General features: G+C 56.7%; 101 protein-coding genes (1 of these 101 running past the window's edge). 73 read left to right on the top strand and 28 right to left on the bottom strand.

Going from position 1 to position 115343, the window contains the following annotated elements; translation table 11 throughout:
* From AD948_RS15725 to purM, 6 genes are all read right to left on the bottom strand, one after another.
* On the bottom strand, positions 1-20 hold the start of the coding sequence (locus AD948_RS15725) for a glycosyltransferase family 4 protein (RefSeq protein ID WP_061472621.1). It extends 1096 nt beyond the left edge of the window; the window shows 20 of its 1116 coding nt (coding positions 1-20); the start codon lies at positions 18-20; the stop codon falls past the left edge of the window.
* An 11-nt stretch (positions 21-31) separates the two neighbouring features.
* Complete coding sequence (locus AD948_RS15720) at positions 32-2161, bottom strand: heparinase II/III family protein (RefSeq protein ID WP_061472620.1); 2130 nt, start codon at positions 2159-2161, stop codon at positions 32-34.
* Positions 2162-2242: 81 nt separating this feature from the next.
* Positions 2243-2917: a ribulose-phosphate 3-epimerase gene (rpe, locus tag AD948_RS15715; protein WP_061472619.1), complete on the bottom strand. Its 675-nt coding sequence runs from the start codon at positions 2915-2917 to the stop codon at positions 2243-2245.
* 81 nt (positions 2918-2998) lie between these two features.
* Positions 2999-4330, bottom strand: coding sequence for an RsmB/NOP family class I SAM-dependent RNA methyltransferase (locus tag AD948_RS15710; RefSeq protein WP_061472618.1), 1332 nt, complete (start codon positions 4328-4330; stop codon positions 2999-3001).
* A gap of 62 nt (positions 4331-4392) precedes the next feature.
* Positions 4393-5016: a phosphoribosylglycinamide formyltransferase gene (purN, locus tag AD948_RS15705; RefSeq protein WP_061472617.1), complete on the bottom strand. Its 624-nt coding sequence runs from the start codon at positions 5014-5016 to the stop codon at positions 4393-4395.
* Complete coding sequence (gene purM, locus AD948_RS15700) at positions 5013-6098, bottom strand: phosphoribosylformylglycinamidine cyclo-ligase (RefSeq protein WP_061472616.1); 1086 nt, start codon at positions 6096-6098, stop codon at positions 5013-5015. The genes purN and purM overlap by 4 nt, the downstream gene beginning before the upstream one ends.
* A 201-nt stretch (positions 6099-6299) precedes the next feature.
* Between purM and AD948_RS15695 the strand changes: the two genes are divergently transcribed.
* The 9 genes from AD948_RS15695 (at position 6300) to AD948_RS15655 (ending at position 19581) form a co-directional block, all read left to right on the top strand.
* Entirely contained in the window at positions 6300-7064 is a 765-nt protein-coding gene (locus AD948_RS15695; protein WP_058989033.1) for a P-loop NTPase family protein, read from the top strand.
* Positions 7065-7216: 152 nt separating this feature from the next.
* Complete coding sequence (locus AD948_RS15690) at positions 7217-9307, top strand: S46 family peptidase (protein WP_061472615.1); 2091 nt, start codon at positions 7217-7219, stop codon at positions 9305-9307.
* 175 nt (positions 9308-9482) lie between these two features.
* Positions 9483-11819 (top strand): RNA degradosome polyphosphate kinase, encoded by a 2337-nt coding sequence (locus AD948_RS15685; RefSeq protein WP_156479062.1) that lies wholly within the window; start codon positions 9483-9485, stop codon positions 11817-11819.
* 65 nt (positions 11820-11884) lie between these two features.
* Entirely contained in the window at positions 11885-13378 is a 1494-nt protein-coding gene (locus AD948_RS15680; protein WP_006557249.1) for a Ppx/GppA family phosphatase, read from the top strand.
* Positions 13379-13777: 399 nt separating this feature from the next.
* The gene (locus AD948_RS15675; RefSeq protein WP_061472614.1) at positions 13778-16114 is read left to right on the top strand and encodes an adenylate/guanylate cyclase domain-containing protein; all 2337 of its coding nucleotides are present in this window, start codon (positions 13778-13780) and stop codon (positions 16112-16114) included.
* Positions 16111-17004, top strand: a complete 894-nt coding sequence (locus AD948_RS15670; protein WP_006557253.1) for an MlaE family ABC transporter permease — start codon at positions 16111-16113, stop codon at positions 17002-17004. Before AD948_RS15675 ends, AD948_RS15670 begins: the two co-directional genes overlap by 4 nt.
* A gap of 2 nt (positions 17005-17006) precedes the next feature.
* Positions 17007-17708 carry a P-loop NTPase family protein gene (locus AD948_RS15665; protein ID WP_006557254.1) on the top strand — a complete coding sequence of 234 codons (702 nt, stop codon included), beginning with the start codon at positions 17007-17009 and terminating at the stop codon, positions 17706-17708.
* On the top strand, positions 17708-18658 hold the full coding sequence (locus AD948_RS15660) for an MlaD family protein (RefSeq protein ID WP_061472613.1): 951 nt from the start codon (positions 17708-17710) through the stop codon (positions 18656-18658). The genes AD948_RS15665 and AD948_RS15660 overlap by 1 nt, the downstream gene beginning before the upstream one ends.
* Positions 18655-19581 (top strand): hypothetical protein, encoded by a 927-nt coding sequence (locus tag AD948_RS15655; RefSeq protein ID WP_061472612.1) that lies wholly within the window; start codon positions 18655-18657, stop codon positions 19579-19581. The genes AD948_RS15660 and AD948_RS15655 overlap by 4 nt, the downstream gene beginning before the upstream one ends.
* 446 nt (positions 19582-20027) lie before the next feature.
* On the opposite strand, the gene guaD is transcribed toward AD948_RS15655, so the two are convergent.
* Complete coding sequence (guaD, locus tag AD948_RS15650) at positions 20028-21362, bottom strand: guanine deaminase (RefSeq protein ID WP_061472611.1); 1335 nt, start codon at positions 21360-21362, stop codon at positions 20028-20030.
* Positions 21363-21535: 173 nt separating this feature from the next.
* Between guaD and AD948_RS15645 the strand changes: the two genes are divergently transcribed.
* Together AD948_RS15645 and AD948_RS15640 are read left to right on the top strand one after the other, a co-directional pair.
* On the top strand, positions 21536-22549 hold the full coding sequence (locus AD948_RS15645; protein WP_061472610.1) for an ion channel: 1014 nt from the start codon (positions 21536-21538) through the stop codon (positions 22547-22549).
* Between the two features lie 428 nt (positions 22550-22977).
* Positions 22978-23286 (top strand): hypothetical protein, encoded by a 309-nt coding sequence (locus AD948_RS15640; RefSeq protein ID WP_058986947.1) that lies wholly within the window; start codon positions 22978-22980, stop codon positions 23284-23286.
* Positions 23287-23335: 49 nt separating this feature from the next.
* On the opposite strand, the gene AD948_RS15635 is transcribed toward AD948_RS15640, so the two are convergent.
* Both AD948_RS15635 and AD948_RS15630 read right to left on the bottom strand, forming a co-directional pair.
* Positions 23336-25513, bottom strand: a complete 2178-nt coding sequence (locus AD948_RS15635) for an FUSC family protein (RefSeq protein WP_338076685.1) — start codon at positions 25511-25513, stop codon at positions 23336-23338.
* Positions 25514-26119: 606 nt separating this feature from the next.
* Positions 26120-28300 (bottom strand): FUSC family protein, encoded by a 2181-nt coding sequence (locus AD948_RS15630; protein ID WP_061472607.1) that lies wholly within the window; start codon positions 28298-28300, stop codon positions 26120-26122.
* A 256-nt stretch (positions 28301-28556) separates the two neighbouring features.
* Between AD948_RS15630 and AD948_RS15625 the strand changes: the two genes are divergently transcribed.
* Positions 28557-28931 carry a YidB family protein gene (locus AD948_RS15625; protein WP_006557266.1) on the top strand — a complete coding sequence of 125 codons (375 nt, stop codon included), beginning with the start codon at positions 28557-28559 and terminating at the stop codon, positions 28929-28931.
* Between the two features lie 287 nt (positions 28932-29218).
* The gene (locus AD948_RS15620) at positions 29219-29746 is read left to right on the top strand and encodes a hypothetical protein (protein WP_061472606.1); all 528 of its coding nucleotides are present in this window, start codon (positions 29219-29221) and stop codon (positions 29744-29746) included.
* 538 nt (positions 29747-30284) lie between these two features.
* Here the strand turns inward: AD948_RS15620 and ccmI are convergent.
* Genes ccmI through AD948_RS15590 form a run of 7 tightly spaced genes read right to left on the bottom strand, consistent with a single transcriptional unit; the run spans position 30285 to position 35593 of the window.
* Entirely contained in the window at positions 30285-31016 is a 732-nt protein-coding gene (gene ccmI, locus AD948_RS15615; protein ID WP_006557268.1) for a c-type cytochrome biogenesis protein CcmI, read from the bottom strand.
* 4 nt (positions 31017-31020) lie between these two features.
* A complete protein-coding gene (locus tag AD948_RS15610) occupies positions 31021-31515 on the bottom strand; it encodes a cytochrome c-type biogenesis protein (protein WP_035377618.1) in 495 nt (164 codons plus the stop codon).
* Positions 31512-32093, bottom strand: a complete 582-nt coding sequence (locus AD948_RS15605) for a DsbE family thiol:disulfide interchange protein (RefSeq protein ID WP_061472605.1) — start codon at positions 32091-32093, stop codon at positions 31512-31514. The genes AD948_RS15610 and AD948_RS15605 overlap by 4 nt, the downstream gene beginning before the upstream one ends.
* Positions 32090-34075, bottom strand: coding sequence for a heme lyase CcmF/NrfE family subunit (locus AD948_RS15600; RefSeq protein WP_061472604.1), 1986 nt, complete (start codon positions 34073-34075; stop codon positions 32090-32092). The genes AD948_RS15605 and AD948_RS15600 overlap by 4 nt, the downstream gene beginning before the upstream one ends.
* A gap of 50 nt (positions 34076-34125) precedes the next feature.
* Positions 34126-34665: a cytochrome c maturation protein CcmE gene (gene ccmE, locus AD948_RS15595; protein WP_006557272.1), complete on the bottom strand. Its 540-nt coding sequence runs from the start codon at positions 34663-34665 to the stop codon at positions 34126-34128.
* Positions 34662-34823, bottom strand: a complete 162-nt coding sequence (locus AD948_RS17920; RefSeq protein WP_006557273.1) for a heme exporter protein CcmD — start codon at positions 34821-34823, stop codon at positions 34662-34664. The genes ccmE and AD948_RS17920 overlap by 4 nt, the downstream gene beginning before the upstream one ends.
* Entirely contained in the window at positions 34820-35593 is a 774-nt protein-coding gene (locus AD948_RS15590) for a heme ABC transporter permease (protein WP_006557274.1), read from the bottom strand. The genes AD948_RS17920 and AD948_RS15590 overlap by 4 nt, the downstream gene beginning before the upstream one ends.
* A gap of 166 nt (positions 35594-35759) precedes the next feature.
* On the opposite strand from AD948_RS15590, the gene AD948_RS15585 reads away from it, so the two are divergent.
* Together AD948_RS15585 and AD948_RS15580 are read left to right on the top strand one after the other, a co-directional pair.
* The gene (locus tag AD948_RS15585; RefSeq protein WP_006557275.1) at positions 35760-36053 is read left to right on the top strand and encodes a YciI family protein; all 294 of its coding nucleotides are present in this window, start codon (positions 35760-35762) and stop codon (positions 36051-36053) included.
* A gap of 2 nt (positions 36054-36055) precedes the next feature.
* Positions 36056-36475 (top strand): EVE domain-containing protein, encoded by a 420-nt coding sequence (locus AD948_RS15580; protein WP_061472603.1) that lies wholly within the window; start codon positions 36056-36058, stop codon positions 36473-36475.
* A gap of 93 nt (positions 36476-36568) precedes the next feature.
* Here AD948_RS15580 and AD948_RS15575 read toward each other — a convergent pair whose 3' ends face one another.
* Together AD948_RS15575 and AD948_RS15570 are read right to left on the bottom strand one after the other, a co-directional pair.
* Positions 36569-36907: a TIGR01244 family sulfur transferase gene (locus AD948_RS15575; RefSeq protein ID WP_006557277.1), complete on the bottom strand. Its 339-nt coding sequence runs from the start codon at positions 36905-36907 to the stop codon at positions 36569-36571.
* A gap of 68 nt (positions 36908-36975) precedes the next feature.
* Complete coding sequence (locus tag AD948_RS15570; protein ID WP_061472602.1) at positions 36976-37680, bottom strand: hypothetical protein; 705 nt, start codon at positions 37678-37680, stop codon at positions 36976-36978.
* A gap of 296 nt (positions 37681-37976) precedes the next feature.
* On the opposite strand from AD948_RS15570, the gene AD948_RS15565 reads away from it, so the two are divergent.
* Positions 37977-38810 carry an EcsC family protein gene (locus tag AD948_RS15565; protein ID WP_039903230.1) on the top strand — a complete coding sequence of 278 codons (834 nt, stop codon included), beginning with the start codon at positions 37977-37979 and terminating at the stop codon, positions 38808-38810.
* A gap of 408 nt (positions 38811-39218) precedes the next feature.
* On the opposite strand, the gene AD948_RS15560 is transcribed toward AD948_RS15565, so the two are convergent.
* Together AD948_RS15560 and AD948_RS15555 are read right to left on the bottom strand one after the other, a co-directional pair.
* Positions 39219-39404, bottom strand: a complete 186-nt coding sequence (locus tag AD948_RS15560; protein ID WP_061472601.1) for a hypothetical protein — start codon at positions 39402-39404, stop codon at positions 39219-39221.
* 11 nt (positions 39405-39415) lie between these two features.
* A complete protein-coding gene (locus tag AD948_RS15555) occupies positions 39416-40390 on the bottom strand; it encodes a 2-hydroxyacid dehydrogenase (protein WP_061472600.1) in 975 nt (324 codons plus the stop codon).
* A gap of 223 nt (positions 40391-40613) precedes the next feature.
* On the opposite strand from AD948_RS15555, the gene aat reads away from it, so the two are divergent.
* The 4 genes from aat to AD948_RS15535 all read left to right on the top strand — a co-directional run bounded on the left by aat (position 40614) and on the right by AD948_RS15535 (position 43907).
* Positions 40614-41270: a leucyl/phenylalanyl-tRNA--protein transferase gene (gene aat, locus AD948_RS15550; RefSeq protein WP_006557283.1), complete on the top strand. Its 657-nt coding sequence runs from the start codon at positions 40614-40616 to the stop codon at positions 41268-41270.
* Positions 41271-41652: 382 nt separating this feature from the next.
* Positions 41653-42498 (top strand): DUF4412 domain-containing protein, encoded by an 846-nt coding sequence (locus AD948_RS15545; RefSeq protein ID WP_248846066.1) that lies wholly within the window; start codon positions 41653-41655, stop codon positions 42496-42498.
* 56 nt (positions 42499-42554) lie between these two features.
* Positions 42555-43232 (top strand): hypothetical protein, encoded by a 678-nt coding sequence (locus tag AD948_RS15540; RefSeq protein ID WP_248846065.1) that lies wholly within the window; start codon positions 42555-42557, stop codon positions 43230-43232.
* A 36-nt stretch (positions 43233-43268) separates the two neighbouring features.
* Positions 43269-43907, top strand: a complete 639-nt coding sequence (locus AD948_RS15535) for a hypothetical protein (RefSeq protein ID WP_156479061.1) — start codon at positions 43269-43271, stop codon at positions 43905-43907.
* Between the two features lie 21 nt (positions 43908-43928).
* On the opposite strand, the gene AD948_RS15530 is transcribed toward AD948_RS15535, so the two are convergent.
* Positions 43929-47177: an AsmA-like C-terminal region-containing protein gene (locus AD948_RS15530; RefSeq protein WP_061472599.1), complete on the bottom strand. Its 3249-nt coding sequence runs from the start codon at positions 47175-47177 to the stop codon at positions 43929-43931.
* Between the two features lie 38 nt (positions 47178-47215).
* On the opposite strand from AD948_RS15530, the gene AD948_RS15525 reads away from it, so the two are divergent.
* Together AD948_RS15525 and bcp are read left to right on the top strand one after the other, a co-directional pair.
* Complete coding sequence (locus AD948_RS15525; RefSeq protein WP_156479060.1) at positions 47216-50368, top strand: bifunctional [glutamine synthetase] adenylyltransferase/[glutamine synthetase]-adenylyl-L-tyrosine phosphorylase; 3153 nt, start codon at positions 47216-47218, stop codon at positions 50366-50368.
* 334 nt (positions 50369-50702) lie between these two features.
* Positions 50703-51179, top strand: a complete 477-nt coding sequence (gene bcp / locus AD948_RS15520) for a thioredoxin-dependent thiol peroxidase (protein ID WP_061472598.1) — start codon at positions 50703-50705, stop codon at positions 51177-51179.
* 196 nt (positions 51180-51375) lie between these two features.
* Here the strand turns inward: bcp and AD948_RS15515 are convergent, their stop codons facing one another.
* From AD948_RS15515 to AD948_RS15505, 3 genes are all read right to left on the bottom strand, one after another.
* Positions 51376-51765 carry a hypothetical protein gene (locus AD948_RS15515; RefSeq protein WP_006559122.1) on the bottom strand — a complete coding sequence of 130 codons (390 nt, stop codon included), beginning with the start codon at positions 51763-51765 and terminating at the stop codon, positions 51376-51378.
* 117 nt (positions 51766-51882) lie between these two features.
* The gene (locus AD948_RS15510) at positions 51883-53181 is read right to left on the bottom strand and encodes an MFS transporter (RefSeq protein WP_006559123.1); all 1299 of its coding nucleotides are present in this window, start codon (positions 53179-53181) and stop codon (positions 51883-51885) included.
* Between the two features lie 138 nt (positions 53182-53319).
* On the bottom strand, positions 53320-54603 hold the full coding sequence (locus AD948_RS15505) for a dicarboxylate/amino acid:cation symporter (RefSeq protein WP_061472597.1): 1284 nt from the start codon (positions 54601-54603) through the stop codon (positions 53320-53322).
* 169 nt (positions 54604-54772) lie between these two features.
* Between AD948_RS15505 and AD948_RS15500 the strand changes: the two genes are divergently transcribed.
* The 51 genes from AD948_RS15500 (at position 54773) to AD948_RS15255 (ending at position 105432) form a co-directional block, all read left to right on the top strand.
* The gene (locus AD948_RS15500) at positions 54773-56113 is read left to right on the top strand and encodes a DNA recombination protein RmuC (protein WP_061472596.1); all 1341 of its coding nucleotides are present in this window, start codon (positions 54773-54775) and stop codon (positions 56111-56113) included.
* Positions 56110-56853 carry a response regulator transcription factor gene (locus AD948_RS15495; protein WP_061472595.1) on the top strand — a complete coding sequence of 248 codons (744 nt, stop codon included), beginning with the start codon at positions 56110-56112 and terminating at the stop codon, positions 56851-56853. The genes AD948_RS15500 and AD948_RS15495 overlap by 4 nt, the downstream gene beginning before the upstream one ends.
* On the top strand, positions 56840-58198 hold the full coding sequence (locus AD948_RS15490) for a sensor histidine kinase (protein ID WP_082666527.1): 1359 nt from the start codon (positions 56840-56842) through the stop codon (positions 58196-58198). Before AD948_RS15495 ends, AD948_RS15490 begins: the two co-directional genes overlap by 14 nt.
* Before the next feature lie 129 nt (positions 58199-58327).
* Positions 58328-61498: an efflux RND transporter permease subunit gene (locus tag AD948_RS15485; RefSeq protein WP_061472594.1), complete on the top strand. Its 3171-nt coding sequence runs from the start codon at positions 58328-58330 to the stop codon at positions 61496-61498.
* Positions 61495-62829, top strand: coding sequence for an efflux RND transporter periplasmic adaptor subunit (locus AD948_RS15480; protein ID WP_061472593.1), 1335 nt, complete (start codon positions 61495-61497; stop codon positions 62827-62829). Before AD948_RS15485 ends, AD948_RS15480 begins: the two co-directional genes overlap by 4 nt.
* Positions 62826-64442, top strand: a complete 1617-nt coding sequence (locus AD948_RS15475) for an efflux transporter outer membrane subunit (protein ID WP_006557742.1) — start codon at positions 62826-62828, stop codon at positions 64440-64442. Before AD948_RS15480 ends, AD948_RS15475 begins: the two co-directional genes overlap by 4 nt.
* A gap of 105 nt (positions 64443-64547) precedes the next feature.
* Positions 64548-64979, top strand: coding sequence for a 50S ribosomal protein L11 (gene rplK, locus AD948_RS15470; RefSeq protein WP_061472592.1), 432 nt, complete (start codon positions 64548-64550; stop codon positions 64977-64979).
* Positions 64980-64983: 4 nt separating this feature from the next.
* Positions 64984-65676 carry a 50S ribosomal protein L1 gene (rplA, locus tag AD948_RS15465; protein ID WP_006557744.1) on the top strand — a complete coding sequence of 231 codons (693 nt, stop codon included), beginning with the start codon at positions 64984-64986 and terminating at the stop codon, positions 65674-65676.
* A gap of 288 nt (positions 65677-65964) precedes the next feature.
* Positions 65965-66489, top strand: coding sequence for a 50S ribosomal protein L10 (gene rplJ, locus AD948_RS15460; protein ID WP_006557746.1), 525 nt, complete (start codon positions 65965-65967; stop codon positions 66487-66489).
* 100 nt (positions 66490-66589) lie between these two features.
* The gene (rplL, locus tag AD948_RS15455; protein ID WP_006557747.1) at positions 66590-66967 is read left to right on the top strand and encodes a 50S ribosomal protein L7/L12; all 378 of its coding nucleotides are present in this window, start codon (positions 66590-66592) and stop codon (positions 66965-66967) included.
* 226 nt (positions 66968-67193) lie between these two features.
* Positions 67194-71366 (top strand): DNA-directed RNA polymerase subunit beta, encoded by a 4173-nt coding sequence (gene rpoB / locus AD948_RS15450; RefSeq protein WP_035377662.1) that lies wholly within the window; start codon positions 67194-67196, stop codon positions 71364-71366.
* A gap of 93 nt (positions 71367-71459) precedes the next feature.
* A complete protein-coding gene (gene rpoC, locus AD948_RS15445; protein WP_061472591.1) occupies positions 71460-75638 on the top strand; it encodes a DNA-directed RNA polymerase subunit beta' in 4179 nt (1392 codons plus the stop codon).
* Positions 75639-75975: 337 nt separating this feature from the next.
* Positions 75976-76347 (top strand): 30S ribosomal protein S12, encoded by a 372-nt coding sequence (rpsL, locus tag AD948_RS15440; RefSeq protein WP_003622698.1) that lies wholly within the window; start codon positions 75976-75978, stop codon positions 76345-76347.
* Positions 76348-76361: 14 nt separating this feature from the next.
* On the top strand, positions 76362-76838 hold the full coding sequence (gene rpsG / locus AD948_RS15435) for a 30S ribosomal protein S7 (protein WP_006557752.1): 477 nt from the start codon (positions 76362-76364) through the stop codon (positions 76836-76838).
* A gap of 92 nt (positions 76839-76930) precedes the next feature.
* Positions 76931-78121, top strand: coding sequence for an elongation factor Tu (gene tuf, locus AD948_RS15430; protein ID WP_039903569.1), 1191 nt, complete (start codon positions 76931-76933; stop codon positions 78119-78121).
* 106 nt (positions 78122-78227) lie between these two features.
* The gene (gene rpsJ, locus AD948_RS15425) at positions 78228-78536 is read left to right on the top strand and encodes a 30S ribosomal protein S10 (protein ID WP_007282720.1); all 309 of its coding nucleotides are present in this window, start codon (positions 78228-78230) and stop codon (positions 78534-78536) included.
* A 10-nt stretch (positions 78537-78546) separates the two neighbouring features.
* A complete protein-coding gene (gene rplC, locus AD948_RS15420; protein ID WP_006557756.1) occupies positions 78547-79230 on the top strand; it encodes a 50S ribosomal protein L3 in 684 nt (227 codons plus the stop codon).
* A gap of 4 nt (positions 79231-79234) precedes the next feature.
* Positions 79235-79849, top strand: a complete 615-nt coding sequence (gene rplD / locus AD948_RS15415; protein WP_006557757.1) for a 50S ribosomal protein L4 — start codon at positions 79235-79237, stop codon at positions 79847-79849.
* The gene (locus AD948_RS15410) at positions 79846-80181 is read left to right on the top strand and encodes a 50S ribosomal protein L23 (protein WP_006557758.1); all 336 of its coding nucleotides are present in this window, start codon (positions 79846-79848) and stop codon (positions 80179-80181) included. Before rplD ends, AD948_RS15410 begins: the two co-directional genes overlap by 4 nt.
* A 16-nt stretch (positions 80182-80197) precedes the next feature.
* Complete coding sequence (gene rplB, locus AD948_RS15405; protein WP_006557759.1) at positions 80198-81028, top strand: 50S ribosomal protein L2; 831 nt, start codon at positions 80198-80200, stop codon at positions 81026-81028.
* Between the two features lie 13 nt (positions 81029-81041).
* The gene (gene rpsS, locus AD948_RS15400; RefSeq protein WP_006557760.1) at positions 81042-81320 is read left to right on the top strand and encodes a 30S ribosomal protein S19; all 279 of its coding nucleotides are present in this window, start codon (positions 81042-81044) and stop codon (positions 81318-81320) included.
* Between the two features lies 1 nt (position 81321).
* A complete protein-coding gene (gene rplV, locus AD948_RS15395; protein ID WP_006557761.1) occupies positions 81322-81732 on the top strand; it encodes a 50S ribosomal protein L22 in 411 nt (136 codons plus the stop codon).
* Between the two features lie 3 nt (positions 81733-81735).
* Positions 81736-82413 carry a 30S ribosomal protein S3 gene (gene rpsC, locus AD948_RS15390; RefSeq protein WP_006557762.1) on the top strand — a complete coding sequence of 226 codons (678 nt, stop codon included), beginning with the start codon at positions 81736-81738 and terminating at the stop codon, positions 82411-82413.
* Positions 82414-82431: 18 nt separating this feature from the next.
* A complete protein-coding gene (gene rplP / locus AD948_RS15385) occupies positions 82432-82848 on the top strand; it encodes a 50S ribosomal protein L16 (protein ID WP_006557764.1) in 417 nt (138 codons plus the stop codon).
* Between the two features lies 1 nt (position 82849).
* Positions 82850-83086, top strand: coding sequence for a 50S ribosomal protein L29 (gene rpmC / locus AD948_RS15380; protein ID WP_006557765.1), 237 nt, complete (start codon positions 82850-82852; stop codon positions 83084-83086).
* 13 nt (positions 83087-83099) lie between these two features.
* Entirely contained in the window at positions 83100-83372 is a 273-nt protein-coding gene (gene rpsQ / locus AD948_RS15375) for a 30S ribosomal protein S17 (protein WP_035377670.1), read from the top strand.
* Positions 83373-83390: 18 nt separating this feature from the next.
* Positions 83391-83759, top strand: coding sequence for a 50S ribosomal protein L14 (rplN, locus tag AD948_RS15370; protein WP_006557767.1), 369 nt, complete (start codon positions 83391-83393; stop codon positions 83757-83759).
* A 2-nt stretch (positions 83760-83761) separates the two neighbouring features.
* Positions 83762-84082 carry a 50S ribosomal protein L24 gene (gene rplX, locus AD948_RS15365; protein WP_006557768.1) on the top strand — a complete coding sequence of 107 codons (321 nt, stop codon included), beginning with the start codon at positions 83762-83764 and terminating at the stop codon, positions 84080-84082.
* Positions 84083-84092: 10 nt separating this feature from the next.
* Positions 84093-84662, top strand: a complete 570-nt coding sequence (gene rplE, locus AD948_RS15360; RefSeq protein ID WP_006557769.1) for a 50S ribosomal protein L5 — start codon at positions 84093-84095, stop codon at positions 84660-84662.
* An 83-nt stretch (positions 84663-84745) separates the two neighbouring features.
* Positions 84746-85051 carry a 30S ribosomal protein S14 gene (rpsN, locus tag AD948_RS15355; RefSeq protein ID WP_035377675.1) on the top strand — a complete coding sequence of 102 codons (306 nt, stop codon included), beginning with the start codon at positions 84746-84748 and terminating at the stop codon, positions 85049-85051.
* Between the two features lie 9 nt (positions 85052-85060).
* Positions 85061-85459 carry a 30S ribosomal protein S8 gene (rpsH, locus tag AD948_RS15350; protein WP_035377678.1) on the top strand — a complete coding sequence of 133 codons (399 nt, stop codon included), beginning with the start codon at positions 85061-85063 and terminating at the stop codon, positions 85457-85459.
* 10 nt (positions 85460-85469) lie between these two features.
* Positions 85470-86003, top strand: coding sequence for a 50S ribosomal protein L6 (gene rplF, locus AD948_RS15345; RefSeq protein ID WP_006557772.1), 534 nt, complete (start codon positions 85470-85472; stop codon positions 86001-86003).
* The gene (gene rplR, locus AD948_RS15340; RefSeq protein ID WP_006557773.1) at positions 86003-86365 is read left to right on the top strand and encodes a 50S ribosomal protein L18; all 363 of its coding nucleotides are present in this window, start codon (positions 86003-86005) and stop codon (positions 86363-86365) included. The genes rplF and rplR overlap by 1 nt, the downstream gene beginning before the upstream one ends.
* 15 nt (positions 86366-86380) lie before the next feature.
* On the top strand, positions 86381-86959 hold the full coding sequence (gene rpsE / locus AD948_RS15335; protein ID WP_006557774.1) for a 30S ribosomal protein S5: 579 nt from the start codon (positions 86381-86383) through the stop codon (positions 86957-86959).
* Positions 86952-87137, top strand: coding sequence for a 50S ribosomal protein L30 (gene rpmD, locus AD948_RS15330; RefSeq protein ID WP_006557775.1), 186 nt, complete (start codon positions 86952-86954; stop codon positions 87135-87137). The genes rpsE and rpmD overlap by 8 nt, the downstream gene beginning before the upstream one ends.
* A gap of 1 nt (position 87138) precedes the next feature.
* Positions 87139-87627 (top strand): 50S ribosomal protein L15, encoded by a 489-nt coding sequence (gene rplO / locus AD948_RS15325; protein ID WP_035377683.1) that lies wholly within the window; start codon positions 87139-87141, stop codon positions 87625-87627.
* Between the two features lie 136 nt (positions 87628-87763).
* On the top strand, positions 87764-89122 hold the full coding sequence (secY, locus tag AD948_RS15320) for a preprotein translocase subunit SecY (protein WP_006557777.1): 1359 nt from the start codon (positions 87764-87766) through the stop codon (positions 89120-89122).
* Positions 89119-89769: an adenylate kinase gene (locus tag AD948_RS15315; RefSeq protein WP_006557778.1), complete on the top strand. Its 651-nt coding sequence runs from the start codon at positions 89119-89121 to the stop codon at positions 89767-89769. The genes secY and AD948_RS15315 overlap by 4 nt, the downstream gene beginning before the upstream one ends.
* A gap of 141 nt (positions 89770-89910) precedes the next feature.
* Positions 89911-90288: a 30S ribosomal protein S13 gene (rpsM, locus tag AD948_RS15310; protein ID WP_006557779.1), complete on the top strand. Its 378-nt coding sequence runs from the start codon at positions 89911-89913 to the stop codon at positions 90286-90288.
* A gap of 67 nt (positions 90289-90355) precedes the next feature.
* The gene (rpsK, locus tag AD948_RS15305) at positions 90356-90748 is read left to right on the top strand and encodes a 30S ribosomal protein S11 (protein WP_006557780.1); all 393 of its coding nucleotides are present in this window, start codon (positions 90356-90358) and stop codon (positions 90746-90748) included.
* 112 nt (positions 90749-90860) lie between these two features.
* Positions 90861-91880 (top strand): DNA-directed RNA polymerase subunit alpha, encoded by a 1020-nt coding sequence (locus AD948_RS15300; protein WP_006557781.1) that lies wholly within the window; start codon positions 90861-90863, stop codon positions 91878-91880.
* A 29-nt stretch (positions 91881-91909) separates the two neighbouring features.
* The gene (gene rplQ / locus AD948_RS15295) at positions 91910-92335 is read left to right on the top strand and encodes a 50S ribosomal protein L17 (RefSeq protein ID WP_058986928.1); all 426 of its coding nucleotides are present in this window, start codon (positions 91910-91912) and stop codon (positions 92333-92335) included.
* A gap of 300 nt (positions 92336-92635) precedes the next feature.
* Positions 92636-93964: an MFS transporter gene (locus AD948_RS15290; RefSeq protein ID WP_039903570.1), complete on the top strand. Its 1329-nt coding sequence runs from the start codon at positions 92636-92638 to the stop codon at positions 93962-93964.
* 301 nt (positions 93965-94265) lie between these two features.
* Positions 94266-95306: an ABC transporter substrate-binding protein gene (locus AD948_RS15285; RefSeq protein WP_061472590.1), complete on the top strand. Its 1041-nt coding sequence runs from the start codon at positions 94266-94268 to the stop codon at positions 95304-95306.
* Positions 95306-96067, top strand: coding sequence for an ABC transporter permease (locus AD948_RS15280; protein ID WP_061472589.1), 762 nt, complete (start codon positions 95306-95308; stop codon positions 96065-96067). Before AD948_RS15285 ends, AD948_RS15280 begins: the two co-directional genes overlap by 1 nt.
* Positions 96064-96882, top strand: a complete 819-nt coding sequence (locus tag AD948_RS15275) for an ABC transporter ATP-binding protein (RefSeq protein ID WP_061472588.1) — start codon at positions 96064-96066, stop codon at positions 96880-96882. The genes AD948_RS15280 and AD948_RS15275 overlap by 4 nt, the downstream gene beginning before the upstream one ends.
* Before the next feature lie 84 nt (positions 96883-96966).
* Positions 96967-97203, top strand: coding sequence for a hypothetical protein (locus AD948_RS15270; protein ID WP_061472587.1), 237 nt, complete (start codon positions 96967-96969; stop codon positions 97201-97203).
* A gap of 49 nt (positions 97204-97252) precedes the next feature.
* Complete coding sequence (locus tag AD948_RS17915) at positions 97253-97429, top strand: DUF1328 domain-containing protein (protein WP_006557788.1); 177 nt, start codon at positions 97253-97255, stop codon at positions 97427-97429.
* 502 nt (positions 97430-97931) lie between these two features.
* A complete protein-coding gene (locus AD948_RS15265; RefSeq protein ID WP_058989029.1) occupies positions 97932-98921 on the top strand; it encodes a CgeB family protein in 990 nt (329 codons plus the stop codon).
* A gap of 99 nt (positions 98922-99020) precedes the next feature.
* Positions 99021-102008: a glycosyltransferase gene (locus AD948_RS15260; protein WP_061472586.1), complete on the top strand. Its 2988-nt coding sequence runs from the start codon at positions 99021-99023 to the stop codon at positions 102006-102008.
* Between the two features lie 97 nt (positions 102009-102105).
* Positions 102106-105432 carry a glycosyltransferase gene (locus tag AD948_RS15255; RefSeq protein WP_061472585.1) on the top strand — a complete coding sequence of 1109 codons (3327 nt, stop codon included), beginning with the start codon at positions 102106-102108 and terminating at the stop codon, positions 105430-105432.
* 1138 nt (positions 105433-106570) lie between these two features.
* Here the strand turns inward: AD948_RS15255 and AD948_RS15250 are convergent.
* From AD948_RS15250 to AD948_RS15235, 4 genes are all read right to left on the bottom strand, one after another.
* Positions 106571-108148 carry an efflux transporter outer membrane subunit gene (locus tag AD948_RS15250; RefSeq protein WP_006557792.1) on the bottom strand — a complete coding sequence of 526 codons (1578 nt, stop codon included), beginning with the start codon at positions 108146-108148 and terminating at the stop codon, positions 106571-106573.
* Between the two features lie 9 nt (positions 108149-108157).
* Positions 108158-111457, bottom strand: coding sequence for an efflux RND transporter permease subunit (locus AD948_RS15245; RefSeq protein ID WP_061472584.1), 3300 nt, complete (start codon positions 111455-111457; stop codon positions 108158-108160).
* On the bottom strand, positions 111454-114633 hold the full coding sequence (locus AD948_RS15240; protein ID WP_058986921.1) for an efflux RND transporter permease subunit: 3180 nt from the start codon (positions 114631-114633) through the stop codon (positions 111454-111456). Before AD948_RS15240 ends, AD948_RS15245 begins: the two co-directional genes overlap by 4 nt.
* Positions 114630-115343, bottom strand: a 714-nt coding sequence (locus AD948_RS15235; protein WP_156479059.1) for an efflux RND transporter periplasmic adaptor subunit, incomplete at its 5' end; no start/stop codon positions are given. The genes AD948_RS15240 and AD948_RS15235, both read right to left, overlap by 4 nt.

Genomic DNA, 115343 nt, shown 5'->3' with positions numbered 1-115343 from the left:
GTGATTTCCAGAATTTTCACGACACCGCGACTTATTCACTCACCAGAGACAATGCCCAGCGGATAGGCGGGCAGAGCGGTGGTTGCAACGCGGCCTGCGGCGTCAAGCTGGAAGGAGCAGAAACCGGCTCCGCACTAGAGGCGCGAGCGGCTTCTGCCTTTCTGGCCTGCCGTGCCGCAGCGGCTTCTGCCGCCGGGGTGCGGTTCTGTTCGGCAAACAGGGATTCCGCCATGCTCGCGGTGTTCTGCCGTGGTGTGTAATGCAGATGCGCAACCCCGGCGAGCAGAGAGGGCACGCTATCGGCTGGAGGAGGATCGCGCATGATCGGTGCGTATTCATCCTCTTCTTCCTGCAGGGGAGACTGCTCGGCCGCAGGCTCTTCCTGCAAGGGCGGAAGGGGTTCTTCTTCTTCCGGCAAAGGGGAGAGAGAGGCGTCATCCTGTGGGGGGGCGCTCGGCTCTTCTGGTATGAAAGGGGGAGCGTCGTTGGCCGTGTCCTGTGGCTCCAGAACGCCCGTGTCTTCGGCCACTGGCAAGGAGTCAACCGCGTGTTCTGCTGGCGCTCCCTCACCATTTTCCACGGAAGCGGCGCTTTCTTCTTCCACGGGCGGCGGTTCCGGCTCAGGGGGCAGCGTGGGGAACAGAACAATCTGGAGCGTTGCCACCCGTTCCGGGCCACCCAGATACACGCTCTCTTCTACGCTTGCGTGAGCATCTGACTGGAAGAGCCAGCTTTCTTCCTGCGTATAAAGCAGAAAACCATTTTCTACCTGCTCAACCATAACTTCGGGGTGCAGATGGAACCTGACACAGAAATCCGCCCGCGTGCCGCCATGCAGTGTTTCCTCACCCCGGAGGGTCTGGCCATCCTTGCCCAGATAAAGCTGGCGGGAATAGAGGCCACCGCCTTGTGGCTGATAGCCATCATGCGTCATTTGCAGCCAGTGTGCGCCATCCTGCGTAACATGGGTGCGGGTGATTTTTGGCCGTTTGATAACGGCCCCCGTGGCGTCAACCACCATGGGGGAGATATCTGCAAATTCCAGCACGGAATGCGCTGCCGCCTGCCGCAACGCCTGAGCCCATCCGCGTTGGGTGCTGGCACCACAATTAACAATCAGGCGTTGCCTGCCAGACGAGAATTCAAAGGATAACATGCCCGCGTGGGCGGTTTTGTCATGCCCCGGCGCGGCAGGGGCACCTGCATCCACAAGCAGCAGAGCACGCCCACTGGCCAACCGCAGGAAGCCAGTCTCCGGCAGGCTTGCGGCCAGAACGCGGCTGCGAGAGGCCCGGTTGAGCACATGTTCTACCAGCAGGGGGTTTTGTTCCGCACTGCCGTTAAACAGCATCAGCCCGCCGTCTCCATGGCGCATGGCGCGCAGGGCGGGAGCAGCGCGGTTTGCCGCTTCCATTAGAGTGGTGGGGAGCGGCAGGCGCGCCAGTTGAAGGATGCTGAGCATTTCAGCCAGTTCACGCACAGCCTGAAACTGGTCTTCCGGGCAGCGGGTTACAGGGCCACCATCCGGCAGAAACTGCTCGCTGATAGCGTTATCAATCAACCGGAGATAGCGGGAGAGAAATTCCGGCTGATCTGGAATGGCGACAGCAACCGCAAGCAGGCCTTTCAGGGCGGTCAGAGCATGCCAGCCTTGTACCTCTTCGGGCATGAGAGCCATGATGGAGCGGGCTTCCATCATGAGAGCTGCCATCAGGGATTTCCGAAATCCGTCATCAGCGGCGGCGGCAAAAAATTCGTAATAGGACAGCCATGCGGCCAGACGTGCGCCGGTGATGGACGGGTCGGAAATGGGGCGGTCGGCCGCAGGCATGGCAATCCATGTTGCCACCAGACTGCGTGCTTTGATGCGGGCGGATTCTGCCCCCAGTTCCCGCAGATCCCGCAGCCAGACAAAGCTTTGCAGCCATCTGCGGTAGGCATCCGGCCATGCAGGATTATCCCACTGCCGATGTTGCAGGTTGCGGAGCTCGCCTTGAAAAAGCGTCTGGTTGCGCACCAGTTTTTCGCCCACAATTGCATCACCGGGCCATGGGTCCCGCAAGGTCTGGGCCGGGCCTTCCGGCACACGGCCAAAGCCGCCCAAGGGATTACGCATGGCGTAGGCAAGGCGGGCGGTTCGGGTCCAGCGGCGCAGGGGCATCAGATGGTGGGTGCTCCGGGGCTAGAGGTGATCTGACTGCGGGGGTTCAGAATAAACGCCCCACAAGACGAAAAAGAAGGTTCAGGATACGGTAATTTCTTGCCGTAATGCGGCAATAGCGGCGCTGTAATCCGGTTGGGCGTAAATGGCGCTGCCTGCAATCAGCACGTCTGCCCCTGCCGCAATGGCCTGAGGCGCTGTGTGAGAATCGATCCCGCCATCCACTGCCAGCCGGATATCCCGTCCACTTTCCGCAATCATCTGGCGGAGGCGGCGGATTTTGGGCAACTGGCTGGACAGGAATTTCTGGCCGCCAAAGCCGGGGTTCACGGTCATGACCAGAATAACGTCCACCATATCCAGAATTTCGCTTATCGCTTCCGGCGGCGTGGCAGGGCAGAGCACAATGCCCGGCTTGGCACCCAACGCACGGATCTGCTGGAGGGAGCGGTGTGCGTGCGGCCCGGCTTCAATATGGATGAGAATATGATCGGCCCCGGCCTTGGCAAAGGCTTCCAGATACGGGTCTGCCGGTTCAATCATCAGGTGCACGTCAAAGGGCAAAGTGGTGCGGGGGCGCAGCGCTTTGACAATTTGCGGGCCGAAGGAAATGTTGGGCACAAAATGCCCGTCCATCACATCCAGATGGATCCAGTCCGCTCCGGCTTTGATAACGGCGTCAACTTCTTCACCCAGACGGGCGAAGTCAGCGGCAAGGATACTGGGGGCAATGAGCGGGCGCGTTAAGGAAGTCATAAGACTGGTTATCCGCAATCCCGCCGTGCCGCGCAACTCCGTTGAGTGGGGTTTTAACGTCTTTTCTGCGTTGTGATGGTATCACGCTTTGGGCAACGTAAACCGGGCCGCAAAAAAGCCGTCCATTCCGCCTTTGTCAGCCCACAGGCCGGGATGCGTGCGCAGCCAGCCTTCCGGTGTCAGCGCTTCGGTCAGAAAAGGCAGTTCTTCTGGCGTGAAGGGTGAAGGTTCCAGCCCCATGGCCGCTGCCGTACGGGCGCGGGCGGGCCCTTCTTCCTCTTGCAGCGAGCATACGGCGTAGATCAGCCGCCCACCCGGTTTGAGCATGGCTTTTGCTGCTGCCAGAAGACGGTCCTGCCCGGCGGTCAGGGCTGTAAGGTCGCGCGGGCGTTTGACCCACAGCACATCCGGGTGGCGGCGCGCCGTGCCTGTGGCGGAGCAGGGGGCATCCAGCAGAATGGCGTCAAACAGGGCGTCCGGTTTCCATGTGGCGGCATCGGCCTGCACAATCTCTACGGGGTAGGACAGGCGCGTCAGATTTTCACGCAGGCGGGTCATGCGGTTGGCGTTCTGTTCAACCGCAGTCACGCTGGCGCCTGTTGCAGCAAGCTGGGCGGTTTTGCCGCCCGGTGCGGCGCATAGATCGGCCACGCTTTCACCCGGCTGGGCGTTCAGTAGGCGGGCAGGGAGCGTTGCAGCGGCATCCTGCACCCAGAATGCCCCTTCCTCATACCCCGGCAGTTCCGTCACGCGCGTCCCGGCGGGGAACCGCACAGATCCGTTGGGCAGAACTTCTCCGCCTTCAGGCACAGGCGCGCCGGGGCGTAGCGTGATATCCAGCGGCGCTTCCTGACTGATGCCACGGGCAATGGCGCGCGGCACACCTTTGCCGAGGGTGCTCCATGAACTCCACAGCCATGCGGGAATATCCAGCCGTGCCTGATCAAGCCCTTCAAGCAGGGCCGGCCCCTGATCAGCCACCTTACGCAATACGGCGTTAGCCAAGCCTGCAAAGGGAGCCAGCTTGCGGCGGCGCAACAGAGAGACGGTGGTGCCTACTGCGGCATGGGGTGGTGTTTCAAGAAACAGCAGTTGGGCGCAGCCCATCATCAGCGCCACGCGTACAGGTTCCGGCGGTTCCTTACGCAGAAATGGCTCCAGCACCATACGCAATGTGCCCATATGGCGCAGCGTGGCGGCAGCCAGACGATGTGCCGCGGCCCGGTCACGTGGTGGGGCGTCATGCTCCGAAGCCGAGCGTGAGAGGCTGTTTTCCAGCATGCGGCGGTGTTCCACCACGCCGCACAGGATATCAAAGGCCACATCCCGCGTCGGATCAGCAGGCTGAGGGGCGTTTCCCGGGCGGGAAGCGCCGCGCTGTCTGGGTTTGCGGGGGCGGGATTCTGCTGTCATCAACTCACTATCAGGTCTGGCTATCGGGTCTGGCTAAAACGTAAAAGGAAGCGCGCTGAGGCTCAGGCCACCAGCAGCACGCTCTGGGCTTGGCAGGAAGGCGCGCCTTTGTCCAGAAAGCGGCGCAGGGCAAGCGGATAAAGCCGGTGTTCTTCGTGCAGAACACGTGCCGCCAGATCATCCGGCGTATCGCCGGGGAGCACAGGAACGGCGGCCTGCCCCAGAATGGGCCCTTCATCCATGCCTTCCGTTACCAGATGCACGGTGCACCCATGAATGCGCACTCCGGCTTCCAAAGCCCGTTCATGCGTGTGCAGGCCGGGGAAGGAGGGGAGCAGGCTGGGGTGAATGTTCAGCATCCTTCCCGCCCATGCGGTGGTCAGAAACGATGTTAGCAGGCGCATGTAACCGGCAAGGCACACGGCTTGCGCGCCAGATTCTTCAAGGCAGGCATGAATGGCCTGCTCATGGGCTGCGCGGTCTTTCCCGAAGGGACGGTGATCTATGGCTTTGGCAGGAAGGCCAGCCTTGCGCGCCATGTCCAGACCCGGAGCCTGCGGGTTGTTGCTGAGAACAAGACAGATACGGGCTGGAAAATCCGGCGCTTCACAGGCGTGGATCAGGGCGGTGGCATTGCTGCCCCGGCCGCTTAAAAGCAGGGCGACCGGTGTTTTTTCAACACTCATGCTGCGTGAAAATCCGGACAGGCCTTCATGCGCAGGCCAGCTTTGGCTGTGCTCTCTGCTGCTTTGGCAATATGGCCGATCAGCGTTGCGGTTTCACCCATGTCTTTCAGGCTGGCCAGAACCTCATCAGGCTTGGGGGTTGCCAGCACCATGCCAACGCCGCAGTTGAAGACGCGCAGCATTTCATCATTGGCGACATTGCCGGTGCGGGCCAGCCAGTTGAACACGGGGGGAACCGGCCATGTGGCATCAATCACGGCATCAAGCCCGTCTGGCAGGATGCGGGGCAGGTTGCCGGGCAGCCCGCCACCAGTAATGTGGGCGGCTGCATGCAGCAGGCCCGCACGATGCAGGGCCAGAACCGGCTGTACATAAAGGCGTGTGGGCACCAGCAGGGCTTCACCCAAATTATGGCCCGGTGCAAAGGCGGCGGGGTCTGTCCATGCCAGATGGGCATCGGCCACAATGCGGCGCACCAGAGAAAAACCGTTGGAATGCACGCCGGAGGATGGCAGGGCGATCAGCGCATCCCCTTCGGCAATGGCGCCCGGCAGCAGGGCGTTCCGTTCAGCCGCCCCAACCGAGAACCCGGCCAGATCATAATGCCCGTCTGCATACATGCCGGGCATTTCGGCGGTTTCACCACCCACCAGCGCGCAGCCTGACTGCTCACATCCCTGCGCAATGCCACGTACAACCTTGGCTGCGTTTTCTACAGACAGACGCCCCGTGGCGAAGTAGTCCAGAAAGAAAAGTGGCTCCGCGCCCTGCACAATCAGGTCATTCACGCACATGGCCACCAGATCAATGCCCACGGTTTCGTGCAGGCCGGTATCAATGGCCAAGGTCAGTTTGGTGCCTACGCCATCAGTGCAGGAAACAAGAACGGGGTCCTTGAACCCGGCGGCTTTCAGATCAAACAGCGCGCCAAAACCGCCTAGTCCTCCCATGGTGCCGGGGCGGTCTGTTGCCTTGGCAGCCGGGCGGATGGCGTCAATCAAAGCTTCGCCTGCTTCAATATCCACGCCAGAGTCACGGTATGTCAGGGGAGAAGGCGGGGTGTTGGCAGAATTGGACGTCATGCGGGCGCTCTTGGTCTGAATAAGGGGTCGATGCAACAGGCAGGGTAGGGTAGCTTCCCTGCGGACAGTCTTTACGGCAGGTGAAGCGACACGCAAAGCGGCATGAAACGGATTGTAGGAACAAAAGCGGCGTCAGACGCCCCTAATGGCCCGGAAAGGGAGGCGGATGCCCCCGTGCAGCCCGGTGTGGGGGCCGAAGATATGGCAGGCGTGCCACCAGCGCAGTCTTCCGCACCGGGTGCGGAAAGCAGGCGGGAGCGTGCGCGCGCCGAGCAGATTGCCCTGCCGTTTGCTTATCGCCCCCGATTCGGTAGGTCCGATTTTGTCGCGGCCCGTTCCAATGCGGCTGCGCGGGCGTGGGTGCTGGATGCTGAAGCCCTGTGGCGCTGGCCGGAGGGACGGATGGCGCTGTGGGGAGCAAGCGGCACCGGCAAGACACACCTGTTATCCGTTTGGGCGGCACGGCATGGTGCGCCTGTTATTGAAGGCAGCCGCCTGAACGAGCGGGATGTAGCTGATCTGTTCAGCGAGGGCGGATTTCGGGCGCTGGCGCTGGATAATGCGGACCACGTGCGGGATGAGCATGATCTGCTGCATCTGATCAATCTTGTGCGGGAGCAACGCATGGCGTTGCTGTTGGCCGCACGTTTGCCCCCCGCCCGCTGGGCAATCAGGTTGCCTGACCTTGCCAGCCGTGTGCGGGCAACGGCTTCCGTCCCGATCGGGCAGGCGGAAGAAGAATTGCTGCACCGCCTGTTTCTGCGCCTGTTGGCGGAGCGGCAGATTGTTGTGGCGCAGCCCGTTACGGAGTGGCTGCTGCGGCGCTTGCCCCGTAACGCCCGGGCTATCAGGGATATGGCCGCGCTTCTGGATCAGGCAGCGTTGGCCTCGGGTGGTAAAGTGACCCGTGCACTGGCTGGTTCCGTGCTGGAAACCCTGCTGCAACAGGAAACAGACCGGGACTGAACGTCTGGTCTGGCAGCATGGGCTGCATTTGATGCGCCACAAAACATGCGCCTGCAAACTGCATGACAGGCTTGCTCTGAGGGAGCGACTGAGCCAAAGTCGGCTCACCGAATGTTATGGTGTAACATTATTGCAGAAAGAGTAATTGAAACATGGCAAAAATTTTGAGGCACGCACTTGTGCCCATGGCACTGCTGGCCTGTGCGCCCGCCATAGTGCCCTACGCCCATGCTGATGAAGGCATGTGGACCATGGATAACCTGCCCGTAAAGCAGATGCAGGACCGGTATCACTTCACGCCATCCAAAGAGTGGATTGATCGTGTCACCAAGGCGTCTGCCCGGCTGGCGCTTGGGTGTTCCGCTTCTTTTGTCTCAGCAGATGGGCTGGTGATGACCAACCATCACTGCGCGAATGAATGTTTGCAGCAACTATCTGACAAGACTCACAACTATTTTCAGGACGGCTACAGCGCCAAAAATCCGGCGGCTGAACAGCGCTGCCCGGCGATGGAGCTCAACCAGCTTGATTCCATCACGGATGTGACGGACCGCATGCAGGCAGCCCTCAAGGGCAAGGAAGGCGAAGCCTATACCAAGGCGCGTCAGGCAGAAGAAAGCGCCATTGAGAAAGAGTGCGCCGGTGCGGACGCCAAGACGTGGCGATGCGATGTGATCAGCCTGTATCATGGTGGGCGCACAGCGCTGTATCGCTATCGGCGGTATCAGGATGTGCGTATGGTCATGGCGCCAGATCAGAACACGGCCTTCTTTGGTGGGGACCCGGATAACTTCAACTTCCCGCGCTATGACCTCGATATGGCGTTCCTGCGGGTTTATGAAAACGGCAAGCCCGGCAAGGTTGCGGCCTATCTGCCGTTTGATGCGGAAGGCCCCAAGGATGGAGAACTTGTGTTCACATCCGGCAACCCCGGTTCCACCGAGCGCGAAGTGCCACTGGCTGATCTGGAATTTTCCAGAAACGTGACAGTGCCTTTTGTTATTGACAATTACTCTGCACTGGATGGCGCTTTGTGGCAGTACAGCCGCGAAAGTATTGCGCACCATCAGGAAGCGCAGGAACGTATTTTTGGGATTGAAAACAGCCTGAAAGTGTATCGTGGGCGCGTGCCGGTGCTGGCCGACCCCAAACTGCTGGACGCCAAAGCCAAAAGCGAAGCCAGTTTGCGTGACTGGATCAACGCGGATGAGGGGCGCAAGAAAACCTATGGGGACCCATGGGCTAAAAACGCACAAGCTCTGGCCGTCAAACAGCAGATTTTCAAGCCGTACATCATGCTGGAAGGCTCTTTCGGCCTTCAGGGAGATCTGTTCTCCTACGCCAAGCTGCTGGTGCGTGGCGCATATGAACGCCAGAAGCCCGATGCCGAGCGCCTGACCGCGTTCCATGATGGCCGTCTGCCTGCGCTGGAAGCGGAACTGGGGTCCATTGCTCCGGTCTATCCTGACCTTGAAAAAACGGAGCTGGCATTCTCGCTCACCAAGCTGCGGCAGGTGCTGGGCGCGGATGATGAAAGCGTCAAACAGGTGCTGGGCAAGGCGGCTCCGGATGATCTGGCGGTCTCTCTGGTCAATGGCAGCAAGCTGGCAGACCCCAAAGTGCGTCTGGCGCTTTGGAAAGGGGGCGCAAAAGCCATTGAGGCCTCTCAAGACCCCATGATCGTGCTGGCCCGCAAGATCGAGCCGCAGGCGCGTGCGCTGCGTAAGCGCATGGATGATGAGGTGGCAGCGCCATCCCGTCAGGCAACGGAAGCCATGGCCAAAGCCCGTTTTGCACGTGATGGTGTTTCTTCTTATCCGGATGCCACTTTTACGCAGCGTCTGTCCTTCGGGCAGGTCAAGGGCTGGGATGAAAACGGCAAACAGGTTGCGCCGTTCACGACCTTCGCGGGGTTGTATGACCGCGCCACTGGGTCTGATCCGTTCAAGCTGAGCAAGCCGTGGCTGGACGCCAAGGGACGGGTGAACCTCAAAACACCGTTCGATTTTGTCTCCACGAACGATATTATTGGTGGCAACTCAGGCTCTCCGGTGATTGATGCGCAGGGTCATGCCGTTGGCCTGATCTTTGATGGCAATATTCACTCGCTGGGCGGGGATTTCTATTATGATGAAAGCACCAACCGCGCCGTGGCCGTGGACAGTGCTGCCATTCTGGAATCGCTGAAGTCTGTTTATAAAAATCAGGCGCTGGCGGATGAACTGGTTAAAGGACACCTGTAAGCTGTTCTTTCTTCCAGCTTTTATCTGCCCCTCAACAGCAGGCCCGCCGGGGAAATCCGGCGGGCCTGTTCCGTTTTGTGATGGGTGCTGCTGACACAAAACCGTAACATATCGGGCGCTTTTCCTGTGCAAATGCTTTGCAGTATGCTTTGCTTGGGCAAAAGAAACGGGCTGAATGAGCGTCATTCGGCCACCGGAATGTGACAGTGGCGAGGGAGAAATATTTGTGACGGCACAGGGGAAGCAGCGACCAAAATCCACCGGTGCCACGCGGCCTGCCCGCAGGCGGCGCGCCACACAAACCACACCCCGCGCCCCGCGCGCACCCCGCAAAAAAAATGTTCCCCCACCAATTACTCTGGAAACCCCGCAACGGTTCATCAACCGTGAGCTTTCCTGGCTGGATTTCAATCAGCGCGTGGTGGAAGAAGCTGATAATGCCCGCAATCCCCTGCTGGAGCGCCTGCGGTTTCTGTCCATCAGCGCCAGCAATCTGGATGAATTCTATTCCGTGCGCGTGGCCGGTCTGGTCGGTCAGGTGCGTGAAGGGCTTGTTGCACTTTCCCCGGACGGCCTGACACCCGTTGAGCAGCTTGAAGCTGTGCGGGAACGCTGCGCCGCCCTGCTGCGGGAACAACAGCGTATCTGGACAGAACTGCGTGGCCTGCTGAATGAGGCTGGCGTTGTGCTGTGTGAGCCGGATGATTTGTCCGCCGCAGACCGTTCATGGCTTGAAACCTGCTTCATGGACCGTGTTTTCCCGGTTCTGACCCCTCTGGCAGTGGACCCGGCGCATCCATTGCCCTTTATTCCCAACATGGGGCTGGCGCTTGGTCTGCGCCTGCTTTCGGCCGAGAACGGCGCGTTCGCCATGAACGCTCTTATTCTGTTGCCCGCACAGGTTGAACGCTTTATCCGCCTCCCCACTGAGCCAGGTGAGGCTACCGGCACCCGTGTTGTGCGGTTTATCCGTCTGGAAGATCTGATCACCTTGTGCATGGACAAACTTTTCCCCGGTCTGACGGTGGGGGAAAGCGGCATGCTGCGCGTGGTGCGCGACACGGACGTTGAGTTTGAAGATGAGGCCGAAGACCTTGTCCGCTCATATGAAAGTGCGCTTAAGCGGCGCCGTCGCGGCGTGGTCATTCATCTGGACATGGAAAAACGGGTGCCAGCAGAACTGGCGGACGCCATAGCCTCCGGCCTTGATCTGCCATCCGAGGAAATAGCCGTCCATTCCGGCATGATCGGCGTGGTGGATCTGAAGCAGATGATTGTGGATGACCGCCCCGATCTGCTGTTTACCCCCTACACACCGCGCTTTCCTGAACGGATACTCGACTTTAATGGCGATTGCTTTGCCGCCATCCGCGCCAAGGATCTGCTGGTGCATCATCCGTTCGAGAGCTTTGACGTGGTGGTGCAGTTCCTGCGTCAGGCAGCGCTTGATCCGAACGTGATTGCCATCAAGCAGACCTTGTATCGGACATCGCGCGACTCTCCCATTGTCAAAGCGCTGATCGAGGCCGCCGAGGCCGGGAAATCTGTTACGGCCATGGTGGAACTGCGGGCGCGCTTTGATGAGGAAGCCAATATCCGGCTGGCCCGTGCGCTGGAAGCTGCCGGAGTGCAGGTTGTGTTCGGGTTTGCTGACCTGAAAACCCACGCCAAGCTCAGCCTTGTTGTGCGCAGGGAAGGCGGACAGGTTCGGTCTTACGCGCATTTTGGCACCGGCAACTATCACCCCATTACCGCCAAAATTTATACTGATCTGTCGTTCTTTACCTGCAAGCCGGAACTGGCGCGGGATTCCGCCCGCCTGTTCAACTATGTCACCGGCTATGCCCTGCCTGCGGAAATGGAAGCAATTTCCTTTTCCCCCATCACCATCCGCCGTACGTTGGTGGAACTGATTGAGGAAGAGATTGCCCATGTCAAAGCGGGCAGACCCGGCACCATCTGGCTGAAAATGAACTCGCTGGTGGACCCGGCGTTGATTGATCATCTGTATCGGGCGTCCTGCGCCGGGGTGAAAATCATAGGGGTCATTCGCGGGATCTGTTGTCTGCGGCCGGGCGTGCCGGGTCTTTCAGAAAACATCCGGATCAAATCCATTGTCGGGCGTTTTCTGGAACATTCCCGTATTTTTGCTTTTGGTAATGGCCATCGTCTGCCATCTCGTTACGCCAAGGTTTACCTGTCCTCAGCCGACTGGATGACACGCAACATGGACTGGCGTGTGGAAAGCATGGTGCCGGTCACCAATCCAACCGTGCATGCACAGATGGTGGGGCAGATCATGGTGTCCAACCTCAAGGACAATCTTCAGTCCTGGATTCTGGAACAGAATGGCGCGTGGCGCAGGCTGACACCTGGTGCGCGCCCGTTCTCCGCGCATGAGTGGTTCATGACGCATCCGTCCCTTTCCGGCAGGGGGTCTGCTGCGCATGAAGCACCCATCCGTACACCGGCGTCTCTTCCGTCTTCAAAGGATCTGATGTTTGATGAGTGAACAGGCCGCCTCAGCCAGCGTGACCGGGGTTTTCCCGGCGCGCGTTCCAGAGTAATAACGCCAGCATGCAAACTGATACGCCGCGCCGTTCGGCCGTTGTCGATCTTGGGTCCAATTCGGTGCGCCTCGTTGTGTTCGAGGGCGTTTCCCGTAACCCTGTTCCTATTTTCAATGAAAAAGCGGTGCTGCGCCTTGGGCGCGGCCTGACAGCCACTGGCCGCCTGAATGAGGAAGGGGTGAGCATGGCCATGGAGGTGCTGGACCGCTTCCATGCCATTGCCCGCGCCATGAATGCGGAACCGTTTGAAATTCTGGCGACAGCCGCCGTGCGGGACGCCGCAAATGGTCCGGATTTTGTGGCTGCACTCCGCGCCAACATGCCCGACGTGCCTATTCGTATTCTGTCCGGCGAGGAAGAGGCCGATCATTCCGCCATTGGCGTGATGTGCGGTATTCCCGGTGCAAGTGGTCTGGTGGCTGATGTTGGGGGCGGTTCTCTTGAACTTATCCGCATCACCAGTGATGGCCGTCATGATGCCAATACCCTGCCGCTTGGCGTGATCCGTCTGAGCGATCGGGCCAAGGGTGATCTCAATACCGCCAAGGCGTTGGCGGATGCGGATATCGGGGCGGTAAGCTGGCTCCCTACCGTCAAGGGCGGAACGCTGTATCTGGTGGGGGGCGCTTTCCGTGCGCTCGCACGGCTGCACATCGCCCGCATGAACTACCCCCTCAACATTGTTCATTACTATACGCTGGGCTTGGAAGAAGCGCGGGAAATGACCGGCTGGCTGCTGCATGCGCCACGCCGCAGTCTGGAACGCCTGCCGGGGGCACCCAAAAAGCGGCTGGATGATATTCCCTTTGCCGCAACCGTTCTGCGTCGGCTTTTGCGCAAGGTTCAGCCTGACCGGGTTGTGTTCTGCGTGGATGGCCTGCGTGAAGGGTGGTACATGCTGAATGTAGCCCCTGATTGCCTGACGCAGGACCCCATGACCGTAGTGGCACAGGATATGTGTGCCCGGCTGGGCCGCAGCATCAAACTGCCTGATGTGTTGATGCGGTGGACCAACGCCCTTTTTGCTGACGAGACACAACGCCAGACCCATTTACGCCGGATTGCCTGCTGGCTTTCTGATGTAGGAAGTCATGACCACCCGGAATATCGGGCCGAGCAGACGTATTGGCGTATTCTTCGCCTGCAAGGGGTGGGGTTTGACCATGAAGCCCGCGCCTGGCTCTCCCTGGCGCTGGCTGTTCGGTATGCGGCTGATCTGGATGCGGAGTTTCTCTCTACCTCCCGCACATTGCTGGATGAAAAACAGTGGAAGAAAGCCGTGGTTCTGGGGCTGGCGCTACGGTTGGCCTACTCTGTTTCCGGCGGGACGGCAGCGCTGCTTGAAGGAACTGCTCTGACATGGGACCGCAAGGATCTGATGCTGAGCCTTGGCGCTGCATGTGTTGCTGTGCGGGGGGAAAGCGTGGGCCGGGGGCTGAATCGCCTCGGGCAGGCGCTGGATGTCTCTGTCCGGCTGGATGCAGAACCCGACAAAAAGTGATCTCTGGCGTTATCGGCCAGAGATAGATGTAACGGACCTGACGATTTCTCCCTCAGTGCCTGCCGGAAAAACGGGCACGTACTGAGTGGGCAGGCGGGCGGACAAACGCCGTTTTGTTCCGTCTTCCTGTTTTTTCCATGAAAAACTGAGGATGGGGTGAAGCCCCTTAAGCAGCAGGCCTCTCAATGGAAAGGCCGCCTGCGCAATAACAGCGCACGCAGGTAAGCAATGCGTGGAACGGGAGGGCCACCCGCTTTAGGGTGGACAAGCCAGTGACTTCTGGGCACCCTGTAATTCTTACGCCTGCTCCGGCATCTGTCTGATTTTCAGGCAGGAATTGGGTCAACACCCTGCGGGAAAAGGGGATCAGTGGCCAGTTAAGTCAGTGGAAAATATCACGTGTCTTCTGATGAGATAGTCGATCCAACTCTCCAGCACGATGTGTCCGTGCGGCGTGTGCTGCTGCATCTGGTCCTGCCTTTGCTGGCGCTTGTTCTGGGTATTGTGGCCGTTATCGTAATCGGCCTGCATTCCTATCGTACCACGCGGGCGGGCGTGGAATCTCTCACGCATGACCTGCTGGGAGCAGTGCAGCATTATATTGCGCAGGAAGTATCCGATTACATCATGCCGGCCTCGGCTGGGAATGTGATTGCCAGCGGCATGATCGAACACGTGCCGCCCGCAGTGCAGGACAAGGTGTTCTATTCCTATGGTGGGGCCATGTTGCGCAGCGTGCCGCAGCTTCAGTCCTTTTACCTGGCAGATGATAGCGGGCGCTTCACCCTGATTACCCGCCACGGCAAGGATGGGAAGGAGCAGGAACGCACCACCTTGCAGGTGAAGGATGGGCATCAGGTTTTCCATCATGACTATTACACCATTGATGGCACCAAGACGGGTGAAGCTGATGATGATGCCAAGGATTATGATCCGCGCAAACGGGCCTGGTACCAGAACACAAATGGCACCAACCAGATAAAATGGACGCAGCCTTATCTGTTCCCCACAGATAAGCAGTTTGTCATGACCAGTTCCCTGCGGTTCAAGGGGCAGGATGGGCACACACTGGTTTTTGCGACCAATATCTCGTTGAACGAACTCAGCGCGTTTCTTGACAACATCAAGGTGGGGAAAAGCGGCAACGCCATTGTGCTTGATAGCAAGGGCCGTGTCATGGCCGGCCGAAACCTGATGCAGCTTGCCGAAGCGGCCGGGTGGGACCCCAACAAGATGGTGCTGGACCCCAAAACGCACCCCGTGTTTGCCCGTGGGTATGATCATTACCGGGTGCGTGGATTTGGCCCCCGGACCTTTACCCTGAACAAGAAACGCTATGTGACCATTGCCTCGCCGCTGCCGGGGTCTTCTGAAGGCTGGATTCTATTGCTGTCCGCGCCGGAAAGTGATTTTGCCAGCTTTGCCAAACAGAGCAGCCAGCAAAGTCTCCAGTTTGCGGGCGTGATTATTACGTTTTCCCTGATCTTGGCCGGGTTGCTGATCCGTCAGGTCAGGCGGTCTGAACGGAACGCACGTCTTCTTGCTCGCCAGAAAGCTCAGGTGACGCATGAGACAGGTGCCGTGCAGCAGGTGGCGTCCACGCCGCGCCTGTTTGACCCGACCAATGATTCCCTCGTGCTGACAGAGCAGTTGGCCTACGTTACCCACGCCCGTCGCGCGAGTATCTGGCGCTTCCTGCATGATGGGTCCGCCATGGTCTGCAATGATTCGTATGATGAAAAGCAGGATGCCCATTCTGGCGGGTTTGAAATGTCGCGGACTGAACTGGATGCGTTTTTCAAGGCGGTGGAAGAAGGCGAGCCCTTTACGGTTGCAGATGCAGCGGTTGACGAACGCACCACGCAATTTGAACGGCTGGTCATGCGTGAGGCCGGAACCCGCATGCTCTCCGTCTACCCCATTCATGAAGCCGGGGGCGTAGCGGGGGCCGTGGTGCTGGAAGATGCGAACATGGCCCCGCATCTGGTGTATTTTGTCGATCTCATTGCGGCTATTGCCGGCATGCGGTTGGCTGCGGCAGCGCAGAATACGCCGGAAATTGATCATCCGAACGAGGCCGGAGCGGACCACAGCACTCAGGCCGTGCAACAGGCATCCTCTCTGCCGACCACGCAGTTTGACAACATGCTGATGCGTGCGCCGGAAGTGGCTGCGGTTACAACATCCGGCATCTATCCTGCCGTGGCTGTTCTGGTCATCACGTTCTCTGATCCCGTGGTGGACGGAGAATCAGAAACGCAGGCTCTGCTGGCGCTCATCAATCAGCTTGCTTCCGATGTGCAGCGCATTGCGCAGGACAGAAAACTGTTCGCGGTGGAAGTGGCCGGGCACCGCCTGATTTGCATGGCGGGCTGCTCAACCGAGGAAGACGCTACGGCTATTATCCGGATGGCTGATGCCGCGCTGACCATGCGTGAAACGCTGATGGCAGCCCTTGCTGCAGCAGATCTGGAGCCCGTGTTCACCATGGGGCTGGACTACGGGGCCGCCTTTGGTGGGCCGGTTGGTGCAGACCCGCAAGTGTTCAACCTGTGGGGGCAGACGGTTTCTCTGGCCGAACTCATGGCGCAGGGTGCGTCGGATGCGGGCACTATTCAGGTAACCGAGCGTGTTTATGCGGCTTTGCGTGACCGTTACCTGTTCCGAAGCCGCGGAACATTCTTCGCCCCTCATCTTGGTCTGGGGCAGGCCTATGTTCTGGCAGCCCGCCGATGAGCGAGGATAACATTGCCCCACGCGAAGGCGGAGGAGACCGGGACCCCATTCTGGAAGGGGATGCCACCCCGCACCGTCAGCGCAGACCTTTTGTGCTGCACGAATGGATCAGGGAAAAACTGGCGTGGCTTGGGCACATCACCCGGCATCAGGCACGCTTTTTCCTCATCATGCTCGGGGCATCATGGGGCGTTATTTATGAAAGCTTCCGCTCTCACTCATGGCGCAGAACCGTCTGCTACGAGTTTGGTGTAACGCTGAACAGCGTAATCGGCGGCGGTCTGATTGCCACCCTGTTTGCGGGCACACTTACGGGTGTGGCGGCTGTTTCCCAGACCATATACTGGCTGGGGCTTGCGGGCCTTGCCAAAATGACAGGCTCCATTCTTGTCAACGTGGTCATTCGCGAAATTGCCCCCATTCTGGTGGGTATTCTTCTGTTGGGCCGTAACGGCATGTTGTCCGTGACGGAGTTGGGGCTGCTGACAACCGGCGGCCAGATCCGGTCCATGCAGGCGCAGGGGCTGGACCCGTTCCTGCTGCTGGTCATGCCGCGCACACTGGCATTTACGGTTGGTGGCTTTACGCTGGGCATTCTGTTCTCGTTCGCAGCGCTGCTGACCGGTTACATCATCAGCCGTATTTCCGGGGTGATCACCAATCCGGTCTGGACGTTCTTTTATGATGTGGTGGTGGCTATGTCCTCCACGGATTATCTGGTCATTCCGCTCAAATTCATCACGGTCGGGTTTGTGGTGGGGCTGGGGGGCTGTCTGACAGGCCTGACCGCTACCAATGAGGACAATCTGCGCACGCTTCTGCCGCGTGGTTTCTCCCGCGGGATGCTGATTGTGATGGCTGTCAGCGTTCTGTTCAGTCTGGATCTGTAAAGATGGAGACACGCACCGTTGGCCCCCTGCTGGAACTGAACAAGGCAGTTCCTTCCTTTGATGAAAGCGGCCTTCCGCCCGTGCCGTTCAGCATGCGGCTGATGCCGGGGGAATGCGTGGTGGTTGAAGCACGAGACCCGGAAAATGCAATCCAGTTTGCAGATATGTGTTCCGGGCTTGTGCCGCTTGATGATGGCAGCGTGAAATTCATGGGGCTGGATTGGGCAGAACTGCATGACAGGGAGGTCAATGCCCTGCGTGGGCGTATTGGCCGCATTACGCGCAGGCCAAGCTGGCCCACGTTTCTGGGCACGCATCTGGCCATCACGTTGCAGCAGTTGCATCATACCAACCGCCCGATGGATGATGTAGTGGCCGAGGCAACCCGCCTGAGCGAACAGTTTGGCCTGCCGGGCCTGCCGGTGCTCCGGCCAGCCCTGCTGTCTCCGGCGGATCTGGTGCGGGCGGAATGTGTTAGGGCTTTTATGGGACGCCCCCGTTTACTGCTTCTGGAAGACCCGCTGGAAGCAAGTCCCGTGGAACTGGAAAATGCGTTTCTCAGCGCGTTGACAGATGCGCGGGATAAGGGGGCAGGTGTGATCTGGCTGGTACGCAATAATGCCATATGGCAGGGCTACCGGCAGGGTGTAACCAGTATGTGGCGTCTTGCCGATGACGGGCTTGTAGCAGTACGGACGGGGTAATGTTCCAGATCCGCTTACGACAGAAAGTAAAACCGCTGATCTCTCTCCGCTATGCGGATGAGTGGGTGGGCTTCCTTGTGCTTCTCAGCGTGGTGCTGTTTGCCGGTGCCGTGGTGGAGGCAGGCGTGTTGCGAGACTGGCTGACGCCGCCCGCCACCTTGCGGGTGACATTGCCAGCAGGCGGGGTGGGGGGCCTGACAGTGGGGGGCGATGTGCAGCTTCTGGGCGCACATGCGGGCACGATCCGTTCCGTCAAGCTGAACCCTTCGGGCGACATGTATGCCATTGTTGATCTGGACCCTCAGGCCAAACCGTTCATTCGGCGCGATAGCACGGCGGTGATCCGCAAGCAGTTTATTGTGACAGGGGCCGCCTATCTGGAACTGAACAAAGGGCATGGGGACCCCATGGACTGGAGTTACGCTGTGATCAGCGCCACTCCAGCCCCCAACCCGGCAGATATGATTACCGCCACCCTGAACGATATTCAGGCCCAGATCATGCCTGCCATTGCCAGCGCCCGCCACATGATGGCGCAGCTTGATGCCACCATTACAGACATGCATGCGGGCAAAGGCACCGTCGGGCAGTTGATGACCAATGATGAACTGATCCGTCAGGCGCAGGCGGCTGCGGTTTCGCTCAACACGGTTATTGACCGGCTGAAACCCATTGAAAAACAGATTTCGGGTGTGATGAACAAGACGGATGCCACTATGGGCAATCTGCGCTCGGCATCGCAGGATCTGAAAGGCGCCACGCCGCATCTGCCGGCCATTGCGGGCAATGTGGAGGCCAGCACGGCAGATCTGCCCGTTCTGCTGGCGCAGGCGCAAACCACTCTGTATGGGCTTGAAAAGCTGACTGACCAGTTACGCGGCATGTGGCTGCTGGGTGGCTCGAAGGTTCAGAAAAAGACGCGCCTCGCACCGCGGCAGGTGCGGCCATGAAGCGCCTGCATGCCGTGATGCTGCTTGGCCCGCTGCTTCTTTCGGGTTGCGGCGGCACCAAGGAAGCGCCCTCTGCTCGAGACGATGCCCAGTGGGATCAGGCCATGACAGCGGGGCAGGATTCCTTTGATCTGGGCCGCTATAGCGTTGCCATTACCCAGTATCGGAAAGCGGCTGATCTGGCCCTGATGCGCGATGATGGAAAAGCAGCGGCCGAGGCAGGCTACAATCTGGCAGTTGCCCAGCTTGCGGCTGACCTGCCAGCGGATGCGGTGCGCACGGTACAGGCCGCGCGGCAGGCTGCACGTGTTCGCGGTGAGGGGATGCACGCCGCGTTTGATCTGGTGGAGGCTGCGGCTGATTATCGGCTGAAGCAGTATCCGCAATCTGTTGCGCTGGCGGAGCAGGCTATGGGCGCGTCAGAGACAGCGCTCGCCAGTCGGGCGGCCTTTGTGGCTGGCCTCTCGGCTTCGGAAGGGGGAGATAGTGCAGCCCTTCAGAAGGCGAACGTGTATCTGCAAGGCATGAAGCCACCGCTTTCGCGCTCCATGCAGGCGGACAAGGCCGAGATTGCGGCGCGGGTTCTTCTGGCGTCTGACCCCACACAGGCAGCACAACTTGCGCAGAATGCTGCTGACTTGCGGCGGGACGATGCCTCTTATCGGGATATGTCGCGCGCGTTGGCACTGGCCGCAACGGCAACAGATCGCGCCGGAGATCATCAGAAAGCGGCGACGCTCTGGGCTCGTGCGGCACAGAGTGCGGCCATTCAGGCAAACGCGGCTGGAAAAGTGGATGCCACCACGGTGGCGCATGGTGCTCTGGCCAAAGGCGGCACCCGCACGGCAGAAACTGATGCGGAACAATGGGCGCGTCTGGCTGGTGGTATTTCCTTGCATCCGTTTGAGACTGACACCAAGTAGGAAAAGACGCTCTGACTTCAGCTTCGGAGGGGCGCGGGAAAACGCGCCATCCCGTGGGACATGTGCCTGTGCGGAATTGCTGGAAAGACTATTCGACTCAACAACTCATGCTGTGTGCGCCAGCAAAATGTTGGAGAGGTATTTCAAAAGGCGCATCAGATGGCCCAGATGTGCCTTTTGATAGATGTGTTCAGGCAGGAAATGGCCTGCGCTTTCAAAGCAGCACTCTGTTGATGTGTTAAGAAGCCATGCTCACAGGCAGGAGCGTGCCGGAGTACCGTGAAGCTTCCGGCAGCCCCTGGCCGGGAACGACAGGGACAGGACGGCTATCAGCACTTTCCATGCAGGAAAGCTCTTTTTTGAAACAGGCTTGAAATCATTCACTGTTTCATACCTTTCTTTCTGCGGGGCGCTGAAAGCCTTGGCCTGAGGCCAGGTGTAACCCTTTATGCCTCTGATGAAGGACGTTGATGCACGCACTGGCCATTCACCCATGTGGCATCCACACAGCGGTCGTCTCCCAGTGTCATCAAGACAAACAGCATATCCGCGACAGTCTTGCTTTCACGCGTGCGGAGAGCCAGCAGCGGTGTGGCCTGTGGGTCAAGCACACATAGGTCAGCCTCCATACCGGGGGCAATGGTGCCAATCCGGTCTTCAAGATGCAGGGCTTCTGCTCCTCCTCTGGTGGCCAGCCAGAAGGCCTGAATGGCGTGGAGCCGTTGAGGCGAGGCCATGAGAGAGACCTTGTAGGCTTCCCCCATGGTGGCCAGAAGGGAGAGGCTGGTGCCTGCGCCTACGTCTGTTCCCAACCCGACATGCACAGGGCGGTTGGTGGCTTTTGCGTCGAACAGTCGGAACAGGCCACTCCCCAGAAAGAAGTTGGATGTCGGGCAATGGGCCAGTGCGCATCCTGTATCATGGCAGTGCTGGAAATCATGCTCATGCAGATGAATGCCGTGGCCGAAGATGGCGCGCGGGCCAACCAGTCCGGCTTTGTCATAAACATCCAGATAGGAGGCGCTGTTGGGGAAGAGGCGCGCAACGGTGGCGATCTCTTCCCTGTTTTCGGAAAGATGGGTCTGCATGAACAGATCATCCTGACTGCGGTAGAGGTCTCCGGCCAGTTCAAGCTGTTCAGGCGTGCTGGTAATGGCAAAACGGGGTGTTACGGCGTAAAGCTGCCGCCCTTTGCCATGCCAGCGCTCAATCAGGCTACGGGACTGCTCATACCCGGTGCGGGCTGTATCACGCAGGGTATCGGGCGCATTGCGGTCCATCAGCACTTTGCCTGCAATCATACGCGTGCCAATCCGCGCAGATTCTTCAAAGAATGCGTCAACAGATTCTGGATGCACCGTGCAATACACAGCGGCGGTGGTTGTGCCGTTGCGCAGCAGTTCTGTCAGGAAGGATTTGGCAACAGCCTGTGCCACATCCTTGTCTGAAAACTTGGCCTCTGCCGGGAAAACATACTGTTGCAGCCAGGCCAGCAGTTCTTCCCCCCAGGATGCGATAACGGGCAGTTGGGGATAATGAACGTGGCTGTCAATAAACCCGGCACTGATCAATTTGTTGGGGTAATGCGTAACGGAAACGCCTTCCGGCAGGAAAGCGCGTGTCTGCGTATAAGGCCCAGAATGCGTGATCTTGCCATCCGTGATCAGGATCAGGCCGTCTTCTTCCACATGAAGCGCGTCTTCCGGCGCTGTCAGGAAAGGGTTGGCGCGAAACGTGACAACGCACCCGCGCAACGCGGCATGACGGGAAGAGGCAGGCATACAGGCTCCTGAGATATCAAGAATGGCAAGGTGTGATCTCGCCCTTGTTACGCGGGTTTTCGCAACGGTTCCATGCGTAAATGGCCGGAGCGCCGCAAAAGCTGCGGGTGTATCACCGTGCGAGCGCGTAGCCATGGCGAGAACATGGCGGCTCTGGCACAGGAAGAGCGGACATGAAAAGCTTATGGCAGCGGTTGAAAGAAAAACGTGAGGCAAAGCAGCGAGATCGTTACACCAAACTGGATGAACTTCCCCCCACCGGGGCAGGTGCGCGGAATGGTGAGAAGAAAATTCATTTCACAACCAACGAGGCAGTACGCCGCTTCCGTGCTCATGCTTTGGTTGAAGAAAAAAGTCACCGCGATGTGGTGCGGGTGGGGCTGCGCGATAGTGTCTGGACAGACCTTTACCATCACGCGCTTACCGCAAGCTGGCCTGCTTTTGCTTATACGGCCGTTATTTCCTATTTCCTGATCAATCTGTTTTTTGCCGTTCTATACTGGTTTGCGCCAGATCAGGTGACAGGGGACGGACAGCATACCCTGCTTTCTTTGTTTTTCTTTAGCGTGCAGACGTTGTCCACCGTGGGGTATGGGGGCATGGCCCCGATTGGTCTGTATGCCAATACGGTTGTTTCGTTTGAAGTGCTGGTGGGTATGATGATCAACGCGCTGGCAACGGGGGTTGTGTTTGCCCGTTTTGCTCGGCCGCGCGCACGGATCATGTTCAGCAACACGGCGGTTATCAGTAACGAGAACGGCGTTCCGGCCCTGTGCATCCGGATTGCCAACCTGCGGATCAGCGTGATTTTATCTGTTGATGTCGAGGTTGCGCTCTCGCGCCTTGTTGTGAGTGAAAATGGCCATCTGGTGCGCCGGTTTGATCAGCTTCTGCTGGTGCAGTCCCATGTGCCCGTTTTACGTTTTGCCTTTGTGATGGCGCATGTCATTGGGCCGGATAGCCCCTTGCATGGCAAAACAGTTGCCGAGCTTGAGCATGAAGAAGCCGAAATCATGGTGACAGTCACCGGGACAGATGAAGCGTTGGGGCAGACTGTTTTTGCCCGGACCGCTTACCGGTTTGATCGGGTGCGCCATAATCATCGGTTTGTGGATATTGTGGCATCCCGGCCCGATGGAAGAATTGCCGTGGATTACACCCGTTTTCACGATATTGAAGAACACTGATCTGCGGCTTTGCGTCAGTGCGGCAGGATGGTCTTGGAACAGTGTTGTCTCTGGCTGTACACGTTGAACGTGAGTTCGGTTTTTGTGGAAGCGGTTTTTTGATCGTTACCACTCCGCTATTGCAGGCATGACGAACGGCTACACTTGAAAGACTTAAAGACGGGGTTAACAACACAAGCACGGCAACGGATTGTGTCTGCAACGCTCGTGCTGAGTGTTGTTATCCTGTTTGTGGCATTCGTTACCGCAAGGAATACACGTTCTTAGTTTGAAGATGTTTGTCGGTCTCACACTTTAATATGAAGGGCAGTATTTTTTTCTGTTTGACATCGTCTCTCTTCGAAATTTATCTATTTATTACGTTATTTTAGTAAAAGGGATGAAGTGATTTGATCTATCGATTTGCACCTTCAATCCGGCTCCTCGGCATGATCGTTTTTGTGGGGGCAATGCTTCCGTCTATAGCGCTCGCTGATATCTCAAAGCCAACGGTTTCAAAAGTGGGCGATATGACAGTCGAGGATAGCACGCTTACGCTTGTTCCTGGAGGCTCTCAGATCGTTGAATTGCCTGAGAACGTGAAGTCTGCGTCCGCTTTGCCGGGAGTTGTCTTAATCAATATTACGTCTCCCCGTGTTGCAGAAATCATTGCCCAAAAACCGGGGCGAGTGGACGTTATCTTTAATGGAAAAACGAAGATTGTTCGCCTGCACGTGACTGTCGCTGCCCCCAAATAGGGCTTCTCATAGATCATTTTCTTGCGTTGATCTTCATAATGCCTGATGCCTAAGGTGCCTTCTTGCTGGACGGCACATGAAAGCGCCTTGTGGTATCCAGGAAAACAGCATTTTGAGCCAGCTCCTTACGCATGACTTCCAGACTGCTGACAGCGCGGGTGAGTTCAAGGTGAGTGGAAAGATTTTTCTCTTTCAGTGTGGCCGCCAGAAGTTTTGCTAAAGCATCTGAGGCTGTTTGCGCAGGCGTTAGCGAATACCCACGCAGATGTGCAATGGCGTGCAGAACAGTACGCAATGTTTGGGCCAGTTCTGGTGGCAGATCCCTGTAAGCCAGAACATGGTGCAGCCGCAGGATCAGTAACCCCACGGACATCAGGCCCATTGCGCCCGCCAGATAGGCTTCCGTTACGGCATCTGGTTTTGAACCTGCATGGCGGATAATCTGCGCCAGTCTTCCCCCAGAGCGGGCTATCCAGTCAGATGTGGAAAAAGCGGTGTCAGATGCCGCAAGAGCACGAAGGTCTCTGACCAGCTTGCGCCGAATACGCCACCGTTCGGCCGCGGCATCAAAAGGAAGAACCAGCCTGAACGCCCAGACACCCAGCCCAATGCCAAACACAACGGCGGGTGTTGTGTTGAACCACATCATCTCATCCATGCGTGTGTGGTTTGCTGGGCCGACCATAAAAGGCAGAAAGTTGTTATAGGCCGCGGCGGTGCCCGTGGCGTTTGGTGCACGAAGCGCTAAACCACCAACCAGCATGGGGAAAAACAGGGAGGCGAGTAAGGTTTCATTGCTCGCCTGTTCCGGCAAAACCAGAAAGACCAGAAAGAAGGAGACAATAGCAGCCCATATAGCCCCCCTCAGAAAACCACCCGACGCCTGAACCGGATTTTCAAAAGAAGAAAAACGGGTGCTGGTAACGGCCACAAACATGGCGACGGTTGAGCCCTCCGGCCAGGCCGTAACTTCCCATAGCAAGCCGCCCATGCAGATGGCTGCTGCCGAGCGCAGACCGTTGTTTAAGGCAAGTGTGAAATCTTTTTCGGGATGGCGATCAAACCGGAAATGATCTTTGGGAATGGGGTCTTGCGTTGCAATGAAATGAGCAAGCGCAATATCCAGTTCCAGAAGCAGTTTAGCTAGTGCGGCTTCCAGAATGCGGCTTTCAAGCAGGTCGCGCATGGCCTGCGTTGGCTGCTCTGACTGAAGCCTTAGCTGCTCAAACGCGATCAGATCATCTACGGAGCGTTGCAGGCAATCTGTGCGGTAACGGGTGAACTCCCGCCGGATGGCGATGGCGGCGGCAACCGGGTTGTCGCTCTTGATCTCGTTGGGAACCTGACTGAGCAGTAGTGACAGTTTGCGAAGGATGCTTTGAAAAGACTCAGGCAGCGGGGCTGCTGCCTGCATGTGAATATGCAAGGTGAGCCCGCGTGAGAGGAAAGTGGAAATGGCACCCAACGCGGCACGCGCATGATCTCCGGCATGGGAGTGTGGGCCCATTTCAATATCGCTGAACTCAATCTGGTCAGCCAGTGAGGGAATGCTTCCCATCAGGGCCTGTGAGCGGAAGAGTCCGTCCTGCTGGCCAAGCAGAAGGTCGGTCATGCTGCGGCAGGCGCCGCTTAATGCATCCTGAAGCCGCGAGCATATTTCCTGTTTTGCAACACGATCAAGCCGGGGGGCGAACAGCATGGCAAGCGCGCTCTCGCACAGAATACCCAGCGTGATGTAGGTGGTGCGGGAAAGGGCGATCATGAACACGTTGTCTGGCTGGTTGGCAGCACTCAGCACAATAATGGTGCAGGTAAAGGCTATCAGAACCAGAGCGTAAGAGCGGAAGTTGCGTAAAAACGTGGCGTAAGCGCAGCACAGCCCGGCCCCAAGTGCCAGAGAGGGAAACAGCAGCCACGGACTTTGCGGAAAGGCGGCCAGAAAAGCCACACCCGCAACAGCCCCAATGCATGTGCCGGTAAGACGCCACTTTGCTTTTGAAAGACTTTGCCCGCGGGAGTTCTGCGCCACGATCCAGGCTGTCATGGGGGCCCATTGGGGGCTGTCCATTTCCATCCACAGGGCAATGGTCAGCGCCAGTAGCGCCGCACATGTTGTTCTGATGGCAAACCCCAGATTACTGGGAGAAGGCGCAACAAGCCACGCCAATGGCGCTGTTTCTGGCAGGCCTTTCAAGCCCTCGGTTGCTCTGATGATCCATGTCCGCAAACGCAGGGGCAGGTGCTCAGAGAAAGAAAATGCGTGCACGAACCAATCAGTCCTCCCTTTTGTTGTTATAACAGAAAAGTGAGGGCTGGGCGCATATTAAAATAGTTTTTCAAAAACGAGAGATTTTCTGAATCCGGAGCTGCAAGATGCGTGGTGCATGCTCCTGTTCCCTAGGGCCGATCCGCCCTTAGAGGATGGAGTGGTATGGATTGATGCAGCCCGAAAACACTCTGGGTGCAATGCCATCTTTGGATGATCAGCCTGCTGGAAGATCGTTTGAAAAAGGACTTTCCGCCGATGGATGAATGAGGAGTTCCTATAAGGCTGCTTGAAGCCTCAGTAGTTGAGCGATGGCGAGAGAGTTTTGTGATTTAATAGGTAGAGATGAATGTGCGGCGCGAAGCCTTCTGGCTCCAAAAGCTGCCAAGCAATAAGCCACAAAAAGACCCGCTAAAGTGAGTTGAGAGACTGTTCAAACAACTTCAAAGCCTGAAAAGGCGAATTTCCAAGCTGGATGCTCAGGCGTTGGGCCGGACCATACGGCTTAACGCCGCCATAAGCAGGAATGTCTCTCAAATACGGGTGCCAGACGTTATGGGGTTACCCTTATACGGCGCGGTATGGCTTGGTGGCGTCCAGGAAGACGGCGTTGGCTTCCAGTTCGTGGGAGACCACAATCAAGTAGGCAATGGCGCGTGTCAGTTCGATGCGGGTTGTGATGTTGGGTTCCACCGCTTCAATGCGTCGCAATGTCTGGGTGGCAATGCGTGCCGAGCGTGAGGTGCGGCCATATTTGCCGGTAAAGCGGCTCATGCGTTGCATCACGACTTCAATGGGCCTGCGGGCTGAGGGCGGAATCTGGTTGCGTTCAAGCAGAACGCGTAGCCGGATGATGTTCAGCCCTATGGTCATGGCGGCAAGGGTGCCTTGCAGGCAGCCTTCAATGGTCGGGCTGGGCGTGGGGCCAGCATGACGGATCAAACGGGCGAAACGGTCAATATTGCGACCAATCCAGTCCCGTGTCTGCGGCATGGGCTCGGCGGAGGCCAGTGTGCGAAGATCTCTAAGCAGCGTGCGGCGCATACGCCACCGTTCCGCCGCGCTGTTAAAGGGCAGAATGGCGCGGAACACGATAACCGCAAATGCAACCCCCAGCAGCACGGCTGCCGTGGAGTTGAACCACGCGACCTCGTTCTGGCGGCCCTGATTGAGAGGGTGAACAAAGTTGGGAAGCAGAAGAGTATAAGCGGCAGAATGCAGCGCCGTAGCGGCATTTCGGGCTGCCAGCCCACCTGCAATCATGGGCAGGGCGAGGGTTGCCACCAGCATTTCATAATCCGCCTGTGTGGGCAGGATCCAGAACACCAGAAAGAAGGAGACAAATGCCGCCCACAGGCCACCAACCATGAACTGGGTGGTGGCAACAACCGGGTTTTCACGTGTGGCGAACAGGCCGCAGACAATGGCGACAAACGTGATGAAGCCCAGGCCAGCAGGCCAGGCGGTAATTTCCCACACCAGCCCTGCCGCGGTAATGGCCACAGTGGCGCGAATACCATTATAGATGGCTTCCCGCTTATCAACGTGGGACTGAAGCCGGAAATGGAAATGGTCGCCGCGGATTACATGCTGGCTGGCATCATATTCCCGAATGGCCTGTTCCAGTTCGCCCAGAAGTTCATCCAGCGCGTTGTGCAGAATGCGGCCATCCAGCAGAACCTGAATTTTTTCAGCCGTGCGGTCCTCATAGGGCGTGCTGATTTCAGCCGTCAGGGCATCCACAATCTGCTGGCGGCACCCGGCCCGTAATAATTGCAGATCACGCAGCAGAGCCTGGGTGCTTTCATCCGTTTCAAGCCGTGGCGCCAGACCGTTCAGAAATGTGCTGACGCGGGTCGCCGTTTCGCGAAAAGCAGCCTGATCCGTGTCCAGCCATTGCAGGCGCACTGCCATCCCAAGACCGCGTGAAAGCAGGACGGAAACAGCGGCCAGCGCTGCGCGGGCGTGATCGCCCTCGTGGCCGTGGGGGCCCATTTCCACTTCTGAAAATTCGATCTGGTCATTGATGGACAGCAGCGGGCCAAACATGGCGCGAGACTGCACCAACGCTTCATCATCACCAGACAACAGACTTGCGACAGAGTTCGAGACGTTCCCCAGCGCGGTGCGTAGCTTATCGCGGATGTTTTTCCGCGCGGTGGCGGCCAGATTGTGGGCGAACAACCCCGCGACGGCACTTTCACAGACAATACCCAGCACAATGTATGTGGCGCGGGACATGGCCGTCATGAACACATTGGCAGGGTTGGGAATGGCCCCAATGGCAATAATGGCGCAGGTATAACCGGCCAGAACCAGCGCGTAGGATCGGAAATTGCGCACAATGGTGGCCAGTGTACAGCAGACGCCCACCCATATGGCCAAGGCAGGGAAGAACAGCCACGCCTGCTGAATGAAGGCGGAAATCAGGGTGATGGACATCACCACCCCAATGGCAGTGCCAACCAGACGCCAACGCGCCTTGGAAAGACTTTCCCCGCGTGAACCCTGCGCCACAATCCAGACGGTCATGGCCGCCCATTGCGGATCATCCAGCTCCATCCACAAGGCGATCACCAGCGCGATCAGTGCGGCGGCTGTGGTGCGAACGGCAAAACCAACGGCGGAAAGAGATGGCGCAAACAGCCATTGCAGGCGCGCCGCGCTCTGCTGCCCGGGCCGCCGGAGGGGGCGGAAATGGCGCAGGGGGCCAATGCGATCAAAAAGGAAGAGCGGAAGGCTTGGCAAAGCGGATACTTTACTGGCTACGGCTGGAAGGTGCGTGTCTGATAAGGAAAGTAGCGCGATTCCCGAAAATTTCCTTGTAGTGTCAGATGCATATCAGCCAACCGGCTTCCTACGGTCTGTCCAGAAGGGCATATTTATCGCGTTTATAGCTCTCGCATATGTCAGCTATTTGGTCCATGATGAAATGCGCTGGTAGTGCGTGTGTGCAATACTGGGCTTACGGGTGCAGCAAAACAGACGAGCGGAGAAAGTCTAGATGTCCGATTTCCTTTCTAACCTGGTTGGTAAGGTGGAAAGCGCACTGGGTGTAGATTTGCAGGGCGCATTACAGCAGCAGCTTCAGAAGTTGCTCCAGCCGGAAAACCTGCAGGCTATTCTGGCACAGGCTGATCAGGCCGGACTGGGAGACAAGGTGCGCTCCTGGGTTGGGCATGGAGAAAATCTGCCTGCCACCACGGATGAAATCCGCGAAATTCTTGGCAGTTCCGTTGTGCATGATCTGGTGGCGCGTACCGGCCTGCCTGCGGATACCGTGCTGACCACGCTCTCGCACTACCTGCCGGAAGCCGTTGATAAAACCACGCCCGCCGGGGAAGTGCCTGCCGTGGCACCTGCGCCCAAGGAAGCCTGATTGCGCTCCGCGCTGGCCTGAGCCAAGGGTCGATTGATCTTAAGCGGCAAAGTGGGGGATGCGTCTCTTGCTGCGTCGCTTTTCCGTAGGACGGCGGCTCTCGAGACGAGGGCCGCACTGTCATCATCCTTACTGATGATATGCCCTTTTATGTGGCGGGTTGAGGCAGTGCAGTATGCCGTGTCAGTCAGCCATAAGCAGCGGTAAAGAGAACATCCGCAGAGTGCCTTGGCATACGGGGGAATTCAGCAGGTGCGTTTGTCTTCATATTCCGTTATGATGATGAGATGAACCTAGGCGAGCGTATTACCCGAGTGGATAGCTGGCTGCTGGATGATGTGTGCCAGCCTCTGGCTGACCGTCTGCCCGAGCGGCTTCCTGCTCTTGAAGTGGGCATGAGCTTTCAGTTCGGCTCCCTCCTGTTTTCGGCTGTTTCCATCATCGCGGTTTTTGTTCTTGGCGGCATGATGGACTTTACCAACATGGCCTTCAATGTGCTGGTGTGGTGCCTGTGTGTAACGTTTTTCATCGGGCTGAGCCGCATGCGCGTGCTGGTCAAGCCGGGGCGGCCTAATCCTTTCCGTTACATGTTGCAGGGGGTGCGGCTGGTTTCCATTCCGTTCACCCTGTATGTGCTGTATCAGGCATCCACGACACCGCCACCTTTTCGCATCGCCATGTGGTTCAATGCGCTCTCTAATCTTGTGTTCGTTGTGGGGCTGTATTTCATTTCCTGTCAGCCGCGACCGCCGAAGGCCCGCGCGCGGGAAGATATCTGGGCCCGAGCGCACCTGCGTGAGGTTGGCACGGGTTAGGGCGCAAAACACCGTTTTCATTCAAAGAAGGCCGCACAGAGGTGCGGCTTTTTTTGTGCCTACTGATAGGCACTTGATCAGGTGCGTCCAATGCCTCTGCGGTTTTCATGAAAAAAGGCTGTTTGAATGGTTTCCCATGTTGGGAGGGCTTTTTGTGGCGGGAACCTTTGGGTTTTTCGTCCCGATGGCCACCGTGCCAAGCTTTCACATTTGCCTTCTTAGTCTCAAAATTTTTTGCCACCTCTCAATGTCTTCTAACGTTTGGGAAGATCTCTAATGCAGGATCGTAAGAGGCAAAGTGCGTGGCGGAGAGGTGGGGCGGCCCAATCTGCTGGCAGAAAGCGCGCGTTGGCAACGGTGGGAAAGAAAACTGCTCTGACGCTGCTATGCCCTGCATAGAGACTTCCTCACCCGTGTTCGGGTACAGCGTCTTGGGCTGCTTTTCCGGGATGAGAATTAGGCAAAGAAAAAGCCGGGATACCATAATGGTCCCGGCTTTTTGGTCTGCTGCTAGGGCTGTTCCGCTGTGGTGGGCGGCTCAGGGGTTATCCTGATCGTGCTCGCCTTGGGCAATGCGGGCCTGTGCGGCCCCACGCCACGGGGCATCCTTGGGGGCGGCGTCCAGTGCTTTGCGGAACAGGGCGAGAGCCTCTGGCGTTACGTGGCCGTTTGCGCGGGTAAGAGCTTCCCCGGTGCGGGCGGCAATTTCGGGGTCAAAGCTCAGATCAAGCGCATGCTGCCACGCAGCTGCGGCTTCTGCATAATGTTCGCGGGAGGCTTCAGCCTGCCCCAGAAGCAGGTAACCCTGCCGCAGATTAGGGTCGTCTGCTGGCAACTGTGCCAGTGTCTGCTTCAGTTTGTTCAGAATGGTGTCATTCTTGGTGTTCTGCTCATGCTGTGCCACCAGACGCGGGCCAAGAGGCTGGGCTGGTAGGGATGGCACACCGTTGGTCAGATAAAGCCCTACGGCCACCAGAGGGATAAGCCCGAGCGCGACCCAGACCAAAGCGGGAGAAATGGCGTCCGCTGCCTCTGCCGGTGCGGTATCCGCCACCAGAATGCGGCGCTGGATTTCCAGCCGCGCAATATCATGCTCGGCTGGGGCAATCAGGCCGATGGCAAGATCACGGTCAATTTCAGAAAGCTGGGCTTCGTGCAGGGCGAGGGCCGCGCTGCGTTCATCCCGCACCTGGCGGGTGCGCCGCCACAGCGGTATGGCCGCCGGGGCCAGAGCCAGCAGGCTTAACAGGGCAATGGAGAGCCAGATCATGTGCTCAGTCCTTTGTCAGCTTGGCCAGACGGGCCTTTTCTTCGTCTGAAAGCGGGGGCGGAGCCGCAGGGGCAGCGGCACGGCGGCGATAGGCAAAGAATGCCAGTGTCAGGCCAAGCAGCAGGGCCAGAACCGGCATGCTCCATAACAGCAGGGTGCCAACAGAAAGCGGCGGGCTGAGGCGGATGAAGTTGCCGTAGCGGTCCACCATCCAATCCATAATCTGCTTGTTGGTTTCGCCCTTGGCCACATGTTCACGCACCACGCGGCGGAGGTCCCGCGCCAGTCCTGCACTGCTGTCTTCAATCGATTCATTCTGACAGACAAGGCACCGCAACTGGGAGCCAATGGCTTCCGCGCGGGATTCCTGTTTGGGGTCCGGCAGCATTTCGGATGGATCATCCACAGCCATCACCAGAGCCGGGGCCAGCAGCACACTCAGGCCGATCAGAAACGCCGGAACAAGGCGGCGCAGGGAGGTCAGGCGCAGGCGGCTCATGCTGTTTTCAGCTTTTCAAGCAGAGGGGCGAGTGTGTTGCGGATGGTATCAACATCCAGTGGAGAGGCCGTATGCCAGCGGATAATGCCGCCGGGGCCAATCAGGAAGGTTTCAGGCACACCCGAAATACCCCATTCGATCCCCACGCGGCCTTCATGATCGCTACCCAGGCGGGTGAAGGGGTTACCGGAATGTTTCAGGAAGTTGGCGGCGTTTTCAGGGCGGTCCTTGTAAGCAATGCCCCAGAGGGTCACATCGTCTTTCAGGCTCATCAGTGTGGGCATTTCAGCCAGACACGGAATGCACCAGGAGGCAAAGAAGTTCACCAGAACCGGCTTGGTCAGGCTGCGCAGATCCTGTGCGCCAAAGCCCTGGCCGGGCGGCTGGGCGGTCAGGGTGAAGTCTGGCACCGGGCGGTTGAGCACCGGCGCATTGATGTCATGCGGATTGAAGGAGCCATGCTGCATGCCCGCCAGCATTTTCCAGAACCCCACACCCAGCACGGCAGCCCCGGCCAGAGGCAGGCCCATCATCAGCCGTCGGCGGGTGAGGTTCTCGTTTTGAGGGGAGGTGCTCATGCTGCTGTTACCGTTTCTGCGGAAAGTTTGGCACGGCGGGGAGCGCCCACGCGCATGCGGCGGTCAGACAGGGAAAGCGCACCGCCAATGGCCATGACCAATGCCCCCAGCCACATCCATGGGGCTAGCGGATTGTAATGCAGCCGCAACACGTATGTGGGGGCGGCATCCGTGCCGTGCTTATCACCTAACACACCATACAGATCGGCCAGCAGATTGGTGTGGATGGACACTTCCGTGGTGGTCTGGTTCTGGCTGTTGAAGCTGCGTTTTGACGGATGCATCACGGTCACAAGTTTGCCGTGGTGGCGGATTTCAATGGTGGCAACAAGGGCGGAATAGTTGGGGCCGGGCTCCTGCGTTACGTTGGTCAGGGTCCAGTCATAGCCCGCAAGATGCTCGGTGGTGCCCACTGGCACTTCCACAATTTTATGCTGGGCCTGAGACATAGCTGCCAGCCCTAGCACGGTAATGCCCACACCGGCATGAGCAAGGGCTGTGCCAAAAATGGAGCGGGGCAGCATGCGGGCGCGTTGCAGGCTGCCAGCCAGCGGCATACGGAACAGGCGCACGCGCTCTGTAATATCCGTAACGCTGGCGGCAATGATCCATACCGCGACACCACAGGAGAGCATAGGCAGCAGACCGGACACACCAAACGCAGCTACCAGAAACGCAATGGCGGTGACAATGGCGGCCAGCCAGAGCCGCTGAAGCACCGGCCATAACTGCGCGCGCTTCCATGGCAGCATGGGGCCAAAGCCCATGAAGATGAACAGGGGCAGCGCCAACGGAATGGTGGTGGCATCAAAGAACGGTTTGCCAACAGAAATGGTGCGGTCAAACAGCAGGGACATGAAGGGCGGATACATGGTGCCGGTGACAACCACTGCGCAGATGGAGCACAGCAGGATGTTGTTCAGCACCAGTGCACCTTCACGCGAGACCGGGGCGAACAGGCCACCCGCCGTGAGCGATGGTGCCCGATAGGCGAACAGCGCCAGAGAGCCGCCGATGACCAGCGCCAGAAGCCCCAGAATGAAGATACCGCGGGCCGGATCGTTAGCGAAGGCATGCACGGAATTCAGAATGCCCGAGCGCACAAGGAAGGTGCCGGACAGGGAGAATGAGAACGTGGCGATGGCCAGCAGAACGGTCCAGATTTTCAGCCCTTCACGCTTTTCCACCACAATGGCGGAGTGAATCAGCGCGGTGCCGGTCAGCCACGGAATGAGGGATGCGTTTTCCACCGGGTCCCAGAACCAGTAGCCACCCCAGCCGAGCACGTAATAGGACCACCAGGAACCAAGGGCGATCCCGCATGTCAGGAAGCACCATGCTGCCACGGCCCATGGGCGCACCCAACGGCCCCATGCGGCATCCACCCGGCCTTCCATCAGCGCGGCGATGGCGAAGGCGAAAGGCACCGCAAACCCCACGTAACCCGTGTAGAGAATGGGCGGGTGGAAGGCGAGGCCGGGGTCCTGCAACAGGGGGTTCATGCCCTGCCCATCCATGGGGGCAGGCCACACGCGGGCAAATGGGTCTGACGTAGTCAGGCAGAACAGTTCAAACCCGGCAGCGACGGCACCCAGGACAGCAATGACGCGCGCCCGCAGGGCAGAGGGAAGGTTCCGCCCGAAGGCCGCAACCGCCGCACCGCAGATGCCCAGAATAAGCGCCCAGAGGAGCACTGAGCCTTCATGGTTGCCCCATACACCGGTGATTTTATACAGAAGCGGTTTGGTGACAGCGCTGTTTGCCGCCACGTTCTGCACGGAAAAATCATCCGTAACAGCAGCGTTCACAAGACACAGGAAGGACACCACAAGGGCAAAAAGCTGACCAAGGGCAAGCCCCGGTGCCAGCATCATCACACGCCTATCCCGCCGATGTGCGCCAATCAGAGGCAGGATGCCCTGTGCAGCAGCAAAAATACAGGCAAGTGCCAGGGCATAATGTCCGAGTTCGGGGCTCAGCATATCAGGGGGGTGACTCCCGGTGTTCTGGGTAACGGTATGAAAAGAAGGGCTTAGTTGGTGGAGGGCGCTGCGGGTTCTTTGGGAGAAAGATCTTTTTTCGCGTCCTGCACGGTCATGCTGTTCCAGCTTGCGGCACTGGGCGGCGGCCCGAAGCGGGGGTCCCATTTACCTGACTTCTTGAGGGCTTCGGCTACTTCCTTGGGCATGTAGGTCTCATCATGCTTGGCAAGAACCTCGCTGGCCACAAAGCCGTCCTTCTGCATGGTACCCACGGCCACAACACTCTGCCCCTCCCGGAACAGATCAGGCAGAATACCTTCATACCGCACGGTTACGGCGGCCTGCCCATCGGTTACGTCAAAACGGGCAACGGGTGTTTCACCGTGCTTTTCACGTTTGACAGAGCCAGCCACCACCATGCCGCCCAGCCGCACAGTGCGGTCAGCCGGTGGCGGTTTGGTTGCAACCTGGGAGGGCGTGACAAAAAACACGATATCGGAGGAAAACGCCCGGAGCATCAGGGCCGCGGCGGCTCCAAGGCAGGCAACGCAGGCAATGATAAGCCAGAGGCGGCGGGTCTTGCGGGTCATGGAGTAAGGGGGGCTCCTGAAGGCCGGGAGGAAGTGCGTTCAAGCGTGGCAAGCCGGGCACGGGCTTTTTTGAGGCGCAGGGCCGCACCAACGGACAGCACAAGCGCCATGCCAGCAAACAGCCCGTAGCTGGCAAGAATATAAGGAAGGTGTGTCATGCAGCGCCTCCACGGCGGCGGGGGCTGGAGAGCAGGCTGCGGATCCGGTTTTCCATGACAGCTGCCCGCAGGCGCGCCACCACGATGGCAGCAAACCCAAGAGAAATGCCGATCATGGAAAGAGCCAGCGGCCACAGCATGCTGCTGGACATGGTGGGGGCACCTGTCAGCGTGATGCTGTCTGGCTGGTGCAGAGTGTTCCACCACTGCACACTGAACTTGATGATGGGCAGATCAACCGCGCCAGCCAAAGCCAGAATGGCGGCGGCCCGGTAGCCACGCTGCGGATCATCAAATGCGCGGATCAGGGCAATATGGCCCAGATACAGGAAAAACAGCACCAGCACGGAGGTCAGCCGGGCATCCCACACCCACCAGGTGCCCCACATGGGTTTACCCCATAGTGAGCCCGTGGCCAGACAGAGTGCGGTAATGCACGCGCCTACCGGCCCGATCTCCACGGCTGCAAGGTCTGCCAGTGGATGCCGCCAGACAAGGGAGAGCAGGCCGCACACTGCCAGCGCCGCATAGCCGCTGGATGCCAGAATGGCGGCGGGCACATGCACATACATGATGCGCACGGAATCGCCCTGCTGCCAGTCAGCCGGGGAATAGAACAGTCCCCACCCAAGCCCTGCGAGGGTGAAGAGCAGCGCGGTCCATGTCAGCCAGGGCTGGATGCGTGCGCCCAGCTTCAGAAACCGGCCGGGATTGGCATACCGGTGAAAGAAACTACCAGTACGCGCGACAAGGGTCGGTGAGGCGCTCAAATGTCAGTCCGTTTCGTGTGTCACAACCAGATGAGCCGCAACATCATCCGGCTGTATGGGGGGCGCGGATAAGTGTGCTCGGGCTCTCTCCTATATCATTATAAGCCTCTTGACACGAGGCCGTTGTTCATGGGCGTCCTGCCCACACAACACAACGGAGGAAGACATGCTGTTTGCCATCATCTGTACAGACCGCCCCGGCGCGCTTGAAACGCGCATGGCCACGCGGGAGCACCATCTGGCATTTCTGGAGCAGTATAAAGCGTCTATCCAGTTTGCCGGGCCTCAACTGGATATCAATGGCAAACCCTGCGGCAGCCTGATTCTGATTGATGTGAAAGACCGTGCCGAAGCTGAAGGTTTTGCGGCGGCAGACCCGTATGCAAAAATCAATCTGTTTGAGAGCGTGATTGTGCGCCCGCTGCGGACAGTGTTCCGTGACGGCGCGCTGGCGGAATAGCCATGGCATTCTGGTTGGTGAAAAGCGAGCCTGACGCCTTTAGCTGGGATGAGCAGGTTGCAAACGATGTCGAACCCTGGACCGGGGTTCGGAACCATCAGGCCAAGAAAAACCTTGCTGCCATGAAGGTGGGAGACCGCGCGTTTTTCTATCACTCCAACGTGCAGCGGGCCATTGTGGGTGTGGTTGAAATTGTGCGTGAAGCCTATCCAGACCCCACGGCGGAAAGCGGGGCCTGGGTCTGCGTGGATGTCAAGGCCATTGGCCCCATGCCTCGGCCTGTTACTCTGGCGGAGATCAAGCAGAGCCCGGAACTGGAAGAACTGGCCCTAGTCAGGCAGTCCCGGCTCTCTGTCTGTCCGGTGTCCGAGGCGCACTGGCAGGTATTGTGCCAGATGGGCGGCTGGCAGGAGTCAGCCTGACAGGCTGTGCTCATTATCCGTTAAAGCCATAAAAAAGGCGGCCCGTGCGAGGCCGCCTTTTTTAACGCCGGGTTATTCGTCCGGAAGTATGGCTCAGCCCTGTGTGGCGAGAGTCCACAACTGGCCAGCACGGTTGCCAGAGCGACAATAGCTGAAGACAGGCCCGGGCAGGGTGTTCAGGGCTTCCTGCATTTCAATCACGGCATCGGAAGACGGCGCATGGCCAGCGGCAACCGGAATGGAAATGAAGGCCAGCCCGGCAGCGCGTGCGGCTTCGCCAATGGTTTCAGCAGATGGCTGGCCGGGTTCTTCACCATCAGGACGGGTGCAGATAACGGTTTTGAAACCAGCATCCTTGATGGCAGGAATGTCAGAGGTGGAAATCTGGGGGGCAACAGCAAAATCGGCGGTGAGGCTACGGTAATGGGTCATGAATACGACTCCTTTGCAATGAATGGCCCTCCCGCTGTGGGGAGGGGATGACAATCAGACTCGCGCCCTCAGCGATGAATGAAATACAGGTCTGAATACAGATTTTTCAGCGCGGCCCGGTTTGCGAGGCAACGGCGCACCAGATGGGCGCGAAGATCAACTGCCGCTTTCTGCACCATCGGATCAGAAGAGGGCGCATTGAAGGCAGGGTAGCGGGTGATGCAGGCTTTCAGGTCCGGATCATTCATGTTTACCCCGGCTTTGATCTTTTCCATCAGGGCATCATATTTTTCCGTGATTTCCGTATCCGGGTGCCATTCTGCCAGTGCGGATTTGGTCACGTTATCGCGTACCAGATAGGTGAAGGTCAGGAAGCCCGTTTCCGGTGCAGCGTCTCCTACTTTCACGCTCAGGCGGCAGGAGCGCTGGCTGTAGGGCGGCACGCTGAGTTCCGGCATGGCGGTAGCGCCTGTTACGGAAACTGCGGGCAACGGCGCTGCCTCTGCCGGGGTTTTATCCTTCTGGCCATTGCCCTGTGTGGAGTGCGCGCGCTGCCATGCTTCTGCCAGAACGCCGTCATAACGGTTGGAATAGCAGAAATTGGGGTCAGTCTGCGCGGTTTGCAGAGTCTGCTGATAGGCCTTCTGTTCAGGTGATTCCGCACAGCCAGCAATGCCAAAAGCGGACAGAACAGTAACCACACGCAAGGCTGCTCCCCACTTGAATGGCTTCCGGGTGGGGGAGGAAGCGGAAGAACGCACCGTGACTGACATTGCTCGACTCCTTGATGGCGCAGCCTCTGCGCAGGCGGGAACTGGTGCCTGCTGTCTAAGTCTTTCAGGCAAGCGTTACAACGCTGTGTTTACCGTGCCGCGGGCAACTTATGCACGTGTCAGGCATTTTGAAGAGCAGATGCGTGATGCAAGCACGGCTGGGGGGCTGTCATGTCGCTTTTCATGGCCGGTATGATAATTATGCTTCTCAAGATGAGTTACGGAAGGGTGCCTGATGGCGCCAAGGCCCTGTGCGGTATGTCTGGCAGGGTGGACACAAAGCGGAAAGGTCACAGATGAGCACAGTAGATAGGCCGGGCAGCGATATTGTCTCCCTCAAGCTGACCGGACAGGATCTGGGCGAACTTGAGCAGGCGCTGGCACAGGTTGAATCCGGCAAGGGCGTGCTCGTCAGGCTGGCGGACCTGATGGGGGGCGCGGTTGGGCATGCCGCGCGGCTTGGACTGCGTGGGCTCGGTATGGCCCCCACTATGGAAGACAAGCTGCGCGGGCTGGCTGAGGCCTCCATTGCGCGGGCGTTTGATGTCGCCATCCTCGGCCTGCGCCCGACAGAAGATGCCGCCGTGGAAACCAAGGCATGGCGTACACCGGCCCTTCAGGCAGCGGTTGCTGTGTCCGGTGCTGTCGGCGGCTTTGCCGGGCTGGCCGGGCTGGCTCCGGATATCGGTTTCACCACCTTGACCATCATGCGTGAAATTGGCCGTATTGCCCGTGAAGAAGGGGAAGATCTGTCTGACCCGGATGCGCGCCGTGCGTGTCTGGAAGTGTTCGCGCTGCGGGCGTTCCCCAATGTGCGGCAGGGTGATGAGAGCGAACTTGGCTATTTCTCCGCCCGCGCCCTGTTGCGGGGCCGGCCTGTTGTGATGCTGATTGCGGAAGTGGCTTCTCATTACGGGCTTGCGCTGGGGCAGAAAGTTTCCCTTCAGCTTATGCCCGTTGCGGGTGCGCTCTGCGGGGCCTCTCTGAACACCGCGTTCCTGAATCATTATCGGGCTTTGGCGCGTGCGCACTTCACCATTCGACGGCTTGAGCGGGAGCACGGGCCAGTGGTGCGGGATACCGCTTTGGCCATGCGGGAAACAGTCTACGCCCGCGCAAAAGCGGAATAACAGCGGGGTCTGCTAAATCTCGTCCCCTAAGCTTTTATCCAGCAGGAGGGGAACGCTGACCTTTGTGTCTATCACCAAGCGGCTCGAAGTGTTTGATGCAGCGGCAGGGCCGTTTGGTGGGCAGATCGTGGGCGAGGGGGCTTGGCTGAGGTAACAGAAAGCCTCAGCACTTACAGCGCACTACACGTTCTTAACCAGAGAGCCGCTAATCCAATTCCATTCGATAAGAAAAGGCCACCCGTTCAGTCGGGTGGCCTTTTCTTTTGATATTTAGTCCTGAGATTTGACGGGGCATTGTTTTCGCGGAGCTAAACATTTAGGCGCGGAATACCGTGATTGCAGCGGCCCCGCCTGAGTGGATGGGATAGGCGATTTTCGCTCCTGCTGCGTGACTTCCTGGCGGGAGCTTTACTTCTGCTTGGCTTTCTTGGGTGTAGGTGGAGTTTCATCCAGAATAACGGTGGCAATCAGGGCGGTCAGCAACATGCCGCCGCCTATAATTTCCGCAGTCAAATGGTAGTGCGGGGCAAAAAAAGCCAGCAGGGTACAAACGCCAATACCAATCAGGCAGGCCAGACGCAGGGTAAGGGGCATAGTGGCGGTTCTCAGGCGGTAACAGGGGTGGGGAGAGGCTTGCCCGCAACAAGGGCCGTCACGTTATCCAGCGCGAGCATGCACATGGCTGTGCGGGTTTCAACCGTGGCGCTGCCCGCATGGGGTGTCATGAACACGTTCGGCAGAGCCAGAATACGTGGGTCCGGGTTGGGTTCGTTCTGATAAACATCCAGCCCTGCGCTGAACAGGTGACCAGAACGGAGGGCATCAATCAGAGCGGTTTCATCAACCAGCGCACCACGGGCCGCGTTCACCAGCACACTGCCACGGGGCAGGAGAGCAAGCGTGCGGGCGGTCATAATGGGGCCGCCAGACGGGGCAGCAGGCAGATGCAGGCTGAGGATGTTGCATTTGGGCAGCATGTCCTCAAGGCTTTCATAGTAGGTGGCCCCTTGCTCGTGTGCCGGGTCCAGCCTGCGGCGGTTGTGGTAGAGCACGTTCATCTCAAACCCGCGTGCGCGGCGTGCCACGGCCTGCCCAATGCGGCCCATGCCAATAATGCCAAGCGTTTTACCCGTTACGCGGTGGCCCAGCATTTCATCCATGCCGAGGGTGTGCCCCCAGCCTTTCTTCATGAGCGTATAATATTCCGCAGCCCGGCGGCAGGCGGCGATAATCAACATCATGGCAAGGTCTGCGTTGCAGTCTGTCAACACATCCGGCGTGTTGGAGACGGCAATGCCACGGGCCAGCAGGGCGGGAACATCCAGATGGTCCAGCCCTACGCTTACGGTGGCGATCAGCTTTACGCTTTCCGGCAGGGCCGCAACATCAGCGCCTTTCAGTGGAGAATGATGAGTGACCAGAATGGCAACGGGTTGAAATTCATGTGCCAGTTTGAGAATGGCAGCGGTATCAAGCGGCGTAGTGGGCGGCGGTGGGGCAATGAAATCTGTCTCGATACGTTTTTCAGCAGCGTTCAGCAGACGGACGGAGCGAAGAATACGAGGTTTGGTATCAGACATATGGACAGACCTTGCTGATGAGACAGATTTGAGTTTCCGTGCAGGCAGACTAGCATGAACCCGGCGGAAAACCATGAGGTGCTCAAAACGGAATGCAAAGCGCTGAGTTGTGCATGCCTGTAAACATTTGAGTGACTATCTGCCGGGGGTGTCTGCTTCTGTCCGGGTGTTCGGGCTCAGGCCTAACTCATCCCGCCGCAAGCCGTAAGGAGAGCGTTCAGGAATGTCTGATCAGGGTTTAACGCCGGAACTTATGTTGGGGGCCTATGCCGTGGGCTTGTTTCCCATGGCAGCGGATGCCGAGGATGAAGACCTGCAATGGTATGATCCCGACCCAAGAGGTGTTTTGCCGCTACAGGCGTTCCACCTTCCCCGCAGATTACGCCGCACGGTGCTCTCTGGCCGGTTTGACGTTACGGTCGATCAGGATTTTCCCGCTGTCATGAAAGGCTGTGCTGCCCCTGCGCCGGGGCGGGAGCAGACATGGATCAATAGCGAGATCTACCGTCTGTTCTGTGCCCTGCATGAGATGGGATACGCCCACAGTGTGGAGTGTCGCCAGAATGGTGAACTGGTTGGTGGTCTGTATGGCGTGGCCCTTGGCGGTGCATTTTTTGGAGAAAGCATGTTCAGCCGGGTGACTGATGCATCCAAGGTGGCGCTGGTGCATCTGGTGGCGCGGCTCAGATTATCCGGTTTCATGGTGCTGGATACCCAGTTTGGCACGGATCATCTCACCCGTTTTGGCGGTGTGGAAATACCGGCTGCAGAGTACAAAACCACATTGGAGCGCGCTGTCCACATGCCGCCATGTTGGCAGGCTAACTTCACACCCCAGCAACTGGAAGCCGAGATCAGAACCATGCGGCAAGGTAGCTAGGCTTTCAGTAAATATCAGGTATCAGCCCACAGTGTGTTGCCTGACACCGGATAGGCTTTTGGGCAGGTGTCGGGTGCCCTGAGCGTGCAAGTCCATGTTCTTGACTGTTGGTAGGAAAGGTCCGTTCTCTTCTTCAGAAACGTTATCAGCGAACACGCCTTGTCGCTGTGCAGCTACCCTCCAGTAAAAAGCTGATCTTCCAAATTTTTATCGTGGCGATCACCTCTTGGCCGCAATTCTCACTCTTAATGGGCAACACCCCCAACGGTGCACAGGCTCTCTCCCAATGGGCATGTTTCTCCGGCTGGTGGGGCTGGCAGAGACTCATGAACACGGTAGTAAGACAGTTATGAGACAGAGACGGAAAGAAAGAAGCGAACGCATGATGACTCGCCAGCCGGGCCGCATACTCCGCCAGCTAACCTTGTGTGGCCTGCTGGCTGCAACGCCTCTGGCATGGAGTTTGTCTCTGGCTTCTTCTGCCCATGGGGCTGATCAGGGTGCTGCTGTTCAGCCGGATCATCCGCGGCTTACGCCGGGCCGGGATGCCGTGATTGATTATGTGTTTCAGCCCAAACCCCCAGCTGATCTGGTTCAGGCGGGCAAGGTGCCTCCAGGTCCGTTGCCAGAACGCCATGTGCAGGTTCTGTTTTCAGGCGATGGCGGCCTGATGCGCATCCGTTACATGAAAAGCATGGAAGGGGATGACAGCCGGGGTTCCGTGGTCATCAACCGTGCCGCGCAGGAAGTTCTGATTATTCTGGATGACAGAAAAATCTACACCCGGCTGGTGCAGCAGGAGGTGGCACGCAGCCCGTTCCTTCTGGATATGTCCATGCAGTTTGCGCGCAAGGGGACGTCTCAGGTTACAGGCCAGCCCTGCACCATCTGGAGTGTGCAGTCCACGGAGGGAACAGGCTCTGCCTGCGTAACGGATGACGGTTTTATTCTGGAGCAGGATGGTGTGGATGTGGATGGTCTGAATGGCCACCTGAAAGCCACGCATATTTCCTATGATGATGTACCAGCTAGCGCTTTCATGCCGCCCGCCGGATATCAGGAAATTACGCCACATTCTCCACGTCCCGGTTCAGGAGTTGAGGGAAATGCAGGCTCATTGGCCCCCAGCGGGCCTTCGGGTAGCCCCATCCCGGGTGTTGGCCCCACAACGCAGGTTCCGGCAGGAGACGGGGCCTCAACGGCACCTGAAGGGAGCAGCGCCCAATGAGTTGTGTTCGGCACTCTCGGCAGGGAGAAGGAAGAGCATTGCCTGACAGGAAGAGTATGAGCGAACGCAAAGCACGGGTTCTCCACGGCGCGGGCGTGACCCTTCTACTGGGTTGCGTAGGCCTTGTGTCTGTGCTTCCCGCTCAGGCTCAGGCTCAGGCTCAGGCTCAGGCTCAGGCTCAGGCCGGAGGAGGGAGCATTGGGGATTCTGCCCAGCAAGGTGTCTCACAGGACGCACCCTTCATCACCCCCTCAACGGATGTTGATGTGTTGTATGAAGTCACGTCTCCCATGGGGGATGCTGTGATGAAGCAGCGCATGCGGTGGCAGGTGGCCTCTCTGCGCCAGCGGCTGGACCCTCAGAACTCTGCTGTTTACATGATCACATCCTGGCCGGACCACACCTTGACTGTAGTGGATGAGGCCCGCCGCCGACAAAGTGTGATGCCAGCCCCCAGCCAGGTGCTGACACCGCCTGGTCATATAGCCATGACGGGCACCTATGCGCGTTTGGGTGGTTCCGTAGTGGCAGGAGAACAATGCACATTATGGCGCACGAAAGATACAGACGGGCATGCCAGTGATGTGTGTTACACGGCGGACGGGCTGCTGTTGCAGGTTGCGCAAGGCGGCCAGATTACGGTCAGGGCCCTGAGTGTAAACAGGGTATCGCAACCCGATACGGTGTTTGCCATCCCTGCGGGGCTGAAGAAGGAAGCGCCCGCTACGCCATAACCTTGCCCGCCCTGTTGAGAAGGAAAGGGAATGGGCATGACGCCACAAAACACCAGAGTTCTGGCCTATGCATTGGCCGGTCTGGCAATAGGCGTGCTGGGTAGCACGCCGTCAGGCACCGGGTGGGCACAGACTGGTAAGCAGTCCTCTGGGGTGGCATCTTCTGGTGTTGGTGGGCTGGGTGGCGTAGCGCCGTCCCTCAACGGGCAGGGCGGCGTGGATATCTGTTTTGCGCATCAGAAAAGCGATCATCCTGATACGTTGATGGTTATCCCCTCCGGCACGGTATTTGTGGCGCGCAGGCCAGCGAATGGCCGCAAAGACCCTGCTCAAATGGAAGGGCTGGTGACCACAGAAACCGTAACCCTTACAGAAATGCAGCCATGCGGCATGGCGGATGCCTCCACGCTGGTGTCCAAAACGCGGCACTGGTTGATCAATCCTGTCCGTCCACAGGTGGACGTCACATTCCAGCCCGTGGGGGAAGTGAGTGGAAACGGGGTTGATACGACTTTTGAGGATGAACCATCAGGCTTTCAGGCTGCGGTGAAGGCAGGCATTATCACCGCGCATGTGGAAGGCCCGCTGCATGACACCGTTTATCTGAGCGAAAGCCCCGCTGACATTGAAGACCCGGATGCCCCTTCCGCAGGGACAGGGCCGGAAACCCCCTGATTTTTTCGGGAAGTGGGGCTTCTAGAACAGCTTGCGCAACATCCCGGGCAGGAAGATGGAATACGGGTTCACGTGAAGATCCGGGTTGTCCAGCTTGCCGGAAATGCCAAATTTCATGGCGACAAGCCCTCCATCCTTTTCGGGGCTGAACAACCGGCCAATGGCAGGTAGCTTGCCCGGCAGCTTGTTGATGGCAAAGGCAGGTACCACCGTGCCGTTCAGATCAAGCACGTTGCGGTCCAGATCAATCTTGCCTTCCAGCGTAGCGCCCAAGGCATCATTTCCTGCGCGTCCATCCTGAATGCCCAGAACGCCATCCTTGAAGGTGACGGGCATGGTCAGGTGAGAGATTTCAAATTCCGGCGCTTTGCGGGCGTTGATCCATCCGTAAAGGGAGAGGTTGCGGGCGATCAGCACCGTGCTGGGTGTTTTTGTCAGAACAAAAGGTGTGATGTTCAGCACGCCCTTGAAGGGGGCTGAGGGCAAGGTATCGTCAAAGTTGCCTTGAAGGGTAGCCTGCCCGCCTTCCACGTTGGGCAGAATGTTGAACGCTGCCAGAAAAGCGCCCATGTCGGGAATAGCGACATGCAGGCTGCGTTTGCTGCCGTTGGGTGTGAGATGCATGGCAACCGGCGAGGGGCCGCGCATGGTGAAATGCATGCTTTCCAGCCGCATGCCGTTGTCTTCAAAATGGGCCTTCACACCTTTCAGGGGCTGCCGGGTCTGGTTGTAGAACAGGGAATCCGCCTGCAGATCAATAACCCACGCATTTCCCGGCGGCCCGTGGATGGTGCCGGTTGCCGCTTCTGGCACATGGTATCCGGTGCTGGCGGGTTTGGGGGCTGTGGGGTCTCCTTCCATCAGGGGAGAGAGGTCCAGCGTGGAGGCATAGACGCCAACGCGGATGGTCTTGTCTTGCGCGGCGTATGGGAGCACCAGCCGGGCGTGCCCGGTGGATCGATCAATCCGGAAAGAGGAAATCAGCAGTTCAGGCGGGCGGTTGGGGCGCAGGCGGGCCTGTCCGCGTACATCCAGATTGGGGCCTGTCGCCAGCAGTTTGTTGACGGCCGTGATATGCCCATCCACCAGCGCCAGTTCAGCCGAAACCTGCGCCTTGCGCCCTGCGGCCTTGTGCCATAGCGGGATGAGAATTTTTGCGGGTGTCAGGTTCAGGGCAAGCTCAACCTTTCCCGTGTTATTGGCGAGGCGCGTATAATCTGTCTGAAGTTCAGCGTTCCCGTAAAAATGGTCCCCTACGGCAAAACCACTGGCAATGGCCGTGGCGGGCGTAATGTGGGTGATGACATGGGCTTTCTCCGCAACCTCGGTCGGGGCGAGGGCGCGGAAATCCATGAAATAGCTGACATCAGACGGAAGACTGCTTAATGCGGCATGACCGGTCAGGTTCAGGTTCTGGGCGGTGGCATCAATCTGGATGCGGCCATTGGTGATGGCCCGGCCCATGACAACATTACCCAGATAGGTGCGGGTCAGATCGGCGTGGGCATTGATGGTCATCTGATCGGTCGTGACATCGCTCTCAAGCGGTAAGGTGAGAGAGAGCATGACAGACGCATTGCCCGATGGTTTTGTAAAGCTGATCGGGTGGCGTGAGAGAAGATGCAGCCGCGGTTCGGCCAGTAGAGCCAGAATATCGCGCAGATTGCCGCGCAAAGCGGTTTTGATCGTGCCGTCCTGATCTTTTTTGGTGAGCCCGGTGATATCCATGGAGCCCGGCCCGGCCTCCACCCGGCCAATGCCGGTCGCGCCCACATTTTTATCCGCACGGTTCACCAGTTGGTAGGCGTGGTCAAATGTGATGTGGAGCTTATCCATCCCATCCACTTCCAGATGGGCATTCATCCCCTGTAGGGGGGAGATGGGCCGCAACCAGTGGACAGTCAGGCCCGTAGCGTCCACGCCGCCGGTAATGCCCGTGACATTCAGACCATTCCAGCCTGTATCACTATGCAGGCTGGCAGCCACATGCAGATCATGCGCCAGCCCCTGCGTGATGTTCTTCTTCACCCACAGTCGGCCACCCTTCGCGGCTTTTTCCGGCCAGAACTGGGCAATATTGGCAAAATCAATCTGCGGTATTTCAAGGCTTGCCTGGCCGGAAAGCGCCTGAGGACTGAACAGGTCAGAGGCGCTGAGCGTGGCATGACCGTTGACGGTAATACCTTCTGTTGTGGCGTCGGGCTGATTGGGGTCAAGCAGATCAAGCCGCAGGGCGGTGAGGGAGAGCGTTGCCGGAATATGAGACTGCGAGGCGTGGTTGAGGTCCAGATGCACGGCTGCTGTGCCGTGGTTCAGCAGGTAGTGCGAATGGGCGACAGTCAGCGGTCCTTTGCCAATATCTGCCAGCAGATCCAGCGCATGTGGCAGCAGCCAGAAACTATGTGGCGCGGGTGCAAAAATGGCATCGCCGTTCAGGCTGACCGTATTCCCCACATCTTTCAGGGCGGGGCTCAGCTTGGCAAAACCAGCCGGTTGCGTGGGGGCAACAGATAGATGCCACGTAACCGTATTTTCAGGTGTGCGGGTGCCCGATGCAGTCAGATCCAGCCGGGCATGCGTTTCCTCGCCGGTGATGCTGAACGTGACAGTGCCCGTCACGCCATTTTTGCCCGCTACGGGAAGAAGATGCAGGGTAGTGTCAAACGGCGTGGCAAGCCAGCGGGTGCCGGTAAGCTGATCATTGACCGTTACCCGGGCGTTGTGAACGCTCAGCCGCTCAATGCCTAGCGGATCAAGTGCATTGTTCTGTGACTGATCGGGTGGAACGGAGGGAGCATTCACGTCCAGCCCTACGCTGCCATCCTTGCCCCGGCGCAGCGCAAGACGCACGCCCTCAATATCCACTGTCCGCAAGGCAAGAGAGCCATGCAACATGGCCAGCGGTGCCAGTGTGATACGGGCATCTTCAATTGTGTCGGGCGGGGTGCTGTCTGTTTTGAGAATACGCAGGTTATGCAGATCAAGCATAACAGGCGTGCTCCAGCCATCATGCAGACCATTCCAACGCAGTTCCGCCCGGCCGAGTGTAAGACGTGCGGCAGGCGGCTGGTGGGGGGCACCCGGCATGACGGTTACCGGCAGGAACGGGCGCGCCAGAGGTGTGATGTTGACCGGCCCGAATACCATGCGGAGCATAAGTCCCGCCACCACCAGAAACGGAAGAAGCAGGACGGCCAGCGCCAGAACAGTTAAAACACGCAAAACCCGCTTATGCAGCGGGCGGCGCAGGTCTTGACCTGTGGAAGTCAACGCAGCAACCCTTCGTCCTTCACCAGAATGGTCAGACCATGACGCCTGTTATTCAGTCCCAGTTTAAACATGTGCCCCAGTTCAAGGATGTACGCGCCCGTCGTGGTGAGCATCGCGTCTGGCCGGATGCCAGTTGGCCCGCTGCGGCGGATGCGCAGGCCGCCCAGCATCTTGAGGACGACATGATCACCCTTCTGCGGGATGTGGGCCGGGGGGAGGTTCTTGAACTGCCGGGGGCCATGGAACTGGTGGCCTGCCTTGGGGGCAACAGCCCGTATCTGTCTGATCTGGCCCGGCAAGATCCGCTCTCCTTTGCCGCCTTGTTGCAGGACGGCCCGGAGGCCTGCGCGAAAGACGCGTTTGCGGCATTGGCTGCGTGTGACATTACATCTGGGCGAGAGTATGTTGCCGCCACACTCCGGCGTGCCAAAAAACAGGTGGCCCTGCTGTGTGCCGTGGCTGATCTGGGCGGGTTCTGGCCGCTGGAAGACGTAACGCAAACGCTCAGCCGTCTGGCTGAGGCCGCGTTGGAGGTCTCGGTCAGGCATTTGTTATGGGTCGCCCATCAATCCGGTCAGCTTCAGTTACGTGACCCCAAACGCCCGACATACGGTTGTGGTTTTTTTGTTCTGGCGATGGGAAAGCTCGGGGCACGGGAACTGAATTTCTCCTCCGATATAGACCTGATGGTGCTGTATGACCCCTCAGGTCACAAGCAGCCGGATGCCGTGCGGCGCGTGTTCATCCGTATGACTAGCGATCTTGTCAGCCTCATGGAAGCGCGGGATGCGAATGGCTACGTTTTCCGTACCGATCTTCGTCTGAGGCCGGACCCATCTTCCACGCCAGCCGCAGTCTCGGTGCAGGCTGCCATCCTGTATTATGAAAGCCTTGGCCAGACGTGGGAACGCGCCGCCATGATCAAGGCGCGCCCGGTGGCGGGAGACCTCAAGCTGGGGCGGGATTTTCTGGCGGCCATCCGCCCTTTTGTCTGGCGCCGGCATCTTGATTTCGCGCTGATTGACGATATCCACACCATGAAGGCGCGGATTGACCGTTACCGCAATGTCGGGCGCACCGGCCTTGCCGAGATGCCAGACAGTGTGCTGGCTGATCCAGCCGCCAGCATGCAATGGCTACTAGGCCATAACCTGAAGCTGGGGCAGGGCGGTATTCGGGAAATTGAGTTTATTGCGCAGGCCATGCAGCTTGTGTGGGGTGGTCGCGTGCCTGCTTTGCGTGAGAAAACAACCTTCGGCGCGCTGAAAAAACTGGTGGGCTCAGCTTACATCCCGCGGGAGGAAGCCGAGGTTCTGGCCCGCACCTATCGCCTGCTGCGGGATGCCGAGCACCGGCTGCAAATGCGGGCCGACCACCAGACACACTCCCTGCCCGAACAGCCGGAGGCCTTTCACGCGTTTGCCGTGTTCATGAACTATGCAGACGGTGAAGCTCTGGCACTGGACCTGCTGCCGCGTATGCGTGAAGCAAGGCGTATTTTTGAGCGCCATTTTGTCAGCCAGCCACAGGCGGCGGAAGACGCGGAAACGGCCCTGCTGGCCATTGCGCCGGACGATGAAAACTCCCCCACGCTGCTTCAGAATGTCGGTTTTCCGGCCGATCAGGCGGCAGAAGCCGCGCAGGTTCTGGCCCGCTGGCAAGGCAACAGTCTGCGGGCGCTGCGGTCTGAGCGGGCCCATGCGCTGCTGCGGGCTCTGTTACCTGCCTTGCTGGCCAGCTTTGCCGCGCGCAGTAACCCGCTGGCCTGCTTACGGCGGTTTGATACCTTGCTGGCCCGTCAACATGCCGGGGTGCAGCTTCTCTCCCTGTTTGAACGCAATCCGGCGCTGATAGACCGTATTGCCGCCCTTTTTGATGCCTCTGCCTTTCTGGCCAACCATCTGGCAGATACGCCTTCAGCACTTGAAGGCTTGTTGGAGCCTGAACCGGAAGAGGGGCGGAACGTGCAGGCCCGCCTGCGCCAGTTGGCGGCGGAAGTGGAGCATACAGACCTGCTGGTGACTGCTCTGCGCCCCTTGCTGCGCGGAGAAGAGTTTCGCCTTTCCGTAGCCGTGCTGGAAGGGCGCATGAGCGAAAATGAGGCCGAGCGTGCGCGCACCGCCTTGGCTGATACCATCATGATCGTGCTAAAACATGCGGTAGAGAAAGATCACGTGCGCCGTTACGGGCGCGTGCCCGGTGGTGGCATAACGGTTATTGCTCTGGGCAAGGCGGGTTCCAGAGAAATGATGCCCGGTTCAGACCTTGATCTGCTTTTGATATTTGACCACCCGGAAGAGGTTCAGGCCAGTATTGTGCCTAGAACTCCGCCGCAGAAAACGCCGGAAGGGCTTGTATTGGCCGCCCCGCGCTCCGTTGCCGTGGCCCAATATTATACGCGTCTGGCGCATGCGTTTATTGCAGCGCTAACCGCCCCGGGGCCGGAGGGGCCGCTTTATGCCGTAGATATGCGGTTGCGGCCCTCCGGCGCAGCGGGGCCAGTGGCTGTGTCACGCCGTGCCTTTCTGAAATATCATACGGAGGCCGCCTGGACGTGGGAGCGCATGGCGTTGACGCGCGCCCGTATCATCAGCGCGCCGGTTGGCCTGAAGCGGGAGGTGCAGGACGATCTGCGGCGTATTCTGGATGGTGAGATACAAAGCAAGGCTCCGGTGCCCGCAGGCGTGCTTGAAGATGCGCGGGCCATGCGGGCCCGTCTGGCGCGCGATCTGCCTGCTTCCAGCCCATGGGATATCAAACGGCGCGCAGGCGGCCTGATAGAAGTGGAATTTGTAGCCCAGAGCCTGCAACTGGTGGCGGCTGATAGAAGTGTGCGTGATCCCTGCACCCGTCGGGCGTTGACCCGGCTGGGTAAGGCTGGATTACTAACACCTGACGACACAGCCCTTCTGCTGGAGGCAGATGCCGTCTGGCGGCGACTCCAGTGTCTGCTGCGTCTGCTGTGCGGACCGGTTCCTCCGCTTGATCTGGAGCGGGAGCTTGCACCGCCAACCTTGGCTGTTCTGCTTCACGCCATGGAGATGGAAAGCGTGGTCACACTTCTCACGCGCACAACAGCTCTGGCGCGCAATGTGCGGGCCTGTTTTGCCCGAGTGGTTGGCCCTGTGGCGGAGGGAGACGCCTTCGCCGAAGTGATGGTGGAAGCGAACCTTCCGCATTCCCATACGTAGGACGGTGTGCGTTGGGGCTTCCGGCAGCCATCAGGGGCAGACTAACGTCAAGGGTTGAGGAAGATGGGGAGTGAACGCGGGTCCTCCTCCAAGCTCAAGACGAAGGACTGGACGGACATTCTTGATTTTCATTGGGTCGCGGAAAGCGCAGCCAGTCCAATCTGACGATGTTTTCAGATGCTCGGCTTGATGCGGCTGCCAGTGTGGCATTGACTGCATTCTAGGGAGAGCGAAAGCCGGAAGGCTGCCGCAAGCGTGTCTTCCGGTTTGCGCCTGTGGCCGCTACGGTTGAGAGACAGCGTGTGCCCTAACGCGCGGAACAAGGAGAACCAGCATGGCCGATGAACAGATTTTACAGGAAGGGGATATCGCCCCTGATTTTTCCATGCCAGCCAGCCGTGACCGCCATGTCAGCTTTGCTGACTTTAAAGGCAAACCCTTTGTGCTCTATTTCTACCCCAAGGCAGACACGCCCGGCTGCACGAAGGAAGCATGCGGGTTTAATGAGGCGCTAAAGCAGTTTGAGTCTGCCGGTTTGAGCGTTATTGGCGTCTCTCGTGATCCCGTGAAAAAGCTGGATGCTTTTGCCGATAAATTTGATCTCACCTTTCCGCTTGCATCTGATGAAAAAGGAGACGTGACGGAAGCCTATGGCGTGTGGGGAGAGAAGTCTCTGTACGGAAAAACCTATATGGGTATTGATCGTACAACGTTTCTGATTGGCGCAGATGGTAAAATTGCCCGCATCTGGCGTAAGGTCAAAGTGCCGGGGCATGTTGAGGCTGTGCTGGAAGCGGCGCAAGCTCTGTAAGTCATATATCTGCGGGGCACAAAGACTATGGGGCTGCATTCAGGCCCATAGTCAGCCCCCGCTGATTGATCCTGAGCTGCGAGGCGAGATGCAGCTTCCAGCCGACGCTGTAAGATTTCCTGATGATGTGGCTCAGCAGGATGAACCCAGCCAAACCGTGCGGCTGGGGAAGAAAAAGTCGGAAACCGGCTGGGTCTTACCAGCCGGAGTAATAGCCACCCGGAGCAGCATAATAGCCGGGTGCAGGTGCCACTGGCACAGCCGGGACAGCATAAACCGGCGGCGGCGGAGGTGGCGGCGGCGCATAGGCCACGGGCGGGGGTGGTGCTGCATTGCCAAGGGCGGCTCCGGCCAGAGCCCCAACAGCCAGCCCACCAATAACGGCTCCGGCAATGGCTCCGCCATTTCCACCCCGGTGCCAGCCGCGGGGGCCACCGCCCCAGTAGCCACGCGGCGGCGGCGGAGAATGCCAGCGCGGGCCACCGCCCCAATTGGGGCCAGGATGCGCCTCGGCTGCCGGAACGCTTGCCAGCGCAGTGCCAGCAATAATGGGCAGAGCAAGAAGAAGTTTTGTCATACGGCGCATGATGTATGCCTCCTGAAAACGGGAAGGGAGAGGCGAACCACTCCTCTTCTCTGCTTTCAAATAATGCGCTCGCTCATGGCAATTTAAAGGCCCATTGCGGGCGATTTTGGCCGCTTCCTAATTTTTTTGTAATGTATGAGGCGTGGAAGAGCCGTTTTCTTCGCTGAGCCGATCGGTTTTGCGCAGGGTCAGCACCGTCAGCAATGTGACAGCCGCGCAGATGGAAACATAATAGGCAAACCAGATGTCATGCCCGGCCTGACGGCACCAGAGCGCAATATACTCCGTGGTACCCCCGAACAGGGAAACGGTAACGGCATAAGGCAGAGCCACCCCCAATGCACGGACCTGCGTAGGGAACAGTTCAGCCTTCACGATGGCGTTGATGGATGTATAGCCGGAGGCAATGCCCAGGGCTCCCGTAATCAGCCCGAAGGCTGCCCATGGAGAATGGACGCCGGAGAGGAGTGTCAGCAGCGGAACAGTGCCCAACGTTGCGCAAATGCCAAAATAAAGCAGAAGCGGTTTACGCCCGATCCGGTCAGACAAGGCCCCGAACGCAGGCTGCATCAATGCGAAGGCAAGCAGTGACGCGGAGGACACCAGCGTGGCGGTGTCCTTGGGGAAACCAAGCGTGTTGGCGAGGTATTTCTGCATGTAGATGGTGTACGTATAGAACACCACCGTGCCACCCAGCGTCATGCCGCATACGGTCAGGACGGAGCGCTTATGCTGGAGCAGAACGCGCAGGCCGCCTTGTTCATGTTTTTCATGGCTGCGCTCAAAGCGTTCACTTTCCTGCATCTGCCGCCGAAGCCAGAAGATCAGCACTGCACCAGCAGCACCCAGCAGGAAGGGAATACGCCAGCCCCATACTTCAATCTGATGGGGCGTCAGAAACACATACTGCATCAGCAGCAGGATAATGAGCGCGAGCAACTGGCCCATGACAAGCGTGACGTAGAGAAAACCGGACCAGAAACCGCGGTTCTGTGGGCTGGACATCTCCGCCAGATAGGTGGCGGAGGCTCCATATTCTCCCCCCAGGCTGAGGCCCTGCACCAAGCGCGCCACAAGCAGCACGGCGGGCGCCAGCAGGCCGATCTGCGTATAGGTGGGGCAGACGGCAATGGCGAGAGAGCCCAGGCACATGGCGGTAACAGAAAGTGTCAAAGCCCAGCGACGACCATAGCGGTCAGCCGCTACGCCCAGCAGCCAGCCGCCGATGGGGCGCATGAAAAAGCCAACGGCAAAAATGGCGGCAGCGTTCAGAAGTTCTGCGGTTTCATTGCCACGGGGGAAAAAGGCGTGTGCGAAGTAAATGGTGAAAGAGGAGTAAACATACCAGTCATAATATTCCAGCAGGTTCCCGGCGGACCCTGCCAGAATACCACGCAGACGCTGCGCCGTGGTCATTCCGGATCTCCGTTGTTTTTAAAAAGCCTGAGAACTGTTTGAAAAGCGCAGCCACGCGCCCTGACAGACATTTCAAACAGTCTCTAAGCCGGTTCTGATGCAGAAGTTGCGTGGCAGACTGGACGGAGCAGTCTGCCCTTATTCGGTTTTCCGGTTTTCAAGCGCGGCACGAAGTTGGGTTGTATCCAGCGCATTTTCCCACCGGGAAATGACAATGGCGGCCACCGCGTTCCCCACCAGATTGGTGAGAGACCGACATTCTGACATGAAGCGGTCAATACCCAGAATAAGCGCCATGCCCGCCACAGGCACGGTTGGCACAACGGATAGGGTGGCTGCCAGCGTGATAAAGCCTGCACCAGTTACCCCCGCAGCCCCTTTGGAACTGACCATGGCCACCAGCAGCAGCGCCGTCTGCTCGCCAAGGCTGAGGTGCACATCTGTGGCCTGAGCAATGAACAGGGCGGCGAGTGTCATGTAGATGTTGGTGCCATCCAGATTGAAAGAATAGCCCATGGGCACTACCAGCCCCACAATTCCTTGCGGGCAGCCAGCGTTTTCCAGTTTGGAAATAAGGCCGGGCAGGGCAGATTCAGAAGAACTGGTGCCAAGCACAATCAACAGTTCTTCCTTCAGGTAGCTTAGCAGACGCAGGATGCTGAACCCCATCAGGCGGGTGACAATGCCAAGAATGCCGCACACAAAAAGAATGGCCGTAAGGTAAAAGGCCAGCACCAGTTCGATCAGGTGGCCAATAGACGCCACACCAAACTTGCCGACCGTAAACGCCATGGCGCCAAATGCCCCGATAGGCGCCACATACATCACCAGTCGCACCACGCCGAACACCAGTTCCGTCAGGCTGCGGAACAGGGTCAGCACTTTTTCCCCCGCAGGCCCCATCTTGGCCAGACTGATACCAAACAGGATGGCCACCAGCAGAACCTGAAGAATTTCGCCAGATGTGAAGGCCCCTGCCGTTGTGGCGGGGATGATGCGCATCAGGAATTCTGTAAACGAGTGCGAGTGGGCTTCACTCACAAAGGAGGCCACGGACCCAGCATCCAGAGATTCCGGCTTGATATGCAGCCCGGCGCCGGGGCGCGCCACGTTGGCGACAATCATGCCCACAACAAGCGCGAAAGTGGAGAAAAACAGGAAGTAGGCCATGGCCTTGCCTGCCACGCGGCCTGTCTGCTTCAGGTCTGCCATACCGGCAATGCCGGTGCACACAGTCAGAAAAATAACTGGCGCGATCACCATCTTGATCAGTTTGACAAAACCATCCCCCAGAGGGCGGAGCGATGCGCCGATATTGGGGAAAAAATATCCAACCAGAATGCCTGTAACAACAGCAATAATAACCTGAAGATACAAAGAATGGCTGCGACCGGAAGCAGAAGAATGGCTAGGCAGGGACACGCGTAAGTTTCCTGTTTGTTCGTTATTCTTGTAAAGCAGCTATTTGCGCGGCAAACCTCATACCATTGTTATCAAAGGGATGTCATTGCATTGTCGTGATAAGAGTGAATTGGATCATCACATGTTGCATGCATGCCCCTTTTTTCCGGCGGGGTGATCAGAAGGGCTTATGGAGAATAGTGTGCTGCTTGTGGGCGTTGCTGTAGGGGCGCTCGTGCTGGGTGCGGTGATGGTCCTGTTTTTGCGTCCCCGCCCGCAGGAAGGCGGGGCGGATGCTGATCTGCTGGCCAAGCTGTATGTGTTGATAGAGCGCGAGGCAGCAGTCAGCCGATCGGAGGTAGCGCAGCAACGCGGCACCCTCTCTGAAATGGAGCGGGGCATGATGGCGCGGATCGAACAGATGCGCGCGGAAATGGCCGAACGGCTGGGCGGCATAGCGGGCAGCATGGGGCGAGAGCAGGCCGAAGCCCGCGCAGCGCAGTCGGAAGCTCTACGTGAAATGGCCGAGGCTTCTGCCCGTCAGTTGGGGGCCATTCGCACAGCGGTGACAGAGCAGTTGCATGAGGCTGTTGAACGCCAGATGCAGACCTCTTTCCAGCGCGTGCTGGAGCAGTTTTCCGCCATGCAGAAGGCTATGGGGGAGGTCCGCGCCATGACAGCGCAGATTGGTGATCTCAAACGTCTGTTCAGTAATGTGAAGACCCGTGGTGGCTGGGGGGAGGCGCAGCTCAAAGCCATTCTGGATGATGTGCTGCCCGAAGGCGCGTATGAGTCAAACGTGCGGCTGGGGCCCGGGAATGATGTGGTTGAATTTGCCATCCGCATGCCGGTGCGCGCCAGCACGCCGCCCGTTATGGCCATTGACAGCAAATTCCCTACCGAGGCGTACGAGCGCCTCCTGAACGCGGCAGAAGAAGGGGATGCGGTGGGGGAAAAGGCTGCACGCAAGGCGCTTGAAAACACGATGCGGCTGGAAGCGCGTAAAATTGCCGCCAAATACATTCAACCGCCCAGAACGGTTGAATTTGCCGTGCTCTATCTGCCAACCGATGGATTGTATGCGGAGGCCGCGCGTATTCCGGGCCTGTTTGATGAAATCAGCCGGACCTGCCGTGTCATGATCATGGGGCCAGCCCTGATGCCCGCCATGTTGCGCACGGTGCATCTGGGGTATGTGACCCTCGCGCTGGAAGACCGGACGGAAACAATAGCCCGGCTGTTGGGGGCCACCCGTCAGGAAATGATCAAGATGGACGGCGTGCTGGAAAAACTGGCCCGAAATGCACAGGCCATGTCTTCCTCCATTGAGGAAGCGCGGCGACGCACGCGGGTTGTCAGCCGCCGTTTGCGAGAACTTGATGGCCCGGAAGACACGGAAGGGAGTATGGTGCCTGAAAGCACGGCCCGGAAACCAGAGGGAGAAGGGGGACTTCCCCCAGCAGGTGTCTCTCACTCTGAAATGGAATTTACTGGCGTAACCCCACAGAAGACAGCATCAGAACAGATATGAATGACGAAACGGCATTGGAAACAGCACAGGGTGATAACGGCATAGGGCAGGAAAATCAGCCCCGTGGCGCGGTTCTTCTGATAGAAGACGATAGCACCATTGCTGAAGAAATTGTTGGGGAACTGACAGCCCACGGTCTGGATGTGCAACATCGCGCCACAGGCGATGCTGGCCTTGCGGCGGCGCTGGCGGGTGGTGTGGATGTGATGGTGGTGGACCGTCTGCTGCCCGGCATGGATGGCCTGACGGTTATCGAAACCCTGCGTCAGCGCGGCATCCGCACGCCTGTTCTTGTACTGTCTGCTCTCTCCGCCGTGGATGACCGCGTCACCGGCCTGAAGGCGGGCGGTGATGATTACCTGACCAAGCCCTTTGCCATGGAAGAACTGCTGGCACGGGTTGAGGCGTTGCTGCGCCGTCCGGATGATACCCGCAGCACGCGCCTGCGCGTGGGGCCGTTGGAGATGGATCTGATCGAGCGCCGCGTCTGGCGGGATGGGCGAGAGATTGAACTGCTGCCGCGTGAGTTCCGGCTTCTGGAATATCTGATGCGCAGGCCGGATCAGGTGCTCACCCGGTCCATGTTGCTGGAAGATGTGTGGCAGTATCGTTTTATTCCGCGCACCAATCTGGTGGATGTGCATATCGGTAAACTGCGTCGCAAGGTTGATGCTCCAGGTGAGGAACCATTGATCAGGAGCATTCGCGGCACCGGATTCCTGCTGCGTGTTCCTGACTGAGCTTTTCCGCACCGCCGCATTCCGCCTCACTCTTATGGCGTTGGCCGCCATGGCGGGCGTGATGGTGATGCAGTTCGCGCTGGTATATACGCAGATGGAGGCGGTGGAATCTCATCGTTCTACTGAACTGCTGCGTGGTGAAGCCAAACTGCTTGCCGAAATGACGCCGGAGCATCTGGAATACGTTATCCGGAAGCGTGCGACGGATGATATGCGGCTGGTTATCAGCAGCGCGGGGCTGTTTGACCCCGGCCATGCCCTGATTACGGGTGATCTGCGGTCCTGGCCTCGGGGCCTGAAAGCAGACGGCAAACCTCATAATATTGAAATCTACCCGGAAGAAGGGGCCGCCTATCCGCTGCGCCTGCTGGCTGTCACGCTGGCGGATGGCAATATTCTGGTGCTGGGGCGCAGCTTTCATCTTCTGGCAGAACAGAAACTTATGCTCCGGCATGCCACGGTGCTGGCGGCCGTGCCGACCTTGCTGTTCGCGCTGTTGCTGGGGATGGTGCTCAGCCACCGCGCCCTCTCCCGTGTGAAAGACATGCATGAGGCGATAGACCTGATTATGGCAGGCGATATTCATGAACGCCTGCCGGCGGGCAAGGAGCGTGATGATCTGGAACGGCTTGCGGGAAGTGTGAACCGCATGCTGGACCGGCTGGAAAGCCTGATGAATGGCATGCGCGAGGTGGGGAACGATATCGCCCATGATCTGCGCACACCGCTCTCCCGCGTGCGGGCCAAGCTGGAGCGGGCGCTTTCCACCGGCGGCCCGCGCGATACGCTGGAGGGGGCTGTCTCCCGCGCAGTGGATGATCTGGACCAGTGTCTGGCAATTATCACGGCTTTGCTGCGGATTGCTGAAATTGAAAGCAGCCGTCGTCGGGCTGGCTTTGCTTCCCTCAATCTGGCCGATCTGGTGGCGGATGTTGTGGATCTGTATGAGCCCATTGCGGAAACGGAAGGAATCCACCTTGTCACGCAGGTAGGCACTACACCGGTTCAGATAGATGGGGACAGGCATCTGCTGATCGAGCTTCTGGCTAATCTGGTGGACAACGCCATCAAGTTCACGCCGGAGGGCGGGCAGGTGACGGTGGCCGTCATGCGGCAGGCGGACAAAGCCGTTTTGGCGGTTACGGATACCGGGATCGGGATAGCCCAAGGCGAGCGCGAAGCCGTGCTGACCCGTTTTTATCGCTCTGACAAAAGCCGACACGTGCCCGGAAGCGGGCTTGGACTCAGTCTGGTCTCAGCCATTGCGCATATGCATGACGCCACTGTGGTGGTGGAGGAAGGGGCAGGCGGGCGAGGCACCTGCTTCAGGATTATATTTCAATGACAAATGCATTTATACGGCCTGATTAAAAGCATTTTTATTGGCGCTTGAGAAGGATATCTGTATCTCACGTAGGTATGACTGATTCATCTGGATGCAGCCATTTGTGTGTCTTTACCGGAGGTGGGACACATGAATGAGATTGTGGTTACGGCGCTTAAAAAGCCATACACATTTGTCGTTCTGTCGATCCTCATTCTGGTGTTCGGCATCAGGGGAGTATTCACGACACCAACGGACGTCTTCCCGAGTATCAAAATTCCCGTTGTGGCCGTTGTGTGGACTTATACTGGCCTTATGCCAGAAGATATGTCCGGCCGTGTTGTGTATTATTATGAACGCGCCCTGACAGCGACGGTCAATAATATCGAGCACATAGAAAGTCAGTCTTATTACGGGCGCGGAATTGTTAAGATCTATTTCCAACCCGGAACCGATACGGCTGTTGCCCAGACACAGATCACATCCGTTTCCCAGACAGTCATCAAGCAGATGCCAACCGGCTCCACGCCGCCGCTGGTTCTGGCCTATAATGCATCATCCGTGCCGGTCATCACGTTGCAGGTGTCTTCCACCTCCATGACGGCCTCACAGATTTATGACATGTCCTCCAACCTGATCCGGCCTGCGCTGGTCTCCGTAGCGGGGGCGGCCATTCCCAACCCGTATGGGGGGCAGCCCGGCAACGTGATGGTGGATCTGGACCCCATCAAGCTGCTGGCGCACCAGTTGTCTCCTGTTGATGTCTCCCGTGCGTTGAACAGTCAGAACATTGTGCTGCCCGCCGGGGATCAGCGCATCGGCGCGTTTGACTGGATGGTGCAGACCAACGCCTCGCCCCGTGCGCTGGATGAATTGAACATGCTGCCCATCAAGCAGGTGGGGAATGCTGTTGTTCGCCTGCAGGATGTGGCGTGGGTGCATCAGGGCGGCCCGCCGCAGACAAACCTCGTGCTGGTCAAAGGCCAGCAGGGCGTGCTGATTGTGGTGATGAAAAGCGGTGATGCCTCCACGCTGGATGTTGTGTCCGGTGTGAAGAAACTGCTGCCGGGCATTACCAAAACCCTGCCGCCGGGTGTGGACATCAAGGTTCTGAATGACGCCTCCACCTTCGTGAAGGAATCCGTGCAGGACGTGCTGCGTGAAATGCTCACCGCTGCCTGTCTGACGGGTCTTGTGGTGCTGCTGTTTCTGGGGTCCTGGCGTTCCACGGTCATTATTGCCACCTCCATTCCGCTGGCCATGCTGTGCTCCATTATCGGGCTGGGCTGGGCTGGGCAGACCATCAACGTCATGACACTGGGTGGTCTTGCGCTGGCCGTTGGTATTCTTGTGGATGACGCCACGGTGATGATCGAAAACATCGATGCTCACCTTGAAATGGACAAGGATCTGGAGACCGCCATTATTGATGCGGCCAACCAGATTGTTATCCCGACCTTCGTGTCCACGCTGTGCATCTGTATTGTGTGGATGCCGCTGTTCCAGTTGACGGGCGTTGCGGGCTGGCTGTTCATGCCCATGGCAGAAGCCATCATCTTCGCCATGATCGCTTCGTTCATCCTGTCCCGAACCCTTGTGCCGACCATGGCGAAATACATGCTGGCAGCGCAGGTGGCGGCACACGCCCATGGCCCGCAGCAGCCCAAAACCATTTTCGGCCGGTTCCAGAAAGGGTTTGAACGCAAGTTCGAGCAGTTCCGCCATGGGTATCAGGATCTGCTGACCCATCTGGTGGCAACGCGTGGCACCTTTGTGCCGGTATTTGTTTTGTGCTCCATCGGCTCGCTTGGTCTGCTGTTTTTTGTCGGGCAGGATTTCTTCCCTGAAATCAATTCCGACACCATGGCCATTCATATGCGTGCGCCACTCGGCACCAAGCTTTCAGAAGCAGGCAAGATTTCACAGTTGGTCAATGATGAGATCGAACGCACGCTCAATGGTCAGGTGGAAAGCATTGTCGATAACTGCGGTTTACCGTTTAGCCCGCTGAATCAGGCGTACATTCCAACACCAACAGTTGGCACGCAGGATTGCGATCTCACCATCTCCCTCAAGGACCCGGATTCCCCGGTGGCTGAGTATCGGAAGATGCTGCGGCGTAACCTGAAGGAGAAATTTCCCGGCACGCAGATTTCCTTCCTGCCGGGGGATCTGACCGCCAAAATTCTGAACTTCGGCCTGCCGTCACCGATTGATGTGCAGGTGGTGGGGCGTAACCTTGCGGACAACTTCCGCTTTGCCAACCGTCTGGCTGACCGGCTGCGGCATGTGACGGGTCTGACAGATGTGTCCGTCCAGCAGCCCATGACCACGCCCACCCTGCGGGTGAACGCGCGCCGGACATACGCACTGGGTACGGGTATTACGGAATCAGACGTTGCTAACAACGCGCTTGTGTCCCTCTCGGGTAGCTCGCAGGTCGGGCAGGTGTACTGGCTGGATACAAAAACGGGCGTTTCGCATCTGATTGATATCCAGACCCCAGCCACGTTCCTGCAAACCATGAACGATCTGGAAATTACGCCCATTGATAAGGGGGACGGCAACCCAACGGGCCAGCCTCCGCAAATTCTGGGTGGTCTGAGTCATATTGAGCAGATCGGCACACCGGGCGAAGTGGCGCATTACAACATCATGCCGGTGTTTGATATCTATGCTTCCAATGAGGGGATAGATCTCGGCACAGTCTCGCGTGAAGTAGAGCGGATTGTGGATGAAGTGCGGCCTGATCTGCCGCGTGGCTCCACGCTGGAAGTGCGCGGTCAGGCTGTGACCATGAACAGTGCCTACGCGCAGCTTCTGGGTGGCTTGGCCATGTCCGTGCTGCTGGTGTACCTGCTTATTGTGGTCAACTTCCAGTCTTGGCTGGACCCGTTCATCATCATCACCGCGCTGCCCGGTGCGCTGGCGGGTATTTCCTGGAGCCTGTTCCTGACCCACACCACCCTGTCCGTGCCCGCACTGACGGGGGCTATCATGTGCATGGGCACTGCCACGGCAAACGCCATTCTTGTGGTATCCTTTGCGCGGGAACGGCTGGAAGAGCATGGGGACGCCATTGCGGCAGCCATTGAGGCCGGTTTTGAACGTATCCGCCCTGTGCTGATGACGGCGTCTGCCATGATTATCGGTATGTTGCCGATGTCTCTGAGTAATTCACAGAACGCGCCGCTGGGTAAGGCGGTCATGGGTGGCCTGATGGTGGCCACGGTGGCCACCCTGCTGTTTGTGCCCTGCGTGTTCGCAATGCTGCATAATCGAAAAAAGCCGGTGACGACGGAAGAGGGAGAAAGCGCATGAGCGCGCAGAACGAGGGCGGTCATGATCACACGGAGCGTCATGATACCCAGCCAGCGCCTTCCTCATCCCGCCGTAAGTTAGGGATTGCTCTGGTAGGGGGCGCTGCGGTCATTCTGGCCGTGGTCGGGATTGTTGAGCGTCATTCCAATTACATGAATCTGGCGCAGGAAACCGCGCGGGATGCCACGCCAGCGGTGCAGGTGATCTACCCGCAGCCGGGGCCATCCGTGCGCAAGCTGTCTCTGCCCGCCAACATTGCAGCATGGTATCAGGCACCCATCTACGCGCAGGTCTCTGGCTACGTGAAAATGTGGTACAAGGACTTCGGCGCCGTGGTGAAGGCCGGCGATGTGCTGGCAGAAATTGACACCCCGGGTCTGGATGCTCAGTACGCTGCCGCCAAAGCCAACCTGAACGTGGCGCAGGCCCGCTACAAGCTGGCCCAGATTACCGCCAAACGTTGGAAGGCGTTGCAGGGCACGCAGGCTGTTTCTCAGCAGGAGGTGGATGTGCAGGCCGCCAATGCGGAGGCACAGAAAGCGCAGGTTGAAGCGGCCGAGCATGAGGTCGAGCGGTTTGCGGCCCTTGAAGGGTTCAAGAAAATCGTCGCGCCGTTTGATGGCGTCGTCACGTCGCGTTTTGCAGATGTGGGTGACTACGTGAATGCCGGCCGCGGCGATGTGGATGCCCACGGTAACGCGACCGAACTGTTCAGCGTGGCGGATGTGCATGCCATGCGCGTGTTTGTGGCGGTGCCACAGGATTACGCGGATATCATTTCCCCCCGGCTGGAGGCGGATCTGAGCATTCCGCAATATCCGGATCGCACGTTCAAGGCCAAGTTCCTCGCCACGGCGTCGGCTTTCAATGCCTCAACCCGCACGGTGACAACGGAACTGACGCTGGATAACAAATCGGGCGAGCTATGGCCCAATTCCTACGCCACGGCGCATTTCAGCGCACCGGGTGATGAAGACATGCTGATCCTGCCTGAAGGGGCCATCATATTCCGGGCAGAAGGAACGCAGGTGGCGCTGGTGGATGATTCCAACCATGTGCATCTGGTCAATGTAACGGTCGGCACCAATCTGGGAACGACCGTGCAAATTCTGAGTGGGGTGAAGAAAACAGATCGCGTGGTGAACAGCCCATCCGCCGGACTGCTGGATGGGCAGGAAGTCAGAATTGTCAAAGGCACGCCGGGTTACAATCTTCCGTCCAAAAAGCCAGCCACCAAGCCTAAGCCCGCTGCGGAAGACACCAACAAGGATGATACGCGGGCCATGCCCGAAGATGAACGCCCCGGCCCTGAGGCTGGAGGGCGTCAATGACGGTGCGGATGGCGTCTCGTAAAACGGTGCGTTCGGGGTTTCTGCTAGGGCTGTCTCTTGCAACCATGTTGTCCGGTTGCGATATGGCGCCCCGCTACAAGCCTACCCCCCTCAAGCTGCCGGAAAACTGGGGCGAGCAAGGCGTGCTGCGCGCGGCCCATCCTTCTGATGATGCCATCCGGTCTGACTGGTGGACCATGCTGGGGGACCCGGAACTCAACCAGTTGGAAGATCAGGCCATGCGCCTGAACCCAGACCTTCAGGCCCAGGCTGAGGCCTTCATGCAGGCGCGTGATGTGGCGATGGAGGCAAAATCCCACCTCTATCCGCAACTCAACGGCATGGCGGGTGGAGAGAAATACAAAGGCTCTCGGCACAGGCTCTGGCGTGGGGCCGGGTCTCAGGGGCCGGTCTATATGTCGTCCGAGCAATATTCGGCAACGGCAACGTGGGAGCCTGATTTCTGGTCTGCCATCCGCAACAAGGTGCGGATGAGCAAACAGCGCACGCAGGAGGCTGCGGCACAATATGCTCTGGCCCGGCTGAGCCTACAGGCTGAACTGGCGAGTGACTACGTTCTGTTGCGTGGGCTGGATGCGCAGGACGCGGTTTATAAAGACTCCATCCGCTATTATCAGACCGCTGTGCAGGTCACTAAAATGAGGCTTGCCGGTGCCATTGCGCCCGGCATGGATGTCTCGCGTGCGGAGGCGCAGCTTTACGCCACGCAGGCGCAGGAGACGGACATCAAGGCCCAGCGGGACGTGATGGAACATGCTATTGCCGTGCTGGTGAATGAGGCTCCGGCATCCTTCCATATCGCGCCGACAACCCGGCTCAACTTTACGGAAATGCAGCCTCCTGTGGCGCTGCCGGCCACCCTGCTGGAGCGCAGGCCGGATATTGCAGCGGCTGAGCGGCGGATGGCGCAGGCCAATCGTGCGATTGGTGTGTCCCGCGCGGCGTTCTATCCGCACATCACGTTCAACGCCATGACAGGGTTCATGGATAACGGGTTCGATCTCGCGTCGCTCTCCAACTCCATGTACCAGTTTGGTGTGCAGGCGCTTCTACCCCTTTTCCAGGGCGGTCTGCGGCGTGCGGAACTGCAACGGAACTGGTCGCAATACAGGCAGGAAGAGGATCTGTATCGGAGCACCGTGCTGGATGCGTTTCAGGAAGTGGAAGACAACCTGACCCGTACCTCGCGCCTGAAAACGGAAGCACAGCAACAGAGTGGTGCGGTTGATGCGGCGCTTCGCACGCAGAGCATGACCATGGCGCTCTATACTGGCGGCCTGACCAACTATCTGGATGTGGTGGTTGCGCAGGTGGCGGCGCTACAGGCACGCATTGCGCTGGTGCAGGTGGAAACCCGTGCGGTGGATGCCCGTGTGCAGCTTATCCGTGCATTGGGGGGCGGCTGGTCTCGTGCTGAACTGCCCAAGCCGGACAAGATTATGCCGTTCCATCCGCTGCAATATGGCAATCTGCGCCACGCCAAACCGCTGGCCGGTATTGATACAAATGCCGATCCCGCATCCTCTGATCTGACAGGGCAGGGGGTATCAAAAACCTCTCAGCCCCTTGACAGAACGGATACACCCCGGTAAGCGCGCCTTTCCTATCGGAACGCGGGAGGTTCTTCCTGCGCCATATCCATGGTGCAAAAGAGTCGAATGAACCGCGGTCCGGGTTCAACAAGAGGAGTCCCGGATATGGCCAAAAAAGTTGTTGGCTACATCAAGCTTCAGATTCCCGCTGGCAAGGCGAATCCTTCGCCGCCGGTTGGTCCCGCGCTCGGTCAGCGTGGTCTGAACATCATGCAGTTCTGTAAAGAATTCAACGCCAAGACCCAGGGTCTTGAGCCTGGTATGCCGATTCCGGTCGTCATCACCGCTTATGCAGACCGTACGTTCAGCTTCATCACCAAGACCCCGCCGAACACGTACTTCCTGCTGAAGGCCGCCAAGGTTTCCAAGGGCAGCCAGACTGTAGGCAAGAGCGCCGCCGTGGGTAAGGTGACCATGGATCAGCTGCGTGACATTGCTGAGCAGAAGTTCAAAGACATGAACGCCAACGATATCGATGGTGCAGTGCGGATGCTGGTTGGTTCCGCTCGCTCCATGGGTCTGACGGTGGAGGGCTGAGAGCATGGCCAAGAATAAGCGTTTTGCCGCTGCGCAGGCAAAAGTAACGCACGGTCAGGCTTATGGGCTGGATCAGGCAATTGCTCTGGTAAAGAGCAACGCAACCGCCAAGTTTGACGAAACGGTTGAAATCTCCCTGAACCTCGGCATTGACCCCCGTCATGCTGACCAGATGGTCCGTGGTTTCGTGTCCCTGCCGAACGGCACGGGCAAGACCCTGCGCGTTGGCGTGTTCGCACGTGGTGCCAAGGCCGAAGAAGCTCAGGCTGCCGGTGCAGACGTTGTTGGCGCAGAAGATCTGATGGAAAAGGTGCAGGCTGGCGAAATCAATTTCGACCGCTGCATTGCCACCCCGGACATGATGGCTCTGGTTGGTCGTCTGGGTAAGATCCTCGGTCCGCGTGGTCTGATGCCGAACCCCAAGCTGGGCACCGTGACCATGGACGTTAAGGGTGCGATTGAAGCAGCCAAGTCCGGTCAGGTTGAATACCGCGCTGAAAAGGCAGGTATCGTGCATGCTGGCATTGGCAAGGCTTCTTTTGACGCCGCCAAGCTGGAAGAAAATGCCCGCGCATTCATTGATGCCGTGCAGAAGGCTCGTCCGTCTGGTGCAAAAGGCACGTACCTGAAAAAGGCTGCGCTGTCCTCCACCATGGGGCCGGGTGTTCAGTTGGATATCTCAGCTTTCGCTGGCTGAGTATGAAATGCTGCTGTGTCAGGCTCTGTCTGGCGCAGCACCATGGGAAGGATGGTCATCTGGCTATTCTTCCGGAACCTGTCCGAGACCACACGCGGCTTGGCCGTAATTAGCCCCTAGGGGCTTGCGGGTGGTAAGATGGGGATGCTGGTTGCAGGCTGTATGTTCGGCAGGCTCCGGGTATTCCGTTCAAGGACAGGCGAGCTGGATTTCATGGTGGTCATGAAATCCTGAGGGCAACCCGTTCTGATCGGCTTCGTGCTGGGCAGAACAAGACGGAGACGGGATTTGAACCGTACGGAAAAGCGGGACTTCGTTGCTTCCCTTGCCGCCGTGTTTGCCGAAACGTCCATGGTTGTGGTTACCCGGAATGACGGGCTGACCGTAGCTGATGTGACGGATCTGCGACGCAAGGTGCGTGCAGCGGGTGCGACGTACAAAGTCGCGAAAAACCGGCTGGCAACTCTCGCCCTGGATGGGACCCAGTTCGATGGCATCGCGCCGCTGCTGAAGGGGCCGACCGCGCTTGCGTGGTCAGCAGACCCTGTGGCTGTGGCAAAGGTGATCGTCGAGTTCGCCAAAACCAATGACAAGCTTGTGCTGCTCGGCGGCGCTCTTGGTTCTCAGGTATTGAATGCCGACGGAATCAAGGCTCTGGCCGAACTGCCGTCTCTGGATACGCTTCGTGCGCAGCTCGTGGGTCTTATCTCCACGCCGGCTACACGCATTGCAGGCGTTACCCAGGCACCGGCTGGCCAGCTTGCTCGGGTTTTTGGGGCCTATGCCAAAACGGGTGAGGCGGAAGCCGCCTAAAGCCATATCCTTGCAAAAGGGTGTGTTTTCAATTGAGCGTGGCCTTCCTGCTGAGGGGGTTGCGCTTTGCTAACCAGTGTTTATATTAGGAAGTCTAATCATGGCTGATCTGAACAAGCTCGTTGACGAACTGTCTGCTCTGACGGTTCTTGAAGCTGCTGAACTTTCCAAGCTGCTCGAAGAAAAGTGGGGCGTTTCCGCTGCTGCTCCGGTTGCTGTTGCTGCCGCTGCTGCTCCGGGCGCTGCTGCTGCTCCGGCAGAAGAAAAGACCGAATTTGACGTGATTCTGGCCAAGGCTGGTGACAAGAAGATCAACGTCATTAAGGAAATCCGTGCCATCACCGGTCTGGGCCTGAAAGAAGCCAAGGATCTGGTTGAAGGTGCACCGAAGACCATCAAAGAAGGTGCCAGCAAGGACGAAGCCGAAAAAATCAAGAAGACTCTTGAAGACAACGGCGCAAGCGTCGAAATTAAATAAGTTCGCCATAGCTTCGCCGCTTTGCGGTGAGGTGATGGAAAAGGTTTTCGGGTGGAGGTATAACGCCTCTGCCCGTTTGCCTGTTTCGGGTTCTGTTTCGAAGCAGGGTGTTACGCCGGGTTTTCCGGTAGGGCTAAGCGGCCTGAAACAAAAGGTCGGACCATCAGGCCTGCGGTAAGGCGGCAGGCCTGATGGTCCGAGTACTAAGGGCGGGGCAGGAGCGACGATGAACGCAATCACCAAATCGTTCACAGGACGGAAGCGGATTCGCAAGAGTTTCGGGCGGATTCCCGAAATCGCTCCGATGCCGAACCTGATTGATGTGCAGCGCGCGTCTTACGAGACGTTTCTTCAGGCAAATGTATCGCCTGATGCGCGCACGCCAACAGGTTTGCAGGAGGTCTTCCGGTCTGTTTTCCCGATTAACGATTTTGCTGGTCGGGGGCGGCTTGAATTCGTCAGTTACGAATTCGAAGAACCCAAATATGATGTTGAAGAGTGCATTCAGCGCGGTCTGACGTTTTCCGCCCCGCTGAAGGTTATCCTGCGTCTCATTGTGTGGGACGTGGATGAAGATACAGGTTCACGCTCCATTCGCGATATCAAGGAGCAGCCGGTGTACATGGGCGACATGCCCCTGATGACCGATAACGGAACCTTCATTATCAATGGCACCGAGCGTGTTATTGTCAGCCAGATGCACCGTTCTCCCGGTGTGTTTTTCGATCACGACAAAGGCAAGACGCATTCTTCCGGCAAGTATCTGTTTGCCGCGCGTGTGATCCCCTATCGTGGTTCCTGGCTTGACTTTGAATTTGACGCTAAGGATCTGATTTACGTCCGTATTGACCGTAAGCGTAAGCTGCCGGTCACCACGCTGCTTTACGCCCTTGAAGGTGCCGCTTCTGAAGCCGCCCGCAAGGCGAAGGCTGCCGAGGGCGGCGATGTTGATGCCCTTGATATCAAGGGTATGGATGACAACGAAATCCTGTCCTACTTCTACGGTGAAGTGAAGTTCGTCAAAACCCCCAAGGGTTGGGCGCGTCCGTTCGATGCTGATGCTTTCCGTGGCCTGAAGCTGCTGGCACCGCTGGTGGATGCTGAAACCGGTGAAGTGGTTGCTGAAGCGGAAGCTAAGCTGACCGCGCGCATGGTGCGTAAGATTGCGGAAAAAACCCGTGAAGTGCTGGTGGGTGACATTGACCTGATCGGTCGTTTCATCGCGCACGACATTGTCAATTACGACACGGGCGAAATCTACGGCGAAGCCGGTGAGGAAATCACGGAAGCGCGTCTGGCTGCTCTTGAAGAAGCAGGTGTGACGGAACTGCCGTTGCTGGCGATTGATGCTGCCAATGGCCCGTGGATCCGTAATACGCTGACCGTTGATAAAAACAGCTCTCGTGATGAAGCGCTGATTGATATCTATCGTGTCATGCGTCCGGGTGAGCCGCCGACGGCTGAAACAGCCGAAGCCATGTTCCACGGCCTGTTCTTTGATCCTGACCGTTATGATCTGTCTTCCGTTGGTCGCGTGAAGATGAACATGCGTCTTGATCTGGATGTGCCGGATACCGTGCGCGTGCTGCGTAAGGAAGACATCCTGCGCACCATCAAGGTGATGTGTGAACTCAAGGATGGCCGCGGCCAGATTGACGATATTGATAACCTGGGGAATCGTCGTGTCCGCTCTGTGGGCGAACTGATGGAAAACCAGTATCGTGTCGGTCTGCTGCGTATGGAGCGCGCTATCCGTGAACGTATGGGCTCTGTCGATATCGACACGGTCATGCCGCATGATCTGATCAATGCCAAACCTGCTGCTGCTGCTGTGCGCGAGTTCTTCGGGTCTTCCCAGCTCAGCCAGTTTATGGATCAGACCAACCCGCTGTCTGAAGTCACGCACAAGCGTCGTCTTTCAGCACTGGGTCCGGGCGGTCTGACCCGTGAGCGTGCAGGCTTTGAAGTGCGTGACGTTCACCCGACTCACTATGGTCGTATCTGCCCGATTGAAACGCCGGAAGGCCCGAACATTGGTCTGATCAACTCCCTGGCAACCTATGCCAAGGTGAACAAGTACGGCTTTATTGAGACACCGTATCGTCTGGTGAAGGACGGCGTTCTTCAGGATGGCTGGAAATATCTTTCCGCCATGGAAGAAGAAAAGCTGATCGTTGCTCAGGCTGACGCCAAGCAGAGTGCTGATGGCGCACTGACGGACGAGCTGGTCTCCGTTCGTCGTGGTGGGGACTTCCGTCTGGTGCCCCCCACTGAAGTGACGGCCTGTGACGTGTCACCCAAGCAGCTTGTTTCCGTTGCCGCCGCGCTCATTCCGTTCCTTGAGAACGATGACGCGAACCGCGCACTGATGGGTTCCAACATGCAGCGTCAGGCTGTGCCGCTGGTGCGTTCCGATGCGCCGCTCGTTGGCACTGGCATGGAAGCTGCTGTGGCTCATGACTCTGGTGCAACCATCGTTGCCAAGCGTGATGGGATTGTGGACCAGATTGACGGGGCACGTATCGTTGTGCGTGCAACGGATGCCAATGGGTCCACGCAGGGCGTCGATATCTATCGTCTGCGTAAATATTCCCGTTCCAACCAGTCCACCTGTATCAACCAGCGTCCGCTGGTGCATGTGGGCAATCAGGTGAAGGCCGGGGACATTATTGCGGATGGTCCGTCCACCGAACTGGGTGAACTGGCTCTGGGCCGTAACGTGCTGGTCGCGTTCATGCCTTGGAATGGTTACAACTTCGAAGATTCCATCCTGATCTCCGAACGTATTGCGAAAGATGACGTCTTTACCTCGATCCATATCGAGGAATTTGAAGTCATGGCGCGTGATACCAAGCTGGGTCAGGAAGAAATCACGCGTGATATCCCCAACGTGGGTGAAGAAGCGCTGCGTAACCTGGACGAAGCTGGCATTGTTTACGTTGGGGCTGAAGTGAACCCCGGTGATATCCTCATCGGTAAGGTCACGCCAAAGGGTGAAAGCCCGATGACGCCGGAAGAAAAGCTTCTGCGTGCCATCTTTGGTGAAAAAGCGTCTGACGTGCGTGATACCTCCCTGCGTCTGCCGCCTGGCACCACCGGCACCATTGTTGACGTGCGCGTCTTCTCCCGTCGTGGCGTGGATAAAGATGAACGCGCCATGGCGATTGAACGGGCAGAAATCGAACGCCTGTCCAAAGACCGTGACGATGAACGCGGTATTCAGGAACGCTCCTTCTACAGCCGTCTGCGTGAAAAACTGCTGGGTCAGATTGCCGGTGCCGGGTTCAAGGGTATCCGTTCTGGCACGGAAATCACGGACGCGGTTCTGGATGAGCAGCCCCGTGGTGCATGGCGCAACATTGTTGTGGCCTCTGATGCGGTCATGGCTGAGCTGGAAACGCTGCGTCGTGAATTTGATGCCTCTGTGCAGAAAATTCAGGCTCGCTTTGATAGCAAGGTCGAGAAGCTGCAGCGCGGTGATGAACTGCCGCCCGGCGTGATGAAGATGGTCAAGGTGTTTGTTGCCGTGAAGCGTAAGCTTCAGCCGGGTGACAAAATGGCCGGTCGTCACGGAAATAAGGGTGTGGTGTCCCGCGTGGTGCCGGTTGAAGACATGCCGTTCCTGGAAGATGGGACGTCTGTTGATATCGTGCTGAACCCGCTGGGTGTGCCGTCCCGTATGAACGTGGGGCAGATTCTGGAAACGCATCTGGGTTGGGCCTGCGCAAATCTTGGCCGTGATATTGGTAATCTGGTTGATGATTATCAGCGCACGGGTGAGAAGCGTCAGGAACTGCTTGATCGTCTGAAAGACGTGTATGGCGACAAGATCTATGAGGACGACATTGCTAACATGAGCAATGATGAACTCATTGAACTGGCGAATAATCTGCGCAAGGGCGTTCCTATCGCCACGCCGGTGTTTGATGGTGCTTCCATTCCGGATATTGAAGCCATGCTTGAAAAAGCGGGCGTCAACAAATCCGGTCAGTCCCAGTTGATTGATGGCCGCACGGGCGAGCCGTTTGAGCGTAAGACCACTGTTGGTTATATTTACATGCTCAAGCTGCACCATCTTGTTGATGACAAGATCCATGCGCGTTCCATCGGGCCTTACTCGCTTGTTACGCAGCAGCCGCTGGGTGGTAAGGCGCAGTTTGGTGGTCAGCGCTTTGGGGAAATGGAAGTCTGGGCGCTTGAAGCTTATGGCGCTGCCTATACGCTGCAGGAAATGCTGACGGTGAAATCGGATGACGTATCCGGTCGTACCAAGGTTTATGAAGCCATTGTGCGTGAGCAGGATGACTTTGAAGCCGGTATTCCTGAAAGCTTTAACGTTCTGATCAAGGAACTGAAGTCTCTTGGTCTGAATGTTGAGCTGGAGCAGGGGGCAGAATAAAGGTGAGGCTCAGCACCATTCTCCGTTCTTATTTTGAAGGGGTAGCCGGAACAGCAGTTCCGGCGCCCCATTTCCCTTTGGGGGCTTCCGCACATGAATGAACTCATGAAAATTCTTGGCCAGACCGGCCAGGCGATGACCTTCGATCAGATCAAGATCCAGTTGGCATCACCCGATCAGATGCGGTCTTGGTCATTTGGTGAAATCAAGAAGCCCGAGACCATCAATTACCGGACATTCAAGCCGGAGCGTGATGGTCTGTTCTGTGCGCGCATTTTTGGCCCGATCAAGGACTACGAATGCCTGTGCGGCAAGTACAAGCGGATGAAGTTCCGCGGCATTATTTGCGAAAAATGCGGCGTTGAAGTCACGTTGGCCAAGGTGCGTCGTGAACGCATGGGCCACATCCAGCTTGCCAGCCCGGTTGCGCACATCTGGTTCCTGAAATCTCTGCCCAGCCGTATCGGCCTTATGGTCGATATGACTCTGAAAGATCTGGAAAAGGTTCTCTATTTTGAGAACTATCTGGTTCTGGAGCCCGGCACATCTCCGCTGAAACAATATTCTCTGCTGACCGAGGACCAGTACCTCGATGTCATGGACGAATATAGCGAAGAAGGCATTGAAGTCGGGATCGGTGCCGAGGCCATCAAGAAGGTTCTTGAGCGTATCGATTGCGATGCCGACAAGGTTCATCTGCGTCAGGAACTCAAAGAAACCACTTCAGAAGCCAAGCGCAAGAAGCTGGTCAAGCGCCTGAAGCTGATTGAGGCTTTTGCTGAAAGCGGTTCTCGTCCGGAATGGATGATTCTGGATCTGGTTCCGGTCATTCCGCCGGAACTGCGCCCGCTGGTGCCGCTGGATGGTGGCCGGTTCGCAACGTCTGATCTGAACGATCTGTATCGTCGCGTTATTAACCGTAACAACCGTCTCAAGCGCCTGATGGAACTGCGTGCGCCTGATATCATCGTGCGTAACGAAAAGCGCATGCTTCAGGAAGCCGTTGACGCCCTGTTCGATAACGGTCGCCGTGGTCGTGCCATTACCGGTGCCAACAAGCGTCCGCTGAAGTCCCTGTCCGATATGCTGAAAGGCAAGCAGGGCCGCTTCCGTCAGAACCTGCTTGGTAAGCGCGTTGACTATTCCGGTCGTTCCGTGATCGTGGTCGGGCCGGAACTCAAGCTGCATCAGTGCGGCCTGCCGAAGAAGATGGCGCTGGAACTGTTCAAGCCGTTCATCTACTCGAAGCTGGAGAAGTACGGTCACGCAACAACCATTAAAGCTGCAAAGCGGATGGTTGAAAAAGAACGTCCGGAAGTCTGGGATATTCTTGAAGAAGTGATCCGCGAGCATCCTGTGATGCTGAACCGCGCGCCCACGCTTCACCGTCTTGGTATTCAGGCGTTTGAACCCGTACTGGTTGAAGGTAAGGCCATCCAGCTTCATCCGCTGGTTTGCACCGCGTTCAACGCGGACTTCGATGGTGACCAGATGGCGGTGCACGTGCCGTTAAGCCTTGAAGCTCAGCTTGAAGCGCGTGTGCTGATGATGTCCACCAACAACATTCTCAGCCCGGCTAACGGTAAGCCCATTATCGTGCCGTCTCAGGATATTGTTCTGGGTCTTTACTATCTCAGCCTCGAAGTGCCGGAATTTGCTGCAACGCCTGACCGCAGTGAATATGACAACACGACGGGTGAACTGGTTAAGGCGGGCGCGCCTTCTTTCTCCTCCATTGGGGAAGTGGAATATGCGCTGAGCGCTGGTGTTCTGAAGCTGCATGACAAAATCCGCGCACGCCTTGAAAGCGTGAACAAGGACGGTCAGAAAGTTTACGAAACCATCGTGACCACGCCAGGCCGCGTTCTGATTGCTCAGATCCTGCCGAAGAGCGACGCTATTCCGTTCTCGCTGATCAACAGACAGCTGACCAAAAAGGCCGTGTCTGATGTGATCGATACGGTTTACCGTCACTGCGGTCAGAAAGAAGCGGTTATCTTCTGTGACCGTCTGATGGCTCTTGGTTTCCGTCACGCTGCAAAGGCAGGCATTTCCTTCGGTAAGGATGACATGATCATCCCGACTGAAAAGAAAGTGCTTGTTGATCGTACAGCTGCTGAAGTGAAGGAATTCGAACAGCAGTATCAGGATGGTCTGATCACGGCTGGCGAACGCTACAACAAGGTGGTCGATGCCTGGTCACGCTGCACGGACGAAGTGCAGGCGGCCATGACGAAAGAGATTTCCCGTCAGGAAATTGGCAAGCCCATCAACTCCGTGTGGATGATGAGCCACTCCGGGGCGCGTGGGTCACCGGCCCAGATGAAGCAGCTCGCCGGGATGCGTGGTCTGATGGCCAAGCCGTCTGGTGAAATTATCGAACAGCCGATTATCGCCAACTTTAAAGAAGGTCTGTCGGTTCTCGATTACTTTACGTCTACCCATGGTGCACGTAAGGGGCTGGCCGATACCGCTCTGAAAACGGCGAACTCCGGTTACCTCACCCGTCGTCTGGTGGACGTTGCGCAGGATAGCATCATCATTGAAGAAGACTGCGGTACGGAACGTGGTCTGACGGTTCGCGCCGTTCTCGATGGTGGTGAAATTGTTGCCTCCCTGTCAGAACGTATCCTCGGTCGTACCGCGGCTGCGGATGTGGTCGATCCTGCTTCTGGTGACGTGATTGTTCCACGCAATCATCTCATTGAAGAAGCGGATGCAGAGCGCATTGAAAAAGCGGGCATTGAGTCCATTTTCATCCGCTCCGTGCTCACCTGCGATAGCCGGGTAGGCGTTTGCGGCCATTGCTATGGACGAGACCTTGCCCGCGGCACGCCGGTCAATATTGGTGAAGCCGTTGGTGTTATCGCGGCACAGTCCATCGGCGAGCCCGGCACTCAGCTGACCATGCGGACCTTCCATATCGGTGGTGCGGCTCAGCGTGGTGCCGAGCAGTCCATGATCGAAGCATCCCGCGACGGTAAGGTTGTTATCCGCAACCGTAACGTGGTGCAGAACTCTCAGAACGTGCCGATTGTCATGGCGCGTAACTGTGAAATTCTGCTGACTGACGATGCTGGTGTGGAAAAAGCCCGTTATCGTGTGCCTTATGGTGCAAGGTTGCTGACAACGGAAGGCGCATCTGTGTCCCGTGGTCAGAAACTGGCAGAGTGGGATCCCTACACCCTGCCGATCATCACGGAGCAGGCTGGTAAGATTGAATATCTTGACCTGATTGACTCCATCACGCTCGTTGAGCGTATGGACGAAGTCACCGGCCTGACCTCCAAAGTGGTGGTTGACTACAAGCAGGCAGGGAAGGGTGTTGATCTGCGGCCGCGTCTGCAGATCAAAGGCCCGAACGGCGAGGTCATCAAACTGGAAAACGGCAGCGATGCCCGTTACTTCCTGTCACCTGAAACACTGCTGTCCGTTGAAAACGGTGCAGAAGTTCATGCCGGTGACGTTCTGGCCCGTCTGCCGCGTGAAGGCTCCAAGACCCGTGATATTACAGGTGGTCTGCCGCGTGTGGCAGAACTGTTTGAAGCACGTCGTCCGAAAGACCATGCCATCATTGCTGAGATGGAAGGGCGTGTTGAATTCGGGAAGGATTACAAGTCCAAGCGCCGTATTATCGTGAAGAACGATGAGACAGGTGAAGAGACCGAATATCTGATCCCGAAAGGCAAGCACGTTTCCGTTCAGGAAGGTGACTTTGTTGAAAAGGGCGATCCGCTGGTCGATGGTCCCCGCGTGCCGCACGATATTCTGAAGGTCATGGGGGTTGAGGCTCTGTCCGATTACCTCGTGAATGAAATTCAGGATGTCTATCGTCTTCAAGGCGTGAAGATTAACGATAAGCATATCGAGGTTATCGTTCGTCAGATGCTGCAGAAGGTTGAAATTCTGGAGCCAGGCGACACGACATACCTGATTGGCGAAACCGTTGATCGGATTGAGCTGGATATCGAAAATACAAAGTGCATGAACGCAGGTGAACGTCCTGCCGTGGCCATGCCGGTGCTGCAGGGGATCACCAAGGCGTCCCTGCAGACACAGTCCTTCATTTCTGCGGCCTCCTTCCAGGAAACCACGCGTGTCCTGACGGAAGCAGCAACGGCCGGGAAAGTCGACAGACTGAACGGCTTGAAGGAAAACGTGATTGTTGGGCGCCTGATCCCTGCAGGGACAGGAAGCGTCATGAACCGCCTGCGGGCTATTGCTGCCTCTCAGGACAAGCAGCGGGTTGGACGGTCTTCAGCAGCCGAATAAGGCGTGTCTGCTTCGATGTAGGCGGGAAAGGGGGCGGGAGTTATTCCTGCCCCCTTTCTTTTTTGCACTGGGCCAAAGCAAACTGCGGAGAATCGTTCATCTCCGCTTGACTTCAACCAGGTGCAGGGGTAGGTAGCAGCCCTCAGCTCCGCTCCATTGCAGGAGCAGGGGTAAATCGTAATTCTCTGTTAAGCATGCGGTTGGCTTCCGGCAGGAAGTGGTGCCGGATGTCAACATAGCCCCATACGGGTGTTGTGCCTGGTGGGATTTTCAAATGAAAGTCGGCAGCCGATAAAAAGGTTAGCCGGCCGAACTGTGTAAGGATCGGGAAAGGCGCATGCCGACCATCAACCAGCTCATTGCCAAGGGGCGCAAGCCTGCGGTCAAGCGCAACAAAGTGCCTGCACTGCAGGGTTGCCCCCAGAAACGTGGTGTTTGCACCCGTGTTTATACGACGACGCCCAAAAAGCCGAACTCCGCACTGCGTAAAGTTGCCAAGGTGCGTCTGACGAACGGCTATGAGGTGGTTAGCTATATTCCGGGTGAAGGCCATAACCTTCAGGAACATAGTGTCGTGCTGATCCGTGGCGGTCGTGTGAAGGACCTTCCGGGTGTGCGTTACCATATCCTTCGCGGTGTTCTCGATACCCAAGGTATCGCTAAGCGTCGCCAGCGGCGTTCGCTTTATGGCGCCAAGCGTCCGAAGTAAGGGAAGGTTAAGGTATGAGCCGCCGTCACCGCGCTGTTAAGCGTGAGATTCTTCCTGATCCGAAGTTTGGAGACATTGTCATCACGCGTTTCATGAACGCTCTGATGTATGATGGCAAAAAATCCACTGCGGAAGGGATTGTTTACGGAGCTCTCGAGGCGCTTGTTCGCCGGAGTGGGGCTTCTGCTGATCCGGTTGCATTGTTCCACAATGCTCTGGATAACGTTAAGCCTGCAGTAGAGGTTCGTTCTCGCCGTGTTGGTGGTGCAACCTACCAGGTGCCGGTTGAAGTCCGGGCTGAGCGTCGTCAGGCGCTGGCTATTCGCTGGGTGATTGATGCCTCTCGCAAGCGGGGCGAAAACACCATGCAGGACCGGCTGTCCAACGAATTGCTGGACGCTGTGAACAACCGTGGTGCTGCTGTTAAGAAGCGCGAAGATACCCACCGTATGGCTGAAGCCAACAAGGCATTCAGTCACTATCGCTGGTAATCATTCGAGGGTGCCATTTTTGCCCGTAAGGGAAGTGGCAAACTTATTTGGAAACTGCCTCTTGAGTGGTTCGAGAGGTATGGAGTGGAAAAATGGCTAAGGCTAAATTTGAGCGGAATAAACCGCACTGCAACATCGGCACCATCGGCCACGTTGACCATGGCAAGACGTCTCTGACGGCTGCTATCACGAAGACGCTGGCAAAAAGCGGCGGTGCTGACTTCAAAGCATACGACCAGATCGATGCTGCTCCTGAAGAACGCGCTCGTGGCATCACTATTTCCACGGCTCACGTGGAATACGAAACCGCGAAGCGTCACTACGCTCACGTGGACTGCCCCGGACACGCTGACTATGTGAAGAACATGATCACGGGTGCCGCTCAGATGGACGGCGCGATCCTGGTTGTGTCCGCTGCTGACGGCCCGATGCCGCAGACCCGTGAACACATCCTGCTTGCTCGTCAGGTTGGTGTGCCGGCTCTGGTTGTCTTCCTGAACAAGGTTGACCAGGTTGACGATCCGGAACTGCTTGAACTGGTTGAAATGGAAGTTCGTGAACTTCTGTCTTCTTATCAGTTCCCGGGCGACGAAATTCCGATCATCAAGGGTTCTGCTCTGGTGACGCTGGAAGATGGCGATCCGGAAGTTGGCGAAAACCGCGTCAAAGACCTGATGGACGCTGTTGACGAATACATCCCGCAGCCGGAACGTCCGATCGACCGTCCGTTCCTGATGCCGATCGAAGACGTGTTCTCCATCTCTGGTCGTGGGACCGTGGTGACGGGCCGTGTCGAACGTGGTGCTGTGAACGTTGGTGACGAAGTTGAAATCGTTGGCCTGAAAGACACCGTCAAGACGACCGTTACCGGTGTTGAAATGTTCCGCAAGCTGCTTGATCGCGGTGAAGCTGGTGACAACATTGGTGCGCTGCTGCGTGGCACGAAGCGTGAAGATGTTGAACGTGGTCAGGTTCTGGCCAAGCCGGGCTCCATCACCCCGCACAAGAAGTTCAAGGCAGAAGCCTACATCCTGACGAAGGAAGAAGGTGGCCGTCATACGCCGTTCTTCACCAACTATCGTCCGCAGTTCTACTTCCGTACGACTGACGTGACGGGTGTTGTGCACCTGCCGGAAGGCACGGAAATGGTCATGCCTGGCGATAACTGCGCCATGGATGTTGAACTGATTGCACCGATCGCCATGGATGAAGGTCTGCGCTTCGCTATCCGCGAAGGTGGTCGCACCGTTGGTGCAGGTGTTGTGGCTTCCATCACCGAGTAATCGGTAAGAGGCCTAAGAACTGTATGGCCCCGGCTGAGTCCTTCAGCCGGGGTCTTACTTGGCGGCCGGGTTTCCCCGGACAAGTAAAGTGTTGGACTAAGAAACAATGGACAACCAGAACATCCGCATTCGCCTAAAGGCGTACGATCATCGCGTGCTTGACAACAGCACAAAGGAGATCGTCAACACGGCGAAGCGTACGGGTGCGCGGGTTCGGGGTCCTATCCCGCTGCCGACGCATATCGAACGGTTTACGGTTAACCGTTCTCCCCACGTGGATAAGAAAAGTCGCGAGCAGTTCGAAATTCGGACTCATCGCCGCCTGCTCGATATTGTCGAGCCGACTCCGCAGACCGTGGACGCTCTCATGAAACTCGACCTCGCCGCTGGCGTGGATGTCGAGATCAAACTTTAAGGTCCAGACGATGCGCACCGGATTGATCGCAAAAAAGTTGGGCATGTCCCGACTGTTCAAGGAAGATGGCACACATGTGCCTGTTACCGTCCTGCATGTTGATGACGTGCAGGTGGTGGATGTCCGTACTCAGGAGCGGGATGGCTATACGGCTGTTCAGCTGGGTCTGGGCAAAGCCAAGGTAAAAAATGTCACCAAGCCGAACCGCGGCCATTTTGCCCGCACAAAGGTTGAGCCCAAAAAGGTTGTACGCGAATTTCGCGTGGCTGAAGATGCCGCGCTTGAGGTTGGCGCATCCCTTTCCGCTGCTCACTTTGTTGTAGGCCAGAAAGTGGACGTGACCGGCACCAGCAAGGGTAAAGGGTTCGCAGGCGCCATGAAGCGCTGGAACTTTGCTGGTCTTGAAGCCACACATGGTGTGTCTATTTCTCACCGTTCTCATGGTTCTACCGGTAACCGTCAGGATCCCGGCAAAACCTTCAAGAACAAAAAGATGGCAGGCCATCTGGGTGATGAACGCGTGACCACCCTGAATCTTGAAATTGCAGCGATCGATCCGGAAAAGAATCTGATCATGGTGCGCGGTTCCATTCCTGGAGCAAAAAACGGCACCGTGTTGATTCGTGATGCGATCAAAAAAGCCCGCCATGTCGATGCGCCTTATCCGGCCGCTCTCGTGACGGCGGAGGGCTGAGGTCATGGAAATCGAAATCAAAACGCTTGATAACGGCACTGCTGGTTCTGCTACGCTGCCGGATGAACTGTTTGCAGTCGCTCCGCGCGCAGATATCATGGCGCGTGTCGTGCATTGGCAGCTTGCAAAGCGCCGCGCAGGTACGCATCAGGTAAAAGGCATGGCTGACGTGTCTGGCACTACCAAGAAGCCGTATCGCCAGAAAGGCACAGGCAGCGCCCGTCAGGGGTCTTTGCGTGCACCGCAGTATCGTACCGGTGGTGTGGTCCATGGTCCGGTGTCCCGTGACCACGGATATGACCTGCCCAAGAAGGTGCGTCGTCTGGGCCTGATCTCTGCGCTTTCCCAGAAAGCTCAGGATGGCAAACTGATTGTTCTGCAGTCTGCTTCCGGTGTGGCGCGCACAAGCGAACTGGCAGTCAAGCTGAAGACCCTCGGCCTGAAGTCCGCCCTCATTGTTGACGCTGCTGTTGATGAAGGCTTTGTTCGCGCTGCGCGCAACCTGCCCAAAATCGACGTTCTTCCGACGATCGGCGCCAACGTTTACGATATTCTTAACCACGAGGTTCTGGCCATTACCCAGGCTGGTCTCGAAGGTCTGAAGGAGCGCCTGGCATGACCAACATTCTTGCGCTGCGCAAGAAAGCTGAGCGTCTTTCCCGTGAGGCGATGTACGATATCGTTCGTGCGCCGCTGGTCACAGAAAAGGCAACCGCGCTTTCTGAAAAAAATCAGGTTGTTTTCAAGGTTGCCATTACGGCCACCAAGCCTGAAATCAAAGTGGCAGTGGAAACACTGTTTGGCGTCAAGGTTGTTGGTGTGAACACCCTTGTCCAGAAGGGCAAGACCAAGCGCTTCAAAGGGCGTCTGGGACAGCGTTCTGACATCAAGAAGGCGTTCGTCCAGCTTGCGGAAGGTCAGTCCATTGACCTGACCGCCAAACTGGCGTGACGTGGGGTAGGAACAAATGGCACTGAAGCACTTTAATCCCGTCACGCCGAGCCTTCGCGGCACGGTTCTGATTGATCGCGCCGATCTGTGGAAAGGCAAGCCGGTCAAGCAGCTGACGGAAGGCAAGAACAAGACGGGTGGTCGTAACAACAACGGCCGTACGACTTCTCGTTTCCGTGGTGGCGGTCACAAGCAGTCTTATCGTTACGTAGACTTCAAACGGCGCAAGTTTGATGTGCTCGGCACGGTTGAGCGTCTGGAATATGACCCCAACCGTACAGCCTTCATCGCTCTGGTGAAGTATGAAGACGGTGAACTGGCATACATCCTGGCTCCGCAGCGTCTGAAAGTTGGCGATAACGTTATCGCTGGCACGCGCGTTGACATTAAGCCGGGTAACGCGATGCCGCTGGCCTCTATCCCGGTCGGCACCATCGTGCACAACATCGAACTGAAGCAGGGCGCTGGTGGTAAGCTGGCCCGTTCTGCAGGCACATATGCCCAGCTCGTTGGTAAGGACTCCGGTTACGCGCAGATCAAGCTGCAGTCCGGTGAACTGCGTGTTGTGCGTGGTGAATGCATGGCAACAATCGGTGCTGTGTCCAATCCGGACAACATGAACCAGCATCTGGGTAAAGCCGGTCGTGCTCGTTGGTTGGGGCGTCGTCCGCATAACCGCGGCGTTGTGATGAACCCGGTTGACCATCCGCATGGTGGTGGTGAAGGCCGGACATCCGGTGGTCGTCATCCGGTCACACCGTGGGGCAAGCCCACCAAAGGTTACAAAACTCGGGTCAACAAGCGTACGGACAGTCTGATTATCCGTCGTCGCAAGACCGGCAAGTAAGGGGCAATAGAAGATGGCACGTTCCGTCTGGAAAGGCCCGTTCGTCGACGGGTATCTGCTAAGCAAAGCTGAAGCGTCCCGCGCGTCGGGTCGTAATGAAGTGATCAAGATCTGGTCACGTCGTTCCACGATCCTTCCGCAGTTCGTTGGACTGACGTTCGGTGTTTACAATGGTCAGAAGTTCCTGCCTGTGCAGGTGACGGAGAATATGGTCGGGCACAAGTTCGGCGAATTTTCTCCCACCCGTACATTCCACGGGCACGGGGCCGACAAGAAGTCGAAGCGGGGCTAAAATGAGCAAGCCGAAACAGCCGCGCACGCTCGCGGAAACTGAAGCGCAGGCCGTTACGCGCAACATTCGGGTTAGTCCCCGCAAGTTGAACCTTGTTGCGGGTCTTATCCGCAACAAGCCGGCGTCTCAGGCAGTTGCCACTCTTACGTTCTCCAAGCGTCGTATCGCCCAGCAGGTCAAGAAGACCCTGGAAAGCGCGATTGCGAATGCAGAGAACAATCACCAGCTGGATGTTGACCAGCTGGTGGTAAAGACGGCTGAAGTTGGGAAGTCCATCGTGATGCGTCGCTTCCATGCACGTGGTCGTGGTCGTTCTGCCCGCGTGGAAAAATTCTTCAGCCACCTGAAGATCGTTGTTGCCGAACGGGCTCCCGAGCCTGAAGCAGCTTCTACTGAGCAGAAGGCGGCCTGAGGTATGGGACATAAAGTCAATCCGATCGGGCTGCGGCTCGGTATCAATCGCACGTGGGACAGCCGCTGGTACGCTGACGGTGATTATTCTCGCCTGCTGCACGAAGACCTGAAGCTGCGTGCGTTTCTGCGTCGCAAGCTTTCTGGTGCTGGTGTGTCTCGTGTTGTGATCGAACGTCCGGCCAAGAAGCCGCGCGTGACGATCTATGCAGCACGTCCTGGTGTGGTCATCGGCAAGAAGGGTCAGGATATTGACGCTCTGCGTAAAGAGCTGACCCGTATGGCTGGCACGGAAGTGGCGCTCAACATCGTTGAAATCCGTAAGCCGGAAATCGACGCAACGCTGGTGGCAGACAACATTGCCCAGCAGCTTGAACGCCGTGTTGCCTTCCGTCGCGCCATGAAGCGCGCTGTGCAGTCTGCCATGCGTCTTGGTGCGCAGGGTATCCGGATCAACTGTTCCGGTCGTCTGGGTGGTGCAGAAATCGCTCGTATCGAGTGGTATCGTGAAGGCCGAGTGCCGCTTCACACTCTGCGTGCCGATATCGACTACGGAACAGCTACTGCGAAGACCACCTATGGCACCTGCGGTGTAAAGGTATGGATCTTCAAAGGTGAGATTCTGGCGCATGACCCACTGGCTCAGGACCGCCGGGCGGCCGAACAGGCCCCTCAGCGCTGAGGCGAAGGATAGAAGACAATGCTTTCTCCAAAGCGTACTAAGTTCCGCAAGGCGCACAAAGGCCGTATTCACGGTCTTGCCAAAAGCGGAACCACGCTCAACTTTGGCACGTTCGGTCTGAAGGCTCTTCAGCCCGAACGCATCACCGCACGGCAGATCGAAGCGTCTCGTCGGGCCATTACTAGAGCGATGAAACGTGCTGGTCGCGTGTGGATTCGTATTTTTCCGGATCTTCCGGTCTCGACAAAGCCCGCAGAAGTGCGTATGGGCTCCGGCAAGGGATCACCTGAATACTGGGTGGCCCGTGTGAGGCCTGGTCGCATTCTGTTCGAAATCGAAGGTGTGCCGCCCGAAGTCGCGCGTGAAGCGCTGGCTCTCGGTGCAGCAAAGCTGCCGATCAAGACCAAGTTTGTGACCCGAATTGGAGATGCGTGAGATGGCAAAGGCAACAAAGCCAGCTGATCTGCGTGCCAAGACGTCAGACGAACTGAATGCGCTGCTCATCGAGCTTAAGCGTGAACAGCTCAATCTGCGTTTCCAGCAGGCAACCGGGCAGACCGAAGGCCAGAGCCGCGTTCGGGTGATCCGGCGTGAAATTGCGCGCATCAAGACGATTGTGGCGCAAAATGAGAAGACTGCGGCAGGTGCGAAAACATCTGCTGCCATTTCCTGAAGGGAGTTGGACGATGCCAAGGCGCGTCCTTACCGGACGTGTGACCAGCGACAAGATGGACAAGACCGTAACAGTTCTTGTCGATCGTCGCGTCATGCATCCGCTGTATAAGAAGTTTATCCGTCGCTCCAAGAAGTACGCGGCGCACGACGAAGAAAACGTCTGCAAAGTTGGCGACACGGTGCGTATTATTGAGTGCCCCCCGGTTTCCCGGCGCAAGGCATGGGCTGTGGTTGCTCGCAATGGCGAGGCCGTAGATGCCTCTGCTGTCGGCGTGTCGGCGTAAGGTAAGGATATCTAGAACATGATCCATCCCGAGACCAACCTCGACGTAGCCGACAACTCCGGTGCGCGTCAGGTGCAGTGCATCAAGGTGCTGGGCGGCTCCAAGCGGAAGTCCGCCTCGGTCGGCGACGTGATCGTCGTATCTGTCAAGGAAGCCATCCCCCGCGGGAAGGTGAAAAAGGGCGACGTCCACCAAGCTGTTATCGTGCGTACTTCCTATCCGGTGCGTCGTCCTGATGGCAGTGCTATCCGCTTTGACAAGAACGCCGCTGTGCTGATCAACAAGCAGCAGGAACCGATTGGTACCCGTATCTTCGGCCCGGTTGTTCGTGAACTTCGTGCGCGCAAGTTCATGAAGATCATCTCTCTGGCTCCGGAGGTGCTATAATAATGGCCGCTCGTATTAAAAAAGGCGATACGGTTGTTGTCATCAGCGGCTCCTCCAAGGGTGTTGAAGGTGAAGTTCTTTCTGTGCGTCCGGCAGAAAACCGCGCCATCGTGCGTGGCGTTGCTGTTGTGAAGCGTCACCAGAAAGCAACCCGTATGGGCGAAGAAGGTGGGATCATTTCCCGTGAAGCGCCTGTTCATCTTTCCAACCTGAAGCTGGTTGACCCAGCTTCCAAGAAGCCGACGCGTGTTGGTTTCCGTGTGCTGGAAGATGGCCGTAAAGTTCGTGTTGCCAAGGCAACCGGCGAAGTGATTGAAGGCTGAGGAGGCGAGAATGAGTGAGTCTAAGGGCGTTCGTTCCGTTCCTCGTTTTCAGGAACGCTATGAAAACGAACTGCGTGCCAAGCTGCGTGAGCAGTTCGGCTACAAAAACGTCATGCAAGTGCCGCGGCTTGAAAAAATCGTCCTGAACATGGGCGTTGGTGAAGCTGCTGGTGACCAGAAAAAGCTTGATGCAGCAGTTGCCGAAATGACGTTGATTGCTGGTCAGAAGCCGGTGAAAACCGTTGCCAAGAAGGCTATTGCGGGCTTCAAGATCCGTGAAGGTCTGCCGATTGGCTGTAAGGTTACGCTGCGCCGTGCCCAGATGTATGAATTCCTTGATCGTCTGGTGACGATTGCGATGCCGCGTATTCGCGATTTCCGCGGTCTGCCGGCTAACAAGGGTTTTGACGGGCGTGGTAACTTTGCCCTGGGTCTGAAAGAACAGATCGTCTTCCCGGAAATCGACTATGATAAGGTTGATGAAATCCGCGGTATGGACGTTGTGTTCGTGACCAGCGCAAAAACGGATGCGGAAGCTAAAGCGCTTCTGAAAGCGTTTGATCTTCCCTTTGCAGCCTAAGGGAAATCGTTTACCTGTCATCAGGTGTTGTTGTCTTGGAAAACCGTCGAAGGTTTTCGAAGGGTTCCGGAGGATAAAAATATATGGCTAAGACTTCTGCCATCACGCGGAATGCCAAGCGGGCTCGCATGTCTGCGCGTGACAAGGAAAAGCGTGCGGCGCTGAAGAATATTGTGATGGACCGCTCGCTTCCTGTGGAAGATCGGTTTGATGCGTCTTTGAAGCTGGCAGAGCTGCCGCGCAATGGGTCACGCGTTCGCGTGCGTTTGCGCTGCAAGCTGACGGGCCGGTCTCGCGGTAACTACCGTAAGTTTGAGTTGTGCCGTATTGCACTGCGTGATCTGGCTTCAAGTGGCCAGATTCCGGGCATGGTTAAAGCTAGCTGGTAAAGGCGCACAATGTCACTTTCTGATCCGCTGGGTGATATGCTCACCCGTATCCGTAACGCACAGCGTGCGCGCCATGCTGCCTGTGTGTCTCCGGCTTCTAACCTGCGTTCAAACGTTCTGGATGCTCTGCAGCGCGAAGGTTATATTCGTGGCTACAAGCGCGAAGAAGTGCGCAAGGGTATCGTTCAGCTTCACATCGAACTGAAATACTCTGAAGGTGAGCCGGTTATTAAGGAAATTCACCGCGTTTCCCGTCCGGGGCGTCGTGTTTATTCCAAAATCAAGGAGCTGCCGCGTGTATGCGCCGGGCTGGGTGTTTCCATCCTGTCCACGCCGCGTGGTGTTCTGTCCGATGTCGAGGCTCGCGCTGCCAATGTTGGCGGTGAAGTCCTCTGTCGCGTGTTCTGAGGAGGGATACATGTCACGTGTAGGCAAATATCCCGTTGACGTTCCCGCGGGTGTGACTGTCTCGATTGCAGACGGTGTTTTCAAGGCCAAGGGCAAGCTGGGTGAACTTTCCGTTCCTCTGTCTTCTCACATCGAGGCTGAAATTGCAGAAGGTAAGGTCGCCGTTCGTCCGGTGAACGATGCTGCGCAGGCTCGTATGATGTGGGGTACCACGCGCGCTTTGATCGCCACGGCCGTCAAGGGTGTGTCTGAAGGCTTCTCGAAAGCTCTGGAAATCAACGGCACCGGTTATCGTGCTGCCGTCCAGGGCTCCAACCTTGTGATGAACCTCGGTTTCTCTCACGACGTGGTCTATCCGATTCCGCAGGGCATCAAGATCTCCACGCCGCGTCCGACCGCTATTCTTGTCGAAGGGATCGACAAGCAGCGTGTAGGGCAGGTTGCTCTTGATATTCGCAGCTACCGCAAGCCGGAACCCTATAAGGGCAAGGGCGTGCGTTATGAGACGGAAACCATTCGCCGCAAGGAAGGCAAGAAGAAATAATGAGCACTCAGCAGGAACTGCGGAATCGGCGGCGGGATCGTCTCCGTTTTCAGCTCCGTCGCAAGGCTGGTGGTCGTCCGCGTCTGTCGGTCTTCCGGTCTGGCAAGAACATTTATGCGCAGGTCATTGATGACGTGCAGGGGCGTACCCTCGCTGCTGCTTCCAGCCTGGATAAAGAGCTGCGTGAAGGCCTGAAGACAGGTGCCAACAAAGACAGCGCTGGCGCTGTTGGTAAGTTGGTTGCCCAGCGTGCTGTTGCCGCTGGTGTCTCTCAGGTTGTGTTCGATCGTGGGGCATATCTTTATCATGGGCGCGTGAAGGCGCTGGCGGAGGCTGCCCGCGAGGGCGGTCTCTCCTTCTGAGGAAAGGATCACGTAATGGCTCGTGAACCAAGAGAAGGCGGTCGAGGCGGCCGTGATCGTGAACGCGAAGGCGATGAACTGGTAGATAAGCTGGTTACCATCAATCGCGTTGCGAAGGTTGTTAAGGGCGGTCGGCGCTTTGCATTTGCAGCGTTGGTTGTTGTTGGTGACCAGAAGGGGCGTGTTGGCTACGGTGCAGGTAAGGCACGTGAAGTGCCGGAAGCGATCCGTAAAGCTACGGAACGTGCCAAGCGTGGCATGATCCGCGTGCCGATGAAGGAAGGCCGCACCCTACATCACGATGTTGCTGGTCACTTCGGGGCTGGTAAGGTTGTGCTGCGCTCGGCTGAAGCCGGGACCGGGATCATCGCTGGTGGTCCGATGCGTGCTGTTTTTGAAAGCCTGGGCATCAACGATGTGGTTGCGAAGTCCCTCGGGACCCGGAACCCGCACAACATGGTGAAGGCAACGTTTGATGCTCTCACCCGCTGTGCCAGCCCGCGTTCAGTAGCGAACCGTCGCGGCAAGAAGGTTGCAGAAATCTTCGGCAAGCGCGATCAGGCCGCTTCAGTTGGGGAGGCTGCAGATGCCTGAGACAAAAACCTTCAAGGTTGTCCAGATTGCGTCTGGTAACGGACGCAAGCCTGGCCAGAAAGAAACCCTGATTGGTCTTGGCCTGAACAAGATCGGTCGTGAGCGGGTTCTTGAAGACACCCCTTCAACACGCGGTATGGTCCGTAAAGTGGCCCACCTTGTGAAGGTGGAGGATTGATATGAATCTGAATGAGCTTCGCGATAACGACGGTGCTCGTTATCGTAAAAAGCGGCTTGGCCGCGGTATCGGCTCCGGCAAGGGCAAGACTTCCGGTAAAGGTGTGAAGGGGCAGAAAGCGCGTGAAGGCGTTTCCCTGAACGGCTTTGAAGGTGGTCAGCTGCCGATCTATCGTCGTCTGCCAAAGCGTGGCTTCAAGAACATCTTCCGCAAGGTCTATGCGCCGGTTAACCTCGGTGCAGTTGAAAAGGCTCTTGCAGATGGTAAGCTTGATGCCGGTGCAGCGGTGACGGAAGAACTGCTGAAGAAAGCTGGTCTTGTTGGCACTGGTAAATATGCTGGCGTGCGCATTCTGGGAGAAGGCGAACTGACACGTGCTGTCACGTTTGAAGTCTCTGGCGCTTCTGCTTCCGCAGTTGCAGCTGTCGAAAAGGCAGGGGGATCTGTAAAGATTCTTGCGCCGAAAGCAGCCGAAGCCAGCGCATCCTAATGCGAATGGAAGAGGGCAGGGTCATAGCTGTCCTCTTCTGGTCTGTTTTTCCAGAGATGTTCTGGTTTAACTTTTAGACTATCATGCCAGCGTCCCGCATTATGTGGTGACGCTGTTTGTGTGAAAGGACGGATGCATGGCTTCCGCGGCCGAACAGTTGGCTGCCAACTTTAATGTGGGCTCCTTCGCCAAGGCAACCGAACTCAAAAAGCGGATTTGGTTTACCCTTGGTGCGCTGATTATTTACCGTCTTGGCACGTACATTCCTGTTCCAGGAGTGGATGCCACGGTCATGGGGCAACTGCTTGCGCAGCATCAGGGAGGCATATTGGGCATGTTCAATATGTTTACTGGTGGTGCTTTGGGCCGTATGACGGTTTTTGCCCTGAACATCATGCCTTATATCTCTGCATCCATTATTGTGCAGTTGATGTCTACAGCGGTTCCGTCTCTCGAAGCGCTGAAGAAGGAAGGCGAGCAGGGGCGTAAGAAGCTCAATCAGTATACGCGCTATCTGACTGTTTTTATTGCTTTGTTTCAAGCTTACGGCATAGCTGTGGGGCTTGAAAATATGCACAGCGCTGCCGGTGCGGCAGTGGTGAACCCAGGTGTGTTCTTCCTTACATCCTGTGTCATCACCCTTGTGGGTGGCACGATGTTTCTGATGTGGCTTGGTGAGCAGATTACATCGCGCGGGGTAGGGAATGGTATTTCTCTGATCATCTTTGCGGGGATTGTGGCCAACCTGCCGCAAGCTTTGGCGAGCTTGTTCCAGCTTGGTTATACGGGTGCGCTTTCACCCTTCTTTGTTCTGGTGTTTCTGGTGCTGGCAGCTATCACGATCACGTTCATCGTGTTCATGGAGCAGGCTCAGCGTCGCGTGGTTATTCAGTATCCCAAGCGCCAGATGGGACAGAGGATGTTTGGGGGCGATACCACTCATATGCCTCTGAAGGTCAATACAGCTGGGGTTATCCCGCCGATTTTTGCGTCTTCCGTACTGCTGATTCCGGTCACTATTTCGGGTTTCATGAACGGTAAGTCCATGCCGGGGTGGCTCTCTTTCCTAGGTGAGGAACTCGGGCAGGGGCAGCCGCTTTACATGCTGTTCTACGCCGCCATGATTGTTTTCTTTTCTTACTTTTACGCGGCGGTAACGTTTAATCCGACGGAGACGGCGGATAATCTGCGCAAGCAGGGAGGCTTCATTCCCGGAATTCGGCCCGGAGCCGCCACAGCCGCCTACTTTGATAAGATTCTGACCCGCCTGACGACAATCGGGGCGGCATATATGGTGCTGGTTTGTCTTCTGCCGCAGATACTCATCAGCCATTACAATGTGCCGTTTTACTTTGGTGGGACCAGTCTGATTATTATCGTCTCGGTTACGATTGATACGGTCACGCAGGTGCAGTCGCATCTTGTGGCGCATCAGTACCAGGGACTGATGCGTCGCTCTCGGGGCGGTAAGAAACAGAGGATCATCCGGCGATGAACATTATTTTTCTGGGGCCGCCCGGAGCAGGAAAGGGAACCCAGTCCAAACGTTTGGAAGAACGGTATGGGCTGGTGCAGATCTCGACTGGCGATATGCTGCGGGCAGAAGTGGCGCGTGGGTCCGATATCGGCAAGCAGGCCAAAAGCCTGATGGATGCCGGGCGCTTGGTGCCAGACGAGCTGATCATCGCCATGCTGAAGTCACGGATAGAGCAGCCAGATTGTGTGAAAGGATTCATCCTGGATGGATTCCCACGCACAACCGGACAGGCAGAAGCGTTGGATACAATGCTGAAGGCCGACAACAAGAAGATTGATGTCGTTCTGTTTCTGGATGTGGATGAAGACATTCTGGCGGATAGAATCTCTGGCCGCTTTACGTGTGCGCAGTGTGGGGCGACCTACAATGAAGTCTCCAACCCTCCCAAGAAGGAAGGTGAGTGTGACGCATGTGGGAGCCATGAATTCAAGCGTCGGGCTGATGATCGGCGGGAGACGGTCGTTGAGCGTCTTAAGGAGTATCGGAAACTGACTGCGCCGATTCTTCCGTTCTACGAAAAAACCGGTCGTCTTTATAAAATTAACGGCATGTTGCCGGCTGCCGAAGTTACTGCGCAAATTGAAGCAGTTATGGCTGGACAGTAATCGATCACGAAAAAGTGATCCGTTTTCGTTGACTTGTGCGGGTGGCCGGTATATTTCGCGGCCACTGAGTGAAATCTGCTTCCGGTGGCGGAGGCTATGAGTGTTCGCCCTTTTTGGGTGAACCCGACAGGAGTGTAAGGCGTGGCACGTATTGCCGGCGTGAATGTCCCGACAAACAAACGGGTTGTTATCGGGCTTCAGTATATCTACGGGATTGGCGCAACCAAGGCTGACCAGATTTGTAAATCTGCTGGTATTCCTGAAGCGAAGCGCGTGAATGAACTGAGCGACGACGAAATCATGAAGCTGCGTGAGCTGATTGATACCCAGTATCGCGTTGAAGGCGATCTGCGTCGTGAAGTGGCGATGAACATCAAGCGTCTGATGGATCTGGGCTGCTACCGCGGTCTGCGTCATCGTCGTGGCCTGCCTGTGCATGGTCAGCGGACGCACACCAACGCCCGTACCCGCAAGGGGAAGGCTGTTGCGATTGCAGGCAAGAAGAAAGCCACACGCTAATCCGATTTGTTGAAGTTTTCCGGATGGCTTTAGCGGGCTTCTGGGCAGGGACTGAGGTAGAAAAATTATGGCGAAAGCCGCTACACCGCGTATTCGTAAAAAAGAGCGCAAGAACATTATTTCCGGCGTGGCACACGTTCTGTCCACGTTCAATAACACCATGATCACCATCTCTGATGCCCAGGGGAATGCTATTTCCTGGTCTTCCGCCGGTGCTCAGGGGTTTAAGGGCTCTCGTAAGTCCACGCCGTATGCTGCACAGGTTGCGGCTGAAGACGCTGGTCGTAAGGCTCGCGAACACGGCATGGAAACGCTGGAAATTGAAGTTTCCGGTCCTGGGTCAGGCCGTGAAAGCGCACTGCGTGCTCTGCAGGCAGTTGGGTTCTCCATCACGTCCATCCGTGACATGACGCCGGTGCCGCACAACGGCTGCCGTCCGCGCAAGCGTCGTCGCGTCTAAGGATTGAAAGTGCGCGGTTATCTTATGGTAACCGCCGTCTTTTGGTTTGTTTATTAATGTTCAGAGAAATCGCTGCTTCAGCAGTGGTTTTTCATATTGAAAGGCCGGTACCTTGGTCCTTCAGAAAAACTGGCAATCTCTGATCAAGCCCGAAAAGCTTGAAGTCGAATCCGGAGTGGAGCCGACACGTATTGCAACGGTTGTTGCCGAGCCGCTGGAACGTGGTTTCGGGATGACCCTGGGTAACGCCCTGCGTCGCGTGCTTCTGTCTTCCCTGCAAGGGGCAGCAGTGACCGCCGTGCAGATTGATGGCGTTCTGCACGAGTTCTCGTCTGTTGCTGGCGTGCGTGAAGATGTGACGGACATCGTCCTGAACATCAAACAGCTTGCGCTGCGTATGCATGGCGAAGGCCCGAAGCGCATGGTGCTGACGGCAACCGGCCCTGGCGAGGTTCGCGCCGGGCAGATCCAGACAGGCCATGATGTTGAAATCATGAACCCGGATCTGGTAATCTGCACGCTGGATGACGGTGTGAAGCTGGGAATGGAATTTGTGGTTGGTATGGGCAAGGGCTATGTGCCTGCTGCTGCAAACCGCCCGGAAGATGCGCCGATCGGTCTTATCCCGGTTGATGCTATCTATTCCCCGGTTAAGCGCGTGTCTTACAAGGTTGAGCCGACCCGTGTTGGTCAGGTAACTGACTATGACAAGCTGCTGCTGACGGTGGAAACCAACGGTGCGATCACGCCGGAAGATGCGGTTGCACTTGCTGCCCGAATCCTGCAGGATCAGCTACAGTTGTTCATCAACTTTGATGAGCCGCGCCCGGTTCAGGCGGAAGAACCGCAGGATGATCTGCCGTTCAACCGTAACCTGCTGCGTAAGGTTGATGAGCTTGAATTGTCTGTTCGTAGTGCAAACTGCCTGAAGAACGACAATATCATCTATATTGGGGACCTGGTCCAGAAGAGCGAGCAGGAAATGCTGCGGACTCCGAACTTCGGCCGCAAGTCTCTGAACGAGATCAAGGAAGTCCTGACCTCCATGGGGCTTTCTCTCGGTATGAATGTGCCGGCTTGGCCGCCGGAAAATATTGAAGATCTGGCAAAACGGCTTGATGAGCCGTTCTAAGCCCACTTCTTAGGACTAGGAACTGAACTATGCGTCACCGTATTGCCGGCCGAAAGCTCGGCGTTACCTCTTCTCACCGCGCTGCCATGTTCCGTAACATGGCAGTTGCTCTGCTCAAGCACGAGCAGATCACCACCACGCTGCCGAAGGCAAAAGAACTTCGCCCGGTTGTGGAAAAGCTGATCACGCTGGGCAAGCGTGGTGATCTGCACGCTCGTCGTCAGGCATTTGCTATGCTGCGTGACGATGTGATCGTGAAGAAGCTGTTTTCTGCTATTGCAGAACGTTACAAAGGCCGCACGGGTGGTTACTCTCGTGTCATGCGTGCCGGCATGCGTTATGGCGATGCCGCAGACATGGCTGTGATTGAACTGGTTGATCGCGATGTTAGCGCGAAGGGCCAGGACAGCGGCCCCCGTCCGGAAGTGACGGAAACGCAGGATCTGGCAGCTTAAGTCAAGCTGACGGTTTTGCAGGGAGCCGCCCAGCGGCTCCCTTTTTCCTTTTTATGCCTGTCGTTCATGTGTATGAACGATTGAGACAACACTGGATGTCGAGTTTGGCTCCGTCCCTTGTTGTTGGGTGAGATCTTCCAGATCTGTCTAATCCGCTTTTATGCGGTGCCCGAACAAAAATCTTTTTCTGACGGACCGGGTGAGCACTCCCGCCATGGTTCGTGTTGATGATGAGCCCGAAGCTGGCACAATGAGGTGCTGGATATGCGTGCCATCATCGCATGTAAGGAGAGCATGTAGATGCAGACAGCAACGCAACAGGAACCGCAGAATCTTATAGACCGAATAGGTATACCTCGCCCTTTGCTTTGGGGCTTTGTTGGGCTTTTGCTCTTCATGATCGGGGACGGTGTTGAAGCCGGGTATCTGGCACCGTTTCTCGAAAGTCAGGGGCAATCATCAACACGCGTTGCTCTGCTGTTTACTGTTTATGGTGTTGCTGTTTCCATCTCTTCCTGGCTTTCCGGCCCGCTCTCCGACATGTGGGGCCCAAAAAAGGTTATGTGGGTAGGGCTGTGGATCTGGGGCATTTTTGAAGTCCTGTTTCTGGTCCTCGGGCTTCAGCCGAACAACTACAATATGATGGTTGTGGCTTACACGGCTCGTGGCCTTGGGTATCCGCTTTTTGCTTATGGTTTTCTGGTCTGGATTGCGGCCGCCACTCCCGCACGGCAGCTTGGCTCGGCCGCAGGTTGGTTCTGGTTTGCGTTTTCTGGTGGGTTGCCCACATTAGGGTCACTGTTCGCCAGCTTTGCTATTCCGCGCATTGGGGAAATGGGGACGTTCTGGTCTTCCCTCGCACTGGTTATGGCGGGTGGTTTGGTGGCTCTGCTGTGCACACATGAACCCAGCGGTTCCAAGCGTCTGAGCCCGCCGGATGTAACGTTGAAGCAGGCCATGTTCGGCTCTATCAGCATTATCTGGCGTGAACCAAAAACTGCGATTGCGGGCCTTGTGCGGACGATCAACACGTCTTCTGAATACGCCTTTCTGGTGATCATGCCGGGCGTGTTTACCAAGCTGGTTGGTTTTTCTCTGGAACAGTGGCTGCAATTGCTGTCCATCGTGTTCCTGAGCAACATTATCTTCAACCTGCTGTCCGGTATTCTGGCAGATCGTCTGGGCCCAAGGACTGTTGTGGCTGTCGGTGGTGGTCTTGGTGCCGCTATCTGTGTGCCGCTTTTCTATTACGTTCCGTTGTCCATGCCGCATAACTTCCCGATTGCTGCTGCAATGGGTGTTTTGTACGGGGCATCTTTGGCCGCGTTTGTGCCCTTGTCCGGATTGATGCCGCAGGTTTGCCCCAAGGAAAAAGCAGCAGCACTTTCTATTCTGGGTCTCGGCGCTGGCGCGAGCACATGGGTTGGTCCGGCCATTGTCACATGGTTTCAGGGTTCTGTTGGCACGGCGGGCGTCATCTGGATCTTCAGCGGTCTGTATGTGCTCTCCGCCCTCATGACGATGGCGATTACGGTTTCTCCCGAGGCACGGGCTTATACCCGGCAGGCTGAACTGGAAGCGTCTCAGCTTGATAAGGAAGCAGCGATGCATGCTGCCGGGGGTCAATAAACTTCTCAGCCAGGTGACGCCGATGCGTTAAGCTATTTTGAGGTTTGACCGAGAAAAAGGTGCATGGGGTGTTCTCCATGCACCTTTTTTATTGGATCAATGAGGTAACTCTGCGTGGCTGCCTTAAAAGGCGAAAGGTGATTTGAGCCGATAGGGGCAACCTTTTGGCTGATCGTATTTTCCGGATTTGAATAGTATGTAGAAAATTCAATCCCACTTTTGCCTGTGATATTGACACTGCCTGGAATTTAATCACCTTTAAGAAGATAGATTAAACCCTCTTTTCTATATTGGTGATGAAATGAAGCGGCTCTTTTCCCGATTGATCATACTGGGAGGCATGGCGCTTGCGGCGGTAGCACTGCCAGCACAGGCGGGCACTCCAGTGCGGGTGGGGTATATTCCCGTACTGGGTTCGTCCGCGCTTTTTGTGGTGGACGGCGAGGGCTGGGCGAAGGATGCCGGGCTGGACTTACAGCTTGTGCGGTTTACGTCAGGCCCTCAGGCTATTCAGGCTCTGGTTTCTGGCCGGATTGATGCCTACGTGGCCGGGGTATTACCTCTTTTGCAGGCGCGCGCTCATGGCTCCGATGTGAAGGTGGTTACGGCGGCCTCGGTTGAGGAGCTTGAGGTTGTAACGCGCGGGGCATTAGCGGCACAGCTTCCCAAAGATCAGGACGGTGGGTTTTCTGCAGATACCGTGAAAAATACGTTCGCGGCGTTCAGCAAGGAAAATGGGCGTCTACCGCGTATTGCTGCGCAGCCTGTAGGCTCCGTGCCAGATAGCCTGTTACGTTTCTGGTTGCAGAAACGGGTGGGGATAGCGTCTCTTCCGACTGCCGTCAGTATTGTGGGCGTGGATATTGATGCCGCACAACAGGCTTTTCTTGCCAGCGCGGTTGATGCGGCTGTCTTGCGTGAACCTGCGCTGACAGTCGTGCGCAGTCGTCTGCCTGATGTGCGCACCTTGGCGACTGGCCATGATCTGTTGCCCGATCAGCCAGGTTCCGTATTGGCGATTGTCAAGCCGGATGCGCCTGATCGGCAGGTATGGGCCAAGCAGTTGGCCTCCCTGTTTATTCGTGCGACCACAATGCTTTCCTCTCATCCGGACGATGCGGCTCCGTTTGTCACAAAGGCGCTTGGCGGGGGCATTTTGAACGAGGATGTCATGAAGAAGGCGCTGGAACGGTCGGCCAGCCGCTTTATTAGTGATCCTACCCGCATTGTGGACGGTGTGCGCCAGTTGCAGGATTTCGAGGTGGAACAGGGCTTGCTTCGTAAGGCTCAACCGGTGGATGATCTGTTCGATCTCGATTTGTGGCGGCAACTGAAACAGTGATGCGGACTTTGTCTAAACGGAACCGGCTGCTTTTATCGGCAGTCGGTTTATTTGTGTTTTTTGGAGCTTGGGAAGCCTCCGTCAGAACCGGGTTTCTCCCATCAGGGATGGTGCCCGCCCCAAGCTCCTTATGGCAGGCGTGGCTGGACGAGGTTCACGGTGGTTTCTGGCAGCAGGCTATTGTGGACAGCCTGAGCCATTACAGTCTGGGGTTGCTGGTCGGTTCAATATTCGGGGCGCTTCTGGGGCTGCTGTGCGGCATGGTGGCCGTAGTGGATGGTTTGCTGGAAGGGATAGTGAGACTCCTGCGTCCGGTGCCGGGGTTGGCATGGGTACCCTTTGCCATCTTGTGGTTCGGGCTCAATACGGCGGGTGCAACTTTTGTGATCGCCATATCCGTCTTCTGGATCAATTTTTACGCGGCCTATGCCGCAGTGCGCAGTGTTGACCCTGAGTTTTATGAACTGGCGGCCGCTTTCGGGCACGGTAGCTTCTGGGGACGGTTGTTCAAGGTCGTGCTGCCTGCTTCAGCACCCGGCCTGATGGCAGGATTGAGAACCGGCCTAGGGCAGGGATGGATGTCTGTTGTGGCGGCAGAACTGTTTGGCGTGCCGGGTATTGGCGCGCGCATGATGCAGGCATCCAGTCTGCTGGCAACAGATGTCGTGGTGGTTTACATGCTCACCATGGCGTTGCTGTATGCGTTGACCGATTTTCTGTTTGGCTTTGTAAGTTCTTATATTTTGCGGTGGCAGCCATGAACGGCAGCGGTAGTGTTGCGTGCCTTGAAGATGTAGGGCTTTCTCATGATGGCGGGCAGAATTTCATACTGCGTCATGTCAGCCTTTCTTTGCAGCAAGGAGAGTTTGTCGCATTGCTCGGTCCGTCGGGTGTGGGCAAATCAACCCTGCTGCGTGTGTTTATGGGGCTAAGCAAACCGACGGAAGGCCGTGTAACCGGCGCGAACCAAAGTGTTGCAGGTGTGGCCGCAGGGCTGCGCGAGGCAGGGAAGCGCCGTGCGCAGGCTCTGGTCTTTCAGGATGCACGGTTGATGCCGTGGCGCAGTGTGTTGCGTAATGTCATGTTCGGCTTGGAAGGGCTGGCGCTCACGCGGGAAGAAAAACTGGCGCGTGCCTTGGCGGCTCTGCGGTTGGTTGGACTTGAAGGGGAGGGAGGCCGTTGGCCTCGGCGACTGTCTGGCGGCCAGCGTCAACGTGTGGGCGTGGCACGGGCTTTGACTGTGGACCCCGATCTGTTGCTGATGGATGAACCTTTTGGTGCGTTGGACCCTATAACCCGTGGTGCTTTGCAAGACGAACTGCTGAAAATCTGGCAGCAGACACACAAAACAGTTCTTTTCGTGACCCATGATATTGAAGAGGCTCTGAAGTTGGCCACCCGTATCGTGGTGCTGTCCGGCGCACCGGCAGGGATTACGGGAGAGCTAAGGGTGGAAGACAGTCAGAAAGACCCCAATTCTTCTGCTTTCAAGGTCTATACCGCCCGGCTGCGGGCCATGATCGCTGGGGAGCCGGACCCCGGTGGCGCTCCTTACTGGCATTCTGCAGAAATTTAACGCAAACCGTAAGAAATTTGCCTTGTCAGTGCATCCCTGTGCATGAGGGGACGTTAAAAGGTGTAACGATAAGGAGTGTGCGTGATGAGTGATGAAAACGACATCCAGCATAAGCTGGAAGAAGGTATTGGACGCGTGCAGGATGGCGCGGAAAGCCTGCGGGACAAGGCATCTGATACCATTGAAGATCTGGCCTGTAACAAAGGCTGCGGTGCTGTAGAAGCTGTGCGCGACGTGATTGCTGATCAGCCTATCGCATCTGTTGTGGTGGCTTGGATCAGCGGGTTTCTGCTTGGGGCGCTGCTTGCCAGAAAGCTCTGATTTTTAGAGATTTTGCATAAAATTTTTTAGCGTTGAAAGGGAGTAAGAGATGTTAAAGCTGGCATTATTTTTTCTGGTAATTTCTATTATTGCAGGTCTCTTCGGGTTCGGCGGAATTTCTTCTGCTGCCGCAGGGATGGCGAAGATTCTGTTCTTTATCGCAATTGTTCTATTCGTGGTGTTTCTGGTGGTCGCGTTGCTTGCGGGCCGTTCACTTACGAGATAACCGCCTCTCTTTATTTCTTATTTGCAACGAAGCTCTCGTCTGAAAGGACGAGAGCTTTTTTTCTGCCTGTTCTGAACTGTCGAGAGATATAGTATTGGCATTCGGCCACTATTTTATTCTTGTGTAATAAATATTTAACTTGGAAGAGTGGGGTATTTCCCGTGGATTGTTTTTATTTTTAAAACATATATTTGATTTTTCTATAGAAAGCTTTTTTTGAGTAAAAAGAAATGAAAGAATAGAACGAGGGACATATTTTTTATATTTTTTGGTATAGATCGCTTGTTTTTTTTGGATGAATAGTTCGATCTATGAATTTCAATAAATAAATAATAAAATTTTTATTTTTATATTCGCAATGAGAACTATTCAGGTCTGGTTTCTGGCGCGATGTGTGCACGGAATGTAACTTTACAAAAATACCCTGCCTGCGTAAAAAAGCCGAGATTTTTATTTATATTTATGTTTGGATGCTTTTGTGAAATCTCTCAAGGGGAATAACGTGACATTCTCAGGCCTTGAAACAGACCAGCGTGTTTTGATTTGTAGTGGTGGTCGGTATGAATCTCAGGCAAATGCCCAGATTCGTGAATCTATTATGGATGGTTGGGCCGAATGTATTGGGGCGGAGAATGTAACGGCTGTCCATATTAGTGGGGCGGCAGCATCAATAGCTCAGCTTAAGCCAACTATTGTTTTTTCTATTGGCTCTTATCTGCCGGAAAGTATTTATTTTGGGGAAGTCAGTCGTGAGGCCAAGAAGATCGGCGCGACGACCGTTTTCTGGGCAACAGAAGATCCTTACGAACAGGACGCCAACTACCGCATTACGGACGATTTTGACGTCATTTTCTCCTGTGACCGCTGGGGTTCAAACTTTTACCAGCGGGATAGGGTCTATCACCTTCCCTTGGCAGCCAGCCGTGAACTCCATTACGCTCCTGTCATGGATGAAACCAACAGGAATATTGATGTCCTGTTCTGTGGGGTCGCTTTTACCAGCCGTAAAGACATTGTGCGTAACCTGATGCCGTCTTTGCGGCGTTTGAATATTCGCATCATCGGCCCGGGTTGGGGGGAGTTCGGTGTTGGATTTTCAGATGCCCGGATCGAAAAGCATCAACTGGTTGAACTGTATCAGCGCTCTAAAATTGTGCTGAATTTGGGGCGCTCCCTGCACTTTGAAAACAAGCGCTTCATGATCTCTCCGTCTACGCCTGGCCCGCGTACATTTGAAGCGGCCGCGGCAGGTGCATTTCAGATTTTCCATGAAGATACCTATGAACTTCGCCGCTACTTCACGGCCGATGAGATCCCGACATTTTCCAATAAGCGGGATTTTGATGAACTGATTGAAACCTTTCTGGATGACCCGGACCGTAGATTGGAAGTTGCTCAGCAGGCCCAGAAACGGACGCTGGATGAGCATACCTACGGCAACCGCATTCATGATGTTCTTTCCATTCTTCGGAAAGAAAAACTCATCGCGTAGGGGCCTGGAGCCGGAGAGCGAAGCGTGCTCTCCGGTCTCTGCATAAATGGGCAAGCGCACCGTGTGATCTGAGGTTGGGTATTCTATATATGGGCTTGAATGATGGTTCACTCTGACACAAAAAAGAGTTTTGATTGGAGTGAATTCGACTTCGATTGGTATAAAACAAAATATAACCATGTCCTGAATTTTTTAAATGCGACATCGGAAGACGAAGTCAGAGAATTTTATGATCGTTTTGGGGGCGCTTTACAGCATTCCCCTAACCCGTTTTTTGATGAACAATGGTATACACAGCGGTATGCTGATGTCAGGGAACAGGTTTGTTCCGGTCAGTTCAAATCCGGGTTTGATCATTACTGCAAAGTCGGCTTTTGGGATAAAAGTCCTCATTGGCTATTTGATGAAGACTATTACCGGCGGAAGTTTCTGGATTTTTCACGAGAAGACATTGAAAGAAACGGGTTCAGGAATGGGTATGACCATTACCTGAAGCAGGGAAGCCGTCTCAATTGTCCCTCTTCGCCTTTTTTTGACCCTGTTGTTTTCCTGGCAGAAGCCCCAGACTTTGTTGTAGAGCCAGATGAGGGCGCGTATATCAGCTTCCTCAAGGCGTTTCCTGACAATGTCCTGCACGACAAAAAGCTATCCTGGTATTTTGATCCTGTCTGGTATCTGGAGACTTATCCTGATCTGGAGAAAGCTGCGGTTCACTGGCAGGGGCCGCTGCATCATTATCTGACGAACCCGACGCCAGAAGCATTTAATCCCAACGCTTTTTTCTCCGAGCAATTCTACGCTCAGGCCTATGAAGATGTGGCCGGCGCGGTCAAGCATGGGGCGTTCAGAAACTGCTATGAGCATTTTGTAAAAAACGGTCAGTATGAACTCCGTCAGCCCGCCCGGGATGTCAATCTCCGGGTGTATGCAGAAAATCCCAAAGTAAAAAGTGAAATTGCGTCACAACGGTATCCCAGTTTTTTTGTTCATTACATGGTGCATGGTGGTGTTGTGGAAGAAGGAGGATATTCTTCAGAGGAACGGGAGTTTATTTCCAAGGCTGTTTATCAGGAAATGTGCCGTATCCGCCTGCCTCTTCTCCTGCGTGGCGGGCTCGATTTCTCGTATGATCACCCAGAACTGAGTGTGATCATGGTGGCGCATAATAATTTCGCCATGACGATGACAGCACTTAATTCCTTGCGCGAGAATTTCGGCGGCCAGATTCAGGTTGTGCTTGTTGATTCCGGTTCATCGGATGAAATTCGGCATATTGAGCGCCATGTTCGCGGCATCAATGTTATTAGAACATTAGGGAATGTTGGTTTTTTACAGGGGTGTAATGCTGCGCTACAGCATGTTCAGGCAGATTTTACCCTCTATTTAAATAATGATCTTGAATTGATGCCGCGCGCCATAGAAACGGCTCTGGCTCGCTTTGTGAAAGAACCTCAGGCAGGGGCGGTGGGTGCCAAACTAGTGCGCACCAACGGCCTTCTGCAGGAGGCAGGAAGCATTGTCTGGAAAAATGGGTCCGTTTGCGGCTATTTGAGAGATGAATCCCCCGATTGCCCGGAAGCAAACTATGTTCGCTCCGTGGATTTTTGTTCTGGTGCCTTCCTTATGGTCAGAACAGATCTGCTGCGTAGCCTGAATGGGTTTCTGGATGATTATGCCCCAGCTTATTTTGAGGAGACGGACCTTTGCGTTCGTATCCGTAGGCATGGATGGGATGTCATTTATGATCCCGGTGTTGTGATTCTTCATTATGAATATGGAACGTCTGGCACGATAGAAAGCGTTCACATGATGCAGAGGAACCAGGGCCTCTTCATTGAGAAGAATGCAGACTATATTGCGTCCCGTTATCCCCGGAACGCCCAGAAAGACCTTCTGGCGCGGTCAGCGCGGTCGTTTGATAAGCGGGTGTTGTTTCTGGAGGATTTCCTGCCGTTCAGGCATCTGGGGTCAGGCTTTACCCGGTCCAATGACATCATGACAGTGATGGTGCGGGATCTGAATTGTCATGTTACCGCATACCCCATTTTCCGCCCTCTTGGCATGACGGAAGATATATACACCGGTTTTCCTGACCGCGCGGAAGTCATGTGGAATAAGGGGCTTGAGGATCTGGCGGGCTTTCTCAACTCCCGTCCGGGATATTATGATGTTATCTGGATAGCGCGTACGCATAATCTGGACAGGCTGGCACCGGTGTTTGCGGAATGCGCAGCGGCGCTGGCCGGAAGCAAGATTGTTCTGGACACTGAGGCCGTAGCCGCCCCGCGGGAACTTCAGAAATGGGTGCTGAAAGGTGAAACGCCACAGCATACCCTGGATGAACTGCTTCAGAAGGAATTCCGCGCAGCCTGGTATGTGAACAGGTTTGTGGCTGTTAACCAAAAAGATGCCAGCATCCTACGCCGTTTGGGGCATAGTGATGTGCATGTGCTTGGTCATTTACAACAGGCGCGTCGCTTTACACCCGGTTTCAAGGAGCGGCGGGATATCCTGTTTGTTGGGGCGATACACGACACAGACTCTCCCAATCTGGATTCACTGATCTGGTTCGTAAGCGACGTTCTGCCGAAGCTGGATGGTAAATTACCGCAAGATGTAAAATTCCGGATTTGCGGCTATCTGAATCCTGAAGTTGATGTGTCGCGCCTGCTGCTCAATCCGCGTGTTGAGATTGTCGGCCGCGTGCCTGAAGTCTCGCCGTACTATGATACGCATCGTATCTTTGTGGCGCCGACGCGTTTTGCCGGTGGGATACCGTATAAAATTCACGAGGCCGCAGCACATGGTTTGCCAATTGTGGCGTCAGACATCCTGTGTGAGCAGGTGGGCTGGCAGGCTGGTGAAGATATGTTGGCACCCGCTACAGGAAATGCGGCCTCTTTCGCTGACGCAATAGTGTCGCTTTATGAGGAAAGGGAGTTGTGGCAAAAGCTGCGCTATAATGCTTTGCGGCGGATAGCGCGCGAAAATAATGCTGAGGCTTATACCCATGAGATCAGAAATATTCTGTCTCAATTCCCGCAACGGTCAGGCAATAAGGTTGAAGGCTTTCCTGTAACGTCATAAAATCAGTTCAAAGTAGAGTATTTTTCAGAAGGTATCCGGTGAACTGGCTTTAACGTTATTTTGACACAGTAAACACCTCCCCGCAGAAGAGAGCACGATGGCAGTTATTTATAATACAAACTATACGCACAACCCGAATGCCTACCTGACACTCGCCATCGAGCGGGCCGCACGGGAGATTCTGGGGAAGGATCAGGTTGTTGTTGCAGACAACCGCTCCTTGGGTGAGCTGGCTTCCAAAGGGGAGCATGAAACGCTCATCTGCATAGACGGGCAGCGTATTAATATTCCTCTTCTGCAACGTGTGCGTCCGGCATTCAAAACCATGATCCTCTGGACATTCGAGGATCCGTTCATGAAAGAATTCAATGCTGCGAACGCAGGATTGTTCGATCATGTCTTTACCAATGATCCCGTATGCGTGGAGGCTTACGGCAGTAAAGGCCATTATCTGCCGCTGGCTGCATCTGTGTCTCTGCATGATCGTAAAATCAAGAAAGCGGATGAGCTTGATTACGATATCTTCTTTGCGGGCACCATGTGGCCCAACCGTGTGGAAACCCTGCGGCACGTCATCACCGCATTTCCTGATGCGCGTCTGAAACTGATCTGCCCGGGCAACGAATATCTGCCGCCTCTGCCAAGCGATCTTGCTGAAATTGCCATTCAGCGTCCGGTCAGTCATGAAGCGTTTATTGATTTCGCCAACGCGAGTGCCGTTACGCTGACCATGTTCCGCGACTATGCAAGTCATGGGGACACCAGCCAGGCAACTGCTCCGGGACCGCGTTTCTATGAACTTGGGCTGGCAGGGACGGCTCAGGTGGTTGAAGCCCCCGAGGTGATGGGCAAGGAATATTTCGACGATGTGCACGGCACCATGCTGTGCCGTAACGTTGACGATGTGATCGCCGCCATTGATGCTCTGCTCAGCAACCCCACTCTGAGAAGGCGGTCGGCACAGAGTGCGAAAAAAGATGTTCAGAACAAGCATCTTTATGAAAATCGCATTCGCACGATTATGGAAGTTTCGGGCGCCAATTTTGGTCGCGTCCAGCCGCCTGCACTGCCTGCTGAAAACCGGCGGCTCAAGGTGCTGATGTGTACGCATTCCACCGTTTATGAAGCGGCCTGGGGCGGGGTTGAGGTCTATCAGGAAACCCTGTGCAATCTGCTGGGAAGAAAGGTCGATTTTTATTACTGGCTGCGCCGTGGGGACAAATGTCGCTTCCTGACGGCCGACGGGGAAGAAATCGAACGTTTTGATGTGCCGGAAGTCGGCTGGACAGACGCTATGTGCGATGGTCCGGAAGAAATGGCATTCTCCAATGTCATCAGCCATTATAATATTGACCTTGTGCATTTCCAGCACCTTGGCCACCACGCGTTGTCTTTGCCGATTATCGCGAAGTCCTGCGGGGCAGGGGTGGTCTTTTCCGCACATGATTTCTGGCTGGTCTCGTCACGCTACAATCTGCTCGATCAGAGCTTTCAGTATGATGAAGAAAAGGCAAAATCCGTTGTTGCCTATGACATTATTCTGAAAAATGCAGAAAATGTTGAATTCGGGGGCGAGCAGACCCGTCGCGCCTTTATTGCAAACATGCTGCATTCCGTTGACGCTTTCCTGTTTGGGTCTGAACACTCTTACAATCTGATCAGCGAAGTCTATCCTGTCGTTGAGACGAAAAAATGCTCTGTCCTGGGTATTCCGTCTCCTGAAAGCACCTTGCCGGTCACACCCAAAGAATATGCTCCGTTGAATGGTCGCCCCTTGGGCGTTGCCGTGGTCGGGAACTTCCTGCGTACCAAAGGGGCAGATACTATTCTGAGCCTGTTTGAACTGGCGCACCCCGACCATTTCCATTTCCATATTTTTGGGGCCGTTCACCCGGAATACAAACAGGTTCTGGCAGATCTGAACCGGCCCAACATTACGGTTCATGGTCAGTATTCCATGGGGAATATTGATAAGCTGAAAATTGCTGATGTTGCCCTCAATCTCAGCATATGGCCCGAAACCTATTGCATTTCTCTCTCAGAAGCCTGGCAGACGGGGCTTATTCCCATTGTCAGTGACATTGGCGCGCTGCATGATCGTGTGATAGACGGCGAGAACGGCTTTGCTGTGAAGCTCAATAGCCCGGCAAAAGTGCTTGAGCGTCTGGAACTGCTCCGTTCTTCAGAGCCCCTGCGTCAGCAGATAATGGCCAATATCTCGCCTGATCTGTGGCCTGACGGGCAGAGCTATGGCGACAGCCTCTTTGAAATCTATAACGAGGTTGCCCCGGTTACGCGTCTTGGGTTCTCGGAAATGCAGATTGATGCAGGACAGGTGCATCTGCTACCGCATCCGTCCTGGCGCCATCAGGCTCCGCCCCGTCATATCTTTGATCCGCCGACAGCGCGTGATCTTACGGTGGAGCTGCCCGAGCCTGTTACAGACTGGTTCTCCATTCAGGATGCCAAATTCTATATTGATGATGTCTGCTTCCTGGTCTTTGCGGAAAGCGAGCCATCTGATTTTGAAGAAGCCTACGAATTCCATATTCGTGGTTGGTACGCAGTGCCGCGCGTCAACGCTTCCGGAACGCTTTATACGGTGCTGATTGGTAATGAGGATCAGCCCATTATCTTCCTGCCCTGTATCCGGGAATCTCGCCCCGACGTTCTGACTGTTTATCCGGATGCGCCGCGGCGTTCCGGGTTTGCCGGGCAGGCCGCTCTGCGTGGGAAGTGGTGTGAAGGCACATACCGCATTGCGCTGATGAACGTTATCAACACCAAAGCCAGCTTTGCTGTAACCAGCTGCCAGATTACAGTAAAAGAAGGTAAAATTGTTGAAATCGAACAGGAAGACCCGACAACCAAGCAGATCCTGAGTGATTTTGCTCGGGTTTCTCATCGCGATGGTAAGCTCAGAAACATCAAGATGGTTGATATCGACACGGATGTTCTGGAACGCGACCACAGTAGCGATATGGTGTATTTTATCGACAATTGCGGTGATCTGATTGGTGATCTGCCGCCGGAAGTTGATGGGAATGGCATTTACATGAAGGGCTGGACCTTCATGCATAATCTTCGTGCGGCGGGGCAGGTGTACCTGGCTTGCGTGAGTGAAGACGAGGATGATGTCGTTTATTTCCGCACTACGCGTGCGATCCGCAATGATGTCAGCGGCATTTTCTCTGATGCGCCTCTGTGCTGTGGCTTTACGGCCAATATCAATTTCAACAGCGGTTTCTCAAAACCGTTGAATGGCAATTATCGCATGTCACTGGTGAATATCGTCAATGACACGGTGGGCGTGATGCCGTTGAACATTATTGTGGAATTGAAAGATAGTGTGGTGCAGAGCCTGTTTACTCAGGACGTTACAGCAGAAATAGCTGAACGAGTGAAAGACATCGTTCTCGCCTAAAGTTATCGTGTTCGGGATGCCTCTGATTTTTCGTTGAGAAAGTCAGAGGTGTTCCTATTTCTGTGGATTTCTCTCACATTGGTTTTGTGTAGTTAGTGTGAGATTTGGGTGATTGGAACTATTCCAGTCACCAGAATAAATTTTTCAAAGAATAAATAATAGGCTGTTCATATATCGCCGGGGTGAAGTCTGGTGTTTCTTTTGACACTGAATATGTCGCCAGTCCCCATCATCAGATTTATGAAAAAAAGCTATAAGAAAAAATGTCGAGCTATATAGTCGGTAATGCAAGGTGGCGGGGATCAAAAAACCTAGCCGAGCTTTTTGTCACGAGTGCTATCAATGGGCATGATTTTGATGTGATCAAAATCAGATTTTTTGAAGCTCCCAGGTGAAGTTGTTGTGAAAATGGCTCGATCAGCCAAGCATGATTGAAAATTTCGGTAGAGACTTGCAGAAATCTGTATCACCTGAAGTTCTCTAATGTTTCAGCCTACTCAAAAAAGCTTCGGAATGATTTCGGAAAATAACGTACATAATGAGAAATGCTGGGTGGCATTCTATAAAAGCGAGCAGCATTCGATCCTTTGCTGCGGCCTCTCTCTCGAATTAAGCCTGCTGGATTGAGCTTTTTCGTCCTGACTTTAGAAGAGACCTATAATGACACGGCAGATGCAGTGAGAGGGTAAAAGACGGTTTCGGGAATTCAGGGAAGAGGACTGCTAAGCATCTTTTAGGGGTGGAAAAGTGCTTTGTTGTTACCTTGCAGTAACTTGAGGGCAAGAAGTCACATAGGACGCGAAAGATAGGGCCGACTGTTCCGAGTGACTGCTGAAACAGCCCTTTTAAGTAGTGGCGCTGAAACAATTAGCGTGTTCGCCGGAGAAGAGCTTGGCTCTATCTATGCGAGCAGGTGTGCCCGGTTACTCTTACAGCCCCTATTGGGAAATGATGCGAAGCAGACGCGCGTTGGCGTGGGAATATGGCTTGCTCTTAGTCTTTTTTTGGCGAGGAAGCCGCGTTCTATGTCGCGCTTACAATAAGCAGCGTCTTTGTTTTATCGTGTTTATTTTTGGGAAGAGAAAAAAGCCTCTTTGGTAAGGTATTTTTGCAATACCATTCCAAAGAGGCTGTGCGGTTATTTGTGGTCGTTCGGGAGGAAGTTTTTATCTTTCTGAATGAAAGAAGGCAGGAAGGGGTTATCTTTCTGCATGGAGTTTTTGCTCGGCAGTTCGGAAGCATTCCAGCCACCGCCAAGATTTTGAATAAGCGTGACGGAATCCAGAATACGGTTCTGTTGAATTTGTAAGGCCGTTTCTGCATTGGAAAGCGCGGTGACTTCCGATGTGATAACCGTAGTGTAGATCTGTGTGCCAGCCAGATACTGGTTCAGGGCCACGGTAACAGCTCGGTTGGCGGCTTCCAGTGCAACCTGCTGCTCGTCAGCCTGCTGGGCCAGCACGCGCAGGTTGGAGAGTTGATCTTCCACATTCTGCAATGCTGTCAAAACGGTTTGGCGATAGGTGGCAACATAGTTGTCATACGTTGCATCCGCTTCATGCACGGCGGCGGTGCGGCTGCCGCCGGAGAACAGTGTTTCCGTAGCCGAAGCACCAAGAGACCAGATACGGTTGGCAACCTGCACCAGAGTGCCAACTGGGTCACCACTGTAGGAATAGGAAGCCGTCAATTGAACGTCTGGATAGAACGCGGCAATGGCTGCGCCAATCTGGGCGTTATATTCTTCCATCCGGCGTTCTGCCGCCGCAACGTCTGGTCGGCGTTCAAGAAGCTGGGCCGGTACGGAAACCGGTATGGCCGGAATGGCGCGGGGCAGGGCACCGGGAGCAATGGAAACTTCAGCGGGGGGCTTGCCGATCAGGACAGCGATGGCGTGTTCATACTGTGCCCGGCTTGCCTGCGTGGCGGTGGCTTGCGCGCGTGTCTGTTCAAGCTGTGTCTGGGCCTGAAGCAGGGTGGTCGGGTCTGCCGTGCCAGCTTCATACTGGTTGCGGGTAATCTGATAGGAGCGTTCGTAAAACTTTACGTTGCGTTCAAGCAGATCATAAAGGCTGTCCTGATAACGCATGTTGAAGTAGGCCGTGGCAAGCTGCGCCTGATAGGACAGTTTGGCATTCGCCAGATCAGCCGCAGTGGCCTGTGTTTCCGTAACCTGTGCCTGAATCTGTCGGCGGATCTTACCCCACAGATCAAGATCCCATGAAGCCGTTGGCCCCATTCCGTACGTGTTTTCCGTAGTGTTGGAAGGCGTGTAACCAGAAGAGGAGGACCCATCACTCCCGTAATTGATGATCGTGCCACTGGAACGGGAGCCACGTCCCGAGCTCTGCCTGTTGAAGGAAAGCGAGCCGCTGAGTGTGGGATAAAGTTGGGCGCGGACGGAATTGATGGTGGCGCGCGCGCTGCGGTAACGCGCCTCATATTCCTTTACGTTTTGGTTGTTGATTTCAACCTGTGCCTCAAGCTGGTTCAGGATGGGATCATTATAGATGGTCCACCATGTCCCTTTGGGAATTTCAGCCAGAGCGGGGTTGGCGTAGTTCCAGCCGGGGGCAGGCCGCAGTTCCTTGAATTTGGGGGATATAATAGCGGTCGGCCGTTTGTAGGAAGGCCCCACCATGCAACCGGTCAGAACAAGAGGCGCCAGCAGGATACCCAGGCGACGAGAAAGCGGACGGGAGAAGATGGGTTTCATCGGAAAACTTCAGGTATCTTGCGGGTTACGGGAGAAGAAAAAGGGCCGGATCTTTATCTGTTTAAAGCGCAGGCGCAGGGTATCCAACATCAGATAAACCACAGGCGTTGTATAGAGGGTGAGCGCCTGGCTGACGATCAACCCACCGACAATGGCGATCCCCAAAGGCCTGCGAAGTTCGGCCCCATAGCCATTGGCAATGATCAACGGAAATGCGCCCAGTGCAGCAGCCAGAGACGTCATCATGATCGGGCGAAAGCGCAGAAGGCAGGCTGTGTGGATGGCCTCAAGCGGAGAAAGATTATGTTCCCGTTCGGCTGCGATGGCAAAATCGACAAGCATGATGGCGTTCTTTTTCACAATGCCGATCAGGAGAATAACACCGATCATGGCGATCAGAGAAAATTCTTCTCCGGCCAGTTGCAAGGCCAGCAGCGCCCCAACACCTGCGGAGGGCAGGGTGGAAAGAATGGTGAGGGGGTGAACATAGCTTTCATAAAGAACCCCAAGTGTCACATAAACCGCCGCCAGTGCTGCCAGGATCAGAATGGGTTCATTGTTGACGGTTTTCTGAAACTGCGCCGCGTTGCCAGCGAAGCTGCCATGGATGGTTGGCGGCATGTGTAGTTCCACCTGCGCTGTCTGAATAATCCGTGTGGCAGCGCTGAGAGAAACTCCGTTGGCCAGATTGAAGGAAATGGTCGAGGCGACCGATTGCCCCTGATGGTTGACGGAGAGGGGCGTTTGAGACGGCCTGAGTTTGGAAACCAGCGTAAGCGGCACCATGGCGGACGACGATGTGGAAACGGCAGACCCTGTGGACACGCTGTTTCCGCCAGCCAGTGAGTTAGCAATCTGGTTCTTGAAGGATTCACTGCTTAACGTTGAGGCGGAACTGCTGCCAGAGGAATCCCGGCCAGTTGTATTGCGCACGCGTACCGTGTTGGAGGCTGTGCCGCCTGCGGCCGAGCCGCCGGATACGCTGACCCACACCTGCATCAAACTGTTGGGGTTTGACCAATAGGTAGGGTCGGCTTCCATAACCACGCGATACTGGTTCAAGGGGTTATAGATAACGGACGCCGCACGTTGACCAAATGCATCATACAACGTGTTGGAAAGAAGCTGCGGCGTAATGCTGACGCGGGAGGATGTGTCTCGATCAATATCCACATCAATGGCGGACCCACCCTGCTGAACATCTGAAGACAGCTCAGTCAGTTCTGAATGTTTGGCCAGCGCAGCGAGGAGTTTGTCCGTCCACTGGTAAACCTCGGACGCATCTTCTCCTTCAAGGGTGTACTGATAGGACGCATTGCTCTGGCGCGCACCTGCGCGCACGGCACCCGGCTGCATCAGAAAGAACTGGGCCCCGACCATATGACTCAGTTTTTTTTCAATGCGGGCAATCAGTTCCGTTGGTGTATCGCTTCTTTCGCTTTTGTCTTTAAGTTGCAGGAACATGTTGGCGGAGTTGGATGAACCGCGGCTCCCCATGAAGCTGGCAACGCTCTCCACATCCGGGTCAGTTTTGATAACCTTCTGCACTTCTATCAGTTTTTTGGAGAGCGCCTGAAAGGAGATGTTCTGATCTCCCTGCAAATGACCCATCAGCAGGCCGGTGTCTTCAGTCGGGAAGAACCCTTTCTGCATGCTGATGAAAAGCGCCACAATGACAACAAGCGTAAATGGCAGAGAGAGAATGACAATCTTGCTGTATTTCAGCGCAGTATTCAGAGAGCGCTCATATCCTCTTTGCAGGCTGTCCAGCAGGTTTGTGGTCAGCGTAATGAGAAACTGCGTTACCTTGTTTGAAGGTTTATGCGGGGCTGTGGGTTTCAGAAGCTGCGCCGCCATCATGGGGGTGAGGGTAAGAGACAACACCATGGAGATCAGAATGGTGATGGAGACTGTCATGGCAAATTCATGAAACAGGCGTCCAGCCAGACCGCCCAGAAGCAGGATGGGCAGGAAAACCGCAATCAGCGAGATGGAAATTGAGATAACTGTAAAGGCAACTTCATTACTGCCTTTTAGCGCCGCATCACGCGGGGAAAGGCCTTGTTCAATGTAGCGCGCAATGTTTTCCATTACCACAATGGCATCATCCACCACAAAACCGGTGGAGACCGTCAGCGCCATCAGGGACATATTGTCCAGCGAGTAGCCCAGAAACCGCATGACGCCGAAGGTGGCGATAATGGAGGTAGGCACCACAATGGCCGGGATAAGGGTCATGCGGACGGAATGAAGGAACCCCAGTACCACCAGCACCACCAGCACGACCGAAATAACGAGGGTGAGTTGGGTATCCGCCAGAGAAGCGCGAATGGTCAGTGAACGGTCCAGCCCCGTATGCAGGTCTACACCGCCGGGCAGGGCGGCGCGAAGCATGGGGAGTTTGGCGTTGATTTCATCAACTGTTTCAATAACGTTTGCCCCGGCCTGCGGAAAAACAATGGCCAGAACAGAATGAGCGCTATTGAAGTAGCCAGCATTGCGACGGTCTTCAACGCTGTCCACAACAGTTGCCACATCTGACAACCGTACCGGGCGGCTGTTACGCCACGCAATAATCAGATCCCGATAGGATTGGGCACTTCTGGCCTGATCATTGGTATCAAGGGTAAAGCGTGTGCCGTTCTGATCAATAATGCCTTTGGGGCCGTGCGCATTGGCAGAAGCAAGGGCCGCACGGATATCTTCAAACCCGATCCCGTAACGGTACAACGGCAGCGGATTGATTTCCACACGTACTGCCGGGAGCGAACTGCCCCCGATTTCCACCTGACCAACGCCGCGGATCTGTGAAAGATGCTGCACCAGAACGTTGGTTGCATAATCGTAGAGCTGCGCCTGCGTATGGATGTCCGATGTCAGGGCCAGAATAAGAACGGGTGCGCCGTTAGGGTTGGCCTTGGAATAGCTGGGGTTCTGGCGGAGAGAAGAGGGAAGGTCTGCATGGGCGCCCTGAAGGGCGGCCTCAACATCCCGCGCGGCCCCGTTGATGTCCCGTGACAAGGCAAACTGAAGGGTGATGCGCGTGGTGTTCTGGGACGATTGCGACGTCATTTCCGTGAGGTCTGCAATCTGGCCCAGATGCCGCTCTAGCGGGGCCGCCACCGAACTGGCGATTTCCTCCGGCGAGCCACCAGCCTGACGGGCCTGAACCTGAATGACGGGAAAATCGACATTCGGCAGGTCCGCCACTGGCAGGCTTCTGTAACCCAGCGCTCCGGCAAGCAGGAGTGCCACAGTCATCAGAATGGTGGCGACGGGCCGATCAATGAAGATCCGGCTGAAGTTCACGGTGCGGTCTGCTCAGAAGGGGGAAGCGTATGCCCGCGCTGCCGCCACGTGTTCCACCGGTGTGCCCAGGTATCCAGCGTGTAATAGATAACCGGAGTGGTGAAGAGCGTGAGCAGCTGAGACAGGGCCAGCCCCCCGATAATGGCCAGCCCCAGCGGGTAACGCAGTTCAGACCCCGTGCCCTGCGAAATGACCATGGGAACCGCACCCAGCATGGCCGCCAGGGTGGTCATGAGAATAGGGCGGAAACGCAGGGTGGCTGCCTGCCGGATGGATTGCAGAGAGTCCATGCCATGTTCACGTTCGGCTTCAAGCGCGAAGTCGATCATCATGATGGCGTTTTTCTTCACAATGCCAATCAGCAGCACAATGCCGATAATGCCCATGACATCCAGACCCGCGCCAGCCACCCACAACGTGAGCAATGCGCCAATGGCGGCGGAGGGCAGGGTGGACAGAATGGTGACAGGGTGAATGAAGCTTTCGTAGAGAATGCCCAACACGATATAGACCGCCACCAGTGCCGCAGCCACAAGGAACAGTTCGTTACTCAGCGAGCCTTCAAACGCGGCTGCTGTTCCCTGAAAGGATGTCTGGAAAGAGGCGGGTAGGTTGATGTCCTTTTCCACCTTCTGGATGGCGGCAGTGGCGTCACCCAGCGAATAACCCTTGGCCAGATTGAAGGAGATGGTCGTGGCCGGGAACTGTCCGAAATGGGTGATCAGCAGCGGTGCGGTTTCATGCGAGACCGTGGTGACCGCCGCCAGTGGCACCAGTCCGGACGTGGGAGACCGGGTGGGCCCGGATGCGCTTTCGCCGGAATTGCCGCTGATACCGGGCAGATAAAGCTGGTTGAGGGAATACAGGCTGCTCTGGAAGCGGGGATCAGCTTCCAGAATGACACGATACTGGTTGGATTGCGTGTAGATGGTGGAAATCTGCCGCTGACCAAAGGAATCATAGAGCACGTTATCAATGGTCTGGGGCGTGATGGAATACCGTGCGCCAGTTGTGCGGTCGAGCGTGACTTTTGCCACCAGCCCCTGAGCCTGAAGATCAGACGTGACATCAGAGAGCGAGGGTTCAGCCCTCAGTTTTTCCAAAAGCTTTGGAATCCACGTCTTGAACGCATCATAATCCGGGTTTTCCAGCAGGAACTGGTACTGGGTGGCCGTGACGGTTGTATCCAGAGAGAGGTCCTGAATGGGCTGCATGTAGAGCTTGATGCCCGTAACCTGTGCCGTTTCCTGCGAGAGGCGGCGCGCGATTTCCGCGGCACTGCTGGAGCGGGAATCATGGTCTTTCAGGTTGATCAGAAAGCGCCCCTGATTGAGCGTGGCATTCTGCCCGTCCACCCCGATAAAGGAGGACAGGGAAACCACATCCGGGTCTTGCAGGATAACTTTTGCCAGATCCTGCTGGTGTGTCTTCATGCTCTCAAAGGAGATGGACTGGGCCGCAACGGAAATGCCCTGGATGACGCCCGTGTCCTGCTCCGGGAAGAACCCTTTGGGGATGACAAACGCCAGCACCCCAGTCAGCACCAGCGTGCCAACGGCCACCATCAACGTCAGCACCCGGTGCGCCAGCACAACATCCAGCGCGCGGTCATAGGCGGCGATCAGCTTTTCCGTGGCCACTTCCATCCGGGCTGACCAGCGCTGGAACGCCGTTGTGGCGCTGGCTTCATCATGCGGGCGTTCCGTAAGGATACGGGCGCACATCATGGGCACAAGCGTAAGGGACACCACGGCGGACAGGATGATGGTGATGGCCAGTGTCATGGCGAATTCGTGGAACAGACGCCCCACAACATCGCCCATGAACAGCAGCGGGATGAGCACCGCGATCAGAGATATGGTCAACGAGATAATGGTGAACCCGATTTCTCCGGCCCCCTTGATGGAGGCAGTCATGCGGTCTTCACCAGCTTCCACATAGCGGGAGATGTTCTCGATCATCACGATGGCATCATCCACCACGAAGCCGGTGGCGATGGTCAGCGCCATGAGCGAGAGGTTATCCAGCGAGAAGCCGAGCAGATACATGATGGCCAGCGTGCCGACGATGGAGAGCGGCACGGACAGGCTGGGGATGATGGTGGCCGGGATATTGCGCAGGAACACAAAAATGACGGCAACAACCAGCACCAGCGCCAGAAAGAGCTCGAACTCCACATCCGCAACGGAGGCGCGGATGGTGGTGGTACGGTCTGTCAGCGGCACAATATCAATGCCTGGCGGCAGGGATTTGCGCAGGACAGGCAGGGTGGCCTTGATATTGTCCACCACGGAAATCACGTTCGCGCCGGGCTGCCGCTGCACGCTCATGATCAGGGCGGGGGTGAGGTTGGACCACGCAGCAAGCTGGGTATTTTCCGCACCGATTACAACAGACGCGACATCCCGGATGCGGATGGGGCCACTGTTCTGATAAGCGATAACCTGATTGAGCAACGTATCAATGGAGGTGATCTGCCCATCCACGCGCAGGGTAGCGGCGCGGGTTGCGCCATCAAACGTGCCGGTGGGGGAGTTGACGTTGACGTTGCCAATGGTGGTGCGCAGCGTATCCAGATCAATCCCGTAGGAGGTGAGCTTGGGAATGTTCACCCGTACGCGAATGGCCTTGCGGTTGCCGCCTGAAAGTGTCACCAGCCCAACGCCTGAAATCTGACTGATTTTCTGCGCAAGGCGGGTGTCGATATAGTCCTCTACCTCCGGCAGGGGCACCGTGGCGGAGGTAATGCCCAAGGTCAGCACCGGTGTATCGGCCGGGTTGACCTTGGCATAAATGGGAGGTGCAGGCAGGTCAGTCGGCAGGAGAGAGTTGGCCTGATTGATGGCCGCCTGAACTTCCTGCTCGGCCACATCCATGGACATGGTCAGGTTGAACCGCAGGGTAATGACAGAAGCCCCGCCAGAGGAGCGGGAGGTCATCTGATCCAGCCCGGGCATCTGGCCGAACTGTGTTTCCAGCGGCGCGGTAACGGAGGTCGCCATCACATCCGGGCCTGCGCCGGGGTAGAATGTTTCTACCGTGATGGTGGGGTAATCAACCTGCGGCAGGGCGGAGATAGGCAGGAAATGGTAGCCAAGCAGGCCCGCCATCAGAATGGCGAGCATCAGCAGCGTGGTGGCGACCGGCCTGCGGATAAAGAGACCTGAGGGATTCACGGGGCAGGTGCACCTGATGAGGAGTCAGATTTCTCGGCAGTTTCAGTAACCGCCGGGATTGTCACTTTGATGCCAGCGCGCAGATGATCAGTGCCATCCGTCACAACGCGGTCTCCGGTTTTCAGGCCGCCGCTGACAACCGTGCGGTTGCCGTCTGAAATGCCAACCGTCACGGGGCGGACTTCAACCGTGTTGTCTGCCTTCACCACATACACAAACTGGCCGGAGGGGCCGGTCTGTAGAGACGTGGCGGGAACAAGAATGACGTCTTCCAGCGTTTTGACCAGAAGGCGTGCGTTCACGAACTGGTTGGGGAAGAGATGTTCATCCGTATTGGGGTAGAGCGCACGCAGGCGCACGGTGCCTGTTGCGGTGTCAATCTGGCTATCAAGCGTGCTGACGGTACCATCGGCAATCTTGTGGGTGTTTGAACTGTCCCATGCTTCAACTGGCAGGGAGCCCTTGGCGCGCAGTTGTTCCGCCACGTCCGGCAACTGGTCCTGCGGAAGTGTGAAAATGACGGAAATGGGCTGCATCTGCGTCAGGATGGCGAGGCCGCCAGACTGACCTGCCGCAACGTAGTTCCCTTGGTCAACCGCACGAATACCGATCCGCCCGTCCACCGGAGCGATGATATGACAGTAGGTGAGCTGCAGCTTCTGGTTATCAACCAGCGCCTGATCGGATTTGACCGTGCCTTCCATCTGCTC

Origin of the sequence: Acetobacter senegalensis (assembly GCF_001580995.1) — a bacterium.
Lineage (GTDB): Bacteria > Pseudomonadota > Alphaproteobacteria > Acetobacterales > Acetobacteraceae > Acetobacter > Acetobacter senegalensis.
Note: the sequence above shows the minus strand (reverse complement) of the source record. Positions and strands in the feature narration are given on the sequence as shown.

Bases quoted from the DNA above. Each gene is read 5' to 3' on its own strand.
- secY (WP_006557777.1), top strand. From the start codon at position 87,764: ATGGCTTCCGCGGCCGAACAGTTGGCTGCCAACTTTAATGTGGGCTCC.
- rpsK (WP_006557780.1), top strand. From the start codon at position 90,356: ATGGCGAAAGCCGCTACACCGCGTATTCGTAAAAAAGAGCGCAAGAAC.
- rpoC (WP_061472591.1), top strand. From the start codon at position 71,460: ATGAATGAACTCATGAAAATTCTTGGCCAGACCGGCCAGGCGATGACC.
- AD948_RS15695 (WP_058989033.1), top strand. From the start codon at position 6,300: ATGGCAGGCGTGCCACCAGCGCAGTCTTCCGCACCGGGTGCGGAAAGC.
- AD948_RS15645 (WP_061472610.1), top strand. From the start codon at position 21,536: ATGAAAAGCTTATGGCAGCGGTTGAAAGAAAAACGTGAGGCAAAGCAG.
- AD948_RS15500 (WP_061472596.1), top strand. From the start codon at position 54,773: ATGGAGAATAGTGTGCTGCTTGTGGGCGTTGCTGTAGGGGCGCTCGTG.
- AD948_RS15315 (WP_006557778.1), top strand. From the start codon at position 89,119: ATGAACATTATTTTTCTGGGGCCGCCCGGAGCAGGAAAGGGAACCCAG.
- AD948_RS15670 (WP_006557253.1), top strand. From the start codon at position 16,111: ATGAGCGAGGATAACATTGCCCCACGCGAAGGCGGAGGAGACCGGGAC.
- AD948_RS15290 (WP_039903570.1), top strand. From the start codon at position 92,636: ATGCAGACAGCAACGCAACAGGAACCGCAGAATCTTATAGACCGAATA.
- rpsS (WP_006557760.1), top strand. From the start codon at position 81,042: ATGGCACGTTCCGTCTGGAAAGGCCCGTTCGTCGACGGGTATCTGCTA.
- rpmD (WP_006557775.1), top strand. From the start codon at position 86,952: ATGCCTGAGACAAAAACCTTCAAGGTTGTCCAGATTGCGTCTGGTAAC.
- AD948_RS15685 (WP_156479062.1), top strand. From the start codon at position 9,483: ATGAGCGTCATTCGGCCACCGGAATGTGACAGTGGCGAGGGAGAAATA.
- AD948_RS15565 (WP_039903230.1), top strand. From the start codon at position 37,977: ATGAGCACAGTAGATAGGCCGGGCAGCGATATTGTCTCCCTCAAGCTG.
- bcp (WP_061472598.1), top strand. From the start codon at position 50,703: ATGGCCGATGAACAGATTTTACAGGAAGGGGATATCGCCCCTGATTTT.
- rpoB (WP_035377662.1), top strand. From the start codon at position 67,194: ATGAACGCAATCACCAAATCGTTCACAGGACGGAAGCGGATTCGCAAG.
- AD948_RS15285 (WP_061472590.1), top strand. From the start codon at position 94,266: ATGAAGCGGCTCTTTTCCCGATTGATCATACTGGGAGGCATGGCGCTT.
- AD948_RS15540 (WP_248846065.1), top strand. From the start codon at position 42,555: ATGAGCGAACGCAAAGCACGGGTTCTCCACGGCGCGGGCGTGACCCTT.
- rplR (WP_006557773.1), top strand. From the start codon at position 86,003: ATGAGCACTCAGCAGGAACTGCGGAATCGGCGGCGGGATCGTCTCCGT.
- AD948_RS15575 (WP_006557277.1), bottom strand. From the start codon at position 36,907: ATGACCCATTACCGTAGCCTCACCGCCGATTTTGCTGTTGCCCCCCAG.
- AD948_RS15475 (WP_006557742.1), top strand. From the start codon at position 62,826: ATGACGGTGCGGATGGCGTCTCGTAAAACGGTGCGTTCGGGGTTTCTG.
- AD948_RS15545 (WP_248846066.1), top strand. From the start codon at position 41,653: ATGATGACTCGCCAGCCGGGCCGCATACTCCGCCAGCTAACCTTGTGT.
- AD948_RS15620 (WP_061472606.1), top strand. From the start codon at position 29,219: ATGAACCTAGGCGAGCGTATTACCCGAGTGGATAGCTGGCTGCTGGAT.
- AD948_RS15660 (WP_061472613.1), top strand. From the start codon at position 17,708: ATGTTCCAGATCCGCTTACGACAGAAAGTAAAACCGCTGATCTCTCTC.
- AD948_RS15585 (WP_006557275.1), top strand. From the start codon at position 35,760: ATGCTGTTTGCCATCATCTGTACAGACCGCCCCGGCGCGCTTGAAACG.
- AD948_RS15535 (WP_156479061.1), top strand. From the start codon at position 43,269: ATGACGCCACAAAACACCAGAGTTCTGGCCTATGCATTGGCCGGTCTG.
- rpsH (WP_035377678.1), top strand. From the start codon at position 85,061: ATGTCACTTTCTGATCCGCTGGGTGATATGCTCACCCGTATCCGTAAC.
- ccmE (WP_006557272.1), bottom strand. From the start codon at position 34,665: ATGACCCGCAAGACCCGCCGCCTCTGGCTTATCATTGCCTGCGTTGCC.
- guaD (WP_061472611.1), bottom strand. From the start codon at position 21,362: ATGCCTGCCTCTTCCCGTCATGCCGCGTTGCGCGGGTGCGTTGTCACG.
- AD948_RS15605 (WP_061472605.1), bottom strand. From the start codon at position 32,093: ATGAGCACCTCCCCTCAAAACGAGAACCTCACCCGCCGACGGCTGATG.
- rpsN (WP_035377675.1), top strand. From the start codon at position 84,746: ATGGCTAAGACTTCTGCCATCACGCGGAATGCCAAGCGGGCTCGCATG.
- AD948_RS15710 (WP_061472618.1), bottom strand. From the start codon at position 4,330: ATGACAGCAGAATCCCGCCCCCGCAAACCCAGACAGCGCGGCGCTTCC.
- rplP (WP_006557764.1), top strand. From the start codon at position 82,432: ATGCTTTCTCCAAAGCGTACTAAGTTCCGCAAGGCGCACAAAGGCCGT.
- AD948_RS15480 (WP_061472593.1), top strand. From the start codon at position 61,495: ATGAGCGCGCAGAACGAGGGCGGTCATGATCACACGGAGCGTCATGAT.
- rpe (WP_061472619.1), bottom strand. From the start codon at position 2,917: ATGACTTCCTTAACGCGCCCGCTCATTGCCCCCAGTATCCTTGCCGCT.
- AD948_RS15625 (WP_006557266.1), top strand. From the start codon at position 28,557: ATGTCCGATTTCCTTTCTAACCTGGTTGGTAAGGTGGAAAGCGCACTG.
- AD948_RS17915 (WP_006557788.1), top strand. From the start codon at position 97,253: ATGTTAAAGCTGGCATTATTTTTTCTGGTAATTTCTATTATTGCAGGT.
- AD948_RS15570 (WP_061472602.1), bottom strand. From the start codon at position 37,680: ATGTCAGTCACGGTGCGTTCTTCCGCTTCCTCCCCCACCCGGAAGCCA.
- rplD (WP_006557757.1), top strand. From the start codon at position 79,235: ATGGAAATCGAAATCAAAACGCTTGATAACGGCACTGCTGGTTCTGCT.
- AD948_RS15250 (WP_006557792.1), bottom strand. From the start codon at position 108,148: ATGAAACCCATCTTCTCCCGTCCGCTTTCTCGTCGCCTGGGTATCCTG.
- AD948_RS15580 (WP_061472603.1), top strand. From the start codon at position 36,056: ATGGCATTCTGGTTGGTGAAAAGCGAGCCTGACGCCTTTAGCTGGGAT.
- AD948_RS15560 (WP_061472601.1), bottom strand. From the start codon at position 39,404: ATGCCCCTTACCCTGCGTCTGGCCTGCCTGATTGGTATTGGCGTTTGT.
- rplX (WP_006557768.1), top strand. From the start codon at position 83,762: ATGGCCGCTCGTATTAAAAAAGGCGATACGGTTGTTGTCATCAGCGGC.
- rplB (WP_006557759.1), top strand. From the start codon at position 80,198: ATGGCACTGAAGCACTTTAATCCCGTCACGCCGAGCCTTCGCGGCACG.
- rplF (WP_006557772.1), top strand. From the start codon at position 85,470: ATGTCACGTGTAGGCAAATATCCCGTTGACGTTCCCGCGGGTGTGACT.
- rplQ (WP_058986928.1), top strand. From the start codon at position 91,910: ATGCGTCACCGTATTGCCGGCCGAAAGCTCGGCGTTACCTCTTCTCAC.
- AD948_RS15680 (WP_006557249.1), top strand. From the start codon at position 11,885: ATGCAAACTGATACGCCGCGCCGTTCGGCCGTTGTCGATCTTGGGTCC.
- rplV (WP_006557761.1), top strand. From the start codon at position 81,322: ATGAGCAAGCCGAAACAGCCGCGCACGCTCGCGGAAACTGAAGCGCAG.
- rpsG (WP_006557752.1), top strand. From the start codon at position 76,362: ATGAGCCGCCGTCACCGCGCTGTTAAGCGTGAGATTCTTCCTGATCCG.
- AD948_RS15655 (WP_061472612.1), top strand. From the start codon at position 18,655: ATGAAGCGCCTGCATGCCGTGATGCTGCTTGGCCCGCTGCTTCTTTCG.
- AD948_RS15690 (WP_061472615.1), top strand. From the start codon at position 7,217: ATGGCAAAAATTTTGAGGCACGCACTTGTGCCCATGGCACTGCTGGCC.
- AD948_RS15495 (WP_061472595.1), top strand. From the start codon at position 56,110: ATGAATGACGAAACGGCATTGGAAACAGCACAGGGTGATAACGGCATA.
- rpsE (WP_006557774.1), top strand. From the start codon at position 86,381: ATGGCTCGTGAACCAAGAGAAGGCGGTCGAGGCGGCCGTGATCGTGAA.
- rplL (WP_006557747.1), top strand. From the start codon at position 66,590: ATGGCTGATCTGAACAAGCTCGTTGACGAACTGTCTGCTCTGACGGTT.
- AD948_RS15510 (WP_006559123.1), bottom strand. From the start codon at position 53,181: ATGACCACGGCGCAGCGTCTGCGTGGTATTCTGGCAGGGTCCGCCGGG.
- rpsC (WP_006557762.1), top strand. From the start codon at position 81,736: ATGGGACATAAAGTCAATCCGATCGGGCTGCGGCTCGGTATCAATCGC.
- ccmI (WP_006557268.1), bottom strand. From the start codon at position 31,016: ATGATCTGGCTCTCCATTGCCCTGTTAAGCCTGCTGGCTCTGGCCCCG.
- rpsL (WP_003622698.1), top strand. From the start codon at position 75,976: ATGCCGACCATCAACCAGCTCATTGCCAAGGGGCGCAAGCCTGCGGTC.
- purN (WP_061472617.1), bottom strand. From the start codon at position 5,016: ATGAGTGTTGAAAAAACACCGGTCGCCCTGCTTTTAAGCGGCCGGGGC.
- AD948_RS15275 (WP_061472588.1), top strand. From the start codon at position 96,064: ATGAACGGCAGCGGTAGTGTTGCGTGCCTTGAAGATGTAGGGCTTTCT.
- purM (WP_061472616.1), bottom strand. From the start codon at position 6,098: ATGACGTCCAATTCTGCCAACACCCCGCCTTCTCCCCTGACATACCGT.
- rplK (WP_061472592.1), top strand. From the start codon at position 64,548: ATGGCCAAAAAAGTTGTTGGCTACATCAAGCTTCAGATTCCCGCTGGC.
- AD948_RS15665 (WP_006557254.1), top strand. From the start codon at position 17,007: ATGGAGACACGCACCGTTGGCCCCCTGCTGGAACTGAACAAGGCAGTT.
- AD948_RS15280 (WP_061472589.1), top strand. From the start codon at position 95,306: ATGCGGACTTTGTCTAAACGGAACCGGCTGCTTTTATCGGCAGTCGGT.
- AD948_RS15410 (WP_006557758.1), top strand. From the start codon at position 79,846: ATGACCAACATTCTTGCGCTGCGCAAGAAAGCTGAGCGTCTTTCCCGT.
- AD948_RS15555 (WP_061472600.1), bottom strand. From the start codon at position 40,390: ATGTCTGATACCAAACCTCGTATTCTTCGCTCCGTCCGTCTGCTGAAC.
- AD948_RS15525 (WP_156479060.1), top strand. From the start codon at position 47,216: ATGACGCCTGTTATTCAGTCCCAGTTTAAACATGTGCCCCAGTTCAAG.
- rplN (WP_006557767.1), top strand. From the start codon at position 83,391: ATGATCCATCCCGAGACCAACCTCGACGTAGCCGACAACTCCGGTGCG.
- AD948_RS15610 (WP_035377618.1), bottom strand. From the start codon at position 31,515: ATGAGCCGCCTGCGCCTGACCTCCCTGCGCCGCCTTGTTCCGGCGTTT.
- aat (WP_006557283.1), top strand. From the start codon at position 40,614: ATGTCTGATCAGGGTTTAACGCCGGAACTTATGTTGGGGGCCTATGCC.
- tuf (WP_039903569.1), top strand. From the start codon at position 76,931: ATGGCTAAGGCTAAATTTGAGCGGAATAAACCGCACTGCAACATCGGC.
- rplA (WP_006557744.1), top strand. From the start codon at position 64,984: ATGGCCAAGAATAAGCGTTTTGCCGCTGCGCAGGCAAAAGTAACGCAC.
- AD948_RS15255 (WP_061472585.1), top strand. From the start codon at position 102,106: ATGGCAGTTATTTATAATACAAACTATACGCACAACCCGAATGCCTAC.
- rpsQ (WP_035377670.1), top strand. From the start codon at position 83,100: ATGCCAAGGCGCGTCCTTACCGGACGTGTGACCAGCGACAAGATGGAC.
- AD948_RS15640 (WP_058986947.1), top strand. From the start codon at position 22,978: ATGATCGTTTTTGTGGGGGCAATGCTTCCGTCTATAGCGCTCGCTGAT.
- rplO (WP_035377683.1), top strand. From the start codon at position 87,139: ATGAATCTGAATGAGCTTCGCGATAACGACGGTGCTCGTTATCGTAAA.
- rplE (WP_006557769.1), top strand. From the start codon at position 84,093: ATGAGTGAGTCTAAGGGCGTTCGTTCCGTTCCTCGTTTTCAGGAACGC.
- AD948_RS15720 (WP_061472620.1), bottom strand. From the start codon at position 2,161: ATGCCCCTGCGCCGCTGGACCCGAACCGCCCGCCTTGCCTACGCCATG.
- rpsJ (WP_007282720.1), top strand. From the start codon at position 78,228: ATGGACAACCAGAACATCCGCATTCGCCTAAAGGCGTACGATCATCGC.
- AD948_RS15515 (WP_006559122.1), bottom strand. From the start codon at position 51,765: ATGCGCCGTATGACAAAACTTCTTCTTGCTCTGCCCATTATTGCTGGC.
- AD948_RS17920 (WP_006557273.1), bottom strand. From the start codon at position 34,823: ATGACACACCTTCCTTATATTCTTGCCAGCTACGGGCTGTTTGCTGGC.
- rplC (WP_006557756.1), top strand. From the start codon at position 78,547: ATGCGCACCGGATTGATCGCAAAAAAGTTGGGCATGTCCCGACTGTTC.
- AD948_RS15600 (WP_061472604.1), bottom strand. From the start codon at position 34,075: ATGCTGAGCCCCGAACTCGGACATTATGCCCTGGCACTTGCCTGTATT.
- AD948_RS15485 (WP_061472594.1), top strand. From the start codon at position 58,328: ATGAATGAGATTGTGGTTACGGCGCTTAAAAAGCCATACACATTTGTC.
- AD948_RS15270 (WP_061472587.1), top strand. From the start codon at position 96,967: ATGAGTGATGAAAACGACATCCAGCATAAGCTGGAAGAAGGTATTGGA.
- rpmC (WP_006557765.1), top strand. From the start codon at position 82,850: ATGGCAAAGGCAACAAAGCCAGCTGATCTGCGTGCCAAGACGTCAGAC.
- AD948_RS15260 (WP_061472586.1), top strand. From the start codon at position 99,021: ATGATGGTTCACTCTGACACAAAAAAGAGTTTTGATTGGAGTGAATTC.